We start from the raw sequence: 101,542 nt of genomic DNA on the forward strand, positions 1-101,542 counted from the left end.
GATGCCGAAGTCCGCCACTAGCGCCTGCCCGGCGGAGAGGAGGATGTTTTCGGGCTTGATATCGCGATGAATCACGCCGTGGCTATGGGCGTAGTCCAGCGCCCCCGCCACCTCCCGGGCAATGGTGACCGCGGCGTCCACACGGAGTTGCGACTCCCGATCCAGCCGGTGACGGAGGGATTCGCCCTCGACGTAGGGCATCACGTAGTACAGCACGTCGCCCGCGGTGCCGGAGTCGAGCAGGCCGAGGATATGAGGGTGCTGCAGTCGGGCGGCGAGCTCGATTTCCTTGAGAAACCGGTCCGCGCCCAGTGCACCCGCGACCTCGGCGCGGAGCACCTTGAGCGCCACCTGGCGGGGATGCTTCAGGTCCTGCGCGAGGTAGACGGTCGCCATGCCACCGCGACCGATTTCCCGCACGATCTGATAGCGGCCCGACAGTGCATGCCGAACCGAATCGAGCAGATCAGTCAAAGCCGCTCCTTTCACCTGGGCAATCCGACTCGCCGCGCCAGAGCCTGGAACCGCGGGTCGGACCGCAAGGGACCCCAGCGAGGGTCCCGATTGAGCCAGAACAGCCAGTGGACCCGCTGCTCCACGCTCTGGTTCAGCAAGGCAAAAGCGCGGTCTTTGTCTCCCAGCGCAGCGTAAATCAGCGCGTTCAAGAGAGGAGCAACGTACGTGCGCGGGGCTGTGGCGAGCGAGTCCAGCTCGGCGAAGGCCCGGGCCACCCCCTCACGATCACCTTCCTTGGCAGCCACGTATCCTGCTGAGGCTACAGTAACCGGCCAGTGAAGGAGAGGGCCGGTCGCCTGGTACTCGCGCATGGCTTCGGGATAGCGGCCCTGGGCCTGGTAAGCCCGCCCGAGAAACAGGTGTGCGACCTTGTCCTTCTCATTCAGAGCGAGCGCGCGTTGGACCCGGGCCACGGCACTGTCCTGGCGCCCGCTATAGTGCGCGATCCACCCGTACTCCCGTGCAATGGCCACCGACAGCGGGTCGAGCTGTATCGCGCGTCGCCCCTCCAGTTCCGCCTCGTCGAACCGGCCCATCGCAAGAAGGAATAGACTGTACCAGTTGTGCGCGGTTGCGGAGTTAGGGTTCAGGGTTATGGCCTTCCGGTATTCCCGCTCAGCCGTGGCCCAGTCCCAGTCATAGTACATGACCGCATAGGCCAGCGCGGCATGGGCCTCGGCATTGGTGGAATCGGCTTCGATGGCCCGGGCGGCATTCGCCTTCGCCACGGGAAAGGCATCAGCCGGGATAAGCTCTCCCGAATAGCCACGCTGATTGTAGATCTCTGCCCGCCCGGCGTAGGCCGGAGCGTAGGTGGGGTCGATGTCCAGCGCCGCGCTGAAGAAGCTATCGGCCGCCTGGAAGTCGGACGTGTTCTGGTGATAGCGGCCCTTCAGGTACGCGGCGAAGGCCGCCGGATCGATGGTACGGGCGGAAGACCCAAGCCGGGCGCGCTCAGCAGGCGTGAGATCGACTCCGATGCGCTCTGCCACCGTCCGGGCGACATCGAGCTGCAGCCGGCGAGCGTCTTGAACAGGGGCGTCGAAGCTCTGGGTCCACAGAGCATGCCCGTCCCTGGCTGAGATCAACTGCAGCGAGACGTGCACAGAGTCCTTCGCTTGTTGCAGGGAGCCCGCAAGCAGGGCATCCACGTGAAGCTTCCCTGCGATTTGCTGAGGACTCTCCCGAGACCCCGCAAAGCCTAATACCGAGATGCGGCTGATGACTCGCAGCGCCTGGATCTGTCCAAGATCGGTGATGAACTGGTCGGTCATTCCGTTCGACAGGTAGACAAGAGAGCTGTCGCCCGTGAGGTTCTCGACCGGTAGCACGGCGAGGGATCGGACCTGCGGCACCCGGGCGGCGATCCGATCAAGCAAGGACCGCCCGCCTATTCCGGCTGCCAGCGCCAGCACCGCGATCGCCACGCCAGCGTAGGAAAGCCGACGCGACATTCCCCGGCGCACTGGGGCGCGCTCCGGATGCGCGAGCGCTGTCGCAAAGTCGGCGGCGGTCGCGAAGCGGTCCGCGGGCACTTTCGCCATGGCCTTGGTGATGGCCCATTCGATGCCGACCGGCACCGTGCCCCGCAGCGTGTGAAGGCTGGGCACCGGGTCGACCGAATGACGGGCCAGGATCGCTTGCGCGCTAGGGCCGGTGAATGGCGGTGTTCCCGCGAGCATCTCGTAGAGCACACAGCCCAGGGCGTAGAGGTCGGCCCGACCGTCCAGCGAGGCAGTCGCGGAGGCCTGCTCCGGACTCATGTAGTGCGGCGTTCCAAGCGACAGGCCCGTCTCGGTCAGCTTGTCGCCTGCCGCCGCGTCGAGCGCCTTGGCGATGCCGAAATCCGCGACCAAGGCATGTCCCCCGGAGAGCAGGATGTTCTCGGGCTTGATATCGCGGTGAACGATGCCGCGGTCGTGGGCGTATTGCAGCGCGTCGGCCATTTCCCGCGCCAAGGCGATCGCCTGGTCTACCGGCAGCTGTGATTCCCGAGCGAGCCGGTGGCGCAGTGATTCGCCGTCGATGTACGGCATCACGTAATAGAGGACATCGCCCGCGGTGCCGGAGTCGAGCAGGCCGAGGATGTGGGGGTGCTGCAGGCGGGAGACGACTTCAATTTCCTTGAGGAACCGGTCGGCTCCGAGCGCGCCGACGACTTCGGACCGAAGCACTTTGATCGCGACCTGACGCGGATGCTTCAGGTCCTGCGCCAGATAGACGGTCGCCATGCCGCCCCGCCCGAGCTCGCGCTCGATCGCGTAGCGGTCCGCGAAGCCGGTCTTCAGAAGAGCGAGCGCGTCGGGCATCTACAGTACCGCCTTCCATCGCTCCCATTGGGCCTTCAGATCCACCATGAGCGCAAGAAAGCCCGGGTCCTGCCGCAGGCTGTCCAGCATAGGATCGCTGGCCAGGAGCGGATAGCAGGGTAACCCGTCGTCCACAGCCCGCCGCAGCCAGTCGACGGCCAGGCGGGGCTGCCGCAGCAACGCGTAGGCCTCGGCGATGCTGTAGGCGGTGTGGTGGAAATGTCCGAAGCCTTGCCCCAGTTGCTCCGCGCGCTTGATATCCTCCTCCGCCCCGCGCCTGTTTCCGGCCTTGGCGCGGAGGAGGGCGCGGGCGCCGGTGATCACTCCGCCGGGGTCCTGAGGGTTGGTCCGCAGGTAGTCGTCGATGACGGCAGAGGCTTCCTCGCTTCGGCCGGACAAGACGAGGGTCCATGCGAAGTGATACGTCACGATCGAAGGATTGAACTCCCGGGGAACCGTGCGGAGAATCCGCAGCCCCTCTCCATACTTTCCCTCGTAATCCAGCACCACAGCCATCCGGTGCTCCGCCAACCGGTTCCCAGGATCGAGCGCCAGCACCTTCCGGAACTCCACGAGGGCCTTATCGAGGACGCCGATATGCCAGTACACAACCCCGAGCCAGTCGTGGGCGTCAGCCAGGTTCGGGTTCAGCGCGATCGCGCGACGTAACTCCTGGATCGCTTGCTCATAGGCCCAGTGGCTGGCGGGGGTGGCCAGCAACCAGCCGCGGGCGTAATGGCCCTCTGCGAGGTGGTGGTCGAGGCGTAAGGCCTTCTCCGCTGCCACCAGGGCTTCCTCCAACGCATTCCTGTCCCGAGGGGCGAACCAAAGAATCCTGAGGCCGTAAGCGTGCGCCAGCTCCGCGTACGCCGCGGCAAACTCGGGGTCAAGGGCCACGGCATGTTTGAACAACCCGATCGCCACCGAGTCTTCGGCCGGGGTCTCGGTCCGGGCGTGGATCTTTCCCCGCAGGAAGTAGTCATAGGCCTCGCCATTGGTGGTGGGCGGCGTATGGAGCTCGCGCTCTTCCGAGGATGTGACAGAGAGCTTGAGGGCCGACACCAGACTCCGCGAGATCGCGTCCTCGACCGCGAAGCGCTTCTCCATCTCCTCGTCGAATCGCTGTGCCCACAGCTGGTACCCCGAAGTGGCGCTGATCAGGCGGACGTCGACCCGCAAGCTATCCCCCGCCCGCTGGATCCCGCCCTCGAGCACCGCGTCCACGCCCAAGGCCCGGGCGATCTCCGGCGCGCTCTTGGTAGTCCCCTTGTAGCGCATCACCGCCGTCCGAGAGATCACCCGCAACGCGCTGATCCGGCCGAGGTCGGTGGTCAGGGCCTCGGTCATTCCGTCGCCCAATTGCTCTGAGTCATTGGATGGATTCTCGAGCGGCAGCACCGCGAGCGACTGGATCCGGACCGGTGCCGCAGGACCCAGCCAGCGCTGATGCAGTCCCCACAGGTTGAAAACGACCAGGAGGAGCAGGGTCAGCCCAAGCGCGAGGCCGCTGCCGATCGCCAAGCGGGCTCCCCGGTTCCGGATCGCACCGACCGTCTCGGCGTCGGCGGTCGAGTCCTCCAGCGCTTCCGTGAACCCGATGACGCTGGCGTAGCGATCAGCGGGCACCTTGCTGAGCGACTTGGTGATCGCGCGCTCGACCGCAACCGGCGCCCCTGGGCGCACCGTGCGCAACGGTGGCACCGGATCCATTGAGTGCCGGGCCAGCACCGCGCGGGGCGTCGGCCCCGTGAACGGCGGCTCGCCCGCCAGCATCTCGTAGAGCACACAGGCCAGGCTGTAGAGGTCGCTCCGGCCGTCCACCCCCCGCTGTCCGGCCGCCTGCTCCGGACTCATGTAGGCCGGGGTGCCGAGGGTGAGCCCGGTCTCGGTGAGCCGCTCCCCACCCGCCGCGTCAATGGCCTGAGCAATGCCGAAATCCGCCACCACCGCCTGCTCCCCATCGAGCAGGATGTTCTCCGGCTTGATGTCCCGGTGAACGATTCCCTGCCGGTGGGCATACTCGAGCGCGCCGGCCACGTCCCGGGTGATCCGGAGGGCGGCATCTACCGAGGCTTGCTTCTCCCGGATCAGCCTTTGGCGCAACGACTCGCCGTCGACGAAGGGCATGGTGTACCAGAGCTGGCCCGAGCTCTCGCCCGAATCGAAGACCGGCAGGATGTGGGGGTGCCGCAGGCGCGAGGTGACCCGGATTTCCTGCAGGAAGCGAAACGGTCCGATGGTGGCGGCCAAGTCGGGATGGAGCACCTTGAGCGCGACCTGCCTCTCGTGCTTGAGGTCGCGGGCCAGATAGACAGTGGCCATGCCGCCCCGCCCGAGCTCACGCTCGATCGCGTAGCGGTCCGCTATGGCAGTGCGGAGTAGAGCGATAGAATCGGCCAGGTACCCCCCTGCTGGGGAGGACGCCCCTTACGCTAGCGCCCTCCCTGAGGTGGCCCCCAGCCGCTCAGAACCGATGCGCGTAGCCGGCGAGGACCTGCCACTTCGCGAGGTTGCCACCTCCCTGAACATTGACGATACGATCGTAGAGGTTTGCTCTCCGGTCGCCGTGTGCTCGCACTGGAACGTTCAAGGAGAACGTATTGGCGCCCCGGCTGAGCTCGAGCCCAGGATCGACGAAGATGCTGTATCCCGGCCGCCGGAAGTTGGCATCGCCACCATCGATCAGGTCCTGCACCGGAACGCCATCGAGGCGCCCACCGAGACTGGCGGAAAGACCCAGGCTAGGCGCCACGGCATAGGACAGCCCGGTCCGCACGGTGTAGGCGTCGGGAACCGAAAGGTTGTACGGCGTCCCCGCAGCCGGATCCCCCGGCAGCCCGATGGGTCTTCCGATCGTGGCCTCAGTCTGCACCCTTGGGTTCAGCAGATAGGAAGCCGACAAGTAAGCGAGCGCCCCCGGAACCACCTGTTGGAACGCCTGCAACTGCATGATGATGCCCCAGCCCCCGTCGCCCGGCTGAATGGCCGGATCGGCCACCCGCAGCGCCGGGCCGGTGGGGGTAAAGAACTCGACGCTGTCGCGATGGCTCCCCGTCGGCATCTTCAATCCCAGGCCGAGCATCACATTCCCGGTCGAGCCCGAGCGAGGGTTGATGAGCCAGGCGCTACCCGTAAGGGTTACATCACCGAGATCCGTCACCCTTTCAGGATGTCGCAGGCCGTCTCCCTCAATGAAGGAGACCCTGCCGGTCTGGATCGGCGCCGCCAGGCTGACCCTGAACCGGTCCGTCACCGCGTAGGTCAGGCCCAGGACGATGGAATGGACGTCGATCCTAATCCCCTGCCCACCAGGTGGTTGCAGCGCGGGCGGCGGTGGCGTTCGCGAAGCACCGACGAAGAAGTCCCCATCGCGGGTATGCAGCCAACGGTAGTCCGCGCTGAGCTCCCAGTGGTGCGCCTGCAAGAACGAATTGCCCTGGACACCCAAACTGGATGTCAGCCGGAACGGCATTCACCCCTGGCCGGAGGCCACCCGCGGGATGACCGAGAGTCCGATGAGAAGGGAGAGCCCGGCGAGCACCTGTCGGGATCGAGTCGAGCAGGGAGAATGGAACATAGACCACCCACTTTCCGGCGGGTCGGACTACGACATTCTGGTTTTCACAGGGAGCGGTGCCAAGTTACCTGTCCGTACAAAGGACTTCAAGAGCGGATCTGCCATGGGGCTTGACAGGCGCCGTACCGGCCCGTAACTCAGACTCACCCGCCAATCTTCACACTGTCGGTTGATCCACCGCCGAGATGTCCACCCTGGACGCTCGGCACGCCGGCGTTGGCGGTGAAGGAGCGAGATGGCAAGCACCCAGCGATGGCTCTCTACGATCGGCATTGCGGCACTCGCCGTTGCGGTTCCCCTCCTTGCCCAGACCCCGGGGAAGACCGCCCCCGCTTTTACGCTCAAGACGCTCGACGGGACGCCTGCCAGCCTGAGCGACTTTGCCGGACATCCCGTCCTCATCAACTTCTGGGCGTCCTGGTGCAAGCCCTGCCGCGGTGAGATGCCCTCGATCATCGCCGCATACAATGCCCGCCGGCAGGCAGGACTGGCGGTCCTGGCCATCGATCTCACTGATCAGGAGGGCTCGACCAAGGACATCAAAAAATTCCAGACTGAATTTCAGATGCCATTTCCGGTGCTACTCGATGAGAAAGGGAAGGCTCGCAAGCTCTACGCGCTTCGCGGCGTTCCCACCTCGGTCTTCGTCGGAGCGGACGGTGTGGTGCGTGCCGTCAACCCAGGGCCGATCAGCGACGCGGCGTTGCAGCAGCACCTGTCGGAGATTTTGCCGGCACCCTGATGGTCCCGTTGCAGCATCGGGTGATGCTGTGATGAGCGACATTCTGAAGGGCCCGCATGGCCTGCCTACCGTTTTACTCCCCGAAATTCCACACTACCGAAGTTTTCACGCTACCATCGCAGACTCGCTGAGAATCTCGGCCCCTTAAGCGTCCGCGTTCGGCGCGCCGCGGTCTCCGGAAGCCACCCCACCTTGTATCTGATAAGCGGTATGTCTAGCGTCCGACAATCAGTTGATCCTGCGACCCTCAGCCGGATCGTTACGCAGACGCCGTCCGTTGCTTCGGCACCGATTTCAAGCTCGTGAAGGGAGCCGTCCGATGCCCCCGAACTCCAAAGACCCCGACCTCCTGGTCATCAACACCATCCGCACCCTCGCCATGGACGCGGTGCAGGCCGCGAACTCGGGCCACCCGGGCACCCCCATGGCGCTGGCGCCCGTCGTCTATTGCCTGTGGCAGGACTTTCTCCGCTTCGATCCGGAAGATCCGATCTGGCCCAACCGGGACCGCTTCGTCCTCTCCAACGGCCACGCCTCGATGCTGCTCTATTCGATGCTGCATCTCACCGGGGTGAAGGCGGTGAACGCGAAGTACGAACGGCTCGGTGAGCTGTCGGTGAAGCTGGGCGATATCAAGCACTTCCGGCAGCTCGACAGCAAGTGCCCCGGCCACCCCGAGTACCGCTTGACCTCCGGAGTCGAGACCACCACCGGGCCGCTGGGCCAGGGCGTCGCCACCAGTGTGGGGATGGCCATCGCCAGCCGCTGGCAGGCGGCCTACTTCAACCGCCCAGGCTTCGAGCTCTTCGACTACGACGTCTACGCGGTATGCGGCGACGGCGACATGATGGAAGGGATCTCGAGCGAGGCGGCGTCGCTGGCCGGGCACCTCAAGCTCGCGAACCTGTGCTGGATCTACGACAACAACAAGATCACCATCGAGGGCCACACCGACTGGGCCTTCTCCGACGACACGGCCACCCGGTTCATCGGCTACGGCTGGAACGTGACTCGGGTGGGAGACGCCAACGACCTCGACATGCTCCGGCGCGCGCTCCGGGTCTTCAAGAGCACCGCCGATCGCCCGACCCTCATCATCGTCGACAGCCACATCGCCTACGGCGCACCCAACAAGCAGGACACCGGCGCCGCGCATGGGGAGCCCCTGGGCGAGGAGGAGATTCGGCTCACCAAGCGGTTCTACGGCTGGCCGGAGGATGCCAGGTTTCTGATCCCCGACGGCGTGCGCGAGCGGCTGCGGGACGGAGTGGGCAAGCGCGGGCGGGAGCTGCGCGAGGCCTGGCTCAATCGCTTCGAGGCGTACCGGACCGAGCATGCGGAGCTGGCCGATCATCTCCATCGGATGCAGCACCGGCAGCTCCCTGACGGGTGGGACCGTGATCTGCCGAGCTTCCCGGCCGATCCCAAGGGAATGGCGGGCCGGGACGCGTCGGGGAAGGCGCTGAACGCCATTGCCAAGAACCTGCCCTGGCTGATCGGCGGCGCGGCCGACCTGGCGCCCTCCACCAAGACGCGGCTGACCTTCGACGGCGCGGGAGACCTGACCGCCGGCAATCCCGGCGGCCGCAACATGCATTTCGGCGTACGGGAGCACGCCATGGGCGCGGTAGTGAACGGGTTGGCCCTCTCCAAGCTCCGGGCCTTCGGCTCCACCTTCCTCATCTTCGTCGACTACGCCCGTCCCGCCGTCCGTCTGAGCGCCATCATGGAGATCCCGACCATCTACGTCTTCACCCACGACTCCATCGGGGTGGGAGAGGATGGCCCGACCCATCAGCCGATCGAGCAGCTCGCCTCGCTCCGGGCCCTGCCCGGACTCATCACCATCCGCCCGGCCGATGCCAACGAGGCGGTGGAGGCCTGGCGGGCGATCATGAAGCTGCAACACCAGCCGGTGGCGCTGGTGCTCTCCCGCCAGGCGCTCCCCATCTTCGACCGCCGCCGCTATGCCGCGGCCAGCGGCGTGGCCAAAGGCGCCTACGTCATGGCCGACGCCGATGGGGGGAAGCCCGACGTGCTGCTGCTCTCCAGCGGCAGCGAAGTGTCGCTCTGCGTCGACGCGTTCGAGCGGCTGACGGCGGACGGCACCCGGGCCCGGGTGGTGAGCATGCCATCGTGGGAACTGTTCGAGCAGCAGAGCCAATCCTATCGTGACAGCGTGCTTCCTCCTGAGGTGACCGCCCGGGTGTCGGTCGAGCAGGCCAGCACCTTCGGCTGGGAGCGGTACGTGGGCCCGACCGGAGCCCGGATCGGCATGGAGACCTTCGGTGCGTCGGCTCCGCTCAAGGAGCTGCAGAAGAAGTTCGGCTTCACCGTCGATCACGTGGTCGAGGCGGCACGGGAGCAGCTCGCGCGTCGGGAGGCGGTGCCGGCTCGATGAGGGTCGGCATTGCCGCCGATCACGCGGGCTACGGGCTCAAGCAAGAGCTCATCCCCTCGCTCCGCGCCCTGGGCAACGAGGTGGAGGATCTCGGCACCCACAGCGCGGAGCCCGTAGACTATCCTGATGTGGCCGAACGGGTGGGGCGGGCGGTGCTCTCCGGCGCGGTCGAGCGGGGGATCCTCATCTGCGGGAGCGGAGTGGGAGCCTCGGTGGCGGCGAACAAGCTGCCCGGCATCCGGGCCGGCCTGTGCCATGATACCTACTCGGCCCATCAGGGGGTCGAGCACGACGACATGAACCTGCTGGTGCTCGGCGCCCGGGTGATCGGCATCGAGTTGGCACGGGAGCTGGTGCGGACCTTCCTGCAGGCCAGCTTCACCCATGAGGAGCGCCACGAGCGGCGGCTCGGCAAGATCAGGGCGCTGGAGGACGAGGTGCGTCGGTCGTGAGCGAAACATGACGGAGCTGATCGTCGCATCACGGCCAGAGAATCTGGTGATCGCGGCAGCGGAGTGGCTGGAGGGCGAGGTGGCCAGCGCGATCGCCGAGCGGGGGTCCTGCGCGTTGGGCTTGGCCGGGGGCCGGACGCCCGAGCCGGTCTACCGGGCGCTCGCGTCGGAGTCCAGCATCGATTGGAGCCGGGTAGACGTGTTTTTCAGCGACGAGCGCGCGGTCCCCCCGAACCATCCCGAGAGCAACTATCGCATGGTCCACCTGGCCCTGCTTTCCCAGGTGCCGATTCCCGCCGGCCAGGTCCACCGCATGGAGGCCGAGCGGCCCGACCGGGAGGACGCAGCTCGGCAGTACGAGCGCGCGCTTCCGGTTCAGCTCGATGTCCTGCTTCTCGGCATGGGAGCCGACGGACACACCGCGTCGTTGTTCCCCGGCTCACCCGCCCTGGATGAATGGTCCCGGCTGGTGCTGCCCGTGATCGGCACCAAGCCGCCGCTCGAGCGCCTCACCATCACCCCTCCGGTGATCGAGGCCGCGCGCCAGGTGGCCGTACTCGCGGCCGGCGAGGACAAGGCGCCGATGGTGGCACGCGCCATCGATGGCCCGCTGGCGCCGAGCGCCATCCCGGCGCAGTTGGCACGGCGGGGATTCTGGTTTCTCGACCAGGCTGCCGCGGCGCGGCTCACGGCCAGGAGGGTGGCCAGGTGATCGTGCTGGCCGCCGACGTAGGCGGCACCAACGCGCGGCTCGCCCTGGTGGACCTGGACGGACGAACCGCCCGGATCACGCGGGAGCACCGGTATCCCAGCAGGGATTACCCGGGACTCGCCCCGATCGTCCGCCACTTCAGCGAGCAGGCGCCAGGCCGCCCCGCCCGGGCTTGCCTGGCCATCGCCTGTACCCTGGTGGGCGACGACTGCACCGCGCCCAATCTTCCCTGGACCATCAACGCCCGGCGCCTGGCCGCCGACATCGGCATCCCGCGCACGACGATCATCAACGATTTCGCCGCGGTGGGCTACGGCATCGAGCTGCTGGGCCCGGCCGATCTGGCGACGCTGCAGGAGGGAACCACGGAGCCGCAGGGCCCGATCGCGCTGATCGGCGCCGGCACCGGCCTTGGCGAGGGACTTCTGGTCTGGGAGAGAGATCATTACCGGGTTCTCCCGTCCGAGGGCGGGCACGCCGACTTTGCCTCGCGCGGGAGGCTGCAGGCCGGCCTGCTCCAGTCCCTCGAGGGGCAGTTCAAGCGGGTCTCCTGGGAGCGATTGCTCTCCGGCGGGGGAATCGTCAACATCTACCGGTATCTGCTCGCCTCCGGGGTGGCGCCGGAGCAGGCCGCAGTCCGGACCGAGATGGAGCAGGAAGACCCCGCCGCGGTCGTGGTCCGCCACGGCCTCGGCGGGACCGACCGCCTGTCCCAACAGGCGCTGGATCTCTTCTGTGACGTGTTCGGCGCGCAGGCCGGAAACCTGGCGCTCACCGTGGTAGCGACCGGCGGAGTGTACCTCGGCGGCGGCATCGCTCCGCGCCTCGTCGAGCGGCTCAAGAGCGGTCCCTTCCTGACTGCCTTTCGAGACAAGGGCCGGCTGTCCGGACTGCTGTCCCGCATCCCGGTGCACGTGATCCTGAACCCGAACGTGGGCCTGCTGGGCGCGGCTGCCGTCGCGGCCAGGATGGACTAGCGAAAGGATCCGCAATGGCTAAACGAACCACTCAAACCGCCATGCAGGCTCTGCTGGAGCTGGGGCAGAGTGTCTGGCTGGATTATCTGCGCCGGGGCATGCTTCGCTCCGGGGAGCTCAAGTCCCTCATCGACGAGGGCCTCCGGGGCATGACCTCGAACCCCACGATCTTCGAGCAGGCCATCGGCGGGAGCAGCGACTACGACGACCAGCTCAGGGCTCTCGCCCCATCCCCCGGGAGCGACCTGGAGATCTTCGAGCGGCTCGCCGTGGAGGACGTCCGCCAGGCCGCCGATCTCTTCCGCCCGGTGTACGACGCGACCGGAGGCCAGGACGGATTCGTCTCGCTGGAGGTCTCGCCGACGCTCGCCCGCGACACCGAGCAGACCATCGCCGAGGCGCGGCGCCTCTGGAGCGCGGTGGACCGGCCCAACCTGATGATCAAGGTGCCCGGCAGCGCGCAAGGCTGGCCCGCTATCGAGCGCCTCCTCACCGAGGGGATCAACGTCAACATCACGCTGCTCTTTTCCCTGGAGCACTACCGTGAGGTGGCGGAGGCCTATCTGCGGGCGCTGGAGGCCCGGGTGCGCGCCGGAGCGGCGATCGACCGGCTGGCATCGGTCGCGTCGTTCTTCGTGAGCCGGGTGGACACCGAGACGGACCGCCGTATCGAGGCCAAGGGCGGAGCCCTGCTCGAGATCCGTGGCCGGGTCGGTATCGCGAACGCGCAGCTGGCCTACGTCTGGTTTCGCGAGCTGCTCCGGAGCAAACGCTGGCAACGGCTCGCCTCGACGGGCGCCCGTCCTCAGCGGCTGCTCTGGGCTAGCACCGGCACCAAGAACCCGGCGTACTCCGACGTCCTCTACGTCGACTCGCTGATCGGGCCCGACACCATCAACACGATGCCCCCCGCCACGCTCCAGCTGTTCGAGGACCACGGGACCGTGCGGCCGACCCTGCCGGATGACGCGCGCGAGGCCCGCGAGATCATGTCGCGACTGGCGGCGGGCGGGATCGATTTCGCCGACGTGACCCGCGCGCTGGAGGATGACGGGATCGAGAAGTTCGCCAAATCATTCGAAGCCCTGCTCGGCGTGATTCGCGACAAGCGGAAGGCACTCACGACCCGAGCGCAGCGGCGACATTCCGCGGTCCGGGCCCTGGAATCCGCCGTCGCGCTGCGGCTCGATGCGAGCGACGTCGCCCAAGTCCCCAAGCGCATCTGGGCCCGCGATCCGACGGTATGGAAGGACGACCCGAACACGGCGGAGATTCGGGATCGACTGGGCTGGCTCACCGTCGGAGAGGCGATGGCGCAGCAGGCCAAGGCGCTCGAGGTCTTTGCCGGCGAGATGGCTGGCGAGTTCGACCGCGTCGTGCTCTGCGGCATGGGTGGATCGAGCCTGGCCCCCGAGGTGCTGTGGCGCACCTTCGGGCCTGCGTCGGGCCATCCCTCGCTCCTCGTCCTCGACAGCACCGATCCTCGGGCCGTCGCGCAGGCCGAGCGGGGCGGCAATCTGGCGAAGACCCTCTTCATCATTTCCAGCAAGTCGGGAACGACCCAGGAGAGCGACAGCTTCTTCCGCTACTTCTGGGACCGCACCGGCGGGCGGGGCGCGCAGTTCGTGGCGATCACCGATCCCGGCACTCCGCTGGAGCAGCTCGCCGGCGAGCGCCGCTTCCGACGCACCTTTCTCAATCCGCCAGACATCGGCGGCCGCTATTCGGCGCTGTCGTACTTCGGTCTGGTCCCGGCGGCACTCATCGGGGTCGACATCGCGACCATGCTCCATCGTGCACATCGCATGACGGAGGCCTGTGCGGCCTGCGTGCCGGCCCCGGAAAACCCCGGCGCCCGACTCGGCGCCGTACTGGCCGAGGGCGCCCTGGCAGGGCGGGACAAGGTCACCTTCGTGCTCTCGCCCGGGATCGCGAGCTTCGGTCTCTGGCTGGAGCAGCTGATCGCCGAGAGCACCGGCAAGGAGGGCCAGGGCCTGGTACCTGTCGCGGACGAGCCGCTGGGCTCGCCCGAGGTGTACGGGCCGGATCGAGTGTTCGTCTCGATGGTCCTCGGCGGGGAGGCCGACGCCCGCGACGAATCGCGCCTCGCTGAGCTGGAGAATGCCGGGCACCCGGTGGTCCACCTCAAGCTGGACGACCGCAACGACCTCGGCCAGGAGTTCTTCCGCTGGGAATTCGCCACGGCGGTGGCCGGGGCGGTGCTCCGCATCAATCCGTTCGACCAGCCCAACGTCGCCGAGAGCAAGGCGAACACCAAGGCGGTGCTGGCCAGGAAGAGCGCGCCCTCGCCCGCGGCGTCCCCGGCGGAGCTGGCGGAGTTTCTGGGCGGGATCACCCCGGGGCACTACCTCGCCATCATGGCCTATCTGCCGCCCACACCGGAGAACGATCGCCGGCTCGCCGCCATTCGGCTCCGCCTCCGCGACCGGCTCCGGGTGGCCACGACCTTGGGTTACGGGCCGCGGTTCCTCCACTCCACCGGCCAGCTCCACAAAGGCGGCCCGCCGGTCGGGCACTTTCTTCAGATCACCGACCGGGCCACGGAGGATCTCCCCATCCCCGGGCAGCCGTTCAGCTTCGGTCAACTGGAGGCAGCCCAGGGGGAGGGAGACCTCGTGGCGCTCCGGTCCCGCGGCCGGCCCGCCATACGGATCGACGATCTCGGAATGCTCGAGCGGTGACGCTCACCCACCTCTTCTTCGACATCGGCGGGGTCCTCGGCACCAATGGTTGGGACCGGGAGCAGCGCGCCGCGGCCGCGAAGCATTTCGAGCTCGATATGACCGAGCTGGAAGAGCTGCACGGCGAGACCATCGCGATGCTGGAGCAGGGGAGGATGACGCTGGATGAGTACTTGCAAAGCACCGTGTTCTATCAGCCGCGGTCCTTCGGGCCAGCGGATCTCAAGGCCTACATGCTGGGCCAGAGCGCGCCGTTCCCGGAAACGATCGATCTGGCTCGCGCGCTGGCCCGCACCGGGCGTTACCGCCTGATGACGATCAACAACGAGTCGGATGAGCTGAACCGGCACCGGCTGGAGCGGTTCGGCCTGCGCGACATCTTCCTCGCCTTCTTCTCGTCCTGCTGGGTCGGGGTATTGAAGCCGGGCCGCCGGATCTACGAGCTGGCGTTGGCGATCTCCCAGGCCGAGCCGGCCGCCTCGGTGTTCATCGACGACCGGGATCGGAATCTGGAGCCGGCCCGGTCACTGGGAATGCGCACCATCCGATTTACCGACGCTCCCCGGCTGCGCCACGAGCTGGCGGCACTGGGGGTGCATCCTTGAGAGGAGGTCATTCGATGCAGCTCGCCATGATCGGTCTTGGCCGGATGGGCGGCAACATGGTGCAGCGGCTGTTGCAGGGCGGCCAGCAGGTGGTGGTCTTCGACCGGAGCGCCGACGCGGTGAAGCCGCACGTCGCCATGGGTGCCAAAGGCGCCAAGGACCTGGCCGATCTCTGCCGCCAACTGGCCTCCCCCCGAGTCGTGTGGGTGATGGTGCCCGCCGGCGCGGCGGTCGAGAGCACCATCGACGAGCTGCTGCCGGGCCTGTCGCCCGGAGACATCATCATCGACGGCGGCAACTCGAACTACAAGGACTCGATCCGCCGCGCGGCCCGACTCAAGGAGAAGGGACTCGAGTTCATCGATGCCGGCACCAGCGGCGGCATCTGGGGCCTCAAGGTCGGCTACTGCCTGATGATCGGCGCATCGCCCGAGGCATTCAGGCAATGCGAGCCCATCTTCCAGACGCTGGCGCCGCTGGACGGCTATGCTCACGTGGGCCCCCCGGGCGCGGGGCACTACGTCAAGATGATTCACAACGGCATCGAGTACGGCATGCTCCAGGCCTACGCCGAGGGCTACGAGATCCTCCATGCATCGAAGAGCTTCACTCTGGACCTGCACCAGATCGCGGCGGTCTGGAATCGTGGCAGCGTGGTGCGCTCCTGGCTCAACGAGCTGGCCGAGCGGGCGTTCGCCAAGGACACCGAGCTCGGTGCACTCAAGGGCTATGTGGAGGACTCCGGGGAAGGCCGCTGGACGGTGCAGGAGGCGATCGATCTCGACGTGCCGGCACCGGTGATCACCCTCTCCCTGTTGACCCGGTTCCGCTCCCGCCAGGGCGACTCCTTCGGCGCCAAGGTCATCGCCGCGCTCCGGAACGAGTTCGGCGGCCACGCGGTGAAGTCCAGATGACCGCCCGCGCCTCAACCAGCATTGCCGCGGTCCCCGAAGCGGCGCCGGAGCCGGGACGCCAGCTCCGGAAGGCTGAACCCTGCACGCTCATCATCTTCGGTGCGGGCGACCTGCTCCACCGGAAGCTGATGCCGTCCCTGTTCCATCTCATGACGGACGGCCTGCTCCCCGACGAGTTCGCGGTGATCGTCGTGGCGCGCGAAGCCATGGATGACACCGCCTTCCGGGCCCAGGTGGTGGGGGCGCTCAAGACCTTCCTGCCGGATCACTGCGAGTTTGATCCCAAGGCCGGCGAGAGATTCGCCGCCCGCGCGAGCTACATCTCGGGCGAGCTGACCGACCCCCAGACCTACGACGCGATCCGCGAGCGCCTTGCGGAGACCGACGCGCGGCTCCCGGGTGGCAGTGGGCGGCTCTTCTATCTGGCCATTCCTCCCAGCGTGTATGCGGAGACCATCAACCGGCTCGCCGAGTCGGGGATCGCGCCGCGGGTGCCGGACCCCAAGCAGCGGCCCTGGGTGCGGATCATTATCGAGAAACCGTTCGGCCACAGCCTGGGCAGCGCCGGCGCTCTCAACGCGTGCGTGCGGCGCGCCTTCGCCGAGCATCAGGTGTACCGCATCGACCACTACCTCGGCAAGGAGACGGTCCAGAACCTCCTGGTGTTCCGGTTCGCCAACTCGATCTTCGAGCCGGTCTGCAACCGGCAGCACGTCCACCACGTGCAGATCACCGTCGCCGAAAGCGTTGGGGTCGAGCACCGGGGCAAGTACTACGAGGAGGCGGGAGTGGTGCGGGACATGTTCCAGAACCATCTGCTCCAGCTGCTCACGCTGGTGGGGATGGAACCACCGGTCACCTTCAGCGCCGACGCCGTGCGGGACGAGAAGGTGAAGGTGCTCCGCGCCATCCGCCCGATCACACCGGAAGTCATGCACGACTACGCGGTGCGGGGTCAGTACGGGCCCGGAACCATCAACGGCAAGGCCGTCCCCGGCTACCGGCAGGAGCCCAACGTGGCGCCCGACAGCGCGACGCCGACCTACTGCGCGATCCGCTTCATGGTCGACAACTGGCGCTGGCACGACGTCCCGTTCTATCTGCGGTCCGGCAAGCGGATGCCGAGGCGGGTGTCCGAGATCGCCATCCAGTTCCGGAAGCCGCCGCACGTGATGTTCCCCCTGGCCGAGGGTCAGGGCATCGAGTCCAACACGCTGGCCATCCGGGTGCAGCCCCAGGAGGGCATCTCACTGCGGTTCGAGGTCAAGGTTCCCGGGGTCGAAGTCAAGATGGCGTCGGTGGATATGGATTTCAGCTACGCCGACGCGTTCGGCGAGCTGGAGCACGACGCATACGAAACCTTGCTGCTGGATTGCATGCTGGGGGAGGCCACACTCTTCACCCGAAGCGACGAGGTGGAGGCCGCATGGGCGGTGGTGGACCCCATCATCGACTTCTGGGCCAACAAGCGGCCCGACCACTTCCCCAACTACGCGGCGGGCACCTGGGGGCCATCGGTTGCCGACGAGTTCATCGCGCGTGAAGGCGCCAAGTGGCGGGAGCCTTGAGCCACATGGACCGCCCGATCTCGATCGTCGGGGCGCCCATCAACATCGGTATCAAGCCCTACGACGATGGCCAGCCGCGAGGCCTCGATCGGGCGCCCGGCGTCCTCCGCCGGCTCGGGCTGGCTGCGCGGCTCGATGCCGCTGACGAGGGCGACGTCGGCTCCCTTCCATACCGTGACCTCGTCAAACCCGAGGGGCGCCCCCGCAACGAGCAGGAGATGGTCGGCTACAGCCGCAAGCTGGCGAACCGGGTCGCGGCGGTCGTCGACACAGGCCGGTTTCCCCTGGTCCTCGGCGGGGACTGCAGCATCGTCCTGGGCTCGCTGCTCGCCCTCCGGCGCGGCCGGCGCCGCGTCGGCCTGGCTTACGTCGACGGCCATGCCGACTTCGCAACCCCGCTCGAGTCCCGGACCGGCTCGGTGGCAAGCATGTGTCTGGGGCTTGCCGTCGGCCGGGGAGACACACCGCTCTCCCGGCTTGCCGAAGGCCAGCCGCTGGTACGGGCGGAAGACGTGGCGCTGGTGGGGCGCCGGGACGAGCATGAACCATGGTCTGGCCACGTGGCCCTCCACGCCTCGGCGGTGCTCGATCTGCCCCATCGCGCGGTGCGCGAGGCCGGCTACGGTGCGGCCGCGGTAGCCGTGCTGGCGCGGCTCGGGGGCGCCGATCTGGAGGGGTTCTGGATTCACCTGGATGCGGACGTCCTCGACCCCGGCATCATGCCGGCGGTCGACTCGCCCGAGCCGGACGGGCCGGACTTGGGCCAGCTGGCCGAGCTCCTCGGCCCCCTGGTGCGCCATCCAGGGGCGCTGGGGATGGAGTTGACGATCTACGATCCCCTGCTCGACCCGGAATACGCCTGCGGAGCTCGTCTCGTGAGCCTGCTCGAGATGATCCTCGTCAGGAAAGGCTCCCCGGTCGCACCGTACGCGCATCTCATGATCAATCAGGACCCGAAGCTGCTGGAGAAGTAGCCGCGAACCCCGCGCCCCTCGGCCGCGCGCGGGCGCCGGTCTCCAGATCGGGCAGCAGCGCCGTGAGCAGCCCCAGCGCCGGCAGCCAGGCGCAGACGTGGTACACGAACTCGATGCTGGTGTGGTCGGCCACTTGGCCCAGCACCGCGGCACCGATGCCGGCCACGCCGAAAGCGAGACCGAAGAACAGTCCGGAGATCATCCCCACCTTGCCCGGCACCAGCTCCTGGGCGTAGACCAGGATGGCGGAGAACGCAGAGGCGAGGACGAAGCCGATCAGCACGCTCAGCGCTCCGGTCCAGCGGAGATCGACGTAGGGGAGCGCCAGGGTGAATGGCAGGACGCCGAGGATAGAACACCAGATCACCACTTTCCGGCCGAGCCGGTCGCCCACCGGCCCCCCGATGATGGTGCCCGCGGCCACCGCGCCAAGAAAGGCGAAGAGGTGGAGCTGGGCGCTACGGACCGGGACCCCGAAACGGTGGATCAGGTAGAACGTGTAGTAGCTCGAAATGCTTGTGAGATAGATGTACTTGGAGAAGATGAGGACGATGAGCACCGCGAGCGCCGCCTGCACCTTCCTCGGCGGGAGCGCAGATTGCGTGCGGGCCGCGCCCGCGCGTGACCCAGCCGCGGCCGAGCGGCGGCGGGCGTACCAGCGGCCCACCTGCCAGAGGATCAGGATCGCGAGCAGCGCCGCCGCCGAAAACCAGGCGACGCTCGACTGCCCGCGCGGCAGCACCACGAACGCGGCGAGCAGGGGGCCGATGGCGGAGCCGGTATTCCCGCCGACCTGAAACAGGGACTGGGCCAGCCCGTGCTGCCCGCCCGAGGCCATGCGCGCCACCCGGGACGACTCGGGGTGGAACACCGCCGATCCCAGGCCGACCAGCCCCGCGGAGATGAGCAGGCCGGCGTAGCTCCGGGTCACCGACAGGAAGAGCAGCCCGATCAGCGTAAAGCCCATGCCGCTCATGAGCGAGTACGGCTTGGGGTGGCGGTCGGTGTAGAATCCGATGAGGGGCTGCAGCAGCGACGCCGTGAGCTGAAAGGTGAGGGTGATCAGGCCGATCTGGCCGAAATCGAGCCCGAAGCTGCTCTTGAGCATCGGGTACATGGCCGGGAGCAGCGCCTGCATCATGTCGTTGAGCAGGTGGCAGAAGCTGATGGAGAAGAGGATCGCGAAGGCGGCTCGGGATGGCAGCATGGGGCAAGGTATCCGGGGTCGTCGAAGGCGATCAAGAGAGGAGCCATGCCCGCCGCCGCCGGTAATCTGATCGACCAGGGTCGCCTTGCCTTCCAGCGGCAGGCATGGGGGGAGGCATACAGCCAGCTCGCGGCCGCCGATCTGGAGGCGCCGCTCGAGCCGGAGGACCTGGAGCGGCTCGGCATGGCTGCCCATCTGCTCGGCCGGGAGGATGAGGCCGTCGACTTTGCGGCCCGGCTGCACCATGAGTACCTGGCCCGGGGCGATGTCCCGCGGGCCGCCCGGTGTGCCTTCTGGGTGGCCATGCCATTGATGTTCAAGGGAGAAGGGGCCCAGGCGAGCGGCTGGTTGGGTCGAGGTCGCCGCCTGCTCGAGGCCGGGCAGCACGACTGCGTGGAGCGGGGCTACCTGGTCCTGCCGGAGGGGGTGCGGGCCATCTTCGGTGGCGACTACCCCGCGGCGCGGGCCCTCTTCGCCGAGGCGGCCGCGATCGCGGAGCGCTTCGGGGATGGGGATCTGCTCGCCCTGGCTCGCCAGGGCGAGGGTCGGGCGCTCATCCGGCTGGGGGAGGTCGCCCGCGGCGTGGCCCTGCTGGACGAGGTCATGGTCTCGGTCACCGCCGGCGAGGTCTCTCCGATCGTCGTGGGCGACGTCTACTGCAGCGTGATCGAGGCCTGCCACGAGGTGTTCGATCTGCGCCGGGCTCAGGAGTGGACCGCGGCGATGTCGCGCTGGTGCGAATCCCAGCCCGACCGGGTGCCCTATCGCGGCCACTGCCTGGTGCGCCGCGCCGAGCTTCTCCAGCTCCATGGCGCCTGGCCGGATGCCATGCAGGAGGCCGAGCGCGCCTGCGAATGGCTTTCCCGGCCGCCTCCCCAGCGGTCGATCGGTGCGGCATTCTACCAGCAGGCCGAGCTCCACCGTCTGCAGGGCGAGTTTGCCCAGGCGGAGGAGGAATACCGCCAGGCCAACCAGTGGGGACGCGAGCCTCACCCGGGCCTCGCGCTCCTGCGGCTGGCGCAGGGCCAGGTCGATGCTGCCAGGATTGCCGTCTGCCGCGCGGTGGAGGAAGCGCGGGAGCGGCGGGCCCGTTCCAGAATGCTGGCCGCGTCGGTCGAGATCCTGCTCGCCGCGGGCGATCTCGCCGGCGCCCGCGCTGCGGCCGACGAACTACGCCGGATCGCGGCGCATCTGGATGCGCCGTTCCTGCGCGCGCTCTCCGCCCAGGCCAGCGGCGCCGTGGCCCTGGGCGAGGCGCATCCGCAAGCCGCGCTCGCCCTGCTGCGTGAGGCGTCGAGGGGCTGGGGCGAGCTCGAAGCGCCCTATGAGGCCGCGCAGGTTCGCGTCCTGATCGGCCTCGCCTGCCGGGCCCTCGGCGACGAAGAGTCGGCGGCGATGGAGCTGGCGGCGGCGCGGGAGAGCTTTCAACGGCTGGGGGCAGCGCCCGAGGTCACTCGGGTCGGCCAACTCTCCCGGCCGGCCGCGGCCAAGGCGGCGGGCGGACTGACGGCGCGCGAGCTGGAGGTGCTCGGGCTGGTGGCCCGCGGCATGACCAACCGTGCCATCGCCGGCGCGCTCCGGATCAGCGAGAAGACCGTTGCCCGCCATATCAGCAACATCTTCACGAAACTGGGTCTGTCGAGCCGGGCCGCGGCCACGGCGTACGCCTACCAGCACGAGCTCATCTAGCTACATAGAAATACCCATGGCGTCGCCGCGGCGGCGCCTGAATACTTCGGCCGATGCGGCAGAGGGCCGTCCGACCTATCATCCCCTCTGGACCAAGGGTCGAAGGCAACTATCCAGCAGCGTGGGAGAATGAACATGCGTCAGCCGGAGCGGTTCGAGACCATCGTCATCGGAGGTGGCCAGACCGGTCTCTCGGTCGGGTACTACCTGGCCCGCCGGGGACTCCCGTTCGTGATTCTCGAGGCCAACCAGCGGATCGGCGACACCTGGCGCAAACGCTGGGACTCGCTCCGCCTCTTCACGCCTGCTCGGTTCGATGGCCTCGCTGGCATGCGGTTTCCGGCGCCGCGGCACACGTTCCCCACCAAAGACGACATGGCCGACTATCTCGAGCGCTACGCCGCCAGCTTCGAGCTGCCGATCCGTACCGGGGTCAAGGTAGACCGGCTCTTTCGGGAGGGAGACCGCTATGTCGTGACCGCCGGTGACCTGCGCTTCGAGGCCGAGAACGTGGTCGTGGCGATGGCGAGCTACCAGCGTCCGCGGGTTCCCCCATTCGCCGCGGAGCTCGACGGCGGCATCATGCAGCTCCACTCCAGCGACTACCGCAATCTCTCTCAGCTGCGCGAGGGGGGTGTGCTGATCGTGGGGGCGGGCAACTCGGGATCGGAGATCGCCCGTGAGGTGGTGCTGGCCGGTCACCCGACCTGGATGTCCGGCAGGGACACCGGGCACGTTCCGTTCCGGATCGAGGGTGCGGTCGGCCGGTACATCCTGCCCCTGCTGTTCCGGATCGTCTTCCACCGGATTCTGACCGTCGACACCGCGATCGGACGGAAGGCGCGACCCAGGATCGTTTCCCGGGGGGCGCCGCTCATCCGGGTCAAGCCGAAAGACCTCGCGGCGGCAGGGGTCGAGCGCGTCCCCCGGACCGTGGGCACCAAGAACGGCCTGCCGGTGCTGGAAGACGGCCGGGTGCTCGAGGTGACGAACGTCATCTGGTGCACCGGATTCCATCCGGGTTTCTCGTGGATCGATCTGCCGGTCCTGGAGCAGGATGGAGAGCCGGTGCAATACCGCGGGGTGGTGACGGACCAGCCGGGACTCTACTTCGTGGGCCTGCATTTCCTCTACGCCATGTCGTCGACCATGATCCACGGCGCGGAGCGAGATGCGAAGCACGTCGCTGACGCCATCGCGTCACGCCGCGGGCAGAGCCCGGCCGCTCGTCAGCAGCCTGGCCAGTCTCCCGTCAGGGCACCAGCCACTGTCGCATCTGCTGGGCGGTGATGTTGCCGCCGCTCAGGATCGTGCCGATCGACTGGTCCCGGAATCGCTCGGGGTAGGTCAGCAGCGCCGCCAGGCCGGCGGCGCCAGCCGGCTCGAGCACGATGCCGAGCTCCTGATGCGCGAGCCGCATCGCGTCCACCATCGACGGATCGTCGACCAGGAGGATGTCGTCCACCAGGCCGGTGAGGTCGGCCAGCGCCTCGCCGAACGGCATGCGCACGGAGATCCCGTCCGCGATCGTCTCCGCCCGTTCCAGCTCCAGCACCTCGCCGGCTCGCCAGGAACGCTCCATGGCGGGCGCCCCGCTGGCGCACACGCCGATCATGCGGGTCTCCGGCCGGTGCGCCTTCACCCAGCGGGCCACGCCGGCCAGCAGGGCGCCGTCTCCCAGCGGAACCAGGATCGCATCGAACGGCTCCGGCCAGCGGAGCAGCTCGATCCCGATGGTGCCGGCGCCTTCGGAAAGCTCCGGGTCACGGCCGTCTTCCACCATCTGCGCATCATGCTCACTGGCGAACGCCTGGGCCGCGAGATGGGCGGCATCGAAGTCCTCCCCCACCAGCCGGACCTCGGCGCCGAGCCCGCGCATCCGCTCGATCTTGAGCGGGTTGGCGTGCTCGCTGGCGAAGATGGTGATCCGAAGCCCCCGCGACCGACCCGAGTAGGCCATGCCCTGACCGAAGTTGCCGGCGGTGGCGCACACCAGATGGGAGCTGCCGCTCAACGAGGCGGTCAGGTATTCGGTGCCGCGGCCTTTGAACGAGCGGATCGGGTTGACCGTCTCGACCTTCACCACGAGGCGGCAACCGAGCCGCTGCTCCAGCGACTCCGGCCGGAACTGCGGAGTGTCGAGAAATACCGGGTCGATGATGGTCGCGGCCTGGGCGATCCGGAGCAGCGACAGCCGATGGGTCTCGGCCGCGCGTCGCGGCTTACGGTGTGACATTGCCCATCTCTGCACCTCCCGGGGCCGGATGCCCGTTCAACACCTCGCGGACCCACCGGTTCCAGGAGGGGTATCCCTGCTCCAACTCGGCCGCGGGCCAGCCGTACCGGTCACAGAGCCCGAGCGCTACACCCGGCGAGCGACTCGCGCCCACGTGGCAATGGACCACCAGTCGCTGCGCCCGCCGCCACCGCTCCACGAACTCGACGACCGCCGTGGCGTGCTCCGGTGCGAAGAGCACATCCGTCGGCATCTCGACCGAGACGATATCACTGAAGTTGAGCCGCAGCACCGCGGCGAATCTCGGCGAGAGCCGGGCCGGCGGCGCGTCGGGGTCCGCTATCGAGATACAAATCTCGAGGCCGCGCGGCTCGTAGCGCTCCGCCGCCTCCCGAGAAAGAATGCACAGGTCCATGCCACCTCCGCGCGTGGCTCCGGCTCATTCGGCGCGGATCTCCACCCGGTGCCACGCGTTGTTGTTGTAGCCTTTCACGTTCCATGTCGCGCTCAAAGTGGGCGGCTGCGTCTCGCCGCCGCTGTCGGTGGCCCGCACTGCCAGGGCATGACAGCCCGGGGCCAACTGCAGGGCAGCTTCCCAGAACGACCAAGTCCACGCCTTCTCGCCGGCCGAAATCGGTGCGTGTGCCCAGGTATCTCCTCCGTCGGCCGACAGCTCGACCGCGGTGACCGGCCGCCCCTCCGAGCCCATGGCCCAGCCGCGAGCCACCACCTCGCCCGCAGGTACGACCTGGCCAGCCGTCGGGTACAGGATGACGGCGTTGAGTGGAACGGCACTCAGTGCGACACCCGCGGTGACGTCGCGTGCATCGCTGGGATCGATCTGCCGCTGGAAGCGGTAGGCTCGGCTCTGGAAGTAGTTGGGCGAAGGCTCCGCCGAGAGCCGGATGTTGCCGAGCCACTTCACGCTTCGCGCGCCGATCCAGCCCGGCACCACCGCTCGCAGGGGGAAACCGTGGGCTGGCGGCAGCGGCACCCCGTTCAGCTGATCGGCCAGGAGGACCTCGGCGCTCAGTGCCTTGGCCAGGTCGATCGAGCCGCCGAAGCCGAACTGCTCTCCCTGCCGCTCCACTCGATCCAGCCCGATGAACTCCACGTGAGAGGCACCATCCGCCGGGCCGACCGCCTGGAGAATGTCGCGCAGGGCGACGCCGGACCACCGGCCCGTGCTGACCGGCTCGGGCCCCCAGGGAAGCTCTCCCGGCAACGGTCCCAGGGTCAGGAACTCATCCCGGCGGAGTCCGGCGCACACCAGTGTGGCGGTCACCTCCCGCCGGGGGAAGGTGCCGAGCTCCTCGAGGGAGAAGCTCCTGGGCCGGTCCACCAGGCCGCCGACTTGGAGCCGCCAGGTGGCAGAGTCGATCCGGGGAACCGGGCCGTGGCTGCGGGTGAAGAAGAGATCGATCGGAGTGACGAGATGGTCGGTCCCGATGGGCCATGCCGCCGTGTTGAGGCCCTCGGGGTCGTGGACTAATCGGTGGCTGGTCGGATTCATCGGTCCTTGGTGGTCGATCGCTGCTGAGTCGGTGAGACGGCGCCTGGATGCTATGTCGGACGCGCGGACGAAGCTAGAGGGAGCAATGACGGTGTCAGGTGTCGGCGGCTCGGGTCGCCCCTCGATACACCAGATCGGCCGCCACGACGTCCTCGACCGCCACACCCACGGACTTGAACAGCGTCACCTCGTCCGCCGACTGCCGGCCGGGCCGGGTGCCCGCCACGACCTCGCCGATCTCCGCGTACACCTCACCGGCAGCGATCACGTCCCCCGCCTCCCGCGTGGCCGCCTCGCGCGAGTCGACGTAGAGCCGAGCCCGGCGGACCGTCTCGTCGTCCAGCTCCCGCCAGTCAGGCCGGACGGCGCCGACGGCGTTGAGGTGCGTCCCCGGTGAGAGCCATTCCCCGCGCATGACCGGCGTACGCGAGGTGGTGGCCACCACGATCACATCGGCTCCCCGGACCGCCTCCTCCGCCGAGCCGGCGGGGCGGACGCCGAACCGGCGGGCGAAGGCCCCGGCACTTCGCGGACTCCAGACCCGGACCTCGCGGAACCCGCGCACCAGCCGCAGCGCCTCCAGGTGGCTTCGCGCCTGGACCCCGGATCCGAGGATCGCAAGCACGGCAGCATCGTGGCGAGCGAGGTATTGGCTCGCGACCGCGGACGCGGCTGCGGTCCGCATCTCGGTGATGAGCCGGCCATCCAGGATGGCGAGCGGCTCGCCGGTTTCCGGCCGGAACAGGAGCACCAGCGCATGATGGGTGGGCATGCCCTGGTTCGCGGGATAGAAGGTGACGAGCTTTGCACCCAGCGCCCCGGCGTACGCCGGCATGACCGCGAAGAAGCCTCCGTGGTCCACCACCGGCAACATGGTTCGGACCGGCTGCACGACCTGGCCCCCGGAGAGGTCCGCCAGGGCTCGCGCCACGGCCGGGATGAGCTCCTCCATGCGCAGGTGCCGGCGGACGTCCTCCTCAGCAAGGATCAGGTTCATCAGGCCCCGCAAAGCTCGAGGAAGCCCCAGCGCGTCGGCCAGGTGGCGGTTGACAAGGTCTGCGCCGATGAGTACATGTTTGTCAATCCAATTTCAGCGGGTCACGAGAGCCGATACGCCTGGTGAATTTCCGGGCGATTCAATGTCGTCACACTGGCTCCAGAGCCCAAGGCCGTTGGGCCACTTCGAGGGCCCGCAAGTTGCAGTGCTGCGGAATCATACAGACACCCAGGCTCACAGGTGTTTCAGCGGCAGTAATGCGCTAACGCTGCGAGCCACCACTACCTAGATCCACCCAGAGAACCGCGGCCCCGGGAAACGCCCCCGGTGGCCTGCGGTGCGTCCGCAACATGTTGTTGCGGCCGCTGTTGGCGCGGTCCGCCTGGCGATCGATTTCAGGATAGTCCATGAAAGCACTGGTCGTCGCTCCTCACCCCTTCTTTACCCCCCGCGGGACGCCTTTCAGCGTCTACTACCGCACGCTGGTCACCGCCGAGTTGGGTGTCGAGGTCGACCTGCTGACCTACTGGGAGGGGCAGGAGGTCGCCATTCCCGGCGTCCGGGTGATCCGGATCCCCTGGGTGCCGTTCACGGCCAAGGTGCCGGTTGGACCGTCGCTGAAAAAGCTGGTGCTGGACCTGATGATGTTCCTGTGGACGGTCGGCCTTCTGGTGCGGAGGCGGTACGACTTCGTGCACGCACACGAGGAGAGCGTCTTCTTCTGCAGCTGGCTCAAGCCGATCTTCGGCTTCAAGCTGGTGTACGACATGCACTCGAGCCTTCCGCAGCAGCTCAGCAACTTCGAGTTCACCAAATCGCAGCTCCCCATCCGGGTGTTCGAGCGCCTGGAGAGAACCGCCCTGCACTCCGCCACCGCCATCGTCACGATCTGTCCCGATCTCGCCGAGCAGGTCGAGTCGCAACTAGCAGATACCTCCCATCATTTCCTGATCGAGAACTCGATCTTCGAGGACGTGAAGCTGGCGCCTGCCAGTCCGTCCAGCACGGACGAAACGGAGATCATGCAGTCGGTGCCGCTGGCGCCTCTGGTGGTGTACAGCGGCACGTTCGAGGCATACCAGGGTCTCGATGTGCTGATCGAGGCCTTCGCCGAGGTCCACCGGCACCGCCCCGATGCGTCGCTGCTGCTGGTGGGTGGCACCCCGGTGCAGGTGGCCCGGTACCGGGCCCTGGCAGATTCCCACGGGCTGAACGGCGGGTGCCGGTTCACCGGCCGGGTGTCCCAGGCTACCGCGCGGTGCCTGTCTCAGCGGGCCACCGTACTCACCTCTCCGCGGATCAAGGGCACCAACACGCCGCTCAAGATCTACGAGCAGCTCGCCAGCGGCATTCCCCTGGTGGCCACCCGGATCCACTCGCACACCCAGGTCCTGGACGACGATGTCTGCTTCCTGGTCGAGCCGACCGCTGCCGGTCTGGCCAGTGGTATTCTCCAGGCTATCACCGACCCGGACAAGCGAGAGACGGTGACCCGCGGCGCCCTGGAGCTGTATGACCGGCGGTACGCCCGGCCGGTGTACGAGCAGAAGATGCGCAACATGCTCGAGCTGCTGCGGGTCCGTCTCGCGGCGGATCGCAGGGCCGAGGGACGCCTGGATGCCCTGGTCGACGGGATCAACGGCTATGCCTTCACGCTCGTGGTGCTCGCTCTCCTCACTCCGGTGGTGATGATCCGTCCGGTGCTCATGCTTCTCACCCGGGTGACCAACAGCACGGCGACCACGGTGAGAATTCGGCTGGCGCGGCGGCGGCTGGCCCCCCGGGTGGCCTCGACCGTCGCGGTGGACTGAGGCCAAGTCATGGATGACCTGATCGACGCGATCAACGGATATGTGTTTACCCTCCTAGCTCTTACCCTACTGGCACCGATGCTGCTGATTCACTCAGTGCGCATCCTCCTCACCAGGACTCCGTCGGAACACCTTGACCAATTCTGACGGCTGTCACCGGTTGCCCATCCTGCTCAAGCGTTTCGACTGATGTGCGGCATTGCGGGCGTCGTGCCGCTCAATGGCGGCGCGGCGGCCGACGGCGTTCAACTGGCCGCGATGTGCTCCACCATCGTTCACCGGGGGCCGGACAGCGAAGGGTGCGACATCCGTGACGGGATCGCCCTCGGCATGCGGCGGCTCTCGGTCATCGACGTGTCCGGTGGCCGGCAGCCGATGTTCAACGAAGACCGCACGGTGCGACTGGTCTTCAACGGCGAGATCTACAACTTTCGTGAGCTCCGTGCCGAGCTGGTGGCGGCCGGCCACCGGTTCGCCACCGCAAGCGATACCGAGGTGCTGGTCCATCTCTGGGAAGAGCATGGATCGGGATTCGCCGCCCGGCTCAACGGCATGTTCGCCATCGCGCTGCACGATAGCCGCCGGCGCCGTTTCGTCCTGGTGCGCGATCATTTCGGGATCAAGCCGCTGTACTATGCCCTGACACGGCAGCACCTGGTCTTCGGGTCGGAGGTCAAGGCGGTCCTCGCCTCCGGGCTCACGGGACGAAGCCTCGACCTCGACGCGCTGGGCCAGTTCCTCGCCTGGGAATACGTCCCCGCGCCCGCGACGCTCCTCCAGGAAGTCCGCAAGCTCGGGCCGGCGGAGATGCTGGAGGTGGATCTCACCACCAGCCAGATCGCGCGGCATACCTGGTGGCGGCTGCCCGCCCCGGGAAACCCGCGCAATGGCGATCTGCCCCGCACCCCCGGCGAGTGGGAAGAGGCCATCGATGCCAAGGTCCACGAGTCGGTCCAGCGGCAGCTGGTCAGCGACGTGCCGCTGGGTGCCTTCCTGTCGGGCGGAGTCGACAGCTCTCTGGTGGTCGCGGCGATGGGGCCGGCCCACACCTACAGCATCGGCTTCGACGACCCCAGCTACAACGAGGTCGCCTGGTCCAAGCGGGTGGCTGAATCGCTCGGCGTCACCCATTCGGTCGAGGTGATCCGTCCGGACGTGGTGGGACTGTTCGAGCACCTGATGCCGTTCCTGGACGACCCCATCGGCGACTTCTCCATCTTTCCAACCTATCTGGTCTCCCGGCTCGCCCGGCGGGAGGTGACGGTGGTGCTGTCGGGCGATGGCGGCGACGAGATCTTCGGCGGCTACGATACCTATGCGGCCCAGGAGAAGGCGCGCGCCTGGCGCCGGATTCCCGGCTTTGTCCGCCAGGGGATGATGGAGCCGCTCATCGGCGCGCTCCGGCCGCGCCCGGCAAAGAAGGGGCTGGTCAACAAGGCGCGCCGTTTCGTCGAGGGACTGCAGAACGACGAGCGGCTGGGCCACGCCCGCTGGCGGCTCTTCGCCGGCTCGGCGCTCCGGCGCGAGCTGTTCGCCCCCGAGGCGCATGCCGCGCTGAGCACACCGGTCGAAGCCCACATCCTGGAGCTGGCCGGGGAGGTGGCCGGACGGTCGGAGGTGGACCGCGAGCTCTACATCGACCTCAAGAGTTACCTGAGCGACAATTGCCTGGTGAAGATCGACCGGATGGCGATGGCGTGCTCGCTGGAGGGCAGGGTCCCGCTGCTGGATCCCGAGCTGGTCGAGCTGGCCTTCCGGATGCCGGCCGAGCTCAAGGTGGGGCGCGAGGGCACCAAGATCCTGCTCAAGCGGGTGGCGGCCCGCCATGTGCCGAAGGAGTGCGTCTACCGGCCCAAGGAAGGCTTCAGCATCCCGATCAAGAACTGGCTGGGAGGCGAGCTCCGTCCCCTGGTCGACGACCTGCTCTCCTCCGAGCGGCTCCGCCGCGAGGGCGTGTTCCGGGTGGAGACGATCGAGCGACTGCGGCGGGAACACGATGCGGGCGTGGCGAACCACAGCCACGTGCTGTGGTCGCTGACGGTATTCGAGGACTGGCGCGCGAGGTGGGGGGTGTAGGGCAAGGGTGCCCCGCTCACCCTCCCGCCGCCGCCATGTGCAGGCCCCAGCTCACCGGGATGTTCACCCGCGCCAGGTCCTCCGGTGAGAGCCGGTTGAAGCACTGACGGATCTTGCCGACCGGGTTCCGCTCCAGGTCCTCCAGCTGACAGAAGCGAAGATCGATCTGCATCCCCTCGCCGAGGCGGGCCCGGAGCGCGGCAAGCACGCTCTGGGTGTTCTCCGGCTCGCGGTACGCGGTCCCCTTGACGATCCGGACCTCGACCTTGCCAAGCTCGCGCTGGATGATCTGCGAATAGAGCAGATTGGGCAGCGGCCAGAGCGCCGCGGCGGCGAAGGTGCCGGAGATCAGCTTGCCATCCGCGGACACCAGGTAATCGGTCTGGCGTCCCTCGATCTTGGTGATCACCGGAAACGACTGCCCGCAGTCGCACCCCTCCAGCGACCAGCTCGCGATATCTCCGGTGCGATAGCGGATGAGCGGCATGGCCCGGTTGTGCATCGTGGTCACGGTGACGACCCCCGACACGCCTGGCGGCACCGGCTGGCCGTCCTCGCCCAGGATCTCGTGGAAGCCGTAATCCAGCTGCGCGTGCATCCGCCCCGACTTGCACTCCAGCACCGAGGCGCAGCGCTCCCAGTGGGTGTAGTGGTTGTAGACCCGGGCGCCGAGCACGCTCTCGATCTCCTTGCGCTGGAAATCGTAGAGCGTCTCCGAGCCGGAGATGACCATCGGCACGTGGAGCTCGAGGCCGTTCTCCCGGAGCAGCCGGCTGAAGAGGAACATGGCCGACGGATACCCCCGCATGAAGCGCGGACGGTACTTGAGAATCAGGTCCCGGAAGAGGCGCACGGTATCGGGGCCCACCCGGGCCGACGAAAGCTCCAGCGCCCGGATGGCGGGGCTGTACTTCCATCCGGCCTCGTAGAAGAGTCCCTTCATCACCGCGTGGCGCTGCCCCAGGTGGAAATAGCCGCCGCTGCCCCAGGCCCGCCAGAACAGGGCGAACGCCGCCGCGTTGATGTTCTGGTCCAACCCGATCTTGAGCTGCATACCGGTGGAGCCCGACGTGGTGACCCACATGATCCGCTTGGGGTCGGCGGTGCGGGAGATCAGGTCGTCGGTATTGGCCCGGACGATCTCCTTTTCCATCAGCGGAATCCGGTTCCAGGTCTCCGGCCGCTTCAGGTCCTGGGAACGGATGCCGTGCTGGTCGAACGCGCGCCGGTAGTACGGCACGGTCTCGTAGGCGTGGGTCAGGATGTCCGCGCGCCGCGCGCGGGACCATTCCTCCAGCCGGTCGGCGCTCCAGTAGGGCGCCTCGGTGAAGAGCCGCCGGTACTTGAGCACCCCGAAGGGATAGAAGTAGTTCCGGAACTTAAATCGCATGGAATCGGGCCTGGAGTGGAGGTGCGCCCTTGAGTGAGCCCCGTCCCCGGAGCCAGAGCTGGAGCACGAAGACGGCCCAGAGCCGCTGGGAGTGATTGGCCCGCCGCTCACGATGTTCCCGGAGCATGCGGGCGATGGCCTCGGGCCGGAACAGACCCAGCTCCTCCAGCGCCTCCTGACCGCAGGCCTGGGTGAGATGCTCCGCGATGCGGCTCTCCTCGCGCAGCCAGTTCTTGAGCGGAATGGAGAGGCCGAGCTTGTCCTTCCGGTGGTTGATGACGTCCGGCAGCACGCCTTCCATGCCCTTCCGGAAGAGCCGCTTGGTGCGCTCGATGCCCTCCAGCTTGAGCCGGCTGGGAACCCGGGCCCCGAAGTCGATCAGCTCGCGGTCGAGGAACGGCGAGCGCAGCTCCACCCCGAACGACCGCAGCAGCCGCGCGCGGTTGGCGAAGCTGGGCACCATGGTGGTGTAATCGTTGTAGATGCAGGGAGTGACCTGGTCGTCCGGCCCGTCATAGCCGTCGAAGCCGCGGCGGACGCACTCGAACGGGTCCGCTTCCCGCACCGCCGCCGCCACCTCCGGCGCCAGGAGCTCCGTGAGATCGCCGGGTGCGTAGTAGGCCTTCCAGCGGTAGTGCATGAGATCGCGGGAGAACGACTCCGGCGGCAGCAGACGCTTGAGGATCACCCGGAGGTCGCGCTTCCGGTCCGAGTCGGGGAGTGACCCGGCGAAGCGGATCAGCGCCCGGTTGACCAGCCTCGGCACCGGCAGCTTCTCGTACAGCCCGACGATCCGCTGGGCCGCGTAGACCGGATGGCTGGCCCAGACCTCGTCTCCGCCGGTGCCGGTGAGCACGTAGTCCACCTGCCCGCCCGCGGCCCGGGCGAGCAGCCAGGTGGCGACCTCGAGCCCCAGATCGCAGAACGGCAGCTCCATGGCGGAGACGACCTGGTCGATCTCCAGTGCGTCGTCGGGGCCGAAGAGCACCTCGGTGTGCTCGCTGCCGGCCGCAGCCGACATCGCGCGGGCGTACACCGATTCGTCGAACGAGGCCGAGGCGCAGCGATACGAATAGGTGCGGATGGCGCCCGGCTGATGGCGGCGGAGCAGCGTCAGCACCGAGCTCGAATCCATTCCGCCCGAGAGGAACACCCCGGGCCGGAGATTCCCGGCGCGGCGCAGCACCGTGGCTTCCAGCAAAGTGCGGAACTGGTCCGCGATCGCCTGCTCGTCCGTGAGGTACGGTCCCGCGAATGAGACCCGATACCAGCGCCTCGTCTCCACGACGCCGCGCCCGGGCTCCACCACGAGCAAACCGCCGGCCGGCACCTGACGGACGTCCCGGTCGAGCGTCGCATCGCTGGGGATGTAGCAGTAGGTGAGATACTCCGCGAGGCCGCGGGGGCAGATACCGCCCGGCAGCGCTCCGGTGCCGTGCAGGTCGCGTACGCGGGAGCCGAACACCAGGTTGGGCCCCGACTGCGCGTAGTAGAGCCCCTCAGCTCCGATCCGGTCCCGAATGAGATGGAGCCGCTGCACCCGGCCGTCGTACCAGGCGATGGCGAACGAGCCGTCCAGCTGGTCCAGCGCCGGGATCCCCCGCTCGGTCAGCCGGGTCAACAGGAAGCCGGCAAGGCTCCTCGGCCGTCCCGACGGGGTTCCGGCCGTGTCGTGGAAGATGTGCCCCGATACGGCGAGCCATGAGCCGGTCGCCGAATCGACGGCCCAGCGCTGCTCCGCGTCCAACGCCGGCACCGCCCAGGGCCGGACGGCCGCCACGGCTTCCTCGCCGCCGACCCAGGAGACCTCGTCTTCCGCTTCGCCCCGCCAGCCCGCCAGGAGCCCGAACCGGTCCCGCGCAATGGATCCTGCCGCACCCAGAAGCAAGCGGTCCTCCGAGAATCAGTGACCGGTACTGTGGCGGCCCTGCTGCATGGCCGCCCAGACCCGTTGGAAGCCCTCTCCGATCCCGACGGTAGGCGCGAAGCCGAAGTCGCGCCGCGCTCGGGCGGTGAGGAAGGCGTTCCGATTGGTGAAGAACGCAAGGGTGCGTCGGGAGATCGGGGGTGCTACGCCGACGATCCGGCCAGCAAGTTCCGCACCTAGGCCGGCGGCATACCCCACCGCCAGGGGCACCCGGATCCTGGCCCTGCCGCCCGTGACCTTCTCGGCCGCCGCGATGAGCTCCCGGGAGGTGAGATAGGCCGGCCCGGCCAGGATATAGGTGCGTCCGAAAGTCTCGGGCTTGAGCAGGATCCTCTCGACCCCGGCGACGTAGTCGTCGATGTAGATGGGATGCCGGTGGTTCCTCCCTCCGCCGAACATGATGAAGCGCCCGCGGGACACGGCACTGAGGATCCGCTCGGTCCGCGGGTCGCCCGGGCCGTAGACCCAGGCCGGCCGCACGATGGTGACCCCCATGGAGCCGGCATCCGCCAGGAAACCGCGCACCTCCACCTCTCCGGCCGCCTTGGTCTGCTCGTAGACGCTCTCGGGGGCGAGCGGGGCGTCCTCGTCTCCAGGCACGCTGGCCAGCGATCCGTGCACCCCGACGCTGCTGGTATGCACGAAGTGCTTGACTCCCGCATCGCGCGAGGCTTCGAGCAGGGGGCGGAGACTCTTGACGTTGGTCTCCCAGTACACACTTTCGGGCAGGTCTACCTGGAGGTGGGCGCTGGCCAGGTGGATGACGACGTCGGCACCGGCCAGCGCCGGGCGCCACTGCTCGGGCACCCTGATGTCGGCGGTGGCAACGGTCACCCCGGCCGGCGGCTGGTCCGCCAGCGGCGTCAGGTCCATCGCTACCACGTCCCAGCCACGCTGGCTCAGGTGCACCACCTGCGACCGGCCGATGAACCCCCGCGCCCCGGTGACGAGGACCTTCATCGCCGCCGACTCACTGCTTGGGCTTGCTGCCGACCACGGCCACGGCGTACCCGGTCGTGAACGGCGCCATCAACACGTCGAGCGACGAGACCGCGCGGCAGACCGGATAGATCAGGCTGTAGAGCTTGAGGGTCTTCTCGACTTTGCGCACCTGGTCGCCCGACGAGGGGGCGATGGGCCCATGCTCGGTGTTGCCCGCCGGCTGCTTGCGCCGGCTCAGCAGTTTGACGTAGGCGAGGTTGATCCCCAGCTCGATCATCTCGGTGGGAAACTGGGAGTAGCTGCCCGTGGCGCCTGCCCGGAACCCGGCCGACGCGAGCATCTGCCTCAGCTCGTCGATGGTATACCCTACCCGCACATGCCCATAGGTGTCCTTGGTCATACCGACCCGATCCTTGATCCGGACCGCCAGCTTGCCCAGGTCGCCATTGGGCGTGGTGATGATGGCGCGGCCACCCGGCCGCACGATGCGGAACAGCTCGCGGTTGAGCGGCGCCGTCTCGGTGAGATGCTCGTGCACGTCGATCACGATGACGGCGTCGAAGCTCGCGTCGGGGAAGTCGAGCCGCTCGGGCGTGCAGTGCACCACCGGCTCGCCCAGGAACCTCCGCATCTCCGGAATCGCTGCCGCCTCGCATTCCCCCCAGCTCCAGCGGCCGCCGGACCGGCGCAGGACATAGTTCATGGCGCCGTTGTTGTCACCGTTGGTGAGCAGCAGCAGCCGGTTGCCCGGGTCCACCGGCCCCAGCAGGCGCCTCAGCAGCGCCAGTTTCTGCTTCTTCTTCAGGGTCTTGTCGAACAGGCGGAGCTGCCAGGGGCGCTCGCGCTCCGGGGAAGTCGGGCTCTGCATCAGGCGCAATTTCCTCTCAGCTCGAAGTGATGGCCAACCCCTGCCGAAGCATGGCTTCGGTCCGTGCGATCTCGCTCTCCCGGCGCTCCGGGCTCCATTCCAGCACCGAGCCCATCAGCTCGGCGCAGCGCCGCAATGCTTCGGGGCCGGGGTAGCCGCCGGCAGACAGCTCGGTCCGGCGAAGCACGACGTCATCCAGCCGCTGCGCCATCTCCCGCTCGACCCCGAACACGATTTCGGCGCCGATCACCGGCGAGCCCGCCACCAGCTCGGCGCCCAGCGACGGGTCCGCGCGAACGTAGCCGAACAGCTCCCCGGCGATCGAGCCGTAGTTCTGCCGCAGGTGGTGCATGACGACGGTACTCACGCCCGCCGGCGCGGTCTCGCGGGCCGTGCCGTCCAGCTCCTCGATGTCGCCGCCGGGCAGCGGTCGCTCGGCTGGACGGCGGGGCGATTCGCCGGGACGGAGCCGACGCTCCACCAGGTCCACGGCCTCCTCGGCCGTGAGGCGCGCGGTGGTCCACTTGACGCCGACCGCGGAGAACAGGCTCACGGCTCCCTCGCCCGCGTGATCGTAGACCCGCGAGTGCTTCACCAGCTGGACCTCGTGCGGGCCGGCTCGCGGCACTTCGGGCAGGAGCCCGCCCAGCACGGCGAGCACGTCCTTTCGGGACAGCGCCGCGCTGGGACACGCGGCGTTGATCTCGCCGAGGAAGACCTCGATGTCGTCCTCGGTGATCCGGAAATCGTCCGGATCGCCCTGATAGAGCAGGTGTCGGGTGCCGATCAGGGAAAATTGCTTCCATGGCACCACGAAGAACAGGCGGGTGCCCTTGTTGAGCACGGCGTCGCTGTCGCGGAACTCGGTCGGGACGGTGAAACCGATGGCGTGGTCGCCGAAGAGCCGGCGGGTGACCAGGTTCATCCCTTTCGAGGGATGGAACCGCCTCACAGTGCGAGCGCCCGGGAGCGCTTGCAGCAGCCGGTCGGCCCACGGTCCCGCGGCGTTCAGGACCGTCCGCGCTCGGATCTCGAAGACATCGCCGCCTAGACGGTCACGTGCCCGCACTCCCTGCACCCGGCCGTCCCGGAGGAGGAGTCCGGTGGCCTCGACGTAGTTGGCGCAGACGGCGCCATGGTCCACCGCGGAGCGCAAGTACGCCAGCGCGAGCCGCTCGGTATTGGCGATCTGACAGTCGTACCAGATCGCGCCGCCGGTGAGCCCGCGCGCATCGAGATCCGGCACCATCGCACGGACTTCCTCTCGTCCGATCACCCGGCCGGGCGGGATCCGGCGATCCTCTCTCACGCCCGCGCTGCGGTCGAATCCGACCAGGTCGTTCAGCAGGAGCGCGGTGCGCATCACGGCCTTGCTGCCGAGACCATGGCCATGGGTCGGGATCACGAACGGGAGCGGCCGCACCAGGTGGGGCGCGGTGCGCAAAAGCATGGCGCGCTCGCGGATCGACTCGCGCATCCGGCGGAGGTCGCCATGCTGGAGATAACGAAGCCCGCCGTGGACGGTCTTGAGACTGTTGGACGAGGTCGCCGAGACGAAATCCCCCCGCTCCACCAGGCAGACCGCGAGTCCGCGGCGAGCGGCTTCGTGCGCGGCGCAAATACCGTAGATGCCGCCGCCGACCACGGCCAGATCGAACTCCGAGCGGGCGAGAGCGGCAGGATCCCTGATCACGCCCGCGACCGCCGGCGCTTCCGCCGCTGCATGGCTATCTGGTTCCGGACGAAGGGTCCCAGCCGCTCGAGCCGCCCGAATGGCATCAGCCGCGAAGCCGAGTCGCGGAGCGCCGCCTTGATCCCTTCGGCGGGGGAAGTGAGATCGACGGCGCCGTCGAGGCGGAATCCGAAGCTTCCGGCCCGGCCGGTCTGGCGGGGGAAGGGCAGCGGGTCGGTCCCCGGGAGCACCCGAATGCCCTGCTGCTCCGCCTGCTGGAAGTGGCGGGGCTTGGTCCAGAAGAAGGGCCGGCCGGCGCCGTCGCCGAGGAAGAAGCCGTCGCCCGGGCGGGCCCCGGCAGTCAGCTCGGTCAGCAGCTTTCCGCGCCCGAACAGCCACTTCCCGGCGCCCCAGGGGATCACCCGGAGCGCGCCCAGCCGTGCCCCTTCCGCCAGGACGTCCTCGATCGGCCAGCCATCGGGAACGAGCGACCTGGTACCCAGCAACAGTACCTCCAGGCCTTCGCGCGCGACCACCTGGCGACCCGCTACGAGCAGGAGGCGACGGCCGCCGCTGGCGACCGCGAGGGCGGCCGGGTCGGGCGAGGACTCGATGCTCCAGGTGGTGGGGCGAGGGCGGTCCGCCCCTGGCGAGCCGGCGGCCATCCCGGCCAGCCGCCCGAACCAGTCGGCGCCTTCGGATTCGGTCAGCATCAACACGCACTGTCCCGGCTCCCAGCCGTGCTCCCGCGCCGCCTGCTCGAAGTTGCGGTGAGCCCGCTCGAAGAAGGCGTCGAGCGGGAAGCAGTCGTGCAGGTGGACGTGGGCGTCGATCAGAAGAGCGGGCTGCTTGGGTTCAGTCACGCCGGATCGGATTCCGATGCGTTCGGAGTGGGAGGATCGCCAGTGTTGTCAGCAGGAGGGGGAAACTTAAGACCGGCTGGACCCAGGGTCTAGCCGGTCTCTGGTGGGGGCAGTGGACGGTCCTGGTGCATCAGGATCGCCGCGTGCCCGCCGGAACTTGGCCCGCCATGACGGCCAGCATCCTGCGATCCTGCTCCACCCGCTTCTGGAGCAGTGCCAGCAGCTCCTGCTCCAGGTTCACGAACCCCTCGAAGGCGGCCCGAATGCCGGGGGACGCCATCGCCTTGGGATCATGCCTGCCCATCGGCAGGTCGCGGTAGCCGGCCATCTGCCCGGCGGTCGTTCGGAGCTGCGTGGCCATCTGCCGGTAGTTGCTTGCCAGCCCGTGATATGCCTCGCGCTCCCGCCTGGAGTTCTCGTCGGTCAGGTCGAGCGTCTCCAGGTGGAGCTCGAGGTTCTCGGCCATTGCCGCGGTCCACTCTCCCATCTTGGCGGGGAGGATGGAATGCTCGGCCAGGCCTTTTCCGCAGGTTTGTTGGGTGTCCATGGGCGACTCCTCCGTATATTCACTCAGGCATATATTCACTCGACCGCGTGCGCTCCAGACCGCTCGAACCAGTCGGTCGGCGCCCTGTGAGTGACACTAATCGAGAGGGCGCGTGTGACGCCAGGACGTTCCGCACCGGCTCCGCACCGACTGCCTGCGAGACTCGGGAGATGGCGGCAGCGGCTCGTCCGGCACGCCAAAGGCGTCGCGAGCGCCTGGCGGGATTCCGGTGTGCTTGCGCGGGAGCAGGGGCTCAGCCGATTCGGCATGCTCGGCGAGGCCGCCGTGCTCGCCTTCAAGGGCCGCATGAGCGTCGACACCTACTTTCACTACCGGCTCTTCGATCCCACCCTCACGTCCGACGCGAAGCGACGCTACCTCTCGGAGGCACCCCGGGCAAACGACCGGCTCTGGTCAGCCCTCACCCCCGTTCGTTACCGCTTCCTGTACGAGAACAAGCTGATCTTCAACCGCTACTTCGCTTCCGCCGGCCTGCCCCTGGCCAGGATCTACGGCGTGTTCGATCCTCTCGCGAGACGGACCGCGGGGGGCGAGACTCTCCGAAACGCGGCGGAGCTGGCCGGTTTCCTCCGGGGCCGCCGCGCGGATGGCTTCGTCTTCAAGCCGACCGAGGGCATCCATGGCCTCTCGATCCTGGTGCTCAGAGGCGCGGCGCCAGACGACCCGGACACCTTTCTGACGCTCGCCGGCGAGCGGTACGACGCTGCCGCATTGGTCGCGGTGGCCCGCGACACCGCCGCGCTCAAACTCCAGAATCCCGAGGCCGACGCCTCTTCCTTCCTGGTGGAGGAGCGGATTCGTCCGCACCCCGAGCTGGCGGAGCTCATCGGGCCCACGCTCTGCTCAGTCCGAGTCGTGACCGTCGTGGCCCTGGACGGGAGCCCGAAGATCGTGGGGTCGGTCTACAAGCTTCAACCCAAGCCGGTGGGGGTGGACCACCTGCTGTATGGGGCGTTGGGATGCTGGGTGGATCCGGACACCGGTGCTCTCGGTCCGGGTCGGAACCGTGACAGCTGCGAGTACACGTCGCTGATCCCGGGAACGGATCGTTCGTTCGTCGGATATCGGCTTCCCTGCTGGAATGAGGTGAAGGAGGTGGCGCTGCGGGCGGCGGCGGCGTTTCCGTGGGCCCGGGGGATTGGATGGGACATCGGGATTTCCGACCGCGGGCCGGTGATCATCGAGGGCAACCCACGCTGGTCGCCCTCGCTGATCCAGCTGCCGGCCCCGCGCGGGCTGATGGACGGGGAGCTGGAGGCGGTGCTCCGGACCAGTCGCAACAGATAGGACGACGGAGTCAGGGTCCGGTGCCGTCCAGAATCCGACAATTCTCCTCGCTGCGGCCGGGAGGCAACAGGTCTTCTGGCCACGTGCCCCAGAGAGACCAGTGATTGCATCCATCCGTCCAGCTCTGGGGATCGGCCCCGGGAACGATGGGGCCTTTGAGCGTCGTCGCGTAGAAGTGACCGGCCTCGTCCCGGTACGTGAGCCGGGCCGTTGCCTCCCCTCCACTGGAGCGAAGCCCCTCCGTGTAAGAATAGGGCCAGACCGCCGCAACATAGTGCCCGAACCGCTCGGGAAAGAGCGGAACATCCTTGCCCGGGGGAACGCTCAGGAACCGTGCGGTGAGATTCCACCAGGAGTTCCCATAGGTGAGGCCTGGAATCGTGAGCATCTGGAAGCCGACGATCTCGAGCCCGCTCTCTCCCGGGGCATCCGCGACGACGAGCTGGGGGGCATAGTTCCAAAAGGCCGAACCCAACGGGTTCTCGAACTCGATGACCGTGAAGGAGCGCACGACGATGCGCGGCTGGGAATCCGGGGCGGCAAACGTCAGTGTCAGGGGCGCCGACGTTCCGCTGTTTCCGGACTCGTCGGCTACCGTCATTCGGACGGTGTAGGTGCCGGGGTGGGGCTGCCGCAGCAAGTGAAAGTTGGAAGCCGAGGGGAGGATGTACCTCATGTCGAGATACCCCGCTGAGCCCCAGTTCGACCGCCCGAAGCGCACCCGGAGTGGCGCATCGCCGCTTCGGTCATCGAACTCCCACTCGATATCGGCGATCTCGCGATCCTCCGTGATGGCTGCCCGGAAACTGGGGTACTCGAAGGCTTCGGAGTCGCCGGCCACCGGCCTCAGGATGGTCACCAGGGGCGCCGTGACGTCCGGCGGCAGCGTGTCGGTGGTGAACCTGCTCGTCAGGAGCGCGCCGAGTGCCTGGCCATCGCGATCCCGGGCCGCGGTGCCGACCTGCAGCACGTAGGTCGTGCCCACTGCGAGCGGATCTGCCGGGACAAAGGTGACCTGGAGGATGTCCCCCGTGTTGGCCGGAATCACCACAGTGCCGGGCACCGGGCTGCCACCGTCGGTCAGGGTCACCGCGTCGATCAGGCTGGCACTGTCCATCGGCTCGCTGAAGACCACGGTGATCGCCGGATTGAGCGACACGTCTCGCTTGTTGCTGGGCGGGTTGGTCCGCACCACGCTAGGTGAGACGTTCAGATTGACGAGGATGCGGTATGATGACGAGAGGGCGGTCTCGCTGCGGACCAGGACACCCAGGGTATCGCCCGCGGCCGCAGTCACCCCGACCGGATCGAAGCCGCCATCCACCACGGGGACGGTGACGCCACTGCTGGTGCGCGGATCGGCGATGGTCGCCGCGGTGGCCCCGGGGATCTTCCCGGGCGACAGGGAGACGTAGACCAGGGACGTCCCGGCGGTCGCCGACGTGGACGAGAGCCTCGCGCGGGAGGCCGACATGGCAGGGCCCGGCACCGGATTCGACACCACGAACGGCGTCGGCGGAAGCAAACCTCCGGAATCTCGGGGCCCCGCTCCGTCCGAGCAGCCGAGGGTCATGCCAGCCAGCGCAATTGCCACGACGACCCGCATCATCGGGAATCCTCGCTCCAGCCGCAGCCCGACAGGTCGCCTGGCTCCATGCCTTCCCATGACCAGTGATAGGCGCAGGCGCCCGTGAACGTCGTAGGCCAGTCTCCCGGCACGACGTCGCCCTTGACCGTCATCGTGTAGAAGTGACCGATCTCATCACGGTACGTGAGACGGGCAGTCGCTTCGCCTCCGCTCGAGCGACCCCCGGTGCCGAATGCTGGTTCGGGTTCGCCGTACCAGTCCTTGGGAAAGAGCGGGGTATCCTGGCCCGGCGGAACGCTCAGGAGGAAGGCGGTGAGTTTCCAGGGCGTGGACCAGGATGGTCGGGTCAATCCGGGAATCGTGAGCATCTCGAAGCCGACGATCCTGAGTCCGCTCTGCCCCGGAGCATCCGCGACGACGAGCTGCGGGGTGTAGATCCACCCGGCCCAATTCGGATCATAGAACTCCACGACCGAGAACGAGCGCACCACGAGCCGCGGCTGTGAATCCGGAGCCACAAACGTCATTGTGAATGGTGCCGACGATCCGATGTTCCCCGCGAAGTCCATCGCCGTCAATCGAACGTTGTAGATACCGGGGTGAAGCGACAAGTTGTTGTCGCTGTGGTCCGCAAGGACGTACCAATTGTCGAGGTGGTCAGACCAGTCGTTCGACCCCGAGTTCCACCCATAGGTGGGATTGCCGCTTCCGTCATCGAGCTCCCAGGTGACATCGACGATCTTGCGATCGTCATCGATCACTGCCCGGAAGGCAGGGTAATCGACAGCTTCCGAATCGATCCCTACCGGAGGGACAATTCTGACCAGGGGCGCGGTGACATCCGGCGCCAGCGAATCGGTGGTAAACTCGGCGGTCACCGGCGCAGTGAGCCCCTGCCCATCCCGATCTTGAGCCGTGGTCCCGACCTGGAGCACGTAGGTGGTGAGTGGGGCCAGCGGGGCCGCCGGGATGAGGGTGACCTGCAGGATGTCGCCGCCGTTCGGCGGAATCACCACGGCTCCCGGCACCGGGTTGAGACCATCGGTCAAACTCAGTGCCCCGATCACACTCGCGCTGTCCATCGGTTCGCTGAAGACCACCGTGATCGCCGGATTGAGCGACACGTCGCGCTTGTTGTTTGGCGGGTTGGTCCGCACCACAGTGGGTGAGACGTTCAGGTTGACCAGAATCCGGTACGTTGCCGAGAGGGCAGGCCCGCTGTGGATCAGAACGTCCAGGGTATCCCCGGCGGCCGCGGTCACCCCGACTGGATCGAAGCCGCCGCTCACCACCGGGACGGTCGCGCCGCTGTTGATCCGGGGATTGACGATGGTCGCGAGACTGGCCCCAGGAATCTTCCCGGGTGCGAGGGAGACGTAGGCCAGGGATGTCCCGGCGGTCGCCGAGGTGGACGCCGAGAGTCTCGCGCCCGAGGCCGACACGGCAGGGCCCGGCACTGGATTCGACACCACGAACGGCGTCGGCGGCAGCGGCGTACCGCTGTCGGAGAGTCCCTCGCCCTCAGAGCAGGCGAGGGTCAGGCCGGCTAGTGCAGTGCCCAGGACGACGAATCTCATAATTGCCTCGCGGGGCAGCTCTCCGGGTCATAGAACGCGCGAGTTCTGTGCCCGATCTCGCGTCCGTTCACCAGCAGCGTGTTCCCGAATCCCGGCGGGTTGCTGAACCACGCGTCGCTGAATCGCCAGTCTCCGCTGAGCGTCAGCTTGTACGTCGAATTGAGCAGGTAAGGATCTCCGCCGGCGCCCAGATTGGTGTAGTGTCGGCTGAACCCCACGAGCAGATCCGCCTGGCAGCTTTCCCTCACGACGTTGCCGCTGGTCGTCACCTCGATGTCACCCCGGAGCCTCGTGTCGGGCTGGGGGAACAGGGCGTCGATCATCAGTCCGAAGTTGTTGTTCACCAGCAGATTGTCGCGAATCTTGATGTGGCTCGAACCGGGGACATTCGGCGCACCGAGGCCGACAGCCCCAACCCGGATGCCGGCGCTGATCGGCTGCTGCCGGACGTTGCGAACCTCGTTGTCGATGATATCGACGAAGACCTTGGAGAAACCGGGGCCGTCCGGCTCGGCGTCGATGGCGGGGCTGGTAAAGATCCCGTGCGTGCCCCCGGCCACAATCTTGTTGCCTTCGGCACGGTAAACGCCGGGCCCCGCGAGACACATGGCGCACTGCCCTCCCTCGCTGATGTGGTTCGTTTCGACGATGGCGTTGCTTCCGCGGAGGTCTATCGTCTCGAAGAAGCCCTCGAGCCGGTTGCCCCGAATGGTGAGACCTGTCACCGTGAACGAGATCACGCCGGTCCCCGCGGTCTCCGTGCCCGGCGCCTGCCCCGACTGAAAGGCGAAGCCCTGCACCGTGAGCCCATTGCCGTCGCCATACGCCGCGAAGATCGCGGGGAAGCCCACCAGATCCGACAGCGGCTCGATTGGTGCGAGCGTCGTCGCCCGACCAGTCGTGCTGGTACCCGTGGCTCGTCCACTGGCATCCAGGCGCATCACCAGCGCACCCCGGAGCGTGATGGCCGGCACGTCCACCTCGAACGGGAAACGCTCGAGACTCTCGTCGGTGTTGGCCAGGTCATCGGTTCCCCGATACACCCCGGCGGCAACGGTGATGGTGATGCGACACGCGGCCGAGGCCAGCTCGCCCCGTGCCTTCCGGCCGTCCCGCGCCACGGTGAGAGCGTCTCCGATCCGGCGGAAGTGCGCGCCGTCCTTCGGCTGATCGCTCGCGTGGGATACCGCGAGGCTGGTGAGGTAGTCGCCGTGACCGAGATGAGTCGCGAGCTGGGACGGGGAGACGGTGATGATCCCGCCGCTGTGGCACACGGACAGCCGATCGGAGGACGTCTCGGTCAGAGACACCTTGGCCTGGTCCGGCGCGGTCGGCGCGTCGTCGGAGCACGAGGCAAGCAAAGCGATGATGCTCAGGCCGCCGAGCAGAGCGGCCGACGAACGTTGCAGGCGAGGACGCATGGTCTCGTGCCCTCAGGCAGGTGTGGACTCGAGCGCGAATGGCCGGCCGGTATACCCCAGCGACTCGCATGACTGCTCATTGGATCGCGGACCATGAGTAGTACGGGCAGCGGGCGCCCGGTTGCTCAGCGCCCGAGTCAGCGCCCGCCGATCAGCTCGAATCCGGCCCAGTAATAGGGGCTCGCCGTCGCCGGGACCGACAACAGCGCACGCTGCGCCGCGGCCAGCGCCCGGCCCGGATCTGACCCTATCACGTATCCCTGGTAAAACCGCTCCATGAGCGCGGCGCTGGCTCGGTCCTGGACCGGCCAGAGCGTCGCCATCACCCGCGCCGTCCCGGCCGAGAGGAACGCGCGCGCCAGCCCCACCCAGTCGTCGCCGGCCGGCACGTCGGTGAGCGCGCCGGAGCCAAGTCCGGTCTGGCAGGCCGACAGCACCACCAGATCGGCCGCGAGCCGCAGACCGAAGACCTCGTGGACCTCGAGCCGGCCGTCGTCGGCTCCCTCGGGTGCCAGTGCGACAAAGGAGAACAGCGGGTTCTGCTTGTTGAGCACGCCGTAGGTCGCGAGATGAATGACCCGGCGGGTGGGTGCTTCGCGCAGGAAGGCGGCCTCTGTCGCGGCATTCCCGACGACGACTCGCGCCTCCTTCCCTCCGAGCCGCCCGATGGCCGCCACTTCCTGGCGGGAGGCGGGCAGGGCGTCCGGTCGGGGTGCAAAGGCGAGGAGGCCGCTGGTGGCCTTCCCCGGGGCGCGGGCACCGAGGGCGAGCCACACGGATGCCGAAGGCGCCGCCATGAGCTGGAATCGCTCTATCAGGAAGTGTCCGTGGCCGTCCAGCAGCGCGGCGAACGGCAGGTAGTGCAGCTCGGCGTGGGGCACGATGACGAGTCGGGTCTTGCCGTCGAGGAGCCCGGAGGCCTCGATCGGTGCGACGAGATCGCGATAGAGCTGGCGCAGCGGAGCGCGCCAGAGCGAATCGAGACCCGGCGACCCCCGCGGCTGCAACGATCCTCGCACGAAGTCGATCAAGCCGGCGAGCTCAGGGCGGCCCACCCCGAGCTGCAAGGCCACCGTGGTGTCGCGACTGATGACGAAAGCCAGCGAGCTCGCGTCGCTCACCAGGTATTCGATCAAGACCCCGTCCGCCGGAAGCTGCCGGGCGACGTCGCGCCAGGTCGCGGTCTCACGCGACAGGAGCGCCGCGTGCCGCGGGGCCCGCTCGCGAATCTCCAGCAGCAGCTCGGCATAGGATTCCTGCGCGCTGAGCAGCGCTTCGCGTGTGACCGCACCCCCGCGTGACACGTCGGGGCCGCGGAACGGCTGGTTGCCCGCGGGAGCTCCCTCCATCAGGCTGGTGAGCTCGTCGATGCGGTGGCGGAGATCCTGCTCCCTCACCACCAGTGCCATCGCCGTGTCCCGAGGCACCGCGACCCGCCCTTGCGCCAGAAGCTCCCGCATCTCGTTCGCCCGGATACGCTCGCTCACCTCGAACGCGGCAGCGACACGCCCCCTGGCGCGCTCCAGCAGCGCGAGCTGGACGTACACGTCCCACTTATCGGTGAGAAACCCCGAGCGTCGCTCCGCCAGCGTGAGCGAGCGGCCGGTGCGCTCGATGGCGGCGATGCCGGCTCGCAGCTCCTGAGCCGCCTCGTCCGTCGCGCCCCGGTCGCGCAGGGTCGTGCCCAAACCCGCGTGCAGCCGCCAGGTCACCTCGGGTGCCACCCGATCGCCCACGCCGGCAATCGCTGCGCGAAAGAGCGACTCGGCCGCGGCGGGGAAGCCAGCAGCCGCCTCGAGCGAGGCCCGCTTGCCCACCGCCTCGGCGGCCGCGACCGGATCGCCCAGCCGCGCCAGCTGCCTGCCCGCGCGGGCGAGCTGTTGCCGCGCACCGGTGGTATCACCCCGACGGAGGGAGAGATCGCCGAGCACCATGCGGGTCAGCGACGCGGCGCGGCGGTTTCCGGTGGCGAGCTCGATGCGGAGCGCCCGATTGAGCAGGGGCTCCGCGGCCGCCGGCTTGTCAAGGTCGAGCAGCAGCATCCCCCGGCCCTCCTGCGCCTCGGCTTCGCCCACCCGATCACCGGCCCGCCGGAAGAGCAGCTCCGCGCTGGCATAGAGCCGCTCGGCCTCCTGCCGGGTGTTGAGCTGGGCCGCCAGATCGGCGCGGGCGAGCGCGATGCCCGCCTGAACGCCGGCCTCCGCGCCGGTGGAGTCGGCGAGACGCCGCGCCTCCCGCAATTCGTCCAGCGCACTCTGCAGCTCACCCTCGGCGGCGAGCGCACCGGCCATCTCTTGTCGCACCGCGAAGGCGTCCGCCACGGGGCCGGTACGGTCGTAGATGGCGAGCGCCGCCTGCAGATCGATCCGAGCCGCGGGATAGTCTCCCCGACGCAACTCGAGCTCTCCCAGCCCCCGCAGGGCGTCGGCCATGTCGGCCCACTGCTTCCGTTCGCGCCAGGTCGCCAACGCGTCGCGGTAGAGGGTCGCGCCACGGGCAAAATCACCGGCCAGGCTGGCGAGCCCGGCAAGGTTGACCAGGTTGGTCGCGGCGACCTCCGCGCGGCCGTCCCGCCGATTGATCGCCAGCGCAGCCTCGAGCTGGCGGCGGGCCTCGTCGAGGTCGCCGGCGTCACGCGCCAGCCCGGCGAGATTGTTGTAATCGGAGGCGAGGCCGCGGGAATCGCCGATGCGGGTCCGCAACGCGATCGCCCGCGCGTAGGACTGGCGGGCACCCTCAACGTCGTCCCGGCTCTCGCTCACCCCCGCCAGCTCGGAGAGGGCATTGGCCTCGACCCGCATGTCGCCCAGCGCCACGGCCAGCAGCCGGGAACGCTCGAGATAGACCGCGGCGCTATCCGGGCTGGCATCACGGGAAAGGCCGGCGCCGATGTTTCCCAATGTCGCCGCCATCGAGGCGCTGTCGTCGATGGCGGCGGCCCCAGCCAGGGCACGCCGCCAGATCCCGATCGCAGCTGCCGCGCCATCGCGACCGAACGCCGTGACGCCTGCCCGGCGCAGGCTGTCGGCCCGGACCTTGGCGGCGCGGCGCGGCGTGGGCCAGCCGGTGAAGCGGGCCACCTCACGGACCAGGAACTCATCATGCCAGGCGGCGGCGTAGGCCGCGGCCAGCCGGCGGGCGAGCACGAGCTCTGCTTCACGCACCGCCGGCTGGCCGTGGACCGAGCTCGCGAGCGTCTCGGTCAGCGCCTCACGCACCTCGAGCGGCCGCGCCCGAACCTCGAGCACCAGGGCGGAGTCCGACAGGGTCGGCGCGAGGCGACGGAGTGAGTCCCGCGGCGGCGGCAGGGTGATGCGGGCGGGCAGAGATGCCGAGGGGCGGAGCGTATCGTTGGACTCCGCCGCCGGCCTGACCTGGAACTCGATCAGGTCCGACGAGGTCCAGCGATCCCACCCATTGCGGGCCTCGACCCTCCACAGATACAACCGTCCCGGAGCGAGCACGACCGAATCGGGAAGCGCCATCACCGTGTCCGCCACCTGGGTCTCGTACAGCGATTTCCCCGAGGCGTCGAACAGCCTCACGCGATAGCGCTCCGCACCGGGCACCGCGGTCCAGCTGAGCTGGGTGGCTGCCGGGACCTCACCGATCGGCGACAGGGGCGTCGGCGCCGCCGAGGCCGTGATGGTAGGCCCGCGGTGCAGATCGGTGTCATGACCCCCGCGGTCCGGCCGGACCAGGACCAGCACCGCTGCCGCGGCGGCGATGAGGCCGGCCCCGGCGAGAAACCTCCGTCGTGCTCCCGGCCGATCGCGCAGCCGCTCGAGCGACCGCACCTCGGCCGCCACGCCGGGATCCGCCAGCACCTCGATCAGCGAAGCGAGCTGGCGGCGACAGCGTCCGCACCCGGCAAGATGGAGGATGTCAGCCTCCCGCTCGCTGGGGAGGGCGACACCATCGACGAATCGGGCCAGCGCGATCTCGTCCAGATCGCCTGCGAGGTCGGTTCCCACTACAGCCTGAATCCCCTGCACCACGCGGCGGAGGTTGGCCACCCGGTCCCGGCACGACGCGCACCCGCCCAGGTGTCGAGCGGTGACGCCATCCGGCACGGAGTCATCGGCCAGCGCGAACAGGAGGATTTCCGCTTCCGAGGGACAGGTCAGTGGCACGAGCGGCCGTCCGGAGAAGTGGCGTGGCCGGGATTGGCCACACGGTTGCGTGGTAGGGTACGGACCGAACTGCCGGAATTGCTCATCAGAGGTCGCCGGGACCGATGCCCTCGAGCTCGAGCCGGGTCCGCAGCGCAGCGAGCGCGCGATACACCCGGTTGTAGACGGTCTTGGGGCCGGGCCAGCCAACCGCACGGGCGACGTCGGCAGCGGAAAGTCGTTCGACGACGAACAACTCCACGGCGAGCCGTACGTCCGGCGGGTGCGATGCCAGCGCCTCGGCAAGCCTTTGGACCGCCTCCGCCGTCTCCACCGGGTCCAGCTCGGGCACGGCTACCTCGATGGCCGACGGGTCGGACACCGGGTGCCGCGACGGAGCGCTGTCGGGGCACGGCGCGGTCCGAGCAAGGGAACGGACCTCCTGGAGAAATTCATGAAACGGCATCGACGATCCGGTGCGAGCGCGGATCAGCTCGTAGGCCTCGACGTGCGAATGGCCCCCGATGCAGACGGCCGCGTAGATCTCCTGCTGCAGCGGGGAGAGGGTCGACGGCACGGTGAGGCGGCGACGACCATCGCGCTGGCGGAGCCAGTCGATGGTGAGGTTGCGTACCACGATGACCAGCCAGGTGGCGACGCTGGCGGGTCGGGCGGATCGATCGGAGTAGCGCTTGAGGCGAGCGAAATCGTTGGCGGAGAGAGCCTGACAGGCCATGGAGAACACGTCCATGACATCGTCATGGTCCGGGACCAGGCGCCTGATGGTCGCAAGCATCAGCCGCCGATAGCGGTCGGCGAACAGGTCCCAGGCGGCTTGAGGGTCGCCCGCGTCGAACTTGGCAAGCCAAGGCTCCACCGGGACTCCAGCTACGCCGGGAGGACGGCTGGCGGATAGAGGCAGGCGCTTGAGGAGGTACCGCCAGTTGATTGAGCAGGATGGGGAAAGCTACGCCCGGGGCGGCGAGTGGTCTAGAAGGGGGGAGCAGCCCCCAAGGGGCACGGCTGCCCGTGGCATGGCTACTTCGTGGTCCGCTCCAGTGCCGGGCGATCCCATCCCGCGAGCCCGGCAGCCGCCTCGTAGGTGTCCTGCAGAAACTCCAGCAGCGCCGTCTCCGGCGAGGGCGCCTGCCGGACCGCCTCGTACGGCAGCACGAACTCGCCGAGCGTGGAATGGTACTCCGCCCCGGCCGGCCCAATCGCGGCCCGCTTGAAGCCCTCCGGCTCGGGATACGCGTAGGCGTAGAAGACCGGCTCGGGCAGCGCCTCCCCGCCCGGCCAGAACCCGCAGCTGCTGACCTCGTGGGAGTAGGCTTCCCTAGCTACCCAGTCCGGTAGGTTGGGGACGCCGCCCGGGTGCGGCGGTGCCCGGCGGCCGGAGAACCGGGTCACCGCGAGGTCGAAGCCGCCCCAGAAGAAGTGCACCGGACTGGACTTGCCGAGGAAGCGCGAGCGGAAGGTGCGGAGGATACGGTCGGCCTGAACCAGGGCGCGCCAGAAGCGGGTGACCCGCTCCGCGTCGTACGCCGCATGCACTCGGTCCTGCTCGAACGGAATGGCATCCGGAATCTCGTTGGGGATGGTTCGGATCTTGATGTCGAGGCCAAGCGCCTTCAGGCGGGCGAACAGCTCCTGGTAGAAATCGGCCACGCTACGTGGCGCCAGCTCGAGCAGCTCGACCTGTCCGTCCGTGGTCTCGATGGCGAGCCGGTGATCCAGGAAATCGAATCTGATCTCGAAGCTGCGAGCGCCATAGGGGACCGGCGACGTCGTGAGCCCTCGCGCCGTCACGTACAGGGGCACGTGCCACGAATGGTTGACCCACGGCGTCTGGACCAGGCGGACCTTGCCAACGATCTGGGTCCACAGGTGCAGCGTGGCCAGGGTCTCCTTCCATTCTCCATAGGGTATCGAGGGCCAGGCCCGATGGCCGGCCTGTCTCGATCCGCTCACGGCACCCGCTCCTCCCTGGCGACCCACGACGCCGGCAGCTTGTTGTCCGGCCGCTCATCGTCCCACACCGCCGAGCTGATCCACCAGCGGCTGCCGTCCCAATAGAGCAGCAGGTAGTTCACTCCGCGACCCAGCAGCGGCCCGGCAGTGGCCCGCCGGGTCTCGTACGCGCTGCGAACCTGGGCGACGTGGCCGAACCGCTCGATCCGGTGACCGATCTCCATCTCGAAGAAGCCCTGCTCCACGAACTCGCGGTCCGTGGCTCGGCGGAACTGCTCGGGAGTCATGATGTCGGGCGCGGGCTTGCCATCGCGCTCCTTCATGGCGACGAAGGTGGCGCCGGGCATGTAGAGGGTGCTGTCTCGCCGCCACTGGCGGGGAGTGCCCGCGGGCCCGTTGATCACGTCGTAATAGGCGTGGACGATGCCGTCGATCGTGCCGACGTCGGCGGGGTCGGCGCGGGGCATTTGCCCCCAGACGTGTACAGGCCAGGAGAGGGCGGAGATGAACCAGAGCGAAGCGAGAGCACGGGTGAGCGTTGGCATGCCGCATCCAGAGCCTAGGGGAAGATTCCGAGCTGAAGATAGCTCGTCGCCACCTTGTCGATCGCCACGATCAGGGCCGCGGTTCGGAGATCGATCTTGCCCTGACGCTTCCAGACCTCCCGGATCGGATGGTAAGCGCTGGTCATGGTTTCTTCGAGTCCGGAGTTCACCAGGTCCTCCTCGCCCGCGCCGTAGGTGACCCGCTCGATCTCCCCCGGCGCGAAGCGCCGGTCGGTGATCCCCTCGACGGCGTGCAGCAGGCGGCCGTAGGCGCCCTGCTCGAACCGCTTCTGCATCCGACCGAACCGCACATGGCCCAGGTTCTTCACCCACTCGAAGTAGGAGACGGTGACACCGCCCGCATTGATGAAGGCGTCGGGGATCACCATCACGTCGCGCCGGGCGAGAATGTCGTCGGCCTCGGGCGTGGTTGGGCCATTGGCGGCTTCGACGACGATCTTGGCCTGGATTCGGGCCGCGTTCTCCGCCGTGATCTGTCGCTCCAGCGCGGCGGGGATGAGGATGTCGCAGTCGAGCTCGAGCGCATCCTCCCGGCGCGCGAGGTCGGTACCGCCGGGGAACCCGAGCAGGGTCCGGCGGTCCTTCCGATAGGCCATGACGCTCTCGAGGTCGAGCCCTTTCGGATTCGCGATGGCACCCTCCGACTCCGCGAGCCCCACCAGCACCGCACCGCCCTCCTGGAAGAAACGAGCGGCGAAGTAGCCCACATTTCCCAGCCCCTGGATCACGACGCGCTTGCCCTGGAGCCCGGCCGACAGTCCCAACGCCTTCATGTCCTCGCCAATGCTTGCCACCTCGCGGACGCCATAGAACACGCCCCGGCCGGTGGCTTCGACCCGCCCCCGAATCCCGCCCTGCGTCACCGGCTTGGCCGTGACGCAACCGAGCGCATCGACCTCCCCGGGGCGCAGCTGGGTATAGGTATCGGCGATCCAGGCCATCTCTCGTGAACTGGTCCCGACATCCGGCGCCGGCACGTCGAGCCCGGGTCCGATGAAGTTCTTCCGCACCAACTCGAACACGTAGCGCCGGGTGATCCGCTCCAGCTCTGCCGGCGAGTAGGTCTTGGGATCGAGCCGGATGCCGCCCTTGGCGCCGCCGAACGGCACGTCCACCAGCGCGCACTTGTAGGTCATCAGCGCCGCCAGCGCCTGGACTTCCTCGGCGTCCACACTCGAGGCGTATCGGATGCCGCCCTTGCAAGGCAGCTTGTGATGGCTGTGCTCGGCCCGCCAGGCATGCATCACCTCGATAGAGCCGTCGTCGCGCTTGATGGGGAAGCTGGTGTAGAAGAGGTTCTTGCTGGCCTTGATGTTGGCGAGCAGGGTGGCGTCATGCTGGGTAAATCCGGCCGCGCGGTCGAACGACCGGTTCACCTGCTCGAGAAAGCTGGCGCCGATGGACATGGGCATTCTCCTCTGACGGGTCCTCCCTATCGAAACCGCGCCAGGACTCCGGCCGCCCCGTGCAGGGTCAGCGCGGACTCGGTCGCCTGGTAAGTCATTACGGCCGGCAGCACGGCTCGGGGGCGGTTCGGTCGTGGAGAGTCGTGAGGACCCATTCGCGATCGGTGACCGCGGTCGCCGCGGAGGACGGCAGCTCGGGAGCCGTCGGTTTCGGGCCGCAAGCGAGCGCGGCGGCGAGGAGCAGGGTCAGACGCATGGAGCGGGGGTTCGGCAAGGACGCCACCGTCCTTCACGGCTGGAATCGACTCTGCTCCTTGAGGACGGCCAGGCTCTTGGAGCCCAAGGTGATGAGGGCCTGAAACGTGCCTTTGACGCCGATGGTGGATCCGGTGCGGGGCGGGCTGGCGGTTTCGCTCACGACGGTGAGCGACCCGGTGGAGTCCTTCACCTGATAGGCGCCCCGTCCGAGCACTCCGGCCGACTCCTTCACCTCACCCTTGATGCGCACGGTCTTCCCGTTGTAGTGGGAGGAGTTGTCGAGCAGCTGGCCGATCGGGGTGACGGAAGCACACCCGGCGAGCATGAGGACGGTGGCAGCGAGCGGGAGGAGACGGCGGAAGCACCGAGGTTGATTGGACATGGTCGACTGCTCCGGATCGGGACGCGTGGTGGGCCGGGCATGGTCACACCGAATGTACCGCGTCCACTGCTCCGCAACCAGCGACTCCAGGCGAGCACCTGCCGAGCCAGCCCCTGGACCATCGCGGTCACCCGCACGACGGCCGGCGATGGCGAGCGAGTCGCAGAGTCTTGTATAGTCCATACAAACGAATGGGCCCTGTTTGGGGAGGTACCTCGCTATGGACGATCGCGTGCTCACCCTGCTGCTCCGCCTGATCCACATACTGGCCGGCGTCTTCTGGGCCGGCTCGGCGTTCCTGCTGGCCGGATTCCTGGTCCCCACCGTCCGCGAGATCGGGCCGGAGGGCGGCCGCTTCATGGCACACCTGGTGACACGCCGCCGGCTTCCCGTGTTTCTCGGCACTGCGATGGGGCTCACCGTGCTCTCTGGGGTGATACTGTACGCACGCACCGCGGCCGCGACTCACGGGACCTGGACCCGCACGGCGCCTGGGATCGCCTACGCTGTCGGGGCTCTGTCGGCCATTGTTGGCGGGGCCGTCGGGATGGGGATCACTGGCGCCGCGGGCAACCGGATGGCTGCCATCGGCCAGCAGGTGGCGCAGACGGGGAGGCCCTCTCCGGAGCAGCAGGCGGAGATCGCGCGGCTCCAGGGCCGCATGGCGCTGGGGGCGCGGGTTGCCGCGGGCCTGGTGGCGGTGGCGGTCGCGGCCATGGCGACGGCGCGATATCTCTGAGGCGCTCGGTCGTACGCCTGACGTCACCAGGCGATGCCGTAGTCCTCTCCGTGGTTGCTGGACGCCCCCCACATCGTCCCGTGCCGGCGGTCAAAGAGGATGGCGTTGATCGGTCCCGAGGTGCGCTCCTCGAACTCCAGCGTGTACCCCATCCGCTGGAGCGCGGTGCGGACGCTGTCCGGCGTGGCTGACGCCAGCAGCATGTGGCCCGGCCGAGCCTCGTGCTCGCCGAACGATGAGCGCATCTGGTAGCTGTTGATGTTGGGAGCCTCCGAGGCCTGCTGCGGCGTCATCCCGAACTCCACGATATCCAGGAAGAACTGGAGCAGGTTCTGATCCTGCGAGTCGCCGCCCTGCACGGCGAACGCCAGGAATGGGAGCCCATTCTTGAGCGCCAGCGTGGGGGTGAGCGTGACGCGCGGGTGCTTGCCGGGTTGGATCACGTTGTAGGGCTCATCTTCCGGCCGGGTGACGAAGCTCTGGGCCCGCTGGCTCAGCCCCACGCCGGTGTGACCGGCGATCACCGCGGGCACCCATCCGCCGCTCGGCGTGATCGAGACGACCCACCCCGCCTCGTCCGCCGCCTCGATGGACGTGGTGCCGCGGTAGAACTGCTCACGAAATAGCGAGTCTGTCGCTGCCGGCGCCAGCGAGCTCTTGGTCTTTTCCCCACGCTTCAGCAGTGTGTCCGGCGGCGGCACCACGGTCCACCGGGCGAGCAGGTTCGCGAAGGGATTGGTCTGACCCTGGAAGGGATACGGGTCGCCGGGGCGCACGTCGGGGTCGTTCCGGGTCGAGTCGATCCGTTGGATCCGGCTCTTGGCGTACGCCTTCGAGAGCAGGCCGCGCACCGGCTCTTCGGGAGGAAACGCGGGATCGCCGTAGTAGAAGTCGCGGTCGGCATAGGCCAGGTTCATCACCTGGTACAGCGTATGGATGTACTTGGGCGAGTTGTAGCCCATCGGCTTCAGCTCGACGTTCTCCAGCATGTTGAGTGCCTGCAGCATGACCGGTCCCTGCTGCCAGATCGGAAGCTTGTAGACCTCGATCCCCTTGTAGGTGGTGCTCAACGGCGTCTCGGTCTTGACCCGCCAGTGCGCCAGATCGGCGGCGGTGATGAGGCCGCCCTCCTCCTGGACGCCGCGTACCAGCTCGCGGCCGATGTCTCCCTTGTAGAACCGGTCGTACGCGGCGTAGATCGCCTCCTTCCGGCTCTTTCCCGCCCGCCGGGCCGCGCGCTCAGCAGCCACCAGCTTGCGCAGGGTCACGGCGAGGTCTTTCTGAACGAATACCTCGCCCGGCTCGGGCGCCTCTCGGGTCTCTCCCTGATGCGGCAGGAAGACGGCGCGCGAATACTTCCACTGCTTGATCCGCCCTTTCTCGCGTTCGATGAAGTCGGCGGTCTCCGCCTCGATGGGGTAGCCGTCGGCCATCTGGATGGCGGGCGCCAGCACGTCCGCCAGGCTGAGGGTGCCGTACTCGGCAAGCATGGTCATCAGACCGCCCGGGGTCCCCGGCGTAATCGCCGCGAGCGGGCCGTATTCGGGCGGGTACCGGTAGCCCTTCCCGCGATAGAATTCGACCGTGGCGCCGGCCGGTGCCACTCCCAGGGCATCGATCCCGATCACCCGCTTGAGGCCCGGATGATAGATGAGCGCCTGGGTCTCGCCGCCCCACGACAGCACGTCCCACATGGTGGTGACCGCGGCCAGCATCGCACAGGCGGCGTCGACGGCGTTGCCACCCTTCTGGAACATGGCCGCGCCGGCGGTGGCGGCCAGCGGCTTCCCGGTGATGGCGAGCCAATGTCGGGCGTGGAGGGGAGGCTTCTCGGTCTGCTGAGCGGCGAGAGGCACCGATGAGAGAAGGCAGGTCAGGGCAGCAACGTAGGCTGCTCGGCACCGAGGTGTCATGTTCGATCTCCACTACCTCGAAAGAAAATGCGTCAGCTCCCGGGCGACTCCTCCTGCGGACTGGCCCGCTTATCAAGATGGACCTCAGCGGCCGGACCACAAGATCGTGCCCGCACGGGTTCGGTCCTGGCGGCGTGCAGGGATGCCGCCCGGTGGCGGTGCCTGTAGAATTGAGCATGTGCCAGGACTTGGCCCGAGTCGCGCTCGCTCTCACCTTGCTGCTCTGCTGGACAGCCGCGCACGCCCAGGACTCCGCCACCATCTCGCCCAACGAAAACCTGGTCACCGACGGCGTGCCGCCGATTCCCGCCGCCATCGCCCAGGCCGCCCGGCGCTACACCGAGTCGCGCTCGGCGTCGCTGCTGGACTGGCACCCTGCCAGGCGGGAGATCCTGATCAGCACCCGCTTCGCCAACACGCCGCAGATTCACCGGGTGGTCTCGCCGGGCGGCGCCCGCACCCAGCTCACCTTCGCCGAGGAGCCGGTCTCCCAGGCGGTCTACGAGCCGCGGACCGGGCGCTACTTTCTCTTTCTCAAGGACGCGGGGGGCAACGAGTTCTCCCAGATCTACCGGTTCGATCTCCCCGGCGGCGAGATCACCCTGCTCACCGACGGACGCTCGCAGAACGGCGGCATCGAGTGGTCCACCGCCGGCGACCGCATCGCCTACGGCTCGACCCGGCGCAACGGCACCGACCGCGACATCTACGTGATGAACCCGGCGGATCCGAAGACCGATCGTCTCCTGCTCCAGGTACAAGGCGGAGGATGGGGGGTAACCGACTGGTCGGCGGATGACCGGACGCTCATCGCCGAAGAGACCCGCTCGGTGACCCAGAGCTCACTCTGGCTGGTAGACGTGACGCGGGGAGAGAAGTCCCCGCTGATGCCGGCCGACACGGGCGACACCGCGGTCTACTCTGCGGCACGATTCAGCCGGGACGGGCGGGGCGTGTACCTGATCACCGATCAGGGATCGGAGTTCCGGCGGCTGGCCTTCATGGACCTGACCAGCCGGCGGATCACTCCACTGACGCCCCGGATCGACTGGGATGTCGACCAGTTCGAGCTCTCCTGGGACGGGAGCACGATCGCCTTCGTGGCCAATGAGGAAGGGGTCTCGAGGCTCTACCTGCTCGACACCAGGACGCGGCGCATTCGTAGCGTTCCCGGCCTCGCGTCCGGCATCATCAGCGGGCTCGTGTGGCAACGCGGCGGCGGGCGGCTGGGATTCACACTGGTGACGACCCGCTCCCCGGGCGACGCCTACTCACTCGATCCGGGCACCGGGAAGCTCACCCGATGGACCGAGAGCGAGACCGGCGGGCTCGATACCTCCGTCCTGCCCACTCCTGCGCTCATCCGCTGGCCCAGCTTCGACGGGCGCCAGATCTCGGGATTCTACTCTCGGCCACCGGCGCGGTTCTCCGGCAAACGGCCGGTGGTGATCAACATTCATGGGGGACCCGAAGGCCAGGCGCGACCGGGATTTCTCGGCCGGAGCAACTACCTCCTGAACGAGCTGGGCGTGGCGATCATCGCGCCCAATGTCCGGGGGTCGACCGGCTACGGGAAATCCTTCGTCAAGCTCGACAACGGGGTCAAGCGGGAAGACACCGTGAAGGACATCGGCGCGCTGCTCGACTGGATTGGCCGGCAACCCGAGCTGGACGGCTCCAGGGTGATGGTGACCGGCGGCAGCTACGGCGGTTACATGACCCTCATGGTCGCGACCACGTACAACGACCGGATCTGCTGCTCACTCGACGTGGTGGGGATCTCCAACCTCGCCACCTTCCTCGCCCATACGGAGAGCTATCGGCGGGATCTCCGGCGGGTGGAGTACGGTGACGAGCGCGACCCGGAGACGCGTGCCTTCATGGAGCGCACCGCCCCGGCCAACAACGCCGCCAAGATCACCAAGCCGCTGTTCGTGGTTCAGGGGGCCAACGATCCCCGGGTGCCGCGGAGCGAGGCGGAGCAGATGGTCGCCACTGTCAAGCGGAACGCCAATCCGGTCTGGTACCTGCTGGCCAAAGACGAGGGGCACGGATTCCGGAAGAAGGCGAACGCGGACTTCCAGTTCTATGCCAGCGTGGAGTTCATCCGAAATTATCTGCTGGGCGAGGGAGGAGCGCACCCCTAGGGGCGCTCCGAAGCGAAGGCCCCGTTGATCTCGGAAAATGGAATGGCGCGGGCCAGCCCGGTGAATGTTCCACGCTCCGCGATCTCCTTCGCCGCCTCCAGGAAACCAGTCCATGCGACGCGGGCCAGTGCGCCGCCGACGCTGATGCGCCGCACCCCCGCCGCGGCGAGCTCTGCCACCGTGGCGAGCTCGCTGCCGACCAGCACGTTGACCGGCTTGGGAGCTACGGCCGCGACCACCGCTCCGATCTCGCCCCGGCTACGCAGACCCGGTGCGTAGAGGCAATCGGCGCCCGCCTCCGCGTAGGCGGTGAGCCGTCGGATCGTTTCCGCCAGGTCGGGGCGGCCGACGATGAAGCCTTCCGATCGGCCGGTGAGCAGGACGCCCGAGCGGCTCGCGTCGATCGCCCGCCGCGCCGCCCGGACGCGCTCGACGGAGAGAGCGAAGTCGAAGAGCGGATTGGACGGGTCGCCGGTCGAGTCCTCGATCGAGAGTCCGGCGACCCCAGTACCCACTGCGGCCGCGACGTTGGCGGCTACGTCGGCCGGCTCGGTTGCGAATCCCCCTTCGAAGTCTCCGTTGACCGGCACCTCGACGCTCCGGGCTATCTCGCGAAAGTGGTCCAGGGCCTGGTCCAGCGACACCGCGTTGTCGGGCCGGCCCTGGGACCAGGCGAACCCCGAGCTGGTGGTGGCGAGCGCCTGGAATCCCAGGCGGGCCAGCAGGCGCGCGCTGCCCACGTCCCACGGGTTGGGGATGAGGAAGCAGCCGGCCTCGTGGAGTCGCCGAAACACCCGGCAGCGCTCGGACATCTGGCTCATAGTACCAAGATAGTCCGTCCCTCCTTATCGTTTGGCGCATGTTGACGACGCGGGCGCTGGGCACCCAGGGTCTCTCGGTCTCCGCCATGGGCCTCGGCTGCATGGGGATGAGCCAGTCCTATGGCACCCCAGACGATCAGGAGTCGGTCGCCACGATTCACCGCGCCCTCGAGCTTGGCGTGACCCTCTTTGACACCGCCGAGGTGTACGGCCCGTACAGTAATGAAACGTTGCTCGGCCAGGCCCTGGAGGGGCGGCGCGACCGCGCCATCATCGCGACCAAGTTCGGTTGGGAGATCGGCTCCAAGAAGCGCGGCGGGTTGGACAGCCGGCCGGCACACATCCGTGAGGCCGTGGAGGGCTCACTCCGCCGGCTCCGCACCGACCACATCGACCTGCTGTACCAGCACCGGGTCGACCCGCAGGTGCCGATCGAGGATGTGGTGGGGACCATGGGCGACCTGGTGCGGGAGGGAAAGGCGCGTTACCTCGGGTTGAGCGAGGCAGGCGCCCGGACCATCCGACGGGCGCACGCGGTGCACCCGATCTCCGCGCTGCAGAGCGAATACTCTCTCTGGGAGCGCAATCTGGAAGCCGCCATACTTCCGCTCCTCCGGGAGCTCGGCATCGGGCTGGTGCCGTTCAGCCCGCTGGGTCGCGGCTTCCTGACCGGCACGGCGCGCCGGGCGGAGGAATACGCCGAGGGCGATTACCGCCGGCGCGACCCGCGCTTCCAGGGCGCCAACTTCGACGCCAACATGCGCGCGGCCGCCGTGGTTGGCGAGGTGGCCGCCGGGCTCGGTGCCACGCCCGGCCAGGTGGCGCTCGCCTGGGTGCTGCATCAGGGCGAGGACCTGGTTCCGATCCCCGGCACCAAGCGCCGGCGCTTCCTGGAGGAGAACATGGCTGCGGCGGACCTTCGGCTGGGCCTCGCCGAGCTGGCGCGACTGAATGCGGCGCTCCCTCCGGCGGGAGTGGCCGGTCCGCGATACACCGACGACATGATGGCTTACATCGACCGCTAGAGCATATGACAGCGACACATACGACCTGGGTGGCCGCTCTAGTGTCCGCCGCCCTCGGAACGGCATGCAGCAGTGCATCCGGAGGAGCCCCGGCGCCGGCTCCCGCGCCGGCCCATGAGTCAGCCGCCCGCCGGCAAAGCGACCTGGCGGCCATGGCCAGGGCGAGGGCCGACAGCGTCCGTCATCCCTACACCGAGGCGGACGTTCGGTTCATGTCTCACATGATCGGCCATCATGCCCAGGCGATCGTGATGTCGGGCTGGGCGCCCACTCACGGTGCCAGCTCGTCAGTGCGCATCCTGGCCGAGCGGATCATCAACGCCCAGCAGGACGAGATCGCGACGATGCAGCGGTGGCTGGGCGACCGCCAGAAGCCCGTGCCGCAAGTGACGGACACTGGGATGGGGATGACGATGGCGGGTGGCGAGCAGATGTTGATGCCGGGAATGCTCACCCCGGATCAGATGAAACAGCTCGACCAGGCCAAGGGCAGCGAGTTCGACCGCCGGTTTCTCAGGTTCATGATCCAACACCATCGCGGCGCCGTGTCCATGGTCAAGGACCTGTTCGGGACCTACGGCGCCGGCCAGGATGAGACGGTGTTCAAGTTCGCCTCTGACGTCAACGTCGATCAGACCACAGAGATTGCCCGAATGGAGAAGATGCTCGCGGTTCTTCCGCCCGGCTGACACTCCTCATGATTCCCTCTGCTCCCCCAAAGGACATCGCAATGCGCTTCGCCGCCCCGATGCTTTCCCTGTCACTTGCCGCCGGGCTCCTGATGGCGACGGCATGCGCCCATTCGACCTCCAGCTCCAGCATGTCGTCGTCCGCGGCGGCGCCGAACCCCGACCCGCGCGTGGGGCTCCACGCCGGAGTCATGGATGCCGGCGAGGCGGTGTGGAACCTGAAGGTGGACTCCAAGAATCCTCCCTCGCCCAAGTTCGCGGGCGAGACCAATTCCGACCTCTCCTTCACCGGCCACTACGCCATCCAGGGCAGCTACAATGGGTATCAGGTCTGGGACATCGCCAACCCCAGCAAGCCCTCGCTGGAGACGGCGTACGTCTGCCCCGCGTCGCAGAGCGACGTCTCGGTCTACAAGAACCTGCTCTTCGTGTCGGGGGAAGGCCTCTCCGCGCGGCTCGACTGCGGGGCCGAGGGCGTGCCGGACACGGTGAGCAAGGAGCGGCTGCGCGGCCTTCGCATCTTCGACATCAGCGATCTCGCCAACCCCAAGAACGTCGGTAACGTGCAGACCTGCCGGGGTTCGCATACTCATACGGTGGTGGTCGATCCCAAGGATAGCGAGAACGTCTACGTCTACATCTCGGGCTCGGCCAGCGTGCGGTCGCCGAGCGAGCTCCCCGGCTGCTCCAATGCGATGCCGGAAAGCGATACCAGCTCGGCACTATTCCGCATCGAGGTCATCAAGGTACCGGTGGCCCATCCGGAGCAGGCGGCCATCGTCAATTCCCCGCGGATCTTCGAGAACCTCGTGGCGCCCCCCAAGCACGGCGACACGCCGGAGGACAGCATCGCCAAGGTGAAGGAGCTCGCCGACGCGCGCGCTCACGGCGGGTTCATCGTGACGATGCACGGTGAAGACAGGGTCCTGTCGGACCAGTACACCGGCCCGATGCTCGACAGCATCGTCGCGGCCCGGAAGGGCACCGGCGCGCCGACCGCGGCCGACAGCGCCACGCTGCGCGAGGCGCTCCCCCACATCATCGCGGCGATGATGGGCCCCGAGCCCAAGGCGGAGAACGGCCCGCCTCCCGGCCCGACCCAGTGCCATGACATCACGGTCTATCCGGCGATCGGCCTGGCCGGTGGCGCCTGCGAGGGCTACGGGCTGCTGCTCGACATCAGCGATCCGGTCCATCCGAAGCGCATCGATGCCGTGGCCGACTCCAACTTCTCCTACTGGCATTCGGCCACGCTCAACAACGACGGGACCAAGGCGCTGTTCTCCGACGAGTGGGGTGGCGGCGGCCAAGCCAAGTGTCGCGCCACCGATAAGCGCGAGTGGGGCGCGGACGCAATCTTCACCATCGTCGATCGGAAGCTGCACTTCCAGAGCTATTACAAGCTCCCGGCGCCGCAGACCCCGGAGGAGAACTGCGTGGCCCACAACGGGTCGCTGATCCCGATTCCGGGCCGGGACGTGATGGTGCAGGCGTGGTATCAGGGCGGCATCTCGGTGTTCGACTGGACTGATGCCGCGCATCCCAAGGAGATCGCCTTCTTCGACCGCGGGCCGATGGACTCCACCAGGATGGTCGGGGCCGGATACTGGTCCGCCTACTGGTACAACGGGGTCATCGTCACCTCCGAGATCGCCCGCGGTCTCGACATCTTCGACCTGACGCCCAGCGCGTTCCTCTCACAGAACGAGATCGACGCCGCCAAGTCGGTGCACTTCGACTACCTGAACGTGCAGGGACAGCCCCGGATCGTCTGGCCCGCCACCTTTGCGCTGGCGCGGGCGTACCTGGACCAGCTGGAGCGGTCGAAGGGGCTGGATGCGGGCCGGATCGCCGCCACGCGGTCGGCGCTGGCCGACGCCGAGAAGGCCTCGGGCACGGCGCGGCAGGACGCGTTGACCAAGGTGGCCACGGAGCTGGACGGAGAGTCGGGCGGGGCGGGGGATGCCGCGAAGGTGCGGACGCTCGCTGGCGCGGTCCGGCAGTTGGCGGGGGCGACGACCTGACGCCTGGCTATCTCGCTCCTGCCAGCTGGAATGCCGCCCAGTAGCGGGGCTCAGCGAACTCCCTGTGCCGCCGTACCTGCGCCTGGGCACGCCGGAGCGCCTCAGCCTTGCCAGCCTGGGGCTCGGCCAGCCACTGGCGGTAGAAGGACTCCATCAGCAAAGCTGTGGCCTCGTCGGGCACGTTCCAGAGACTCACTAGAACGCTCCGGGCGTGCTTGGCGAGGAAAGCGCGTTGCAGGCCCACCGTGCCTTCCGCCTCCTTCAGATTGCCGAGCCCCGTCTGGCAGGCGCTGAGCACGATCAGGTCGGCGGAGAGTGTGGGAAGCTGGTCCAGCACTTCGCCCACGGTGAGCAGGCCGTCGTCCGCCGGGGCGGGCTTGGCCTCCGGGCCGGGCGCCAGGGCCACGAACGACGCTCGCGCCAGCGCGTCGGTCTCGTAGGCGAAGCCGTGTGTCTCCAGATGCACCACCGGTGCCTGCGCGATGCGGCTTCGGACGGCGCGCTCGGTGGCATCCCCGCCGATGAGTACCTCGGCCCCGAGCTGCGCGGCGACGTCCCGGCTCGACCGCTCTGCCCCCGGGAGCGGAGACGGCGTGAACTCGACATCACAGAAGCGCACCTTGGGCATACGAGGATTTCCCACTACGAGCGCGCGGCGGAGCGCCGCCACCCGGGCCACCCCAGTGTCGAGGCCAGGGAGAGCGTCAGCTTCCCGCAACGTCGACAGGGAGGGCGCGTAACGAAGGGCATATCGCAGCCCCAAAGCATCGTCAGATGCGCCGAGCGGTAGGGCGGCGAACGGAACCAGGTTGAGGGGCCCATGAGGTAGCACCAACAGCTCACCTGCCGGGGGCAGAAGGGCACGCGCGGCGGGTGGCAACAGGAGCTCGGACAGGGCACGAACTGCATCCCGGCCCGCTGCAGCGCTCGGCGTCGGCGCCCGCTCACAACGATCATCCGGCGCGAGAGCCGCACGGGCATCCCGCACGCGGGCCGCGAGCGTGTCTCGCGACACCGGCACCCGCAGGACCGACACCTCGCCCGGCGGGCGTACGACCCAGAGAACGAGTGTATCGCGGGTGACGAGATAGACCAGGGCCGCTGCCGCCCCGCTGCGTTCGATCGTCGTGCCCCAGCCGCGGCCTTCGGAAGCGAGATCTCGGCCGGCTGGAAGCTCCGGCTCCCGCGCCGCGGCACCGCGCATCAGATCGAGGAGGGCGCGGGCCCGGCCCTTCTCGGCCGCGGCCAGCGCCGCCCACGCTGACGCGGGTGCACCGACCTCGTCGCCCCGGGCCAGCCACGCCAGCGCCCATTCCTCGTAGAGCCCGACGTCCTGCTCGGCGAAGCTGAGCCGGTCCGCATCTCCGCCCGATCGGCGACTTGTCTCACCGCGCAAAGCCGACGCCGAGTCGTAGTACGACGTTGCCACCCGGAGGTCCCGTCCCACCTTGCGGCGGTGAAAGGCGCTGGCGAGGTGGAAGAGGGTCTGCCCCGCGCGCGCGCCGTCGCCGGTTCGGTGGAGCAGAGCGAGTGCCGCGCGGTAGTTGGCGACCGCGCTATCCGACTGCCCGAGGGCCAGCTGGACCTGGCCCAGATCGTCGAGGCCCCAGCTCTGTCCGGTCAGATCCCCCACCTCCCGCTTGATGGCCAGCCCCTGCCGAACCGCCAGGAGGGCCGAGTCCAGCCGGCCCGACTCCGATTGCACCCTTCCCATGTTGATGAGGGTCAGGGCCGCGAAGGAACGCTGTCCGGCGGCGAGTGAGGTGGCAAGCGATCGGCGGAGATAGGTCAGGGAGGAATCGGGACGCCCCAGCAGGTCGAACGAGTACGCGATGTTGTTGAGCGTCGCCCCCTCGCCCGCGCGGTCGCCAACCTGCCGACGAAGGGCGAGGGCCACATGGAGGAGGGCGAGTGCCGAATCCGGGCGGGCGAGGGTCTGGTTCACCCGGCCGAGGTTGTTGAGGGTGACCGCTTCGCCGAATTTGTCCTGCTCACCACGCTCGAGAGCGAGAGCCTGATCGAGGTACACGGTGGCGGAGTCGATCCAGCCCAGCTGATGAAATGCGGTGCCCAGGTTATTCAGGAGTATGCCTTCGAGCGGGCGGAGTCGCCCCCGGTGGGCCACCGGAAGCGCGGCGCGATAGCGGGCCAGGGCCGAGTCGGTACGTCCCAAATACTGCTCTGCCTGGCCGACGGCGGTGAGCACCACGGCGTGGGCCGGAGAGTCGGGCCGATCCGCGAGCAGCGCCAGAGCCGTACGGCCATGGTCGAGCGCGGACTCGCCCCGGCCGAGTCCGGTCTCGAGCACGGCTGCGGTGGCCAGCATCCTGGCCTGCCTGGCACTGTTGTGGGCACGGCCGTAGCAGGCTGCGGCCTCCAGCAGTCGCGCGACGGCGCGCTCCTGGTCTTGCTCGGATCCCCGACTCAGCCCGGTCTCCCGCTCCTCGCACGGAGGCTCGGCCCCGGCGCCCGACGCAGCGACCGGATTCATCCGGATCGCCGCCGGAGAGCCGACGGCCAGGAGCAGCAGCGGGACCACCATGCCCCTGTGGGGGGCGCGCATCATCGCGCCGGAGCTCCCTCCAATTTCACGTTGTTGAACAGCAAGGCCGTCGCCTGATCGGTGTCGCCTCCCACCTCGTCAACGACGATCTCGAGCGAGGCGCGCTTGCCTCGGAGGGGAGAGACGCTGACTGTCTCGGCAAGCCAACCGGTGCAGAGAGAATAGGTGGTCGTCACGGTCGTCATGGAATCCTGGCCGCATCCACCCGGAAGCGGGCTCAGTGTTCCGCCGGGCTGGAGGTCCGACGTGGTGACTTTGAGGAGAGGGAGCGTGTCGCCCTCCGCCACGACACGGACGAGCGCCGAGTCCTGGTGGGTCGCTGGCGAGTTGCGGGAGGTGAGGAAGGCATAATCGAACGTGATGCGGGCCGCCTCCAGGGAATCGCTGCCTGGAATGTCGAAGGTATCGCTCGCGATCCCGCTCCGGATGACGACGACGGAGTCGACGGAGTCGTCGAAGTCCATATCCTCCAGAAAATTCGAGGTCGTGACGAAGCCGAACGAATCGCTCGCGGAGGCGATGTCCCCGAATCGATCCGTGACCCCGGCCACCCCGCATTGCCCCGTCGTGAAGCAGAACAGCCTGCTCGAGTCGCCAAAATTGGCCTGGCCGAAGAGGTATCTCCAGTTGGTGGGGACGGCCTGCCCGGCAAAGCCCTCGACGCCGGTGTCGTTGAAGCCGCCATTCAGCAGCGCGCCGGTGTCGCCGAAATCACCGGGCTCGCGAGTGGACGTACTGTCGGTGCATCCCCCGGCAAGCATGGTGGTAAACAGCGCGACCGCGAGACTGCGGATGACGGACGGCGGCCCCATGGCATCCTCCTCTTGAGTAGGCTAGGTGGGGGGCGGCGGCGCCCGCTGGCGCCCCTTTCGGGAGCGGGGCGAGGATGCGGCCGTGTGCCGCCGACGGGGCTGGGCCAGCTCGCTTCCCCCGAGCGAGAGGATCACGCTCTGGATCAGCAGCAGGTAACACAGGGCGTAGGCCAGCACCACCAGGACGAGGTGGGGCCCGTAAGCTCCCCGCAGGGCCGACAGCTCGGAGCCTACCTGGCGGACCACGTCCTGATCGGACATGCCACGGAGATCCTCGTCGGCCACGGTGAGCCCCACGAGCACGTAGCGCTCCTCCGCCGGGTTCTGATAGGAGACTTGCCGTACGAAGAGCACGTTGAGGGTCCCGAGCACCAGGAGGAGAACCGCTGTGACGGTCGCGACCATCCGGAGGTGACGACGGAGCGCGGTTCGCCAGGCCCAGGTCAGCACGAAGGCGACGACCACGATCAGGCTGGCGAGGAAGCGGAAAGGGACCAGTGGCTCGGGGAGCAGGCGCTCGGGCGCGAACAACCCGACGGCCGCGCTGATAGCAGCGGCGAGCAACGCATAGCTCGCCGGGATGCTCTTGATCCAGTCGAAGAACCCGAGATGCTCGGGTGGCGTGACCTCGGCTGAGGGATCCGCGGGCGGGTCAGTCATCGGGCTCTCCGGGGTGCTCGGTCCGTCATGGAGGTGGCCGGTCACCCTGCAGCGGAAGCCTGATCACGCAACCGTCGGCGCACGGCCAATCAACGGTCGTGTCCCGTTGCGTCGCCGGGTCGGCGTACTTGATCTGGTAGGTGACCGCCGGGACGAGAAGCGACGTGTCGGTGGTGACGCGGATCCACGGAGCCCGGGTATTCCGATAGGCCCAGCGGCGGTAGAGCACCTCCAGCGGTTGTGGGGCGGTCACCTTGAGCGTTGCCCTCCTCGCCGCCGAGAGGGCATCGAGAGCGGCGACCGCGTCGGCCGCGGAGGTCACCTCCGCGGCGAGCGCTGCGCCCCCGGGCGTAGCGGCAACCACACTTTGGGCGTCGCGCACGTAGCTCGCCTCGCGCAGAACGCTCCGGCTGGGTTCGAGCAGGGGCGAGGTGGTGAGCAGAGTCACGATCTCCCGGGTGGCCGCCGTATCGCGGCGCAACGCAATGGCCTCGCCAAACTGGCCAAGAGCGGAGTCGCGCTGGCCCAGGCGCTGGTAGGCTCGACCGGCATTATCGTGGGCGGCTGCCTCGTTCACGACCCGACCGGCGCCACTGTAAAGTTCCGCCGACTGCAGCCACAGATCCTTGGCCTGCCGGAAGCCCGCGGAATTGCCTGCCTCGTAAGCGGCTCCGGCTCGGGCGTCGAGCCGCTGGGCCTCCTGGACTTGCGAGCGCACGGTAACGGCGGGTGGATGCGCCGCGCAGGCGGCCAGCGCAGAGCAGAACAGGGGCACAGTCGCGGCCAGGCGCGCAGAGGACCACACCGAATGGGGTCTCGATGGTGAGGGGAGGGGGGAGCCTCTACGCTACAGTCCTAGTCGCGGAAGTCAACAGCCACGTGCGTCGACAGTCCGCGGCACGAATCGACCCATTTCCCAGGCGCCACCGGCCGCGGAGCTGGAGGGTGTGGACCTACCGCGGCCCCCCCCCGCCGTCTTCCCCCAGAGATGCTACGTTAGTCCAGAACGAGCGGCCTATTCTGACGAGAGTCCAATGCTCCCACCGCTCTTGAAACGGAAACAGACCCACTTCGTCTTCTGGCGTCCCGGTCCGGACAGGTCCCCGCCCAAGCTCGTCATCGGCGTGTTTGCGGCGGGCACCCCAGCGACACTGGCTCAGCGGCAGGAAATTCCGCTCGCCGCCTCCGCGGATGCCGACGAGGTGTGGGAGGTGGCGGCCGCCGACTGCGGCCTGACGGACGGGCAGGTCTACCACTACTGGTTCGAGACCGCGGACACCCGGCCGTTCCGAACCTCCAACGCCAGTCTCCTGTGCACGGACCCGACCGCCTGGGCCGTGGACTGGCGGCTGCGCGCGAACAACGGAGACGATGAGGCCGCGGCCGGGGTGATTCGCTTTCGCAACGGCAGGCTCCTACCGAGCGACGCCGAGACCGAGCCGTTGCTCTTCGATGACGGCCCCGGCGCCGATGTGCCGATGAGCGATCTGCCGAGCAATCACCGCCTGGTCATCTACGAGGTACCGACGGCCTGGACCAAAGTGGGGGACCTGGCGGATGCGACCAATGTCGGCGTCGGCACTTTCCGGGACGTGCAGGCGCTGATCGAGCCCGGAACTCGTGGGGGCCGCTTTGCCGCCATCCGGCGGGTACGGGAGCATCGACACCTGATCGAGCTCGGCGCCAACGCCCTCGAGCTGCTGCCGCCGGCGGACACCTTCGTGGACCGGAGGTCCTGGGGCTATGCCACGAGCAACTACTTCGCCCCCGATTTCGACCTGGGGCGGCCTGTCGATCCCGCCGCGCCAGCGGCCACGAACGCCGCCAGACCATCGACGGCAGTGAGCGACTTCCTGGCGCTAATCCGGTCGTGTCATCGAAACGGGATCCGCTTCTTCTACGATGCGGTGATGGCCTTCGCGAACCACGATCCCTACCGCGTCGCGGACTTCATGGACTTTCACGTGTTCTTCACCGACCTGGCGCACGGCCCATTCGACCACCTGGATCCGGAGCAGGACGGGCGCGACGGATTCGGAGGTGACCTCTGGAAGTACGCGTTCCGGCAGCGGAGCTTCGACCCGCTGACCGGCCAGACGGCGGACCTGGTGCGCGCCCGCCGGCACATGCTGACCCACCTTCTGTACTGGATGTCCCGATATCATATCGACGGGCTGCGGCTGGACAGCGTCAACAACTACAACAACTGGGATTTCGCCGGCGACGTCCGACGGGAGACGCGAGCTGCCTGGCGCCAGCGCTGGGCAGCCGAAGGCAATCCGGCCTCCGGCGCGGACGAGCGGTTTCTGGTGGTGGGCGAGGAGCTGGCGGTGCCCAAACCATTGCTGGCGCACCTGGACGGTCTCTGGAACGAGGACTTCAAGAGGATCCTGCGAAAGGTGATCCTGGGACGCAACGCGGACGGAGAGCCGTCATTCGAGTGGAGTGTGCGCAAGCTGATCGATTGCCGCAACCTCGGATTCGGCGGCACCACGCAGGCCGTGAATTACGTCGGATCCCACGACGTCGGCGGGACCGGGAACGAGCGACTGTACAACTACCTGGATCTCAACGGCGTGGCGCTCAAGGAGAAGCAGATCAAGCTGGCATTCGTTTGCCTGCTCACGGCGGTCGGTATTCCCATGATTCTCGCGGGCGACGAGTTCGCGGACCAGCACGACGTCGACATCTTCCACGGGAGTACCAACGGCCGGACGCCCGACGACAACAAGCAGCTGGACCCGGTCAACTACGAGCGGCTGGACCAGGATCCCTGGCGGCAGCAGGTGTTCGAGTACGTCTCCCGCCTGGTGAAGTTCCGGACCAGCTCCGATGCGCTCTCCGTCGACGACACCGCCTTCATCCACCTCGACTTCAACGATGGCAAGCGGGTCCTGACGTGGAGACGAGGGCGGGAGGGGTTGGACGCGCCCGTCGTGGTGGTGGCGAACTTTTCGGACTGGGGTACGACGGATCCCGATAATCCGGCGGCTGAGTACGTGGTCGCCAACTGGCCCGCCACTCCGCAGGGGAAACATTGGCGCGAGATCACTCGGGGCCGCCGGGTGGCGGCGCACCGGGTTGGGCGAGAGCCGCTGTTCCCCTGGGAAGCGAAGGTGTACGCGCTGGAATGACCGAGTCGTTTCTGGGTGGCGCACCTCTTGCCCCCTCGCCGGGGGTCCCCATCCTCAGGTGCGCCGAGATGCCCAGCAACCGCCCCAGCCGGTCTATCGGAACGCAGTGTGTCCTCGCGCTTTGCAGTCTTCTGGCGCTTTCCGGCTGCGCCGCGCACTACGCGCAGGTCCCTGCGCGTCTCAATCTCGCGCCCTACCGCCGCATCGCGGTCATCACCTTCTCTGACGAGCAGTCCAATTCGGCGATGAGCACCCTGGCCACCCAGCGGTTCGCCGAAGCCCTGCTGTCGAGCCAGTCGGGTGTCGAGCTCCTCGAGCTCGGCAACGCCGATCCGTCGCTCAGGGCGCTGGCGACGGCCCCCAACGCCGGGCCGCTCGCCCAGAAGCTCGGGCGCGAGAAGGACATTCCCGCGGTATTCGTGGGGTCTCTTAAGTTCTCGGGAACCAAGTCGAGGGGTCACCTGGACGGGTCGGGTGTGGCGGTCCGCTCGGGGGTTACCGGCGAGCTCACCGTCCGCCTGCTGTCTACTACCACCGGAGGCACGCTGTGGCGCTCCAGCGCCACCACGGACGAGACGGTGAGCCGGGTCGCCGTGTCCGGCCGGAGGCCGTCCATCGCCGTGCGGGACCAGGACGAGGCGTATGGGGAAGCGGTCCGGACCCTGGTGGCGAACGTCACCCGCGATCTCCGGCCGACCTGGGTGAAGCAGTAACGGCTTCGGCGGCCAGTCAGCGGTTTTCGATCACCTCTACCCGCGCTAGGCGGTCGCCCTCGAGGATCCGTTCAGCCACCGCCTGACCGCCGTCGATCCGGCCGAAGACGGTGTACTCGTGGTCGAGTAGCGGGTTGTCCACCAGGTTGATGAACCACTGGCCGTCGCCGGTATCGCGGCCACGTGCGGAGATCCCGACGGTCCCTCGGGCGTGGGTCCGGAGGCTGAGCTCGTCCCGCATGAATGCCGCGGCGCCGACGTACTCGTTGGCATCGGGCCCGCCTCCCTGGATCACGAAGTTGGGCTCGACCCGCTGAAAGACCTTCCCGTGGTAGAATCCTTCGCTCACCAACCGCAGCACGCGCGCCACCGTCGCCGGCGCCTCGTCGGGGAAGAGTCGCAGCGTAAAGCTGCCGCCTCCGCTCGAAGGCGCCATCGTCACCCGGAGCCGGATGGTGCGGCGGAAGAAGATGTCCGCCAGCGGCTCGGGGCGGATCGGCAACGGAACCGGCCGGGGCTCGACCGGCGCGCCTGACCAGCGGGTCAGCAGCGTCGCGACGGTCGCGGCCACCGTCGTGTCGTAGTCGGCCAGATAGGGCCGGAGCCGGGACGCGGCGGCCGGCGAGCCGAGCTCGCCGATGCGCTCGAGCATCGCCATGCGCGGATCCCGGGCGTTCTCGGTCCGGCGGGAGCTCAGGCCATCGAAGGCGTCGAGCAGGGTAGCCACAACCGCGGGATGCCGGGAGTCCTTGAGGGCCTGGGCCGCCGCGAGCGCCACCTGATGACCGCTCGAGCCGAGTGCGCGGAGGTAGACGCTGTCCGTCTCGTGCGCCGCCGTGGCCGCGAGTCCGGCGATCGCGGCCTCCTGCACGTTGCGGTCGCGGTCGGCCGCGAGGCGGAGAAGCACGGCACGGGCCCCGACGATTGCAGCGGCACGCGCGGCGTACTGGCGCACCTCCCCTCGCTCCGAGTGGACCGCGCGCGGCAGCATCGCGGCGGCGGCGGCGGTATCGAGCCGCGCCAGCGCCAGCAGGGCGTGCGCTCCCACCTGCCAGCGATGGTCGGAGGGCCCACCCTTGGTCCTGTCCAACGAGAGCCGCCGCAGCGTGGCCGCCGCCGCGCCTGGGTCCGCGCACCCGCTGCCGAGCGAGTCGATGGCGGTGAGCGCGACGTAGGGCTCTCTGTCGCGGGTGGCGGCCAGTATCGGCCGGCAGTCGGGTGGGCCGTCGCCCAGCCGCGCGGCCGCCACGGCTTCGACACGAACGATGGTGCTCGGGTCGGCCAGCGCCCGGCGAATCAGCGCCTGCCGGAAGGCGGCCGGGAGGGCGCCGGCGCCCCGGAGGGCCATCCGGCGGGTTTCGTCGTCGCGGTCGCCGGCCGTGTGCGCGGCCGTGGTGCTGTCCAGTCCGCCGGCCGCGGCCAAGGTCAGCAGGGCGAGGCGGCGCACCGTCGTGTCCGCGGCGGCGAGGGCCGTGCCCCGGAGCAGCGCTACGGTGGCCGAGGTGAGATTGCCCGTCGCCCGTCGCGCGCGCGCCAGGGTGTAGAGCCCGTGTACAACCCCGGCGATGGGCTGGTCTCCGAGCCGCGCGCGGATCGTCACCTCCGCAGCGCGTGCAGCGGCGCTGTCACTCAGCGGCAGCCGGCCCAGTGACTGCGCCAGGGCCTCCGTGACTCGCGGCTCGGTCTCCGACAAGAGCGCTCGGGTGAACGCGGCCGCGGCATCGCGAATCGTGAGTTGAGTGCTGTCGGATGACGCCGTGCCTCGGCCGACCCGGCGCATCGACTGGGCGATGGCGTTCGCCGCCTCTCTGCGCACCGCGGGCAGGCTGTCGGCCAGGAATGGCAGCAGGGCTCGTCCGAGCTCGGGCCGCTGGAGCCGGCCCAGTCCGCGAACGGCGAGCCGGCGGAGCAGGGTGTCGTCGCTCGCGAGCGCGCCCAGCAGCGGTTCCAGACCGTCGCGACCCGTCCCCCGCGCGTCCTCGGCCACGAGCAGGCGCTGGAGCGCGAGGGTGTCGATTTTGGCTGGTGCCTGCGCGGCGCCGGGCTGGGACGCCAGGATCAGAGCCGCGCAGACCGCGAGCGGTGGGTGCACGCGCGTCGGGCTCACCCGCCGCCTACTCGGCCGGGCCCGGTGCGGCATCCTCGTCCCCCGGGTGTGATCGGAGCTATCGTTCAGACCGTCTCCAGCAGAAGGTGTCCGATGCGAGCTCGTCAACTCCTCGTACTCTCGGCGTTGGTCGGCTGGAGCGGTAGCGCCTGTGCCGCCCACCAGGCCGGCGCCGATTCCGCTCCCGCCGAGCAGTCTCGAGTGCAGGTCGAAAATAACTCTTCGCTCGACATGGATCTCTATGTCCGGCAGCAGGGAGCGACGCCGGTCCGCCTCGGGCTCGCGCCAGCCGGTGAGAAGACGACGTTTGGGCTCGCTCCCGGGCTCGTGGCCGGGGCTGGACTCATTCGCTTCGAGGCCCGGCCGGTCCGGGGGCAGGGCGAAGCGGTGCTGAGCGATCCGTTCGCCGTCGGGCGGGGCGAGGAGCTCCACTGGTCGATTCCGCCGCAGTAACGCCGTGAGGAGGGGCGCCGGTGTGCTGCCCGCTCACCCTCGCTCGTCGCCGTGGTCGTTGGCGTCCTACTCGGGACCTTGCCGGCGAGCGCCTGCCGACCGCGAGCGTGGAGAGATACGGCACATTGTCAGGAGCACCAGGCGGAACTACATCGTGCTGCCGCTCTCGGCCGCCGGGGCTGGAACCAAGGATCCCTTATGGGTCGCGCTCAGCATCGTGGTACACGTGCTGCTGATCGGCACCCCCATCGCGCTGTTTGCCCGGCGCGCCGTGCAGCAGTCCACAACCACATCCGGGTGAGAAGGTCCTCTTGACAAGCTAGAGAAGCCGTCCCATGCTCCTCCAGACTCTCTGGAGGACATGCCGGTGCCCGGCCCCGTCGATCTGCTCCCCGGTACCCTCGACCTGCTGGTCCTCAAGGCCCTCTCCCTCGCGCCGATGCACGGCTGGGGCATCGGGCAGCGGATCGACCAGCTCTCCCGCGACGTGTTTCAGGTCCAGCAGGGCTCGCTCTATCCCGCGCTCCAGCGGATGCTGCGGAAGGGGTGGATCCGCTCGGAGTGGCGCACCACCGAGAACGCCCGGCGGGCGCGCTACTACGTGCTGACGGCCCAGGGCCGGCGCCAGCTCGAGGCGGAGACCGCGCTGTGGCAGCGCACCGCGGCGGCCGTGAACGGCATCCTCCGCGTCCGCATGGCCGACCGGTGATCGCCGATCTTCTGGAGCGGCTCCGCGCCCTGGTCTTCCGCCGCCGGTGGGACCGGGACCTCGACGAGGAGATGCGCTTTCATCTGGAGCAGGCCACGGAGGAGTACATCCGTGCCGGTCTCGACCCCGCGGCGGCTCGGCGCCAGGCCCTGCTCGCGTTCGGCGGAATGGACCGCTACAAGGAAGCGACCCTCGACGCCAGCGGGGTGCGTCCGCTCCAGGATCTGACCGCGGACATCCGCTTCGCCGCGCGCGCCCTGGGGCGAAATCCGGGCTTCGCCATGGCGGTGGTCCTGGTCCTGGCGCTCGCCATCGGCGCCGCCACCGCGGTGTTCAGCGTGGTGAATGCCGTGCTCATCGCCGACCTGCCCTATCCGTATCCCGATCGGCTGGTGCGCGTGTTCCAGCGGAACTCGGCGACCAACCTCTGGGGCCTCTCGGTGGTGGACTACCAGGCTATCCGGGACCAGCAGCGGAGCTTCGACGCATTCGGCGCCGCCCGGGGCAGCGTGGCTGCCCTGGCCGGCGTGGGCCAGCCGAAGCAGATCGACATCGGCCAGGTCACCTCCGGCTTCTTCGGCGCGCTGAGCGCCCGCGTCGTGGCCGGGCGTCTCATCGAGCCTGGGGACGAGCTCACCGGAGCGCCGCCCGTCGTGGTGGTCTCCTCCGCCTTCGCCCGGCAGCGGCTGGGCGGCGCCTCGGCGGCCATCGGTCGACCGATCACGCTCGACGGCGTGAGCCATACGGTGATCGGCGTGCTGGCGCCGGGTCTCGACGAGCTCTCGGGTATCGACGCGGTGGCCTGGCCCGCGCTCCAGATGCCGACCCCTACCCGGCGCGGCCCCTTCAGCCTGCGGGGCATCGGACGCCTGAAGGCTGGGGTCACGATCGAGGCCGCGGCCCGGGACCTTGCCGGCATCAGCCAGCGCATCTTCCCGCTCTGGCAGGCGGGGTTCAAGGACAGGCTCGCGCGCCTTACGCCCTACCCGCTGCGCGAGACCATCGTGGGGAGGGCCACACAGCAGCTCCGGCTCTTTGCCGGCGCCGTGGTGCTGGTGCTGCTGGTGGCCATCGCGAACGTCGCCACGCTCATGCTGGTGCGCGCCTCGGCGCGGGCACACGAGCTCACCGTCCGCGCGACTCTGGGCGCCTCGCGCTCCCGGCTCGCCCGGCTGGTGGTGACCGAGAGCCTGGCGCTGACGGCGCTCTCCGCGGTCGTCGGCCTGGGTCTGGCGGCGTTCGGTCTTCGGTTGGTCAGCCGGATCGCGCCCAACCTGCCGCGGATCAGGGAGATCGCGCTCGACGGCCGAGCGGTGGAGGTGGCCGCGGCGCTCGGCGTGGCGAGTGGTCTGCTGGTGAGTCTCTCGCCGGTCGCGGCGGTCCTGGGCGGACGGTTTGCGTCCTTGCGCGCCGACACCCGGCGGTCCGGCGGCGCCAGGTGGAGCAACACGCTTCGGGGCGTGCTGGTGACCGCGGAGTTCGCCCTGGCGGTGCCGCTGCTCCTTGCCGCCGCGCTCCTGGGCAAGAGCTTTGCCCGGCTGCAGCAGGTGGACCCCGGCTATGACGCCGCCTCGAGCTTCTCCGTCTGGCTCGTATTGCCGGCGTCGCGCTACCCCGAGGGAGCGGACATGCAGGCCTTCTGGCAACGAGCTGTCCAGCGCGCACTGGAGACTCCCGGCGTCGCGGCCGCGGGGCTGGCGACGTCGGCTCCGCCGGACAATCAGGGCGACGTGAACAATTTCAATTTGGTGGCCCACTCGGTGCCGCCCGGCGGGGCCGAGCCCACGTCGCCCTGGTCCTGGGTGACCCCGGGGTACTTCGCCGCGCTCGCCATTCCGCTGCTCGAGGGGCGGGCGTTCACCGACGCCGATTCGAGCAACGCGCCACCGGTTGTCGTCGTCAGCCGCTCGTGGGCGCGGCACTACTTCCCGGGTGAGAGCGCCGTCGGGCAGCAACTCGTCGAGGGCGGCTGCTACGACTGTCCGCGGACCACTATCGTCGGCATCGTGGGTGACGTCAAATACCAGGGCCTCGCCGGGGACGGAGACGGGGTCTATGGCCCGCTGTCGCAATCGATGTCGCGTACCGCCGCGCTCTTCGTGCGTACCCGCACCTCGCCCGAGAGCTTCATCCGGCCGGTGCTCGGAGCGTTGCGCGGCCTCGACCCCGAGCTGCCGCTCGCCGGCCGCACCATGGCGGACGAGCTGCGCGGCGCGCTGGCCGATCCGGGGCGGTGGAGTGCCGTGCTGTCGGCGTTCGCCGCGGTGTCACTGGCGCTGGCGGCGATGGGGATCTTCGGGCTCATGTCGTACGTCGTGCGGCGGCAGCGGCACGAGATCGGGGTGCGCATGGCCCTCGGGGCGGAGCCGCGCGATGTGACGGGGATGATCGTCGCGCGCGGCATGCGGTATGTCGTCCGTGGCACCCTGGTGGGACTCGGGCTGGCGCTGGTGGCGGGCCGGTGGCTGAGCTCGCTGCTCTTCGGCGTGACGCCGCGCGATCCCGGCACCTTCGCGGCCGTCACCGCGGTGCTGCTGGTCTCGGCGATGCTGGCCTGTCTGCTGCCGGGCGTCCGTGCCGGGCGCATCCGGCCGGTCGAGGCGATCGCGGAGGAATAGTCGAGGCTATCCGCCTACTGCACCTTCACGATCTTTCCGACCGACGGCACCCCATTCCGGTTCATCAGGAACAGCAGGTAATGTCCCGGCGTGGCGCGCTGGGGGGTGGAAGGGGTAGTCACCCGCACGAGTCCGGAGCCCCGCGAAAAGGTGAGCGTGTTGGCCCGCTGGTTGGCGTCGAATGCATGGGTGACGGAGCCGAGTCGGATCCACCTGACCTGGGTGATCTGCGCGGCGTAGGCGGTCGTCACGGTGAACGTCTCGCCGTAGCCGACGGTCGTCTTGGACAGGCTGGTGATGATGGGCCGCGCGCCCTTGAACAAGTACGGCGGCCGGAAGATCTCATGGTTGTTCTGCGCCGGATACGGCGTCGTCGTCAGGGGAACGTTGGCGTCGCCACTCGCCCCGTGCAGTACCGTGGCGTCCGGCAGCAGCAGCGAGACCGAGTGATACGCCCGGTCGACGGTGTTGCTGGCCAGTTGGGTCCAATGTCCGCTCTGCGGATTCCACAGCTCGGCCGCGTGGACGGCCCCCGAGAGGGTGTTGAAGCCGCCGGCGCTGGTGCCGCCGGTGACCAAAACTTGACCGTCCGGCAGGATGGTCGCGTTGAGGTGACGGCGGGCGAAGTGCATCGAATCGGTGTTGCTCCAGTGGGGGCCGACCGCGCCGAGGTCGATGGTCTCGGCGGATGCGGTGGGGCTGCCGGACTTGGCGTCGTTGGTGCTCCAGTTCAAGTCGCCGCCGCCGCCCACGTACAGCACCTTGCCGGTCTCGTACATCACGGCCGAGCCGTAATCGCGGTTGAAGGGCCAGAGGTGGGTGAGCCCGGTGCTCGAGGTCCACTTGCCTCGGCCGCTGGTGGTGACCAGGTCCACGTCCAGCCAGTGGGCCTTCACCCGCTCGCCGGCGTAGAACAGCTTCCCGTTCGGAGCCAGGAACTGGCGCGGGTAGTAGGGGAGTTTGAGGCTCGCGCCGGTGAGGCGCACCCACTTGCCGCCTTCCCAGATCTCGGGGATGAGCACCACCTGTGAAGCCGCGTCGCGGCCGGCCACGGTGACCACGCGTCCGTCGGCCAGCGTGGTCACGGTCGGATACCAGCGGCCCGCCGCCATCTTCGGCAGGCCGTGGGACCAGGTCTGCGCCACGGGGTCGAAGATGTTGGTCACATCGAGTCCGCGGTCGTCGTTCTTGTGTCCGCCCGACACCATGACGTTCCCGTCCGCCATCAGCGTGTGGCCCGAGCAGAAGAGCATGGTATCCGCCCGCACCTGGATGGCGGTGGTCGGCGCGCCGACCGACGGATCCCAGAGCCGCGGGTTGGCCATCATGGTCGTGCCTAACTCGTATTTGCCCCAGGCGAGGATCTTGCCCGTGGGCAGCAGGCTCATGTGCAGCGGAACGATGTCCCAGGAGACCCGTGCATCCCACTTGCCGGTCGACGCCTCGGGCGGCAGCGCGTTCAGCGTTACCGAGGAGGAGACGGCGCTGAGACCGCCGGTGGTGTAGCGGAGTGTGTGAGGGCCGGTGCCCGCGATTCCCAGATCGACGAACTTGGCGACGCCGCTCGAGAGGGTGGTCGCCGAGACGTTCCCCTGCAGGGTTCCCGAGCCGATGGCGATGGTCGCCCTGACCACCACCCCCGGCACCGCGATGCCGCTCGCGTCCTTCACCACGACGGTGGGCTGCCGGCTGGGGTCCCAGACCTCGCCGTCCAGCGCGCTGGCCGGTGGCTGGATGCTCGGCTTGATGCTCGCCGCCGGTCCTGCGGCGAAAGCGGGACCGGGGGTAGCGTCGGAGCCGGGCTTGGTCAGGTCGTCGCCGCCGCAGGTGGCCGAGGCCAGTGCGAGGGAAGCGGCGAGCAGCAGTCGGGCAGCGCGGCGTGAAGAGATACGCATGGGCTCAGGGAGGTGGAGGATCGGACGCCAGGTGCAGGATTCAAGCCAGCAGGACGCCTGGAAAAGTCAAGGTAAGTCGTTGCTGCCGGGACACCTAGCGGCCAGGCCCGAGGTCTATGTTGCGGCACTACAACGCCGGTGAGGCGATCCGGCCTACTGGCCGCGGTGCAATTTAGCCGCGGCCACCGATAGCTGCTGCGGCCGGTTCCTACTTCGCCGCTTGGGCCCCGCTAGCCGCCCGAGCTTCCGCCAGCTCCGGGACCCCGTCGTCAGCCGCATGCCAGTTCGCCGCCAGGGTGCCATACGCCCGAGCGGAGATTGACTCCTCTCCCGCCTGCCGAGCGGCTCGCGCCAGCCCGAGCAGGGCCCGCGAGCGTCCCGGACCCAGCGCGAGCGCACGCTGAAATTCGGCCACAGCCTCCCTCGCCCGCCCGCTCGCGAGCAGCAGGTCTGCCAGGAGCTCATGACTCGGCTTCACCACTGCCGGAGGCCCGAATTCAGCCGGCATCCCGTCCTCCAGCGCGGTGGCACGGCGAAGGAGCGCGATGGCCGAGTCGGAAGCCTTGCTCCGCCGCGCCAGCTCGGCCCGGAGCGAAAGCTCCAGAATGACCGGCACCACCTTGCTCCCGGTCTCGCCCGGCTTGACGCTGGCCAGGGCATCGCCGTTCGTGCGGGTGAGTCTCGCCAGCATCTGCTCCGCCATCCCGGCATCGCCCCGGCGCGCCGCCGCGTATCCCGCCGCGAAGGTGGCGTACTCGTAGTCATCCTCACCCGAGATCCCGGTGTCCGCGGCCAGTGCCTTCGCCTCCGGTCCGTCCCACTGCTCGCTGTCGAGGACGTAGCGGGCTCGGAAGTTTGCCAGCTGCCCTCGATCGGAGCGGGACGGCGCCGATCCGGTGCTCGATGCGAGCGAGGTCAGCAGCTCCCGGGCCGCATGATACCGGCCCTGCTGGACGTAGGCATAGGTGAGCCAGTGGGTCACATGGCCGGGTCCCCAGTGAGCCTGGTGCGGTCCTGCGGCGACCTCGTTCTGCCTGGCCACCTCGTCCCACATGCCCAGGGCCAGGAAGATATGGGTCGTCATGTGCTGGGCGTGCGAGCTGCCGGGGGCGATCTCCGCGTAGCGCTGCGCGGCCCAGACCCCGAGCGGTGCGTGGACCGGATCGTCGAAGGCATGAATGATGAAATGGGCGGCGCCCGGGTGATCCGGGTTCCGCCGGAGCACGTCCTCGGCGATCGCCCCGGCCCGCATATACGTGGGGACGTCCCGCACCCCCTGGTTCAAGCCCAGAAGGGCCACCGAGAGGAACACCTTGGCTTCGTCGTCGTCCGGCTGGGCCTGGACCAATCGCTCGAGCGCCTCGGCGTACAGCGTGTCCCGCCGCGGCTTGGAGCCCTCACCGTAGAGCGCTTCGGCCGAGGCGAGATACATCCGCTCCCGCTGGGTGCGTGCCTTGGCGAGCCGCGCTGCCGTGGTCGGCGCCAGCCGGGCCAGCGCCCTGCGTGCGGGCTCGAGGGACTGCTGGTTCCACACCTGGTGCGTGTAGCTCAAGGCCTCACCCCAGTACGCCAGCGCGAACCCAGGGTCGAGCTTCTGGGCCTCACGGAAGGCCGCGGCGGCCTGGTCGTAGTGGAAGTTGTGCAGCAGCAGCACGCCCCGGATGAACTGGGGCTGTGCCTTGGTGCTGCCCGAGTTGGGAAAGCTGATCTTGCCCAGCCGTTCCTGAGCAGTCACCCGCCCCAGCGCCGCGATGGCGAGGATACCCACCAGGGCGGCCTGCCGAATCACGCTCATGCAACACCTCGCGGCTCGCGCCAGAAAAAGATGCGATCGTATCGGGGCCGCATACACGAAAGCTGCCGGACAGGATGGCCGCAAGTTTCGGTGATCCCGCTCACGGTACTCTCCGCGGCACGGGGCCAGAATGCAGCCCTCAAACCAACCCACGCGCCGAGCACTCCCGCTCGGCGCCTTACGATAGGAGCTCGAATCATGGGACTGCTTTCCAAGCCGATCAAGACGCTGGACGATCTCTTCGTCCACCATCTGCAGGACATCTATTACGCCGAGCAGCAGATCACCAAGGCGCTGCCCAAGATGATCGCCAAAGTCTCGGACCCGCAGCTCAAACAGGGATTCCAGATCCACCTGGACCAGACCCGCAATCACATCAAGCGGCTGGAGCGGGTGTTCCAGATGCATGGTGAGTCGGCCAAAGCGGTGTCCTGCCCGGCGATCGACGGGATCATCGAGGAGGCCAATGACATCCTGGGCGACGCGAGCGACTCCGATGTGCTCGATGCCGCCGCGCTCGCTGCCGCGCAGGCGGTCGAGCACTACGAGATCGCCAGGTACGGGACGCTGATCGCCTGGGCGCGGCAGCTTGGCCGGTCCGACTGGGCCGAAGTGCTGGCGCCGACGCTGGACGAGGAGAAGGCCACCGATCTCAAGCTGACCGAGATCGCGGAAGCCCATGTGAACCGGGTCGCCGCCGGCGGCAGGTCCTGAGCGCAGGCGAGGTCAGGCGAGAAGCGCCGTGAGCGCGTGGGCTGGGCTCGGCGCGGCCGTGGCACGGAGCACCACTTCGGCATCGGCCGCCCGGACCTCCAGCATGGCATCGGGAAAGGTCACCAGCCAGCGCCGCTCGCGCGCGCCCTCGCCGGATCCCGGCACTGCGGCAATCTCGTAGAAGCTGCCCCGCGGCAGCTCCGGCGTGACGTCCACGACGTGCGCCGCGGGTGGAGCGCCCCAGGCATACCGGACCACATGGTGAAACCGTAGCACGGCACAGTGGTCCGGATCCCGGGCGATCCGATAGGCCAGCCAGAGCGTGCCGTCCGAGGAGAGCACCACCGGCATCGGTGCCACAGCGCTCATCGGCGGCGGCTCGGTCCACTCCGCAAGCATGTGGCTCTCTTTGTCACCAGACTCGTACCCTGTCTGCCGGCGGGAGATAGAGCTTCTGCCCCGGCTGCACGCCGAACGCCCGGTACCAGGCGTCGAGGTTGCGCACGGTGGACGCCCGGTATTCCGCGGGCGCGTGGCCATCGGTCAGGATGGCGTTGCGCCGGGCCGGTTCCCGCGCCTTGCCGCGCCAGCTTTGGGCGTAGCTGATGAAGAACTGCTGGTCCCCGGTAAAGCCCTGCACCACCGGCGTCGGCTTGCCGCCAAGCGAGCGATGATACGCACCATACGCCGCGGCCAGCCCGGCCAGGTCCGCGATGTTCTCCCCCAGTGTCTGCTGCCCATTCAGCGCGAGGTCAGGGAACGGCCGGTAACCGTTGTACTGGGCGACGAGCTGCGCCGATGAGCTCTCGAAATGCTTGAAGTCCTCCGGGGTCCACCAGTTGTGCAGCCGGCCGGCAGCATCGAAGAGCGCGCCCTGATTGTCGAAGCTGTGACTCACCTCGTGGCCGATCACGGAGCCGATGGCCCCGTAGTCCATGACCAGCGGACGCTTCGGATCGAAGAAGGGAGGCTGCAGGATCGCGGCCGGAAAATTGAGGGCGTTCATCGCTGGCAGGTTCACCGCGTTCACGGTCTGCGGAGTCATGACCCATTGGCCGCGGTCCACCGGGCCAGTGAGCCGCGCGAGGTTCTGCCGGTACTGGAACAGCCCGGCGCGCTCCATGTTGCCATACGCATCTCCCGCCACCACCTCGAGCCCGGAATCGTCGGGCCACTTGTCGGGATAGCCGACGCCCACCTTGAGGACGGCGAGCTTGGCCTTCGCCTCCCGCTTGGTGGCCGGCGCCATCCACTCGAGCCGATCGATGCGCTCCCTGAACGCGGCGATGAGATTGGCCACCATCGCCTGGGCCCGGGCCTTCTCCGCGGGCGCGAAGTAGCGGGCGGCGTAGAGCCGGCCCACCGCGAAGCCGAGCGCGCCGTTGGTGGCGCTCACGGCGCTCTTCCAGCGGTCGCGTTGCTTCTGGGCGCCGCTCAGTACCGGACCGAAGAAGGCAAACGACTGGCGGCGGAAGGCGGTGGGGAGCACCGCGGACCGGGACTGAATGGCCTGAAAGGTCAGGTAATCCTTCCAGGTCTCCAGCGGCTCGCTTGCGGCCAGGGCCGCGAGGCCGGTGACGGCGCTCGCCTGCCAGACCACGAACCGTGGGGCCTGGCCCAGCCCCGCGGCGGTGAAGTATGCCTCCCAGTCCAGGCCGGGGGCCTTGGCGTCGAACTCCGCCCTGGTCCAGTGCTGGTTTCCCTTGACCACGTCGCCCGAGGCCTCCCGGCTCCAATGCGCGTTCGCGATCCGGGTCTCCAGCTGCACGATGGCCCTCGCTTTCCCGGCGGCGCCGGGGATCCCAGCCAGGTCGAGCATGGCCGCGACGTGCTCCTGGTACTTGGAGCGGATCGAGGCCATCGCGGAGGACGAGTCGAGGTAATAGCTCCGATCGGGCATCCCGAGTCCGCCCTGCAGGAGGAACGGGGAGTAATGACTGGGATCGTCCAGATCCTGTGCGACCCAGAGACCGAGCAGGTTCGGGGTGTAGAAATTCGTGGCGTTCAGCGCATCGACATCGGTGCGGAGGGTGGACCCGAGCATCCGGGCCAGCTCTTTCCGGTCAGCGATGGCAGCGATCGAATCGAGGATGGGCCGGAGCGGCTGGAGACCGGCGCGGTCGATCGCCGTCGTGTCCAGGAAGCTGGCGTAGAAGTCGCCGATCTTCCGGCGCTCGGAGCCGGCCGGTGCGCTGGCCTTGGTGGCCTGCTGGATCAGGTCGGCTACCCGGCGGTCGGTGAGCTCAGTCAGGATGGCCGCCGCCCCATAGCTACTGCGGTCGGCCGGAATCTCGGTCTGCTTGAGCCAGGTGCCGTTGGCGTAGGAAAAGAAATCGTCGCCCGGCTTCACCGAGCGGTCCATGCCGGCGACGTCCACCCCGGCAGACGGGCTGGCCAGTCGGGTCTGTGCCGAGAGCGTGGCCGAGGACGTGGCCAGCACCATCGAGGCGATGAGCGCGCGGGAGAGCGGGCGAAGGCGGATCATGGGCGGTCTCGGCCTATCAATAAGAGGTGCAGGACTCGGTCGACGTCGCCCGGAACCCTAGCCGCACCGCGGCGGTTGTCCAGAGCGGTCACCATCCAGGAGGAGACATGAGAATCGGCATCATCGGCGTGGGCAACATCGGCGGCACCTTGGCGCGCCGGCTCACCCCGCTCGGGCACTCGGTGTCCATCGCCAACTCGCGCGGCCCCAACACCCTGGTTGAGCTGGCGAGAGAGACCGGGGCGAAGGCCGTCAGCGTCGAGCAGGCCGCTCGCTCCGGTGACGTGGTCATCGTGAGCATTCCCGAGAACCAGATCTCCCGTCTGCCGGCCGGCCTGTTCGACGGCGTGCCGGAGGACGTCGTCGTGGTCGACACCGGCAACTACTATCCGCAGCGCGACGGCCGGATCGAGGAGATCGAGAACGGCACCACCGAGAGCCGCTGGGTCTCCAATCAGCTCGGCCGTCCGGTGGTCAAGGTGTTCAACACCATCTATGCGCAGCACCTGCTGGAGCGCGGCAAGGCCACGGGCGCGCCGGGGCGTCTGGCGCTGCCGGTCGCGGGCGACGACCAGCGAGCCAAGAGCGTCATCATACGGCTGCTCGACGAGCTGGGATTCGACGGGGTGGACGCCGGGAGTCTGGACGAGTCCTGGCGGCAGCAGCCGGGCACCCCCGTGTATGGCCCGAACCTGGACGTGGCCGGCGCCCGCAAGGCGCTGGCGGAGGCGAAGCCGCTCCGTCCCGCGGCGGTGCACTAGCGGCGAGGCAGCGCTCAGGGGCGCAGGCGCGTATCGAGGAAGGTGAACACGTCCGGCTCCCAGGTGGCCACGCTTCGGTACACGAAATTGTGCCCTTCCCTGGCGGTTCGGCCGGAGGCAGGATAGATCCTCAAACGGTGAGCCTTTCCCAGCCGCTGCATCTCGGCGGCCAGAGCCTCCCCGGGTGAGACCGAGTAGTCGTTCGATGCGTGGATGAAGAAGACCGGCGCCAGGGTGCGCGCCGCGGCCGCCCGGAGCTTCGCGCGGAGCTCGGGGGAGAGTCCCCAGCTGTATGCGGCGCCGGCGAACACCACGGCCGCTCGAAGCGCCGTGTCGCGCGCCGCCAGCAGCAGCGTGAGCGACCCGCCGAACGAATGCCCGGCCACGGCGACGCGCCGAGCGTCCACCTCGGGGAGGGCCCGGAGGAAGGCTAGCCCGGCGGAGGCTTCGTCGAGCTCTTCGCCCTCCAGCAGCTGCAGCTGCACCCGGTTACGGGCGTTCAGCCCCCCTGCCGTGAAGGCGCTATCCATGAGGTCGCCGTCGGAGGTGCCCTGATCGGCGGAGAGCCCGATGCCGCGACGGCAGAGGAAGAGAAAGACATACCCGTGCCTGGCGAAGACCGGTCCGAGCGCCGCCGGCTCTTCGGGATTCAGCGCGTCCCGACTCCCGGAGCTTCCGTGGCTGAAGAGCACCGCCGGGAATGGGCCGCGACCCGGGGGGCGCCAGAGCAATGCGTGCAGAGTGAGCGGCCCCGTCTGCACCGCCACCGTATCGGGTCCGCCGGACTGCTGCGCGGCGGCCGGCGTGGATGCCAGGGTCAATGCCAGCAGGAATACCCGGATCTCCGTCACGCCTTCCCAGACCCTCCAAACGGCGTTTACATATCTGCGACCGGGCGCACGACACGCCCGACCCCGAGGTCTGCCGTGGCCGAGCCCAAGATCGCCAAGAAGGCACCCCGCCGGAAGAAGCGCCCCTCCGGTGCACCCCGCTCCCGTGGCCTCTCCCCCGACGCGCTTGGCTCCGGCTCCCCGCCCGCGGCGGTAGCCCGCCTGGTCCAGGCGATCGAATCCGACGGCGGGTCTGTGCTGGCCAGCTACCGCGATCCGCTCGGCGGCAACTGGCAGCTCTTCGCCGGGCTTCCCATCGATTTGGTGGAGCCCACGCCTTACCAGCGCGACCTCTCCGACGCCCACGTCGCCAAGCTCTGCTCCGCCATGGACCGGCTCGGCCGCTATATCGATCCCATGGTCGTGGTCCGGACCGATGACGGACACTACTGGACACCGAACGGGAACCATCGCCTGGCGGCGCTCCGCACGCTCGGTGCTCGCTCCGCGGTGGCGATCGTGGTGCCCGAGCCCGAGGTCGCCCGCCGGATCCTGCTGCTCAACACCGAGAAGGCCCATAACCTCCGCGAGCGGGCCCTCGAGGTGGCCCGGCTGGCGGAGAACCTCGCGCAGCTCGACGATCGCGCCGAGCGGGAGTTCGAGACCGAGTTCGAGGAGGCCGCGCTCCTGACACTGGGCTTCTGCTACCTGGAGAACGGGCGCTTCGCCGGCGGCGCCTACCATCCAGTCCTCCGCCGGATCGACACGTTCCTCGGCGCGGCGTTGCCCAAGGCACTGGAGATCCGCCGGGAGCGGGCGGCCAAGGTGCTCGAGCTGGAGGCGGCGGTGGCGGAGGCGGTGCAGGGGCTCAAGGCGCGCGGCTTCGAGAGTCCCTACCTGCGGGCATTCGTGGTGGCGCGGATCAATCCGATCCGGTTCAAGCGCGGCGCGAAGGTGGAGTTCGACGAGACCATCGACAAGATGACGGCCGCGGCGCGGCGGTTCGACGCGGGGAGGGTCAAGGCCGACCAGGTGGCGCGCGCCGCCGGCCCGCCGGAGGAGCCGGCCTCCTAGCCCGCGGACGAGTCATGGATGACGGTCTCCAGTTCGTCCGGGGTGCGTCGCCGGCATTCCCGTTTGAGGTCCTCGATGTCGGTGGCCAGAAACTCGCCGAAAAAGCCCTCGGTCGTGATCTCCAGGGCTGGCAGGTCCTTCTTGGCGGCGGTATTGGAGTAGAGCGCCACGATGGCGCGCTGGTCGAACTGATAGAACGAGTACGTGGGATAGCGGCCGAACAGCCAGATCTCGGTCGGCTTCCGGAAGTCCCGCGCCAGGCGGCCGAAGTAGCGGTAGGCGTCCACCACCAGCGTGGGGATCAGCGGCCCGTCATCGAAGTGCTTCTCCAGCGAGAACATCAGTTCGTGGTTCTCGAGGTCCGGGAGGAACACCTCCAGGGTGGTGCCCTCCCGGGCGAGAAAGGCCTTGATCGCCGCGTCGTGGTTCTCCCGCCAGCGGCGTGAATGGATGAAGTAGACCACCATCCGGGCGGACGCCGGGATGAGCTCCTCGAACCGGGGAACGAACCCGGTGAACGCCGCGACGCGAAGGATGCCGGACAACGGGGGAGGGGCGGAGGTCATCGAGCGAAGATGCCATCGGCAGGACGGCGGGGCAAGAAACCAGTGGGTTTCGGCACGCCTGTTACAGCCGAGGGGTATGGTGAGTCTTGCAGGAGAGACCGCGGCTCTGCTCCACCGACCGGGAGGCGTTATGCGACAAGGCTTTGTCTGGCTGTGGGGAGCGGCATTGCTGGTTGCTCAGGGCTGCGGCGATGGCTCGACCGGACCCACGGGCGACAGTGAAGGGAAGCGCCTGGCCAGCCAGTTCGAGCACCTCGCCGACTCGGTCGACGACGCGGGCTACTCCCCGACCGCCGATGCGCTCCGGCACGCGGCCGAGATCGTCCGGCTGACCGGCCACGCCACGCCGGTCACCCTGACCATCGACGGCGCCAGCCGGAGCTTCCTCGCGGTCACCGAGCAGCTCGACTTCCCCAACCTGCAATGCACCTGGCCGGGAGATAGCGGCATCGCGCCTCCTCCGGTCGACACCGTCGTGGTCGAGCCGCCCGAGGGTGGCGGCGGCGGCAGCCCGTCCGACACCATGCTGACGTCGGAGGACAGCGTGGTGACTCCCCCCGTTCCCGGTGGCCCTGGCGAGTGCACCCAGGTCGGCACCTATTCGATGCGGACGCTCATCGCCTGGGAACCCGAGCACATGGCCGAGGTGGTCCGCATCGTCGCCGACGTCGGCAGCAACGAGGTCGAGACCAAGGTTCCCGATGTGATGACTGGCCTCCCCACCAATCCCGCCGCGAACGACGCGGCAGCCGCCGACTCCACGACGACCCCCCCCGATACGGCTGGTGGTGGTGGCGGGAGCGGCGGCTACCCGGGTTTCATGGGGGAGTACCTGGTTCGCGAGCTGGGGAGCTGGTACGCGGTCGAGGGCAGCCAGACCAACGCGCTGGAGAATTCGGGTGGCGCCTGCACGGCAGATCGCGCGAGCTTCGATTGGGCAGAGTTCAGCTGCGAGGCGGCCCGGTTCCGCTTCGAGTTCACCATGCGGGCGGAGCCGCTGCGCTATCCGGATCAGCCCATAGCCGAAGGCGAGCCATCGCCGGGGCAAGTCGAGGGAAGCCACACGCTCGCGCTGGCGGCGGCCAGCGTGGACGGCGTGCGACTCTCGGTGGTGGCGTGGACGCCGCCGCCACCGGTGCCCGGGCCTCTCCCACCGGATTCCGTGGTCGCGGCGCGCTGATCAGCGAGTCCGTCCCACCAAACCGAGCGGCACGCTCCGGATCCCTGGCCAGACGCGCGCGGCTCCCATCGAGTCGCGCACCAGCAACTGCCCCGAGATGCCGCCGTCCAGCAGCACGGCCTGGCGGCAGCCGAGCGCACCCATGACGGCCGCCATTTCCGGCGTCGTCAGCCCGAAGGGAATTCTCCCCAGCATCCCTCCCAGCGCATCGAAACGGGTGAGTGCGATGACAACGCGCCCATCGGGGAGGGTGCCGAGTGCCAGCCGGCTGTCGCGATGCCTGAGGTCGACACCTCGGCCATCCTGCAGGAGCGGCAGCGGTATGGTCCCGGCATCCAGCAGCATCGGATAGCTCTGGAACGCCTCGCGCGCGGTACCCCGCAGCCGCTCCGCGCTGACGCTGTCGGGCGAGACGATCCGCACCCGGCCGTCCGGTTGCACCACGACCGCGCCGGCCAGGGGTGCGTACTGTGGTGGCAGCACCTCGCGCCCGCCGGTCACCACCCATCCCCAGGGCAGCGACGCGCGGAACTGACCCGCAGTCAGCGCGAAGGCGGCGTCGCTGCCTGCATCGCCGATGGTCCAGTCGCGGTCCCGGGTGAACGCGGGATCGAGCGCGAGCTCGACCAGCCCCGGGTCCACCCGTACCAGCACCAGGCGAGTCCGCCACGCTTCGCTCGCGCCGCGGAGCTGCAGCTCGCCCCATTCCACGCCGCCCTCGCCTGCCGACCACGAAACGAGGTGCGCCAACGGCCGTTCGCCCTCCCAGCGGGTGGGCGCGGCGTCACGACGCCACCAGGTCACCCATCCATTACGCCCAAGTACCGCGAGCGCATCGGCTGAGCGGGGCGCCTCGGCCCGGAAGGCGGACACGGCGATCTCGCTCGCAGCGAGGGCGGCAGCGGCGCCGAGCGCGACGGCGGTCCGACGAGAGATTGTCAGACTCACTTCTGACCCATGCTGCAGCCCGCCATCATGATCCGGTTCACCGAATCCGCGATCGCCATCATGAGCGCGTCGTTGCCGGCCTTCCGCGCGGCCTCACCCCGTTTTCCCAAGGCCTGGATTTCGGCTTCGTGCTTCTGGGCGTTCTGTACCATGCAGTCGTTCATCGCCGTCATGCCTGTGGGCACCGCCGGAGCCGGTGGTGCGGTGTCCGCGGCGGCCGCGGGAGCTGGCGCCGCCGCCGGTGCCGCCTTCCCCACCCGACCCTCGTGCGGATCACGGATCCCCATCAACGACTTGAGCTCGGGTCCCTTGGCGGTGACGGCGGCCTTCTCGGAAGGCGATGCATCTGGCGGGGGCGGGTCTCCGGCCAGGATCGCGATGATCCGATCATTGGTCTGCCCGTACTCGGTGGCCGTGAGGCCGGCGGTCTTGAGGATCTCCGCCTCGGCAGACCTGTCGACCTCGCGCTGCATGTCGTAATAGTTGTCCGGCCGCGCGGGCTGGTGCACGGTGCAGCTCGGGTCGATCATCGCCAGCATGGAGTCCTGATATATCGCCACCCTTAGCGTGTCCTGCTTCGTCTGCGCCGCGATCATCTTGTCCATCAGGGCGGTGTACTTCGCCGACGTCTTTTCGTTGGACGCCATCCGCTGAACGCCGGCCTGTGTCCCCGCCTCGCATTTGGCCTTTGCGGTCTCATAGGCGGCTTGGGCCCGAGTGTACCGGCCATAGGGTGTGTCTTCCTTGGTCGCCGCCAGACGCCTGGCCTGCCCCGCCTTGAGTCCAGCCACCAGGCGATCCACAGCCTCCGCGGTGAGAACCACGGTGCTGCCGTCGCTTCCGGTTGGCGCGCTGGGCGCCTCTGCCCCGGCGTCGCCAGCGGCCTTTTCAACCGCGGTGGTCGCCGTCTTCTCTTTCAGCTTCTTCTTGAGCCCGCCGAACTGGGCCGATGCCGGGGTGGCGAGGCAGAGGGCAACGATCGCGAGCGCCACGAGGCGCCCGGCGGCGAAACATCGCCTGTTCGCATTTGGCATTTTTCCCCTCCAGGAAGGATGCAAGCAGCGGCCCACTCGCAACAACGCGGTACGGCGGACGCGAACAGGTTTTCGGCAAGGATGAGCTGGGATGTGTGCCAGCTTGAATCTGCAGCCTGGATCTGGTGTCGGCCAGGGGAGGGCGGGCCAGGCAGGGGACCCGAGGGGAATCACCGGCGGTGAGCATGCTATCTTGCCAGTGATTCACTTGATGGAGCAGACGACGGCACCTTCGCCATCAGCCTCGAGGAACGTCAGTATGCGAGAGAGATACCTGTGGTCGGCCGCCCTGGCCCTCACCCTGACCAGCGCCGCGGCATGCACCCGCGATCGCCGCGAGACCGCGTCCGGGGCCGGCGGCACCCCGACGGACACGACCACTGCTGCCGCCCCCGCCCCCGCCCCCGCCACCTTCAAGAAGTCAGGCGAGATCGGTGGCCTCAAACACCCGGAATCGGCGCGCTACGACCAGGATCTCGACGTCTGGTTCGTCTCCAACATCAACGGAAACCCGATCGCCAAAGACAACAACGGCTTCATCAGCCGCCTCACGGCCGACGGCAAGGTCGACTCGCTCAAGTTCATCGCGGGCGGAGTCAAGGGCGTGACGCTCAACGGACCCAAGGGGATGGTGACCGTGGGTGATACTCTCTGGGTGGCCGACATCGATGCCGTGCGCGCCTTCAATACCCGGACCGGGGCCCCGGTGGCCACGGTCAAGTTCCCCGGGGCGAAGTTCCTCAACGACATCGCTGTGGGACCGGACGGCATCTACATCACCGACAGCGGGTTCGGCCCGGGCTCCGGGGGACAGTTCACCCACCCGGGCCCCGACCGCATCTACCACATCGGCGCCGGGCACAAGGCCGGCGTGGCGCTCCAGACGGACAGCCTCGCCGCCCCCAATGGCATCACCTGGATCGCGAGCCGAAGCCGCTTCGTCATCGTTCCCAACGACGGCAAGGAGATCCAGGAGTGGGCGCCGGGCGAGAAGGCGCCCAAGTCGATCGGCTCCGGCCCGGGTGAGCAGGACGGTGTCGAGTCGCTCTCTGACGGACGACTCCTGGTGACGAGCTGGGCCGATTCGAGCCTGTTCGTGCTGGATGGCGGTCGTGCGGAGCCGGTGGCCAAAGTGGACGGTGGCCCCGCCGACATCGGGATCGATACCAAGCGGAACCGGGTCGCGGTCCCGCTGCTCATGCAGGACAAGGTGGAGTTCTGGGACATTCCGGCGAGCAGCGCCGGCCAGCACTGAGGACCTTATGAGTCACCTACGCACACGGGTCCGCGGCGCCGCTTCCTACCTGCTCGTGGCTGTGCTCGGCGCCGCTCTCGGCGCGGCGGGCGCGGCGGTGGTGAGGTCCCGGGCCGCCCTGGATCCCGTCACCACCCACGGCGAGTGGGTCCACATCAAGAACGGCGCGGACTCGATCCGCGCGTATGTTGCCTATCCCGAGCGGAAGACCAAGGCACCGGCCATCATCGTCATCCACGAGATCTTCGGCCTCACCGACTGGGAGCCCACCGTGGCCGACCGGCTGGCCAAGGACGGCTATGTCGCGGTCCTGCCCGACCTGCTCTCGTCCAAGTACGGCAAATCGCCCGCCGACGCCGACTCCGGCCGGAAGCTGGTGAGCGAGCTGGAGCCGGACCGGATCACGAGCGACCTCGACGCGGTGTACGGCTACGTGAACGGGCTGCCGGCGGTATTCAAGGACCGGGTCGGCACCATCGGCTTCTGCTGGGGTGGTGGGCAGAGCTTCCGCTACGCGACCCACAATCCCAACCTCCGCGCGGCCGTCGTCTGCTACGGTCCCGCGCCGGACACCGGGTCCATCCGCCGCATCAAGGCCCCTATCCTCGGGGTCTACGGCGAGAACGACGAGCGCATCACCGGCAGCCTGCCGGAGGTCGCGGGTCAGATGCAGTCGGCGGGGAAGACCTTTACCTATGACGTCTACCCCGGCACCGGACACGGGTTCCTCAAGCCCGGCCGGCAAGGCTCGGACGGGCCGCAGGTGGAGCGGGCATGGACCCGTATCCTCCAGTTCTACCGCGCGCGGCTGGGCAAGTGAGCCTCGCCCGCACCGCCGCTGTCTGCTTGCTGTTGCTCTGGAGCCGGCCCGGCCGGCTCCTCGCGCAAGTGGATACGACGGCCCAAACACCGCTCCAGTACGACATCACGCTGGTCCCCAGCGACACCAGCGCCCACTTGCTCGGCGAGGTGCAGACCGCCTGGCGGCTCCGCACCGTGAATCCGGTCGAGCTCAGGCTGGACTCGACATTCCGGGTGATCCGCGTGCTGGTCGACGGCAAGCCCAACACCCGGCTCTCCCGCACCATGTACGCGCGCCAGGGCGGGGAAGTGGTGGTCCCGCACGAGAAGGCGCCGGGCGACACACTGAGCACCCGGGTCCGGTATCACGGCATCCCGCGAGGCGGATTCCGCGTCGGACCAAACCAGTATGGCGAGCGCACGCTGGCCGCTACGACCTCGAATGGAGCGGCTCGCCTATGGCTGCCGGTGCCCGGCGGCCCGCCAGCCAGAGTGGCGGTCTCCCTCAATGTCCAGGCCTCGGACAGCGAACGGGTCGCGGGCCCGGGCACGCTGGAGAGGATCGACACGCTCTCCTACGGGAGGAGCACCTGGCACTTCAGACTCGATGAGCCGGTGCCGCTCACCGGTATCGCGCTGGCGGCGGGTCGCTACGTGGTGACGTCGCTCGCCCGCGATGGTTGCCCCGGGAGATGTGTGCCGGTCACCGCATGGTCCTATCGGCAGGATGAGGAGTTTGCGGTGAAGGGGCCGTTCCGCCGGTCCGGCCAGATGGTGGACTACTTCGCGGGACTGGTGGGGACGTTTCCGTATCCCGGGCTGGCGCACGTGGAGTCCACGCTGCCCGGCGTGACGGCGGGCGCTTCGGTGGCGCTCTACGACGAGGCCGCCTATCGCCGCCGCGCGCTGGACGAAACCACCGTGGCCCGCGCCACCGCGGGGCAGTGGTTCGGCAACGCGGTGGCGCCGGGAGATTCGGCGGCCCAGGTGCTCTCGGACGGTCTGGCGGAATATCTGGCCGCTCTCTGGCTGGGCCACGCCGATGGCGACTCGGCGTTCCGCGCGCGGATGCGGACCCTCGCGGACAGCGCTCGGCGCGCGGGACCGGACGGGGCTTCGGCTGGGTCCTCCAGCCGTGTCGAGGCTGCCCGAGGCGCTTGGATCGTGCACCAGCTCAGGGGATTGGTCGGCGATTCGGCGTTCTTCGGCGGGCTCGCGCAATACTACCGTGCTTATCGGGACAGCACGGTGGGCGCGTCGGAGCTCGAGCGGATCATGTCGGCCGCGGCGGGGAAGGACCTCGGCTGGTACTTCCAGCAGGCGCTCACCCGGCCGGGGTACCCGATCGTGGAGGTGCGCTGGCGGCAGCAAGGGCGCACACTGGCGCTCGAGCTGAGACAGACTCAACCGCGGGCGTGGGGAGCGTTTCGGGTTCCCGGGTTGGGAGTGAGGGTGGATGGGAGGGTGGTGACCGTGGACCTGACCGGGCCGGTGACGCGGACCGAGCTGAAGGACGTACGTGGGAAGGTGAAGCGGGTGGAGGTGGACGAGGTGGGATGGTGGCTGGTGGAGGAAAAGGTCGGGAGATGAGCCGGCGGGGATGACAGGGGCGCAGTCGGGATGATATTCGTCAGGATACTGAGCGGCATCACGCTCGGCGCGCTGCTCGCCTGCGAGGGGACGCTGCCGCCGCTTCGGGGGCAGCTGGAAGTCGGACGCGATGCGTATGCGGTGTTCGTGGCGGGGAAGGGAATCGCCGGCGGCGATCTCTACGCGGTCCGGACCGAGGGTGGGAGCGCGATACCGCTCACCTTCACCACCGTAGGCGAGATGCGCCCCGCGCTCTCGCCCGACGGTGGCGCGGTGGCGTTCGTCCGGGGCCAGTCGCTGCGCGATTCGACGCCCGGAACCGTCTGGGTGATGAACCTGCTGACCGGTGCGGACCGCGAGCTCGCGCTGCCCAAGGGGGCGGGTCTGCCTACTCGGGTGGGCTGGTCACACGACGGACGGTCGATCGTGGTGGCTGCCGCCGCGGGGCTCTACCGGTTCGACGCGCCGCCGGCCGCCCCCGATCCGCGTCTCATCCCGCCGGCGGAGCGCGCCGCCGCCGAATCGAGCCTCGCCGTCCTCCTGGGGGAGCCGGTCTTCACCCGCGTGGTGCCCTGCCAGGAGCCGGGCGCGCTCTGCGTGGCGGGCGACACCGGCGCGCCCGGACTCCTCGCCCGGGGCGCGCGCGACGCGACCCGCTGGGGCCCCGACTCAGTGGCGTTCGTGACCGGCGGCGAGATCGAGATCCGCCCGCTCGGCCCCGGTCGAGCCCGGAGACTTCAGGTGAGCGGCGCGCCCGGACCGCTGCGGCAGATCACTGCCTTCACCGGGCGGCCGGCGCCGTAGCGTCCCGGGCGGTGATCGCGTCCCACGCGGCGTCGAGCGTCATTGCCACGGAGGGGCTGTCGGGCGACCAGAGCCCCGAGCTCACCCGCTCGGCCGCGAACGCCACCAAGGCGAGCCACACATCGGTCCACAGCTCGGCCGGCCCGGGCCGCACCAGTCCCTCGGACTTTCCCCCCGCTACCACCTGCCGCAGGACGTCCTGAAACTGACGCTCCGCCTCCCGGCTGCCCTGGTCCAGGTGCTGCTCGTCCCGGCGTCGGAGCAGCATCCGGGTGAGGGCCGGGTCGTGCGCGGCGGCGTCCAGCAGCCGGCGGGCGATCTGCTGTAGCCGTTCGGGCGCCGCCGGCCGCCCGCCCTCGTCCTCCCGCACCAGGGAGATGCCCCAATGCTGGGCGTTCCGGAACACCTCGTTGAGCAGGTGCTCCTTGCCGCTGAAATGTCGGTAGATGGTGCCTTCGGCGACGCCGGCGCGGGCCGCGATGGCAGGAGTGGTGGTGGCCCGGAAGCCGACCGTGGTGTAGAGCTCGAGCGCCGCGCGCAGCAGTCGCTGGCGGGTCGCTTCGCCGTCGCGGCGAGCAGTCGTTGGAGGAGTCATGACTCGAATACAAGAAGAGGGACCGCCGCAACATCTTGCGGATGCACGGCTTGAAGCAACCCGGCCGACCCGGCTATGTTCCGGGGCTTTTTACCGGTCACTTTGCCTCGGGGTCGTCGATGAAAATGCTGGTCCTGGGTGCTGGGCTTCAGGGGTGCGCATGCGCGTACGATCTCCTGCAGAATCCCGCGGTGAGCCAGGTCACCCTGGCCGACCTGCGTCTCGAAAACCTGCCCGGCTTCCTGGCGGGCGATTGGGGCGGCCGGCTCCGCACCGTTCGTCTCGACGTGACCGATCCGGTAGCCGTAAGCGAGACCCTTCGCGGTCAGGTCGCCGTGATGAGCGCCATCCCATATTACTATAACGCTTCAATGGCCAAAGCAGCGGTGGAGGCCGGGTGTCACTTCTCCGATCTTGGCGGCAACACCGAGATCGTATTCGAGCAACGGAAGCTGCACCCCGAGGCGTTGGCCAAGGGGATCTCGGTGATTCCCGACTGCGGCCTCGCCCCCGGCATGGTGAACATCCTGGCGGCCGAAGGCATCCGGCGGCTGGAGCGGGCGGAGCAGGTCAAGGTCTACGTGGGCGGCCTGCCGCAGGAGCCGGAGCCGCCGCTCAACTATCAGATCGTCTATTCGCTGGAGGGCGCGCTCGACTACTACACCACTCCCTCCTGGGTGCTCCGGGCCGGGAAGCCGATCCAGGTCGATGCCCTGAGCGAGCTCGAGGTGGTCGAGTTCCCCACTCCCGTCGGTACGCTGGAGGCGTTCCACACTGGCGGGGGCATCAGCACGCTTCCCTTCGCCTACCAGGGGAAGATCGACGTCATGGAGTACAAGACGCTGCGCTACCCCGGCCACGTCGCCATCATGCGCCCCATCCGCGAGCTTGGCCTGCTGGACAGCACGCCGCTCGAGGTGAAGGGCAAGACGGTGGTGCCGCGGGACGTCTTCATCGCGTCGGTGCAGCCCAAGCTGCACAAGCCACGGGGGCGCGACCTGGTGGCCCTTCAGGTCCAGGTGACCGGCCAGAAGGAGGGGCGGGCCCGCCGGGTCAGCTTCCGGCTGATCGACTACTACGACGCGGAGCACGGCATCAGTGCGATGATGCGGACCACCGGGTATTCCCTCTCGATCACGGGACAGATGCAGGCCGACGGAAGGATCGCCCTCAAGGGGGTCCACACTCCCGACGAGTCGGTGCCGTTCGCCGAGTACGTGGCGGAGCTGGCCCGGCGCGGCATCGAGATCCAGGAACTTTGATCCCGTCGAGTGGGTTCCGCGCGGTATGATCGACTTCACGACTCTGTGGGACAACGGGTACACCTTCGAAGGCTTCCTCGCGGTGAGCACCAAGCACCGGGGGCTCTGGGAAGGGATATACCGTGTCGCCCACATTCCCGACTGGGCCCCGGCGGCGGTTCCCGCCGGCGTTCACCGCAAGCTGCTGGTCATCGCCGAAGACTGGTGCGGCGACGCCTCGAACACCGTTCCGATTCTTGCCAAGCTGGTCGACATCACCCCGGGGCTGGAGCTGCGGATCGTCCGCCGGGATGAGCACCCCGACCTGATGGACCAGTACCTCACCAATGGCGCGCGCTCGATTCCCATCGTGATCGCGCTGGACGCCGAGTTGCGGGAGATCGGCCACTGGGGCCCGCGGCCCGCGGTGCTGCAGTCGTGGGTGATGGCCAACCGTCTCACCACGCCCAAAACCGAGCTCTACCCGCTGGTGCGGAAATGGTATGCCCGCGACCACGGCGAGGCCACCCTACGCGAAGTGCTGGAGACGGCGGGATTGCCGGTGTCGAAAGTGGCCTGATCAGAAGGCCCAGCCGTTCCCTACCGAGAAGTTGAACCCGTCGGGTCCGCCCGCAAAGTTGAAGGTAAAGATGGTCGATCGGAGGATCCGGAGCGCGAAGCCTCCTCCGCCGCCGACCTTCATGTGCTCGGTCGTGAGACTGAACGACTCCTGCTCGAACACCCGTCCCGCATCCACGAACCCCAGCAGCGTCACGGCGCCCAGGTCGCCGAACGGCAGGAGGTCGTGTCGGACCTCGAGATTCGCGAACAAGGTGCCCTTGCCGCTCAGCCGTCCGGTGTCGAGCGACCGGTGGGAGTACTCCCCGCCCAGCACCGGGATCGGGTTCTCCCAGCCGGGGAGGGTGAAACGCGCGTTGAGGGTGGGATGGCCCCCCATGCCCGACCCCGCCAGCCGGAGTGCGACCACGGTTCCCTCCCGGACCTGGAGATAGCCGCGCAGGATGGCGTATTGGCGGGTGTAACCGTCGTTCCCGGTGCCAGCCTGCGTGCCCGCTTCGAGCAGCAGTCCCTGGTGGGTGTTGTACTCGTTGTCACGGGTGTCGTAGATCAGGGCGAGGCGGCTGGCCAGGTCATTCTGCTCCAGCTCCTGCGAGGGGACCTCCAGGGCAAAGGCGGATGGCCCGGGCAGCGAGGTGAACCGCACCTGCTCGGCGTTGGCCTGGAGCGCTACCTGGAGCGGTCCGCGAATCCGGCGGGTCACCTCCACGACGCCGCGGTACCGGGTGCGGCGCATCCGGTAGAAGAACGGCTGGGCATCGTTCACCGCGGCCTTGTCGTAGACGGTTTCGTTGCCCAGGCCGAAGAAGCCGTAGCGGACCAGCCGGTCGGCGCCGGCCAGGGCGAACAGCCGCCACCCATCCCACAGCAAAGGCGCCCGGAACTGGGCCGTCACGCCGCGACTCCCTCGGGTCGTGATCCCGGCGTCGAAACTCAAGGCTGCCGTCGTCGTCACCCGGGCCTCGTAGTCGGCCGGCTGCCAGTAGCGAACCCGACCCACCAGCGCCGGCCCGTCGTTGGCGGCGCCGGTGAGATAGGGGAAGTAACTCGTCCGCCAGGGGGCGCCGGGCTCTTTTTCGCCGGCCGCCGGCGCGGCAGTGTCAGGCTTGGCGGGAACCGCGGTGGCAGTATCTGCCGTGATAGTATCCGCGGTAGCACTGTCCACTGCGGTGGTGTCCGCCGTGGTGGTGTCCGCTGTGGTGCTGTCGGTGACCTGCGCTGCGGCCCCAGGTGCCGAGACCAGCAACAGGAGCAGGAAGCGAAGGGCCCGCATCAGGTGAGCTTCTCCACGGGGGAAGCGCGAGAAGTGCGGCGGGACGGGCGATCCTGCATCTGGCGCCTCCGCTCCGAGGGAGATTCCGGCAGAGATGCTGAAAGGCTGCCGGGATTTAGGGCGACCTGCGTCGGATGTCAACCGCGAACGGACTGCCCAGGCGTGTGATGCACCGCACAGCGGCGGCCCCTGTCCCGCCTATCTTGCGCAGATAGTGTGAGTATGGTGGGACGGCACTGCGAGACGTCCGAACCAAGCCCTGAGTCCCCTGCTCTGCGGCCGGATGCGCCGTTCAGCCCTCTACCCCCACTGTTGATCCCCTCAGACACCCTTCTTCATATATCTCGCGGGAACGGGCGGCAACGCCCGTTCCACCCACCTTTTTGTGCCGATCGTGTGAGCCGGCCCACGGTATGCCCGTTGCCCCATCGGGATTTTGAGTCGAGCTCGGCAGTTGAGTCAGAGCCTCGAACCTCAGCAGGAGACGGATCATGCCGCGCGGCGACAAGTCGGCCTATACCGACAAACAGAAACGGGAAGCCGAACACATCGAAGAAGGGTACGAGAGCCGGGGCGTTCCCCGGAGGGAAGCGGCACGCCGCGCCTGGGCCACGGTAAACAAGGAGACGGGTGGCGGGAAGAAGAGTGGCTCGGGGCGCGGAAAGCCGGTCAAAAAGGGTCCAGCCAGGAAGGGCGGCCGCCTGGGTGGCCGGGCATCGGCCTCTCGGCCGAAGTCAGCTCGCTCGGCGTCGGCCCGGAAGGCCGCGGCCACACGGAAGCGGCGGAAAACCGGCCGAAGCCGTTCGAGCCGCTGATCCCTGCCGGCCAGCTATCGGGTGTGATCGGGCTCACCCCGAGGGTCGTTTTTCGCCCATCGGTCACTCTGTCCGGGAAAGCCTGCGCGGCTTACGGAGGTGAACCCCATCACGTCCTGACCCCTCATGCGCTTCACAGCCACCACCCACTGGCCGGTCCTATGGTGAGGGGCCGGGTGAGCGCCCGGTCCCGACACTGGGCGTGTGCCCGACCGGGTTCCGACAGCACTGGAGCGCGTATGTCGATTCTGCAGCTCTCACGCAAGGCGTCGGTCTTCGCGGCCGTCGCCATTCTGGCCGCCATGTTTCAGAAGCCGGCGGCCGCCCAGAGCGGCGTGAACCTCGTCCCCTGGGCAGGAGTCTACGTTCCGACCCGAAACTCCATCTCTCGACTGGGTGCCGACATCTTCCAGCGCGACGTCAGCGTCATCGGCGGTGCGCGTCTGACCTTCTGGGGTACGAGTGCCCTGGGGTTCGAGGCCACGGGTGGATACGCCCCGGCCAAGTTCTCCGGCGAGACCATCAACGAAGGCAACAGCAACCTGCTGGTCGCCAACGCCCGGCTCCTCCTGGCGTTGAGCCCGGTGACCAATCGGGTCGGCTTCTACATCGGTGCGGGTCCGGCCCTGCTCACCCGTGGGCGCAACACCTTCGACGACGACAAGAGCCACACCGATTTCGGCGGAACCGCCGGTGTGGGGTTTCGCTTCGCGCTGGGTGAGAGTGGGAATTCAGCAGTGCGGCTGGACTTCGAGGATTACCTCTACAACGGTGACTTCGGAGGTGGCGACAAGTTCCAGAACGATCTCGTCGGGTCGCTGGGACTCTCGATCGGGCTCGGTGGCTCAGCCAAACAGTAGCGGAGTCTGAGGGGTGCCTGGGCGTCCAAGTGGAGGCCCAGGCAAACCCCGGCTCAGAGCTTGAGATTCACATCGATGTCGATCATGACCGCCGGCGGCACGTCTTCGAAGACGACCCGCCGGTCCACCGTCCGGATGACCATCTTCTCCAGCGGGCCCTTCCCCTTGCCCCGGCCGTGATTGCCGGCCCGGTAGTAGACCACCTGGGTGGCGCCGACCCGCTCGATGCGGACGACGTTGAAGCCCTGGCGGACCAGCACGGTACGGGTGACGTTCACCGCACGGTCGGAGGTGACGGCGTAGTGCTTGTCTTTCCCTTTCCCCTGCGCGTTTGCAGGCGCAGCGGAGAGGACCAGGGCGCCGAGCACGAGTGCCAGGCCGGCGGCGAAGCGGCGGGGATGCATGGATCCTCCTCGGAATCGGTGGCGGGGCGATCGGCCGGGGAGGGGCAAGAAGCGTGCGGAATTCGCCTGCGGCGGGTTACTGCGCCTGGGGTCGTGTGTTAGGACTCAGGGCCGGTGGCGGACTGCCAGGACTTGCAGGAGAGACGGATGGAGAATGCGAGAGGCCGTGGTTCACGTTCCCTTCGTTCACTTCCGCTCCACTTCGGCCACCCACACGTCCGCCTTCCGGTCGACCAGGGGGAAGTAGAACCGTCCCTTCGACACGGAGAGACCGAACCGATGGAGTTGCTGATCCGGAGCGTTGGCATACACCAGTGTCCTCGGCGCCCCGCCGGAGAGGGGAATCGCCCGGATCATGAAGCGCTGGAGGGAATCGTTGTCGCCCCAGTAGATGGTGCGGCTGTCATCGGACCAGGCGGTCCAGTTTCCACCGGAGGCTAGTGCCACGAGGCGCTGCCGGCCGCTCGCGAGCTCCAGCACCCGAATCCCGGAATCACTGGCGAAGGAGATCGATCGCCCGTCCGGTGACCACGCCGATATGGCCACGGGCCCGTGGAACGGAAGAGGCTGTGGGGTACCCCAACTGCCGTCTGGCTTGCGCCGAACTGTCCAGAGCGAAGAGTCGCGATTGAGCTGTTCGTCGAACACCAGCGCCCGTCCGTCCGGCGACCATTGGGGATTCCAGTCGTGCTCCCGGCTCGTGGTCACCTGTACCGCCGGGCCGCCGGAGGAGGGAATCACGAAGATGTCCCGATTGCCGGTGAGGAACGAGTGAAAGGCCACTTCGTTGCCATCCGGTGAGGCCGAAGGGCTGAACTTCGCGCCGGCATCATGGGTGAGTTGCTCCGGTGGGCCCGCCGCCGCGCCGCCGGCCAGCGGCAGCCGCCAGATGTCGGCGTTGCCCTTGAGATCGGACTCGTAATAGAGCCACTTGCCGTCGGCTGATGCCGACGCGGTCTCGATGTCCTGACCGCCGAACGTGAGCTGGGTCGCTTGCGACACCGGCACGGAGTCACGAAGCGGAATCGGCAGACTCCACACGTTGGACGTCTCGCCGTATACGGACCAGGCCAGCCGCTTCCCGTCCGCCGACACGGAGATCCGATCCGGATTGAGGCCTGTGGTGATCCGGCTCGGTGCTCCGCTCGGCTTCCCCGAGCCGCTGAGCGTCAGCTGGTACACGTCCCTCCCGCCATCCTTGTCCGAGATGAAGAGCAGTGCACTGCGCCCGGGCAGCCAGACGGGGCTGGTGTTGAGCGCGGCCGAATCCGTCACCAGAATCGGGGTCCCCCCGCTCGCGGAAACCACCGCGATGGCGCTCGGACCCAGGTTTCCGTTGATCTCGAATTGCGAGTTGCCTTGAACGAAGGCGATCCAGCGGCCGTCGGACGACCACGCGGGCGAGTGCACGGCTCGACCGTGCGCGATGACGGTTTGGGGTGAGGCATCAACATCCTGGACGAAGATGGTGTCGCCCCGGGTGTAGACGACCCGGCGCCCATCCGGCGCCCACGAGCCCCAGAGCAGGGTAGGCAGACTGGTGCTGGTACTGAAGCTCGGCCCGGAAACGACCGGCCGTGCCTGTCCTCCCAGCGTCGGAACCACGTACAGGCTCTGCTGTGCGAGGAAGAGCAGGCGGCTTCCGTCCGGCGAGATGGCGCCGCAACACTGCGAGTTGGGAAGCTGGGTCGGAATCGCAAGTGGAACGCCTCCGTCCACCTGCTGGACGTAGAGGTGCCGGGTTCCTCGATCGCTCCGAGTGAACACGATCGTCTTGCCATCCGGCGAGAGCGACGGCCACCGCTCCGTCTCGGGGCCGACCGCCACCGCGATCCGTTTTCCTACTGCCATGACCGGCTCGGCGCGCCGCGTCAGGGTCAGCGCCAGCGCACCGCCCGCCACCAGCGCGCCACCGGCTGCCCAGCCGAGCCAGCGCGGGATCCCTCGCGACGCCGCGACGACGGGACTGGCAGCCGTGAGCGGCCGGGTCGTGGTCGGCGTCATCCCGCCGCTGGGAGTGGCGAGCGGCTCGAGCTGGGTGACCAGGTCGCTGGTGCTCTGCCACCGATCGGCCGGATGCTTCTCCAGGCAGCGCAGCACGATGGTCTCCACCGCCGGCGCCACATTGCCCCGGTAGGTC

Annotated in this window: 81 protein-coding genes; 37 read left to right on the plus strand and 44 right to left on the minus strand. The window is 68.5% G+C overall.

Features of this window, described 5'->3' with window-relative positions:
• The 4 genes from VHR41_07375 to VHR41_07390 form a co-directional block, all read right to left on the minus strand.
• The coding region (locus VHR41_07375) for a serine/threonine-protein kinase (protein ID HEX3234002.1) at nt 1-474 on the minus strand (474 nt) is incomplete at its 3' end.
• A gap of 11 nt (nt 475-485) precedes the next feature.
• On the minus strand, nt 486-2,825 hold the full coding sequence (locus tag VHR41_07380; GenBank protein HEX3234003.1) for a protein kinase: 2,340 nt from the start codon (nt 2,823-2,825) through the stop codon (nt 486-488).
• Nucleotides 2,826-5,225 (minus strand): protein kinase, encoded by a 2,400-nt coding sequence (locus tag VHR41_07385; GenBank protein HEX3234004.1) that lies wholly within the window; start codon nt 5,223-5,225, stop codon nt 2,826-2,828.
• A gap of 64 nt (nt 5,226-5,289) precedes the next feature.
• Entirely contained in the window at nt 5,290-6,297 is a 1,008-nt protein-coding gene (locus VHR41_07390; protein ID HEX3234005.1) for a hypothetical protein, read from the minus strand.
• Nucleotides 6,298-6,637: 340 nt separating this feature from the next.
• Between VHR41_07390 and VHR41_07395 the strand changes: the two genes are divergently transcribed.
• The 10 genes from VHR41_07395 (at nt 6,638) to VHR41_07440 (ending at nt 18,449) form a co-directional block, all read left to right on the plus strand.
• A complete protein-coding gene (locus VHR41_07395; protein ID HEX3234006.1) occupies nt 6,638-7,144 on the plus strand; it encodes a TlpA disulfide reductase family protein in 507 nt (168 codons plus the stop codon).
• A 319-nt stretch (nt 7,145-7,463) separates the two neighbouring features.
• The gene (gene tkt, locus VHR41_07400; protein HEX3234007.1) at nt 7,464-9,545 is read left to right on the plus strand and encodes a transketolase; all 2,082 of its coding nucleotides are present in this window, start codon (nt 7,464-7,466) and stop codon (nt 9,543-9,545) included.
• Nucleotides 9,542-9,997, plus strand: coding sequence for a ribose 5-phosphate isomerase B (rpiB, locus tag VHR41_07405; GenBank protein ID HEX3234008.1), 456 nt, complete (start codon nt 9,542-9,544; stop codon nt 9,995-9,997). The genes tkt and rpiB overlap by 4 nt, the downstream gene beginning before the upstream one ends.
• 7 nt (nt 9,998-10,004) lie before the next feature.
• Entirely contained in the window at nt 10,005-10,709 is a 705-nt protein-coding gene (gene pgl, locus VHR41_07410) for a 6-phosphogluconolactonase (protein ID HEX3234009.1), read from the plus strand.
• Entirely contained in the window at nt 10,706-11,686 is a 981-nt protein-coding gene (locus tag VHR41_07415) for a glucokinase (GenBank protein HEX3234010.1), read from the plus strand. Before pgl ends, VHR41_07415 begins: the two co-directional genes overlap by 4 nt.
• A 14-nt stretch (nt 11,687-11,700) precedes the next feature.
• Nucleotides 11,701-14,388, plus strand: coding sequence for a bifunctional transaldolase/phosoglucose isomerase (locus VHR41_07420; protein HEX3234011.1), 2,688 nt, complete (start codon nt 11,701-11,703; stop codon nt 14,386-14,388).
• Nucleotides 14,385-14,993 (plus strand): HAD family phosphatase, encoded by a 609-nt coding sequence (locus tag VHR41_07425; protein HEX3234012.1) that lies wholly within the window; start codon nt 14,385-14,387, stop codon nt 14,991-14,993. Before VHR41_07420 ends, VHR41_07425 begins: the two co-directional genes overlap by 4 nt.
• A gap of 14 nt (nt 14,994-15,007) precedes the next feature.
• A complete protein-coding gene (gene gnd, locus VHR41_07430) occupies nt 15,008-15,907 on the plus strand; it encodes a decarboxylating 6-phosphogluconate dehydrogenase (protein HEX3234013.1) in 900 nt (299 codons plus the stop codon).
• Complete coding sequence (gene zwf / locus VHR41_07435; protein HEX3234014.1) at nt 15,904-17,475, plus strand: glucose-6-phosphate dehydrogenase; 1,572 nt, start codon at nt 15,904-15,906, stop codon at nt 17,473-17,475. The genes gnd and zwf overlap by 4 nt, the downstream gene beginning before the upstream one ends.
• Before the next feature lie 5 nt (nt 17,476-17,480).
• Nucleotides 17,481-18,449 carry an arginase family protein gene (locus VHR41_07440; protein ID HEX3234015.1) on the plus strand — a complete coding sequence of 323 codons (969 nt, stop codon included), beginning with the start codon at nt 17,481-17,483 and terminating at the stop codon, nt 18,447-18,449.
• Here the strand turns inward: VHR41_07440 and VHR41_07445 are convergent.
• A complete protein-coding gene (locus VHR41_07445; GenBank protein HEX3234016.1) occupies nt 18,418-19,656 on the minus strand; it encodes an MFS transporter in 1,239 nt (412 codons plus the stop codon). The genes VHR41_07440 and VHR41_07445 overlap by 32 nt on opposite strands.
• Before the next feature lie 45 nt (nt 19,657-19,701).
• Here VHR41_07445 and VHR41_07450 point away from each other — a divergent pair, with 45 nt between their 5' ends.
• A complete protein-coding gene (locus tag VHR41_07450; GenBank protein HEX3234017.1) occupies nt 19,702-21,345 on the plus strand; it encodes a LuxR C-terminal-related transcriptional regulator in 1,644 nt (547 codons plus the stop codon).
• Nucleotides 21,346-21,480: 135 nt separating this feature from the next.
• Nucleotides 21,481-22,635: an NAD(P)-binding domain-containing protein gene (locus tag VHR41_07455; protein HEX3234018.1), complete on the plus strand. Its 1,155-nt coding sequence runs from the start codon at nt 21,481-21,483 to the stop codon at nt 22,633-22,635.
• Here VHR41_07455 and VHR41_07460 read toward each other — a convergent pair.
• From VHR41_07460 to VHR41_07475, 4 genes are all read right to left on the minus strand, one after another.
• Entirely contained in the window at nt 22,598-23,581 is a 984-nt protein-coding gene (locus VHR41_07460) for a pyridoxal-phosphate dependent enzyme (protein HEX3234019.1), read from the minus strand. The two genes, VHR41_07455 and VHR41_07460, sit on opposite strands and share 38 nt — an antisense overlap.
• Nucleotides 23,568-23,996 carry a hypothetical protein gene (locus VHR41_07465; protein ID HEX3234020.1) on the minus strand — a complete coding sequence of 143 codons (429 nt, stop codon included), beginning with the start codon at nt 23,994-23,996 and terminating at the stop codon, nt 23,568-23,570. Before VHR41_07465 ends, VHR41_07460 begins: the two co-directional genes overlap by 14 nt.
• Nucleotides 23,997-24,020: 24 nt before the next feature.
• Nucleotides 24,021-25,094: a sulfite oxidase gene (locus VHR41_07470; protein ID HEX3234021.1), complete on the minus strand. Its 1,074-nt coding sequence runs from the start codon at nt 25,092-25,094 to the stop codon at nt 24,021-24,023.
• A gap of 94 nt (nt 25,095-25,188) precedes the next feature.
• Complete coding sequence (locus VHR41_07475) at nt 25,189-26,091, minus strand: NAD(P)-binding domain-containing protein (protein HEX3234022.1); 903 nt, start codon at nt 26,089-26,091, stop codon at nt 25,189-25,191.
• 407 nt (nt 26,092-26,498) lie between these two features.
• Here VHR41_07475 and VHR41_07480 point away from each other — a divergent pair, with 407 nt between their 5' ends.
• Entirely contained in the window at nt 26,499-27,902 is a 1,404-nt protein-coding gene (locus VHR41_07480; GenBank protein HEX3234023.1) for a glycosyltransferase, read from the plus strand.
• A 189-nt stretch (nt 27,903-28,091) separates the two neighbouring features.
• Nucleotides 28,092-29,978, plus strand: coding sequence for an asparagine synthase (glutamine-hydrolyzing) (gene asnB, locus VHR41_07485; protein HEX3234024.1), 1,887 nt, complete (start codon nt 28,092-28,094; stop codon nt 29,976-29,978).
• Between the two features lie 16 nt (nt 29,979-29,994).
• Here asnB and VHR41_07490 read toward each other — a convergent pair whose 3' ends face one another.
• The 7 genes from VHR41_07490 to VHR41_07520 form a co-directional block, all read right to left on the minus strand.
• Nucleotides 29,995-31,368, minus strand: coding sequence for a hypothetical protein (locus tag VHR41_07490; GenBank protein HEX3234025.1), 1,374 nt, complete (start codon nt 31,366-31,368; stop codon nt 29,995-29,997).
• Nucleotides 31,358-33,256, minus strand: coding sequence for an asparagine synthase-related protein (locus tag VHR41_07495; GenBank protein ID HEX3234026.1), 1,899 nt, complete (start codon nt 33,254-33,256; stop codon nt 31,358-31,360). The genes VHR41_07490 and VHR41_07495 overlap by 11 nt, the downstream gene beginning before the upstream one ends.
• Nucleotides 33,257-33,271: 15 nt before the next feature.
• A complete protein-coding gene (locus VHR41_07500) occupies nt 33,272-34,255 on the minus strand; it encodes an NAD-dependent epimerase/dehydratase family protein (GenBank protein HEX3234027.1) in 984 nt (327 codons plus the stop codon).
• Between the two features lie 10 nt (nt 34,256-34,265).
• On the minus strand, nt 34,266-35,105 hold the full coding sequence (locus VHR41_07505) for a methyltransferase domain-containing protein (protein ID HEX3234028.1): 840 nt from the start codon (nt 35,103-35,105) through the stop codon (nt 34,266-34,268).
• A gap of 16 nt (nt 35,106-35,121) precedes the next feature.
• The gene (locus VHR41_07510) at nt 35,122-36,798 is read right to left on the minus strand and encodes a glycerol-3-phosphate dehydrogenase/oxidase (protein ID HEX3234029.1); all 1,677 of its coding nucleotides are present in this window, start codon (nt 36,796-36,798) and stop codon (nt 35,122-35,124) included.
• Nucleotides 36,795-37,640, minus strand: coding sequence for a hypothetical protein (locus VHR41_07515; GenBank protein ID HEX3234030.1), 846 nt, complete (start codon nt 37,638-37,640; stop codon nt 36,795-36,797). Before VHR41_07515 ends, VHR41_07510 begins: the two co-directional genes overlap by 4 nt.
• A 130-nt stretch (nt 37,641-37,770) precedes the next feature.
• Nucleotides 37,771-38,187, minus strand: a complete 417-nt coding sequence (locus VHR41_07520; GenBank protein ID HEX3234031.1) for a hypothetical protein — start codon at nt 38,185-38,187, stop codon at nt 37,771-37,773.
• Between the two features lie 231 nt (nt 38,188-38,418).
• Here VHR41_07520 and VHR41_07525 point away from each other — a divergent pair, with 231 nt between their 5' ends.
• Nucleotides 38,419-39,495: a sugar-transfer associated ATP-grasp domain-containing protein gene (locus VHR41_07525; protein HEX3234032.1), complete on the plus strand. Its 1,077-nt coding sequence runs from the start codon at nt 38,419-38,421 to the stop codon at nt 39,493-39,495.
• A gap of 10 nt (nt 39,496-39,505) precedes the next feature.
• Here VHR41_07525 and VHR41_07530 read toward each other — a convergent pair whose 3' ends face one another.
• From VHR41_07530 to VHR41_07570, 9 genes are all read right to left on the minus strand, one after another.
• A complete protein-coding gene (locus VHR41_07530) occupies nt 39,506-41,104 on the minus strand; it encodes an Ig-like domain-containing protein (GenBank protein HEX3234033.1) in 1,599 nt (532 codons plus the stop codon).
• On the minus strand, nt 41,101-42,660 hold the full coding sequence (locus VHR41_07535) for an Ig-like domain-containing protein (protein ID HEX3234034.1): 1,560 nt from the start codon (nt 42,658-42,660) through the stop codon (nt 41,101-41,103). Before VHR41_07535 ends, VHR41_07530 begins: the two co-directional genes overlap by 4 nt.
• Nucleotides 42,657-44,081 (minus strand): right-handed parallel beta-helix repeat-containing protein, encoded by a 1,425-nt coding sequence (locus VHR41_07540; protein HEX3234035.1) that lies wholly within the window; start codon nt 44,079-44,081, stop codon nt 42,657-42,659. The genes VHR41_07535 and VHR41_07540 overlap by 4 nt, the downstream gene beginning before the upstream one ends.
• Before the next feature lie 137 nt (nt 44,082-44,218).
• Nucleotides 44,219-48,214, minus strand: a complete 3,996-nt coding sequence (locus VHR41_07545; GenBank protein ID HEX3234036.1) for a CHAT domain-containing tetratricopeptide repeat protein — start codon at nt 48,212-48,214, stop codon at nt 44,219-44,221.
• Between the two features lie 85 nt (nt 48,215-48,299).
• The gene (locus tag VHR41_07550; protein ID HEX3234037.1) at nt 48,300-49,070 is read right to left on the minus strand and encodes a sigma-70 family RNA polymerase sigma factor; all 771 of its coding nucleotides are present in this window, start codon (nt 49,068-49,070) and stop codon (nt 48,300-48,302) included.
• A gap of 161 nt (nt 49,071-49,231) precedes the next feature.
• Nucleotides 49,232-50,164: a DUF5996 family protein gene (locus VHR41_07555; protein HEX3234038.1), complete on the minus strand. Its 933-nt coding sequence runs from the start codon at nt 50,162-50,164 to the stop codon at nt 49,232-49,234.
• Nucleotides 50,161-50,709 (minus strand): hypothetical protein, encoded by a 549-nt coding sequence (locus VHR41_07560; GenBank protein ID HEX3234039.1) that lies wholly within the window; start codon nt 50,707-50,709, stop codon nt 50,161-50,163. The genes VHR41_07555 and VHR41_07560 overlap by 4 nt, the downstream gene beginning before the upstream one ends.
• Nucleotides 50,710-50,723: 14 nt before the next feature.
• Complete coding sequence (locus VHR41_07565; protein HEX3234040.1) at nt 50,724-52,136, minus strand: Glu/Leu/Phe/Val dehydrogenase; 1,413 nt, start codon at nt 52,134-52,136, stop codon at nt 50,724-50,726.
• 289 nt (nt 52,137-52,425) lie between these two features.
• Nucleotides 52,426-52,776, minus strand: coding sequence for a hypothetical protein (locus VHR41_07570; GenBank protein ID HEX3234041.1), 351 nt, complete (start codon nt 52,774-52,776; stop codon nt 52,426-52,428).
• Nucleotides 52,777-52,996: 220 nt separating this feature from the next.
• Between VHR41_07570 and VHR41_07575 the strand changes: the two genes are divergently transcribed.
• Nucleotides 52,997-53,515, plus strand: a complete 519-nt coding sequence (locus tag VHR41_07575; GenBank protein HEX3234042.1) for a hypothetical protein — start codon at nt 52,997-52,999, stop codon at nt 53,513-53,515.
• A 23-nt stretch (nt 53,516-53,538) separates the two neighbouring features.
• Here VHR41_07575 and VHR41_07580 read toward each other — a convergent pair whose 3' ends face one another.
• Nucleotides 53,539-55,428, minus strand: a complete 1,890-nt coding sequence (locus tag VHR41_07580; protein HEX3234043.1) for a gamma-glutamyltransferase — start codon at nt 55,426-55,428, stop codon at nt 53,539-53,541.
• Nucleotides 55,429-55,604: 176 nt separating this feature from the next.
• Between VHR41_07580 and VHR41_07585 the strand changes: the two genes are divergently transcribed.
• Nucleotides 55,605-57,575 carry a S9 family peptidase gene (locus tag VHR41_07585; protein ID HEX3234044.1) on the plus strand — a complete coding sequence of 657 codons (1,971 nt, stop codon included), beginning with the start codon at nt 55,605-55,607 and terminating at the stop codon, nt 57,573-57,575.
• Here the strand turns inward: VHR41_07585 and VHR41_07590 are convergent.
• A complete protein-coding gene (locus tag VHR41_07590; GenBank protein ID HEX3234045.1) occupies nt 57,572-58,396 on the minus strand; it encodes an isocitrate lyase/phosphoenolpyruvate mutase family protein in 825 nt (274 codons plus the stop codon). The genes VHR41_07585 and VHR41_07590 overlap by 4 nt on opposite strands.
• A gap of 38 nt (nt 58,397-58,434) precedes the next feature.
• Between VHR41_07590 and VHR41_07595 the strand changes: the two genes are divergently transcribed.
• From VHR41_07595 to VHR41_07605, 3 genes are all read left to right on the plus strand, one after another.
• Entirely contained in the window at nt 58,435-59,421 is a 987-nt protein-coding gene (locus tag VHR41_07595) for an aldo/keto reductase (GenBank protein HEX3234046.1), read from the plus strand.
• A 152-nt stretch (nt 59,422-59,573) separates the two neighbouring features.
• Entirely contained in the window at nt 59,574-60,110 is a 537-nt protein-coding gene (locus VHR41_07600) for a DUF305 domain-containing protein (protein ID HEX3234047.1), read from the plus strand.
• 41 nt (nt 60,111-60,151) lie between these two features.
• Nucleotides 60,152-62,134 carry a hypothetical protein gene (locus VHR41_07605; GenBank protein ID HEX3234048.1) on the plus strand — a complete coding sequence of 661 codons (1,983 nt, stop codon included), beginning with the start codon at nt 60,152-60,154 and terminating at the stop codon, nt 62,132-62,134.
• A gap of 7 nt (nt 62,135-62,141) precedes the next feature.
• Here VHR41_07605 and VHR41_07610 read toward each other — a convergent pair whose 3' ends face one another.
• The 4 genes from VHR41_07610 to VHR41_07625 are packed head-to-tail and all read right to left on the minus strand — an operon-like array spanning nt 62,142 to nt 66,974.
• The gene (locus tag VHR41_07610; GenBank protein ID HEX3234049.1) at nt 62,142-64,700 is read right to left on the minus strand and encodes a CHAT domain-containing tetratricopeptide repeat protein; all 2,559 of its coding nucleotides are present in this window, start codon (nt 64,698-64,700) and stop codon (nt 62,142-62,144) included.
• A complete protein-coding gene (locus VHR41_07615) occupies nt 64,697-65,509 on the minus strand; it encodes a hypothetical protein (protein ID HEX3234050.1) in 813 nt (270 codons plus the stop codon). The genes VHR41_07610 and VHR41_07615 overlap by 4 nt, the downstream gene beginning before the upstream one ends.
• A gap of 21 nt (nt 65,510-65,530) precedes the next feature.
• Nucleotides 65,531-66,169, minus strand: a complete 639-nt coding sequence (locus tag VHR41_07620; protein HEX3234051.1) for a hypothetical protein — start codon at nt 66,167-66,169, stop codon at nt 65,531-65,533.
• 25 nt (nt 66,170-66,194) lie between these two features.
• Entirely contained in the window at nt 66,195-66,974 is a 780-nt protein-coding gene (locus tag VHR41_07625) for a hypothetical protein (protein ID HEX3234052.1), read from the minus strand.
• 229 nt (nt 66,975-67,203) lie between these two features.
• Between VHR41_07625 and VHR41_07630 the strand changes: the two genes are divergently transcribed.
• Together VHR41_07630 and VHR41_07635 are read left to right on the plus strand one after the other, a co-directional pair.
• On the plus strand, nt 67,204-69,303 hold the full coding sequence (locus VHR41_07630; protein ID HEX3234053.1) for an alpha-amylase family glycosyl hydrolase: 2,100 nt from the start codon (nt 67,204-67,206) through the stop codon (nt 69,301-69,303).
• Between the two features lie 68 nt (nt 69,304-69,371).
• Nucleotides 69,372-70,016 (plus strand): hypothetical protein, encoded by a 645-nt coding sequence (locus VHR41_07635; GenBank protein ID HEX3234054.1) that lies wholly within the window; start codon nt 69,372-69,374, stop codon nt 70,014-70,016.
• Between the two features lie 16 nt (nt 70,017-70,032).
• Here VHR41_07635 and VHR41_07640 read toward each other — a convergent pair whose 3' ends face one another.
• Nucleotides 70,033-72,123 (minus strand): peptidylprolyl isomerase, encoded by a 2,091-nt coding sequence (locus VHR41_07640; GenBank protein HEX3234055.1) that lies wholly within the window; start codon nt 72,121-72,123, stop codon nt 70,033-70,035.
• Nucleotides 72,124-72,216: 93 nt separating this feature from the next.
• On the opposite strand from VHR41_07640, the gene VHR41_07645 reads away from it, so the two are divergent.
• The 4 genes from VHR41_07645 (at nt 72,217) to VHR41_07660 (ending at nt 75,903) form a co-directional block, all read left to right on the plus strand.
• Entirely contained in the window at nt 72,217-72,576 is a 360-nt protein-coding gene (locus VHR41_07645) for a hypothetical protein (protein HEX3234056.1), read from the plus strand.
• A gap of 154 nt (nt 72,577-72,730) precedes the next feature.
• Complete coding sequence (locus VHR41_07650; protein HEX3234057.1) at nt 72,731-72,877, plus strand: hypothetical protein; 147 nt, start codon at nt 72,731-72,733, stop codon at nt 72,875-72,877.
• A 66-nt stretch (nt 72,878-72,943) separates the two neighbouring features.
• On the plus strand, nt 72,944-73,285 hold the full coding sequence (locus tag VHR41_07655) for a PadR family transcriptional regulator (GenBank protein HEX3234058.1): 342 nt from the start codon (nt 72,944-72,946) through the stop codon (nt 73,283-73,285).
• Nucleotides 73,282-75,903: an ABC transporter permease gene (locus VHR41_07660; protein ID HEX3234059.1), complete on the plus strand. Its 2,622-nt coding sequence runs from the start codon at nt 73,282-73,284 to the stop codon at nt 75,901-75,903. Before VHR41_07655 ends, VHR41_07660 begins: the two co-directional genes overlap by 4 nt.
• Before the next feature lie 14 nt (nt 75,904-75,917).
• Here VHR41_07660 and VHR41_07665 read toward each other — a convergent pair whose 3' ends face one another.
• Nucleotides 75,918-77,798 (minus strand): galactose oxidase-like domain-containing protein, encoded by a 1,881-nt coding sequence (locus VHR41_07665; GenBank protein HEX3234060.1) that lies wholly within the window; start codon nt 77,796-77,798, stop codon nt 75,918-75,920.
• Between the two features lie 208 nt (nt 77,799-78,006).
• Nucleotides 78,007-79,593, minus strand: a complete 1,587-nt coding sequence (locus VHR41_07670) for a tetratricopeptide repeat protein (GenBank protein ID HEX3234061.1) — start codon at nt 79,591-79,593, stop codon at nt 78,007-78,009.
• 198 nt (nt 79,594-79,791) lie between these two features.
• Between VHR41_07670 and VHR41_07675 the strand changes: the two genes are divergently transcribed.
• A complete protein-coding gene (locus tag VHR41_07675; GenBank protein HEX3234062.1) occupies nt 79,792-80,307 on the plus strand; it encodes a DUF892 family protein in 516 nt (171 codons plus the stop codon).
• A gap of 12 nt (nt 80,308-80,319) precedes the next feature.
• Here the strand turns inward: VHR41_07675 and VHR41_07680 are convergent, their stop codons facing one another.
• Together VHR41_07680 and VHR41_07685 are read right to left on the minus strand one after the other, a co-directional pair.
• Nucleotides 80,320-80,706, minus strand: coding sequence for a hypothetical protein (locus tag VHR41_07680; GenBank protein HEX3234063.1), 387 nt, complete (start codon nt 80,704-80,706; stop codon nt 80,320-80,322).
• Between the two features lie 13 nt (nt 80,707-80,719).
• A complete protein-coding gene (locus VHR41_07685) occupies nt 80,720-82,792 on the minus strand; it encodes a M13 family metallopeptidase (protein HEX3234064.1) in 2,073 nt (690 codons plus the stop codon).
• A 107-nt stretch (nt 82,793-82,899) separates the two neighbouring features.
• Here VHR41_07685 and VHR41_07690 point away from each other — a divergent pair, with 107 nt between their 5' ends.
• Complete coding sequence (locus VHR41_07690) at nt 82,900-83,553, plus strand: NAD(P)-binding domain-containing protein (GenBank protein ID HEX3234065.1); 654 nt, start codon at nt 82,900-82,902, stop codon at nt 83,551-83,553.
• A gap of 14 nt (nt 83,554-83,567) precedes the next feature.
• On the opposite strand, the gene VHR41_07695 is transcribed toward VHR41_07690, so the two are convergent.
• Nucleotides 83,568-84,404, minus strand: a complete 837-nt coding sequence (locus tag VHR41_07695; protein ID HEX3234066.1) for an alpha/beta fold hydrolase — start codon at nt 84,402-84,404, stop codon at nt 83,568-83,570.
• Nucleotides 84,405-84,479: 75 nt separating this feature from the next.
• Between VHR41_07695 and VHR41_07700 the strand changes: the two genes are divergently transcribed.
• Nucleotides 84,480-85,457 carry a ParB N-terminal domain-containing protein gene (locus VHR41_07700; protein ID HEX3234067.1) on the plus strand — a complete coding sequence of 326 codons (978 nt, stop codon included), beginning with the start codon at nt 84,480-84,482 and terminating at the stop codon, nt 85,455-85,457.
• Here VHR41_07700 and VHR41_07705 read toward each other — a convergent pair.
• Nucleotides 85,454-86,023, minus strand: a complete 570-nt coding sequence (locus tag VHR41_07705) for a hypothetical protein (protein HEX3234068.1) — start codon at nt 86,021-86,023, stop codon at nt 85,454-85,456. The two genes, VHR41_07700 and VHR41_07705, sit on opposite strands and share 4 nt — an antisense overlap.
• Nucleotides 86,024-86,153: 130 nt before the next feature.
• Here VHR41_07705 and VHR41_07710 point away from each other — a divergent pair, with 130 nt between their 5' ends.
• Complete coding sequence (locus tag VHR41_07710) at nt 86,154-87,203, plus strand: hypothetical protein (GenBank protein ID HEX3234069.1); 1,050 nt, start codon at nt 86,154-86,156, stop codon at nt 87,201-87,203.
• Here VHR41_07710 and VHR41_07715 read toward each other — a convergent pair whose 3' ends face one another.
• Nucleotides 87,204-88,151, minus strand: coding sequence for a phosphodiester glycosidase family protein (locus VHR41_07715; protein ID HEX3234070.1), 948 nt, complete (start codon nt 88,149-88,151; stop codon nt 87,204-87,206).
• Nucleotides 88,148-89,185 (minus strand): hypothetical protein, encoded by a 1,038-nt coding sequence (locus VHR41_07720; GenBank protein ID HEX3234071.1) that lies wholly within the window; start codon nt 89,183-89,185, stop codon nt 88,148-88,150. Before VHR41_07720 ends, VHR41_07715 begins: the two co-directional genes overlap by 4 nt.
• 259 nt (nt 89,186-89,444) lie before the next feature.
• Between VHR41_07720 and VHR41_07725 the strand changes: the two genes are divergently transcribed.
• Genes VHR41_07725 through VHR41_07740 form a run of 4 tightly spaced genes read left to right on the plus strand, consistent with a single transcriptional unit; the run spans nt 89,445 to nt 93,635 of the window.
• The gene (locus VHR41_07725) at nt 89,445-90,440 is read left to right on the plus strand and encodes a hypothetical protein (protein ID HEX3234072.1); all 996 of its coding nucleotides are present in this window, start codon (nt 89,445-89,447) and stop codon (nt 90,438-90,440) included.
• A 7-nt stretch (nt 90,441-90,447) separates the two neighbouring features.
• Nucleotides 90,448-91,260: a dienelactone hydrolase family protein gene (locus tag VHR41_07730; GenBank protein HEX3234073.1), complete on the plus strand. Its 813-nt coding sequence runs from the start codon at nt 90,448-90,450 to the stop codon at nt 91,258-91,260.
• Complete coding sequence (locus VHR41_07735; GenBank protein HEX3234074.1) at nt 91,257-92,831, plus strand: hypothetical protein; 1,575 nt, start codon at nt 91,257-91,259, stop codon at nt 92,829-92,831. The genes VHR41_07730 and VHR41_07735 overlap by 4 nt, the downstream gene beginning before the upstream one ends.
• 30 nt (nt 92,832-92,861) lie before the next feature.
• Entirely contained in the window at nt 92,862-93,635 is a 774-nt protein-coding gene (locus VHR41_07740; GenBank protein HEX3234075.1) for a hypothetical protein, read from the plus strand.
• Here VHR41_07740 and VHR41_07745 read toward each other — a convergent pair.
• Complete coding sequence (locus VHR41_07745) at nt 93,613-94,230, minus strand: TetR/AcrR family transcriptional regulator (GenBank protein ID HEX3234076.1); 618 nt, start codon at nt 94,228-94,230, stop codon at nt 93,613-93,615. The two genes, VHR41_07740 and VHR41_07745, sit on opposite strands and share 23 nt — an antisense overlap.
• 119 nt (nt 94,231-94,349) lie before the next feature.
• Here VHR41_07745 and VHR41_07750 point away from each other — a divergent pair, with 119 nt between their 5' ends.
• Both VHR41_07750 and VHR41_07755 read left to right on the plus strand, forming a co-directional pair.
• On the plus strand, nt 94,350-95,492 hold the full coding sequence (locus tag VHR41_07750; GenBank protein ID HEX3234077.1) for a saccharopine dehydrogenase C-terminal domain-containing protein: 1,143 nt from the start codon (nt 94,350-94,352) through the stop codon (nt 95,490-95,492).
• 25 nt (nt 95,493-95,517) lie between these two features.
• Complete coding sequence (locus VHR41_07755; protein ID HEX3234078.1) at nt 95,518-96,051, plus strand: thioredoxin family protein; 534 nt, start codon at nt 95,518-95,520, stop codon at nt 96,049-96,051.
• Here the strand turns inward: VHR41_07755 and VHR41_07760 are convergent, their stop codons facing one another.
• Complete coding sequence (locus tag VHR41_07760; protein ID HEX3234079.1) at nt 96,052-97,323, minus strand: BamA/TamA family outer membrane protein; 1,272 nt, start codon at nt 97,321-97,323, stop codon at nt 96,052-96,054.
• A gap of 1,054 nt (nt 97,324-98,377) precedes the next feature.
• On the opposite strand from VHR41_07760, the gene VHR41_07765 reads away from it, so the two are divergent.
• The gene (locus tag VHR41_07765) at nt 98,378-98,998 is read left to right on the plus strand and encodes an outer membrane beta-barrel protein (GenBank protein HEX3234080.1); all 621 of its coding nucleotides are present in this window, start codon (nt 98,378-98,380) and stop codon (nt 98,996-98,998) included.
• Nucleotides 98,999-99,051: 53 nt separating this feature from the next.
• On the opposite strand, the gene VHR41_07770 is transcribed toward VHR41_07765, so the two are convergent.
• Nucleotides 99,052-99,402, minus strand: a complete 351-nt coding sequence (locus VHR41_07770) for a hypothetical protein (protein HEX3234081.1) — start codon at nt 99,400-99,402, stop codon at nt 99,052-99,054.
• A gap of 186 nt (nt 99,403-99,588) precedes the next feature.
• Nucleotides 99,589-101,542: hypothetical protein (locus VHR41_07775; protein ID HEX3234082.1), on the minus strand; the 1,954-nt coding region annotated here is incomplete at its 5' end.

The organism is Gemmatimonadales bacterium, from assembly GCA_036265815.1.
Taxonomy (GTDB): Bacteria; Gemmatimonadota; Gemmatimonadetes; order Gemmatimonadales; family GWC2-71-9; genus CAVVWJ01.

Bases quoted from the DNA above. Each gene is read 5' to 3' on its own strand.
- VHR41_07380 (HEX3234003.1), bottom strand. From the start codon at position 2,825: ATGCCCGACGCGCTCGCTCTTCTGAAGACCGGCTTCGCGGACCGCTAC.
- VHR41_07390 (HEX3234005.1), bottom strand. From the start codon at position 6,297: ATGCCGTTCCGGCTGACATCCAGTTTGGGTGTCCAGGGCAATTCGTTC.
- VHR41_07395 (HEX3234006.1), top strand. From the start codon at position 6,638: ATGGCAAGCACCCAGCGATGGCTCTCTACGATCGGCATTGCGGCACTC.
- tkt (HEX3234007.1), top strand. From the start codon at position 7,464: ATGCCCCCGAACTCCAAAGACCCCGACCTCCTGGTCATCAACACCATC.
- rpiB (HEX3234008.1), top strand. From the start codon at position 9,542: ATGAGGGTCGGCATTGCCGCCGATCACGCGGGCTACGGGCTCAAGCAA.
- pgl (HEX3234009.1), top strand. From the start codon at position 10,005: ATGACGGAGCTGATCGTCGCATCACGGCCAGAGAATCTGGTGATCGCG.
- VHR41_07420 (HEX3234011.1), top strand. From the start codon at position 11,701: ATGGCTAAACGAACCACTCAAACCGCCATGCAGGCTCTGCTGGAGCTG.
- gnd (HEX3234013.1), top strand. From the start codon at position 15,008: ATGCAGCTCGCCATGATCGGTCTTGGCCGGATGGGCGGCAACATGGTG.
- zwf (HEX3234014.1), top strand. From the start codon at position 15,904: ATGACCGCCCGCGCCTCAACCAGCATTGCCGCGGTCCCCGAAGCGGCG.
- VHR41_07440 (HEX3234015.1), top strand. From the start codon at position 17,481: ATGGACCGCCCGATCTCGATCGTCGGGGCGCCCATCAACATCGGTATC.
- VHR41_07445 (HEX3234016.1), bottom strand. From the start codon at position 19,656: ATGCTGCCATCCCGAGCCGCCTTCGCGATCCTCTTCTCCATCAGCTTC.
- VHR41_07450 (HEX3234017.1), top strand. From the start codon at position 19,702: ATGCCCGCCGCCGCCGGTAATCTGATCGACCAGGGTCGCCTTGCCTTC.
- VHR41_07455 (HEX3234018.1), top strand. From the start codon at position 21,481: ATGCGTCAGCCGGAGCGGTTCGAGACCATCGTCATCGGAGGTGGCCAG.
- VHR41_07460 (HEX3234019.1), bottom strand. From the start codon at position 23,581: ATGTCACACCGTAAGCCGCGACGCGCGGCCGAGACCCATCGGCTGTCG.
- VHR41_07465 (HEX3234020.1), bottom strand. From the start codon at position 23,996: ATGGACCTGTGCATTCTTTCTCGGGAGGCGGCGGAGCGCTACGAGCCG.
- VHR41_07470 (HEX3234021.1), bottom strand. From the start codon at position 25,094: ATGAATCCGACCAGCCACCGATTAGTCCACGACCCCGAGGGCCTCAAC.
- VHR41_07475 (HEX3234022.1), bottom strand. From the start codon at position 26,091: ATGAACCTGATCCTTGCTGAGGAGGACGTCCGCCGGCACCTGCGCATG.
- VHR41_07480 (HEX3234023.1), top strand. From the start codon at position 26,499: ATGAAAGCACTGGTCGTCGCTCCTCACCCCTTCTTTACCCCCCGCGGG.
- asnB (HEX3234024.1), top strand. From the start codon at position 28,092: ATGTGCGGCATTGCGGGCGTCGTGCCGCTCAATGGCGGCGCGGCGGCC.
- VHR41_07490 (HEX3234025.1), bottom strand. From the start codon at position 31,368: ATGCGATTTAAGTTCCGGAACTACTTCTATCCCTTCGGGGTGCTCAAG.
- VHR41_07500 (HEX3234027.1), bottom strand. From the start codon at position 34,255: ATGAAGGTCCTCGTCACCGGGGCGCGGGGGTTCATCGGCCGGTCGCAG.
- VHR41_07505 (HEX3234028.1), bottom strand. From the start codon at position 35,105: ATGCAGAGCCCGACTTCCCCGGAGCGCGAGCGCCCCTGGCAGCTCCGC.
- VHR41_07520 (HEX3234031.1), bottom strand. From the start codon at position 38,187: ATGGACACCCAACAAACCTGCGGAAAAGGCCTGGCCGAGCATTCCATC.
- VHR41_07530 (HEX3234033.1), bottom strand. From the start codon at position 41,104: ATGATGCGGGTCGTCGTGGCAATTGCGCTGGCTGGCATGACCCTCGGC.
- VHR41_07535 (HEX3234034.1), bottom strand. From the start codon at position 42,660: ATGAGATTCGTCGTCCTGGGCACTGCACTAGCCGGCCTGACCCTCGCC.
- VHR41_07540 (HEX3234035.1), bottom strand. From the start codon at position 44,081: ATGCGTCCTCGCCTGCAACGTTCGTCGGCCGCTCTGCTCGGCGGCCTG.
- VHR41_07560 (HEX3234039.1), bottom strand. From the start codon at position 50,709: ATGCCAACGCTCACCCGTGCTCTCGCTTCGCTCTGGTTCATCTCCGCC.
- VHR41_07565 (HEX3234040.1), bottom strand. From the start codon at position 52,136: ATGTCCATCGGCGCCAGCTTTCTCGAGCAGGTGAACCGGTCGTTCGAC.
- VHR41_07570 (HEX3234041.1), bottom strand. From the start codon at position 52,776: ATGTCCAATCAACCTCGGTGCTTCCGCCGTCTCCTCCCGCTCGCTGCC.
- VHR41_07575 (HEX3234042.1), top strand. From the start codon at position 52,997: ATGGACGATCGCGTGCTCACCCTGCTGCTCCGCCTGATCCACATACTG.
- VHR41_07580 (HEX3234043.1), bottom strand. From the start codon at position 55,428: ATGACACCTCGGTGCCGAGCAGCCTACGTTGCTGCCCTGACCTGCCTT.
- VHR41_07585 (HEX3234044.1), top strand. From the start codon at position 55,605: ATGTGCCAGGACTTGGCCCGAGTCGCGCTCGCTCTCACCTTGCTGCTC.
- VHR41_07590 (HEX3234045.1), bottom strand. From the start codon at position 58,396: ATGAGCCAGATGTCCGAGCGCTGCCGGGTGTTTCGGCGACTCCACGAG.
- VHR41_07595 (HEX3234046.1), top strand. From the start codon at position 58,435: ATGTTGACGACGCGGGCGCTGGGCACCCAGGGTCTCTCGGTCTCCGCC.
- VHR41_07600 (HEX3234047.1), top strand. From the start codon at position 59,574: ATGGCCAGGGCGAGGGCCGACAGCGTCCGTCATCCCTACACCGAGGCG.
- VHR41_07605 (HEX3234048.1), top strand. From the start codon at position 60,152: ATGCGCTTCGCCGCCCCGATGCTTTCCCTGTCACTTGCCGCCGGGCTC.
- VHR41_07610 (HEX3234049.1), bottom strand. From the start codon at position 64,700: ATGATGCGCGCCCCCCACAGGGGCATGGTGGTCCCGCTGCTGCTCCTG.
- VHR41_07615 (HEX3234050.1), bottom strand. From the start codon at position 65,509: ATGGGGCCGCCGTCCGTCATCCGCAGTCTCGCGGTCGCGCTGTTTACC.
- VHR41_07620 (HEX3234051.1), bottom strand. From the start codon at position 66,169: ATGACTGACCCGCCCGCGGATCCCTCAGCCGAGGTCACGCCACCCGAG.
- VHR41_07630 (HEX3234053.1), top strand. From the start codon at position 67,204: ATGCTCCCACCGCTCTTGAAACGGAAACAGACCCACTTCGTCTTCTGG.
- VHR41_07635 (HEX3234054.1), top strand. From the start codon at position 69,372: ATGCCCAGCAACCGCCCCAGCCGGTCTATCGGAACGCAGTGTGTCCTC.
- VHR41_07645 (HEX3234056.1), top strand. From the start codon at position 72,217: ATGCGAGCTCGTCAACTCCTCGTACTCTCGGCGTTGGTCGGCTGGAGC.
- VHR41_07665 (HEX3234060.1), bottom strand. From the start codon at position 77,798: ATGCGTATCTCTTCACGCCGCGCTGCCCGACTGCTGCTCGCCGCTTCC.
- VHR41_07670 (HEX3234061.1), bottom strand. From the start codon at position 79,593: ATGAGCGTGATTCGGCAGGCCGCCCTGGTGGGTATCCTCGCCATCGCG.
- VHR41_07675 (HEX3234062.1), top strand. From the start codon at position 79,792: ATGGGACTGCTTTCCAAGCCGATCAAGACGCTGGACGATCTCTTCGTC.
- VHR41_07680 (HEX3234063.1), bottom strand. From the start codon at position 80,706: ATGCTTGCGGAGTGGACCGAGCCGCCGCCGATGAGCGCTGTGGCACCG.
- VHR41_07685 (HEX3234064.1), bottom strand. From the start codon at position 82,792: ATGATCCGCCTTCGCCCGCTCTCCCGCGCGCTCATCGCCTCGATGGTG.
- VHR41_07690 (HEX3234065.1), top strand. From the start codon at position 82,900: ATGAGAATCGGCATCATCGGCGTGGGCAACATCGGCGGCACCTTGGCG.
- VHR41_07705 (HEX3234068.1), bottom strand. From the start codon at position 86,023: ATGACCTCCGCCCCTCCCCCGTTGTCCGGCATCCTTCGCGTCGCGGCG.
- VHR41_07710 (HEX3234069.1), top strand. From the start codon at position 86,154: ATGCGACAAGGCTTTGTCTGGCTGTGGGGAGCGGCATTGCTGGTTGCT.
- VHR41_07720 (HEX3234071.1), bottom strand. From the start codon at position 89,185: ATGCCAAATGCGAACAGGCGATGTTTCGCCGCCGGGCGCCTCGTGGCG.
- VHR41_07725 (HEX3234072.1), top strand. From the start codon at position 89,445: ATGCGAGAGAGATACCTGTGGTCGGCCGCCCTGGCCCTCACCCTGACC.
- VHR41_07730 (HEX3234073.1), top strand. From the start codon at position 90,448: ATGAGTCACCTACGCACACGGGTCCGCGGCGCCGCTTCCTACCTGCTC.
- VHR41_07740 (HEX3234075.1), top strand. From the start codon at position 92,862: ATGATATTCGTCAGGATACTGAGCGGCATCACGCTCGGCGCGCTGCTC.
- VHR41_07745 (HEX3234076.1), bottom strand. From the start codon at position 94,230: ATGACTCCTCCAACGACTGCTCGCCGCGACGGCGAAGCGACCCGCCAG.
- VHR41_07750 (HEX3234077.1), top strand. From the start codon at position 94,350: ATGAAAATGCTGGTCCTGGGTGCTGGGCTTCAGGGGTGCGCATGCGCG.
- VHR41_07755 (HEX3234078.1), top strand. From the start codon at position 95,518: ATGATCGACTTCACGACTCTGTGGGACAACGGGTACACCTTCGAAGGC.
- VHR41_07760 (HEX3234079.1), bottom strand. From the start codon at position 97,323: ATGCGGGCCCTTCGCTTCCTGCTCCTGTTGCTGGTCTCGGCACCTGGG.
- VHR41_07765 (HEX3234080.1), top strand. From the start codon at position 98,378: ATGTCGATTCTGCAGCTCTCACGCAAGGCGTCGGTCTTCGCGGCCGTC.
- VHR41_07770 (HEX3234081.1), bottom strand. From the start codon at position 99,402: ATGCATCCCCGCCGCTTCGCCGCCGGCCTGGCACTCGTGCTCGGCGCC.